The 115343-nt window shown below is 44.5% G+C and carries 94 protein-coding genes, 2 tRNA genes, 3 rRNA genes and 2 pseudogenes (2 of these 101 cut by a window edge); 31 read left to right on the top strand and 70 right to left on the bottom strand.

Annotation, left to right across the window (positions count from 1 at the left end; translation table 11 throughout):
- The 6 genes from ACAM37_RS01025 to ccmA all read right to left on the bottom strand — a co-directional run.
- A protein-coding gene (locus ACAM37_RS01025) for a hypothetical protein (protein WP_369626330.1) crosses the window boundary here: on the bottom strand, positions 1–447 show its 5' portion. The gene continues 12 nt to the left of window position 1, outside the view; 447 of the gene's 459 nt are visible here — the first part of the coding sequence; it begins with the start codon at positions 445–447; its stop codon lies beyond the left edge, outside the window.
- A gap of 175 nt (positions 448–622) precedes the next feature.
- Positions 623–1108 carry a cytochrome c maturation protein CcmE gene (gene ccmE / locus ACAM37_RS01020; RefSeq protein ID WP_369626329.1) on the bottom strand — a complete coding sequence of 162 codons (486 nt, stop codon included), beginning with the start codon at positions 1106–1108 and terminating at the stop codon, positions 623–625.
- Between the two features lie 87 nt (positions 1109–1195).
- A complete protein-coding gene (ccmD, locus tag ACAM37_RS01015; protein ID WP_076776455.1) occupies positions 1196–1402 on the bottom strand; it encodes a heme exporter protein CcmD in 207 nt (68 codons plus the stop codon).
- A 113-nt stretch (positions 1403–1515) separates the two neighbouring features.
- Complete coding sequence (gene ccmC, locus ACAM37_RS01010) at positions 1516–2307, bottom strand: heme ABC transporter permease CcmC (protein WP_201665614.1); 792 nt, start codon at positions 2305–2307, stop codon at positions 1516–1518.
- 105 nt (positions 2308–2412) lie between these two features.
- Positions 2413–3081: a heme exporter protein CcmB gene (locus tag ACAM37_RS01005; RefSeq protein ID WP_007117161.1), complete on the bottom strand. Its 669-nt coding sequence runs from the start codon at positions 3079–3081 to the stop codon at positions 2413–2415.
- An 11-nt stretch (positions 3082–3092) separates the two neighbouring features.
- A complete protein-coding gene (gene ccmA, locus ACAM37_RS01000; RefSeq protein ID WP_369626328.1) occupies positions 3093–3755 on the bottom strand; it encodes a heme ABC exporter ATP-binding protein CcmA in 663 nt (220 codons plus the stop codon).
- Positions 3756–4039: 284 nt separating this feature from the next.
- Here ccmA and ACAM37_RS00995 point away from each other — a divergent pair, with 284 nt between their 5' ends.
- Entirely contained in the window at positions 4040–4822 is a 783-nt protein-coding gene (locus ACAM37_RS00995; RefSeq protein ID WP_369626327.1) for a YbjN domain-containing protein, read from the top strand.
- A 67-nt stretch (positions 4823–4889) separates the two neighbouring features.
- Here the strand turns inward: ACAM37_RS00995 and ACAM37_RS00990 are convergent, their stop codons facing one another.
- Positions 4890–6995, bottom strand: a complete 2106-nt coding sequence (locus ACAM37_RS00990; protein WP_369626326.1) for an FAD-dependent oxidoreductase — start codon at positions 6993–6995, stop codon at positions 4890–4892.
- Between the two features lie 327 nt (positions 6996–7322).
- On the opposite strand from ACAM37_RS00990, the gene ACAM37_RS00985 reads away from it, so the two are divergent.
- The 4 genes and pseudogenes from ACAM37_RS00985 (at position 7323) to ACAM37_RS00970 (ending at position 12193) form a co-directional block, all read left to right on the top strand.
- A complete protein-coding gene (locus ACAM37_RS00985) occupies positions 7323–8153 on the top strand; it encodes a DegV family protein (RefSeq protein WP_309596490.1) in 831 nt (276 codons plus the stop codon).
- Positions 8154–8309: 156 nt separating this feature from the next.
- Positions 8310–9941, top strand: a pseudogene (locus ACAM37_RS00980) (AMP-binding protein); the annotation flags it as partial.
- 453 nt (positions 9942–10394) lie between these two features.
- The gene (gene recA, locus ACAM37_RS00975) at positions 10395–11450 is read left to right on the top strand and encodes a recombinase RecA (RefSeq protein WP_138018465.1); all 1056 of its coding nucleotides are present in this window, start codon (positions 10395–10397) and stop codon (positions 11448–11450) included.
- Between the two features lie 110 nt (positions 11451–11560).
- Complete coding sequence (locus ACAM37_RS00970; protein ID WP_138018464.1) at positions 11561–12193, top strand: regulatory protein RecX; 633 nt, start codon at positions 11561–11563, stop codon at positions 12191–12193.
- Between the two features lie 8 nt (positions 12194–12201).
- Here the strand turns inward: ACAM37_RS00970 and ACAM37_RS00965 are convergent, their stop codons facing one another.
- Together ACAM37_RS00965 and ffh are read right to left on the bottom strand one after the other, a co-directional pair.
- On the bottom strand, positions 12202–13290 hold the full coding sequence (locus ACAM37_RS00965; RefSeq protein ID WP_369626325.1) for a sulfate ABC transporter substrate-binding protein: 1089 nt from the start codon (positions 13288–13290) through the stop codon (positions 12202–12204).
- Between the two features lie 179 nt (positions 13291–13469).
- On the bottom strand, positions 13470–14936 hold the full coding sequence (ffh, locus tag ACAM37_RS00960) for a signal recognition particle protein (protein WP_369626324.1): 1467 nt from the start codon (positions 14934–14936) through the stop codon (positions 13470–13472).
- A gap of 165 nt (positions 14937–15101) precedes the next feature.
- Here ffh and ACAM37_RS00955 point away from each other — a divergent pair, with 165 nt between their 5' ends.
- Complete coding sequence (locus ACAM37_RS00955) at positions 15102–15899, top strand: cytochrome C assembly family protein (protein WP_173846732.1); 798 nt, start codon at positions 15102–15104, stop codon at positions 15897–15899.
- 89 nt (positions 15900–15988) lie between these two features.
- Here the strand turns inward: ACAM37_RS00955 and acpP are convergent, their stop codons facing one another.
- From acpP to ACAM37_RS00930, 5 genes are all read right to left on the bottom strand, one after another.
- Positions 15989–16231 (bottom strand): acyl carrier protein, encoded by a 243-nt coding sequence (gene acpP / locus ACAM37_RS00950; protein ID WP_060994515.1) that lies wholly within the window; start codon positions 16229–16231, stop codon positions 15989–15991.
- Between the two features lie 183 nt (positions 16232–16414).
- The gene (gene fabG, locus ACAM37_RS00945) at positions 16415–17143 is read right to left on the bottom strand and encodes a 3-oxoacyl-ACP reductase FabG (RefSeq protein WP_219333550.1); all 729 of its coding nucleotides are present in this window, start codon (positions 17141–17143) and stop codon (positions 16415–16417) included.
- A 17-nt stretch (positions 17144–17160) separates the two neighbouring features.
- A complete protein-coding gene (fabD, locus tag ACAM37_RS00940) occupies positions 17161–18168 on the bottom strand; it encodes an ACP S-malonyltransferase (RefSeq protein WP_472826332.1) in 1008 nt (335 codons plus the stop codon).
- Between the two features lie 436 nt (positions 18169–18604).
- Positions 18605–18790 carry a 50S ribosomal protein L32 gene (gene rpmF / locus ACAM37_RS00935; protein WP_007115626.1) on the bottom strand — a complete coding sequence of 62 codons (186 nt, stop codon included), beginning with the start codon at positions 18788–18790 and terminating at the stop codon, positions 18605–18607.
- Positions 18791–19034: 244 nt separating this feature from the next.
- Positions 19035–19667 (bottom strand): YceD family protein, encoded by a 633-nt coding sequence (locus ACAM37_RS00930; RefSeq protein WP_203172375.1) that lies wholly within the window; start codon positions 19665–19667, stop codon positions 19035–19037.
- A gap of 144 nt (positions 19668–19811) precedes the next feature.
- Between ACAM37_RS00930 and ACAM37_RS00925 the strand changes: the two genes are divergently transcribed.
- On the top strand, positions 19812–20600 hold the full coding sequence (locus tag ACAM37_RS00925; protein WP_369626323.1) for an elongation factor P hydroxylase: 789 nt from the start codon (positions 19812–19814) through the stop codon (positions 20598–20600).
- A gap of 55 nt (positions 20601–20655) precedes the next feature.
- Here ACAM37_RS00925 and ACAM37_RS00920 read toward each other — a convergent pair whose 3' ends face one another.
- The 5 genes from ACAM37_RS00920 to ACAM37_RS00900 form a co-directional block, all read right to left on the bottom strand.
- Entirely contained in the window at positions 20656–21219 is a 564-nt protein-coding gene (locus tag ACAM37_RS00920) for a c-type cytochrome (protein WP_369626322.1), read from the bottom strand.
- A gap of 178 nt (positions 21220–21397) precedes the next feature.
- A complete protein-coding gene (locus ACAM37_RS00915; RefSeq protein ID WP_369626321.1) occupies positions 21398–21880 on the bottom strand; it encodes a hypothetical protein in 483 nt (160 codons plus the stop codon).
- A 73-nt stretch (positions 21881–21953) separates the two neighbouring features.
- Positions 21954–22670: a ribonuclease PH gene (gene rph / locus ACAM37_RS00910; protein WP_369626320.1), complete on the bottom strand. Its 717-nt coding sequence runs from the start codon at positions 22668–22670 to the stop codon at positions 21954–21956.
- 132 nt (positions 22671–22802) lie between these two features.
- Positions 22803–24494 carry an AMP-binding protein gene (locus ACAM37_RS00905; RefSeq protein ID WP_369626808.1) on the bottom strand — a complete coding sequence of 564 codons (1692 nt, stop codon included), beginning with the start codon at positions 24492–24494 and terminating at the stop codon, positions 22803–22805.
- 170 nt (positions 24495–24664) lie between these two features.
- Positions 24665–26386, bottom strand: a complete 1722-nt coding sequence (locus ACAM37_RS00900) for an AMP-binding protein (protein WP_369626807.1) — start codon at positions 26384–26386, stop codon at positions 24665–24667.
- A gap of 507 nt (positions 26387–26893) precedes the next feature.
- Between ACAM37_RS00900 and parC the strand changes: the two genes are divergently transcribed.
- The 3 genes from parC to dapC all read left to right on the top strand — a co-directional run bounded on the left by parC (position 26894) and on the right by dapC (position 31095).
- Entirely contained in the window at positions 26894–29146 is a 2253-nt protein-coding gene (gene parC, locus ACAM37_RS00895) for a DNA topoisomerase IV subunit A (RefSeq protein WP_369626319.1), read from the top strand.
- Between the two features lie 196 nt (positions 29147–29342).
- Positions 29343–29708 carry a hypothetical protein gene (locus ACAM37_RS00890; RefSeq protein ID WP_007115636.1) on the top strand — a complete coding sequence of 122 codons (366 nt, stop codon included), beginning with the start codon at positions 29343–29345 and terminating at the stop codon, positions 29706–29708.
- A gap of 178 nt (positions 29709–29886) precedes the next feature.
- Positions 29887–31095: a succinyldiaminopimelate transaminase gene (gene dapC, locus ACAM37_RS00885; RefSeq protein WP_369626318.1), complete on the top strand. Its 1209-nt coding sequence runs from the start codon at positions 29887–29889 to the stop codon at positions 31093–31095.
- A 91-nt stretch (positions 31096–31186) separates the two neighbouring features.
- Here dapC and ACAM37_RS00880 read toward each other — a convergent pair whose 3' ends face one another.
- Both ACAM37_RS00880 and ACAM37_RS00875 read right to left on the bottom strand, forming a co-directional pair.
- Positions 31187–32578 (bottom strand): patatin-like phospholipase family protein, encoded by a 1392-nt coding sequence (locus ACAM37_RS00880; protein ID WP_203172383.1) that lies wholly within the window; start codon positions 32576–32578, stop codon positions 31187–31189.
- Positions 32579–32960: 382 nt separating this feature from the next.
- Complete coding sequence (locus tag ACAM37_RS00875; protein ID WP_369626317.1) at positions 32961–33521, bottom strand: NUDIX hydrolase; 561 nt, start codon at positions 33519–33521, stop codon at positions 32961–32963.
- 157 nt (positions 33522–33678) lie between these two features.
- Between ACAM37_RS00875 and ACAM37_RS00870 the strand changes: the two genes are divergently transcribed.
- Positions 33679–33849 (top strand): hypothetical protein, encoded by a 171-nt coding sequence (locus ACAM37_RS00870; RefSeq protein ID WP_369626316.1) that lies wholly within the window; start codon positions 33679–33681, stop codon positions 33847–33849.
- 20 nt (positions 33850–33869) lie between these two features.
- On the top strand, positions 33870–34469 hold the full coding sequence (locus ACAM37_RS00865) for an NUDIX hydrolase (RefSeq protein ID WP_050772849.1): 600 nt from the start codon (positions 33870–33872) through the stop codon (positions 34467–34469).
- Between the two features lie 19 nt (positions 34470–34488).
- Here ACAM37_RS00865 and ACAM37_RS00860 read toward each other — a convergent pair whose 3' ends face one another.
- The gene (locus tag ACAM37_RS00860; RefSeq protein WP_369626315.1) at positions 34489–36297 is read right to left on the bottom strand and encodes a D-alanyl-D-alanine carboxypeptidase/D-alanyl-D-alanine-endopeptidase; all 1809 of its coding nucleotides are present in this window, start codon (positions 36295–36297) and stop codon (positions 34489–34491) included.
- 326 nt (positions 36298–36623) lie between these two features.
- Between ACAM37_RS00860 and ACAM37_RS00855 the strand changes: the two genes are divergently transcribed.
- A complete protein-coding gene (locus ACAM37_RS00855) occupies positions 36624–37382 on the top strand; it encodes a hypothetical protein (RefSeq protein WP_369626314.1) in 759 nt (252 codons plus the stop codon).
- A gap of 91 nt (positions 37383–37473) precedes the next feature.
- Here the strand turns inward: ACAM37_RS00855 and ACAM37_RS00850 are convergent, their stop codons facing one another.
- Together ACAM37_RS00850 and ACAM37_RS00845 are read right to left on the bottom strand one after the other, a co-directional pair.
- A complete protein-coding gene (locus tag ACAM37_RS00850; RefSeq protein WP_369626313.1) occupies positions 37474–38121 on the bottom strand; it encodes a 3'-5' exonuclease in 648 nt (215 codons plus the stop codon).
- Positions 38122–38192: 71 nt separating this feature from the next.
- Positions 38193–40085 (bottom strand): DUF294 nucleotidyltransferase-like domain-containing protein, encoded by a 1893-nt coding sequence (locus ACAM37_RS00845; RefSeq protein ID WP_369626312.1) that lies wholly within the window; start codon positions 40083–40085, stop codon positions 38193–38195.
- A gap of 170 nt (positions 40086–40255) precedes the next feature.
- On the opposite strand from ACAM37_RS00845, the gene ACAM37_RS00840 reads away from it, so the two are divergent.
- The gene (locus ACAM37_RS00840; protein ID WP_007115645.1) at positions 40256–40462 is read left to right on the top strand and encodes a hypothetical protein; all 207 of its coding nucleotides are present in this window, start codon (positions 40256–40258) and stop codon (positions 40460–40462) included.
- 129 nt (positions 40463–40591) lie between these two features.
- Here ACAM37_RS00840 and rapA read toward each other — a convergent pair whose 3' ends face one another.
- The 3 genes from rapA to ACAM37_RS00825 form a co-directional block, all read right to left on the bottom strand.
- Entirely contained in the window at positions 40592–43441 is a 2850-nt protein-coding gene (rapA, locus tag ACAM37_RS00835) for an RNA polymerase-associated protein RapA (RefSeq protein WP_369626311.1), read from the bottom strand.
- A gap of 112 nt (positions 43442–43553) precedes the next feature.
- Complete coding sequence (locus tag ACAM37_RS00830) at positions 43554–44366, bottom strand: DUF72 domain-containing protein (protein WP_203172391.1); 813 nt, start codon at positions 44364–44366, stop codon at positions 43554–43556.
- 43 nt (positions 44367–44409) lie between these two features.
- Positions 44410–44874: a diacylglycerol kinase gene (locus ACAM37_RS00825; protein WP_472826331.1), complete on the bottom strand. Its 465-nt coding sequence runs from the start codon at positions 44872–44874 to the stop codon at positions 44410–44412.
- Positions 44875–45127: 253 nt separating this feature from the next.
- Between ACAM37_RS00825 and ACAM37_RS00820 the strand changes: the two genes are divergently transcribed.
- Positions 45128–45913, top strand: coding sequence for a transglutaminase-like domain-containing protein (locus ACAM37_RS00820; RefSeq protein ID WP_369626310.1), 786 nt, complete (start codon positions 45128–45130; stop codon positions 45911–45913).
- Between the two features lie 149 nt (positions 45914–46062).
- Here ACAM37_RS00820 and rrf read toward each other — a convergent pair.
- From rrf to ACAM37_RS00785, 7 genes are all read right to left on the bottom strand, one after another.
- A 5S ribosomal RNA gene (gene rrf / locus ACAM37_RS00815) occupies positions 46063–46176 on the bottom strand.
- Between the two features lie 98 nt (positions 46177–46274).
- Positions 46275–49133: ribosomal RNA gene (locus ACAM37_RS00810) — 23S ribosomal RNA — on the bottom strand.
- A gap of 300 nt (positions 49134–49433) precedes the next feature.
- A tRNA-Ala gene (locus tag ACAM37_RS00805) sits at positions 49434–49509 on the bottom strand.
- 6 nt (positions 49510–49515) lie between these two features.
- Positions 49516–49592: transfer RNA gene (locus ACAM37_RS00800), tRNA-Ile, on the bottom strand.
- A 161-nt stretch (positions 49593–49753) separates the two neighbouring features.
- A 16S ribosomal RNA gene (locus ACAM37_RS00795) occupies positions 49754–51285 on the bottom strand.
- Together the 16S, 23S and 5S rRNA genes with 2 tRNA genes alongside form the textbook arrangement of a ribosomal RNA operon.
- Positions 51286–51705: 420 nt before the next feature.
- Positions 51706–52638: a 1,4-dihydroxy-2-naphthoate octaprenyltransferase gene (menA, locus tag ACAM37_RS00790; protein ID WP_369626806.1), complete on the bottom strand. Its 933-nt coding sequence runs from the start codon at positions 52636–52638 to the stop codon at positions 51706–51708.
- Positions 52639–52722: 84 nt separating this feature from the next.
- On the bottom strand, positions 52723–55272 hold the full coding sequence (locus tag ACAM37_RS00785; RefSeq protein ID WP_309593781.1) for a Tex family protein: 2550 nt from the start codon (positions 55270–55272) through the stop codon (positions 52723–52725).
- Between the two features lie 532 nt (positions 55273–55804).
- Between ACAM37_RS00785 and ompR the strand changes: the two genes are divergently transcribed.
- Together ompR and ACAM37_RS00775 are read left to right on the top strand one after the other, a co-directional pair.
- Positions 55805–56578, top strand: coding sequence for an osmolarity response regulator transcription factor OmpR (gene ompR, locus ACAM37_RS00780; protein WP_286130670.1), 774 nt, complete (start codon positions 55805–55807; stop codon positions 56576–56578).
- A gap of 86 nt (positions 56579–56664) precedes the next feature.
- Positions 56665–57747, top strand: coding sequence for a CobW family GTP-binding protein (locus tag ACAM37_RS00775; RefSeq protein ID WP_282850631.1), 1083 nt, complete (start codon positions 56665–56667; stop codon positions 57745–57747).
- A 68-nt stretch (positions 57748–57815) separates the two neighbouring features.
- Here ACAM37_RS00775 and ACAM37_RS00770 read toward each other — a convergent pair whose 3' ends face one another.
- Entirely contained in the window at positions 57816–58628 is an 813-nt protein-coding gene (locus tag ACAM37_RS00770) for an NRDE family protein (protein WP_095356515.1), read from the bottom strand.
- A gap of 184 nt (positions 58629–58812) precedes the next feature.
- On the opposite strand from ACAM37_RS00770, the gene ACAM37_RS00765 reads away from it, so the two are divergent.
- Positions 58813–59706 carry a glycosyltransferase gene (locus tag ACAM37_RS00765; RefSeq protein WP_369626309.1) on the top strand — a complete coding sequence of 298 codons (894 nt, stop codon included), beginning with the start codon at positions 58813–58815 and terminating at the stop codon, positions 59704–59706.
- Here ACAM37_RS00765 and ACAM37_RS00760 read toward each other — a convergent pair.
- Entirely contained in the window at positions 59599–60420 is an 822-nt protein-coding gene (locus ACAM37_RS00760; protein WP_007117335.1) for an enoyl-CoA hydratase/isomerase family protein, read from the bottom strand. The genes ACAM37_RS00765 and ACAM37_RS00760 overlap by 108 nt on opposite strands.
- A gap of 253 nt (positions 60421–60673) precedes the next feature.
- Here ACAM37_RS00760 and ACAM37_RS00755 point away from each other — a divergent pair, with 253 nt between their 5' ends.
- The 5 genes and pseudogenes from ACAM37_RS00755 to ACAM37_RS00735 all read left to right on the top strand — a co-directional run bounded on the left by ACAM37_RS00755 (position 60674) and on the right by ACAM37_RS00735 (position 65376).
- A complete protein-coding gene (locus ACAM37_RS00755) occupies positions 60674–61192 on the top strand; it encodes a GbsR/MarR family transcriptional regulator (RefSeq protein WP_099807466.1) in 519 nt (172 codons plus the stop codon).
- A gap of 161 nt (positions 61193–61353) precedes the next feature.
- Complete coding sequence (locus ACAM37_RS00750) at positions 61354–62304, top strand: TIGR01777 family oxidoreductase (RefSeq protein ID WP_369626308.1); 951 nt, start codon at positions 61354–61356, stop codon at positions 62302–62304.
- A gap of 18 nt (positions 62305–62322) precedes the next feature.
- A complete protein-coding gene (locus ACAM37_RS00745) occupies positions 62323–62727 on the top strand; it encodes a thiol-disulfide oxidoreductase DCC family protein (RefSeq protein ID WP_369626307.1) in 405 nt (134 codons plus the stop codon).
- A gap of 505 nt (positions 62728–63232) precedes the next feature.
- Positions 63233–63553 carry a DUF485 domain-containing protein gene (locus tag ACAM37_RS00740; protein WP_369626306.1) on the top strand — a complete coding sequence of 107 codons (321 nt, stop codon included), beginning with the start codon at positions 63233–63235 and terminating at the stop codon, positions 63551–63553.
- A 184-nt stretch (positions 63554–63737) separates the two neighbouring features.
- Positions 63738–65376, top strand: a pseudogene (locus ACAM37_RS00735) (cation acetate symporter).
- Positions 65377–65467: 91 nt separating this feature from the next.
- Here ACAM37_RS00735 and ACAM37_RS00730 read toward each other — a convergent pair.
- On the bottom strand, positions 65468–66487 hold the full coding sequence (locus tag ACAM37_RS00730) for a 5'-nucleotidase (RefSeq protein ID WP_369626305.1): 1020 nt from the start codon (positions 66485–66487) through the stop codon (positions 65468–65470).
- 445 nt (positions 66488–66932) lie between these two features.
- On the opposite strand from ACAM37_RS00730, the gene thrS reads away from it, so the two are divergent.
- Together thrS and infC are read left to right on the top strand one after the other, a co-directional pair.
- Positions 66933–68861: a threonine--tRNA ligase gene (thrS, locus tag ACAM37_RS00725; protein WP_369626304.1), complete on the top strand. Its 1929-nt coding sequence runs from the start codon at positions 66933–66935 to the stop codon at positions 68859–68861.
- A 35-nt stretch (positions 68862–68896) separates the two neighbouring features.
- Positions 68897–69394 carry a translation initiation factor IF-3 gene (infC, locus tag ACAM37_RS00720; RefSeq protein ID WP_172460503.1) on the top strand — a complete coding sequence of 166 codons (498 nt, stop codon included), beginning with the start codon at positions 68897–68899 and terminating at the stop codon, positions 69392–69394.
- Between the two features lie 79 nt (positions 69395–69473).
- On the opposite strand, the gene ACAM37_RS00715 is transcribed toward infC, so the two are convergent.
- Complete coding sequence (locus tag ACAM37_RS00715; protein WP_219332415.1) at positions 69474–69758, bottom strand: GNAT family N-acetyltransferase; 285 nt, start codon at positions 69756–69758, stop codon at positions 69474–69476.
- A gap of 285 nt (positions 69759–70043) precedes the next feature.
- On the opposite strand from ACAM37_RS00715, the gene ettA reads away from it, so the two are divergent.
- Complete coding sequence (ettA, locus tag ACAM37_RS00710) at positions 70044–71705, top strand: energy-dependent translational throttle protein EttA (protein WP_050325218.1); 1662 nt, start codon at positions 70044–70046, stop codon at positions 71703–71705.
- A 279-nt stretch (positions 71706–71984) separates the two neighbouring features.
- On the opposite strand, the gene serA is transcribed toward ettA, so the two are convergent.
- Entirely contained in the window at positions 71985–73217 is a 1233-nt protein-coding gene (serA, locus tag ACAM37_RS00705) for a phosphoglycerate dehydrogenase (RefSeq protein WP_138017899.1), read from the bottom strand.
- A gap of 220 nt (positions 73218–73437) precedes the next feature.
- On the opposite strand from serA, the gene ACAM37_RS00700 reads away from it, so the two are divergent.
- Complete coding sequence (locus tag ACAM37_RS00700) at positions 73438–74847, top strand: FAD-binding oxidoreductase (RefSeq protein WP_198510965.1); 1410 nt, start codon at positions 73438–73440, stop codon at positions 74845–74847.
- Positions 74848–74915: 68 nt separating this feature from the next.
- On the opposite strand, the gene ACAM37_RS00695 is transcribed toward ACAM37_RS00700, so the two are convergent.
- The 9 genes from ACAM37_RS00695 to purL form a co-directional block, all read right to left on the bottom strand.
- On the bottom strand, positions 74916–75566 hold the full coding sequence (locus tag ACAM37_RS00695; RefSeq protein ID WP_472826316.1) for an LOG family protein: 651 nt from the start codon (positions 75564–75566) through the stop codon (positions 74916–74918).
- 261 nt (positions 75567–75827) lie between these two features.
- The gene (locus tag ACAM37_RS00690; RefSeq protein WP_099807455.1) at positions 75828–76028 is read right to left on the bottom strand and encodes an SEL1-like repeat protein; all 201 of its coding nucleotides are present in this window, start codon (positions 76026–76028) and stop codon (positions 75828–75830) included.
- Between the two features lie 50 nt (positions 76029–76078).
- Entirely contained in the window at positions 76079–78472 is a 2394-nt protein-coding gene (locus ACAM37_RS00685) for an ATP-binding protein (RefSeq protein ID WP_369626303.1), read from the bottom strand.
- Positions 78473–78818: 346 nt separating this feature from the next.
- Entirely contained in the window at positions 78819–79412 is a 594-nt protein-coding gene (locus tag ACAM37_RS00680; RefSeq protein ID WP_369626302.1) for a TPM domain-containing protein, read from the bottom strand.
- Between the two features lie 105 nt (positions 79413–79517).
- Positions 79518–80783, bottom strand: a complete 1266-nt coding sequence (locus tag ACAM37_RS00675) for a TPM domain-containing protein (RefSeq protein ID WP_369626301.1) — start codon at positions 80781–80783, stop codon at positions 79518–79520.
- 197 nt (positions 80784–80980) lie between these two features.
- Positions 80981–81706, bottom strand: a complete 726-nt coding sequence (locus ACAM37_RS00670; protein ID WP_144918639.1) for a LemA family protein — start codon at positions 81704–81706, stop codon at positions 80981–80983.
- 281 nt (positions 81707–81987) lie between these two features.
- Positions 81988–82638, bottom strand: a complete 651-nt coding sequence (locus ACAM37_RS00665; RefSeq protein WP_286130664.1) for a YceI family protein — start codon at positions 82636–82638, stop codon at positions 81988–81990.
- 177 nt (positions 82639–82815) lie between these two features.
- Positions 82816–83511 (bottom strand): YceI family protein, encoded by a 696-nt coding sequence (locus ACAM37_RS00660; RefSeq protein WP_368892372.1) that lies wholly within the window; start codon positions 83509–83511, stop codon positions 82816–82818.
- Positions 83512–83788: 277 nt separating this feature from the next.
- On the bottom strand, positions 83789–87772 hold the full coding sequence (gene purL, locus ACAM37_RS00655) for a phosphoribosylformylglycinamidine synthase (RefSeq protein ID WP_369626300.1): 3984 nt from the start codon (positions 87770–87772) through the stop codon (positions 83789–83791).
- A 349-nt stretch (positions 87773–88121) separates the two neighbouring features.
- Here purL and ACAM37_RS00650 point away from each other — a divergent pair, with 349 nt between their 5' ends.
- Positions 88122–88628, top strand: coding sequence for a pyridoxamine 5'-phosphate oxidase family protein (locus ACAM37_RS00650; RefSeq protein ID WP_050325211.1), 507 nt, complete (start codon positions 88122–88124; stop codon positions 88626–88628).
- A 124-nt stretch (positions 88629–88752) separates the two neighbouring features.
- On the opposite strand, the gene pgsA is transcribed toward ACAM37_RS00650, so the two are convergent.
- The 21 genes from pgsA to ACAM37_RS00545 all read right to left on the bottom strand — a co-directional run bounded on the left by pgsA (position 88753) and on the right by ACAM37_RS00545 (position 109437).
- Complete coding sequence (gene pgsA, locus ACAM37_RS00645) at positions 88753–89427, bottom strand: CDP-diacylglycerol--glycerol-3-phosphate 3-phosphatidyltransferase (RefSeq protein WP_099807450.1); 675 nt, start codon at positions 89425–89427, stop codon at positions 88753–88755.
- Between the two features lie 2327 nt (positions 89428–91754).
- Complete coding sequence (locus ACAM37_RS00640; RefSeq protein ID WP_369626299.1) at positions 91755–92273, bottom strand: DUF4468 domain-containing protein; 519 nt, start codon at positions 92271–92273, stop codon at positions 91755–91757.
- Positions 92274–92566: 293 nt separating this feature from the next.
- Complete coding sequence (locus tag ACAM37_RS00635; RefSeq protein ID WP_369626298.1) at positions 92567–94666, bottom strand: DUF3987 domain-containing protein; 2100 nt, start codon at positions 94664–94666, stop codon at positions 92567–92569.
- Between the two features lie 130 nt (positions 94667–94796).
- Complete coding sequence (locus ACAM37_RS00630; RefSeq protein ID WP_369626297.1) at positions 94797–95081, bottom strand: hypothetical protein; 285 nt, start codon at positions 95079–95081, stop codon at positions 94797–94799.
- Positions 95082–95316: 235 nt separating this feature from the next.
- Positions 95317–95529: a hypothetical protein gene (locus ACAM37_RS00625; protein WP_369626296.1), complete on the bottom strand. Its 213-nt coding sequence runs from the start codon at positions 95527–95529 to the stop codon at positions 95317–95319.
- 7 nt (positions 95530–95536) lie between these two features.
- A complete protein-coding gene (locus ACAM37_RS00620; protein WP_369626295.1) occupies positions 95537–95875 on the bottom strand; it encodes a hypothetical protein in 339 nt (112 codons plus the stop codon).
- 10 nt (positions 95876–95885) lie between these two features.
- The gene (locus ACAM37_RS00615) at positions 95886–96104 is read right to left on the bottom strand and encodes a helix-turn-helix domain-containing protein (protein WP_138017888.1); all 219 of its coding nucleotides are present in this window, start codon (positions 96102–96104) and stop codon (positions 95886–95888) included.
- Positions 96105–96114: 10 nt separating this feature from the next.
- Complete coding sequence (locus ACAM37_RS00610; protein WP_224053198.1) at positions 96115–96354, bottom strand: helix-turn-helix transcriptional regulator; 240 nt, start codon at positions 96352–96354, stop codon at positions 96115–96117.
- A gap of 107 nt (positions 96355–96461) precedes the next feature.
- Positions 96462–97289, bottom strand: a complete 828-nt coding sequence (locus ACAM37_RS00605) for a hypothetical protein (protein ID WP_369626294.1) — start codon at positions 97287–97289, stop codon at positions 96462–96464.
- A 159-nt stretch (positions 97290–97448) separates the two neighbouring features.
- Complete coding sequence (locus ACAM37_RS00600) at positions 97449–98819, bottom strand: tyrosine-type recombinase/integrase (RefSeq protein WP_369626293.1); 1371 nt, start codon at positions 98817–98819, stop codon at positions 97449–97451.
- 295 nt (positions 98820–99114) lie between these two features.
- Entirely contained in the window at positions 99115–99852 is a 738-nt protein-coding gene (locus ACAM37_RS00595) for a sulfite exporter TauE/SafE family protein (protein WP_076775362.1), read from the bottom strand.
- A gap of 24 nt (positions 99853–99876) precedes the next feature.
- Positions 99877–100368: a molybdenum cofactor biosynthesis protein MoaE gene (locus ACAM37_RS00590; RefSeq protein WP_095356493.1), complete on the bottom strand. Its 492-nt coding sequence runs from the start codon at positions 100366–100368 to the stop codon at positions 99877–99879.
- Positions 100369–100405: 37 nt separating this feature from the next.
- Positions 100406–100669, bottom strand: a complete 264-nt coding sequence (gene moaD, locus ACAM37_RS00585) for a molybdopterin converting factor subunit 1 (protein WP_050325208.1) — start codon at positions 100667–100669, stop codon at positions 100406–100408.
- A complete protein-coding gene (gene moaC, locus ACAM37_RS00580; protein ID WP_096488343.1) occupies positions 100656–101153 on the bottom strand; it encodes a cyclic pyranopterin monophosphate synthase MoaC in 498 nt (165 codons plus the stop codon). The genes moaD and moaC overlap by 14 nt, the downstream gene beginning before the upstream one ends.
- Positions 101154–101281: 128 nt before the next feature.
- Positions 101282–102286 carry a GTP 3',8-cyclase MoaA gene (gene moaA / locus ACAM37_RS00575; protein ID WP_369626292.1) on the bottom strand — a complete coding sequence of 335 codons (1005 nt, stop codon included), beginning with the start codon at positions 102284–102286 and terminating at the stop codon, positions 101282–101284.
- A 2-nt stretch (positions 102287–102288) separates the two neighbouring features.
- Positions 102289–103575, bottom strand: coding sequence for a molybdopterin molybdotransferase MoeA (locus ACAM37_RS00570; RefSeq protein ID WP_369626804.1), 1287 nt, complete (start codon positions 103573–103575; stop codon positions 102289–102291).
- Between the two features lie 7 nt (positions 103576–103582).
- Positions 103583–104272: a nucleotidyltransferase family protein gene (locus ACAM37_RS00565; RefSeq protein WP_369626291.1), complete on the bottom strand. Its 690-nt coding sequence runs from the start codon at positions 104270–104272 to the stop codon at positions 103583–103585.
- Positions 104256–105350, bottom strand: coding sequence for an XdhC family protein (locus ACAM37_RS00560; protein WP_369626290.1), 1095 nt, complete (start codon positions 105348–105350; stop codon positions 104256–104258). The genes ACAM37_RS00565 and ACAM37_RS00560 overlap by 17 nt, the downstream gene beginning before the upstream one ends.
- Before the next feature lie 21 nt (positions 105351–105371).
- Complete coding sequence (locus ACAM37_RS00555) at positions 105372–107795, bottom strand: molybdopterin cofactor-binding domain-containing protein (RefSeq protein WP_369626289.1); 2424 nt, start codon at positions 107793–107795, stop codon at positions 105372–105374.
- Positions 107792–108835, bottom strand: a complete 1044-nt coding sequence (locus ACAM37_RS00550) for an FAD binding domain-containing protein (protein WP_369626288.1) — start codon at positions 108833–108835, stop codon at positions 107792–107794. Before ACAM37_RS00550 ends, ACAM37_RS00555 begins: the two co-directional genes overlap by 4 nt.
- Positions 108832–109437, bottom strand: coding sequence for a 2Fe-2S iron-sulfur cluster-binding protein (locus ACAM37_RS00545; protein WP_369626287.1), 606 nt, complete (start codon positions 109435–109437; stop codon positions 108832–108834). The genes ACAM37_RS00550 and ACAM37_RS00545 overlap by 4 nt, the downstream gene beginning before the upstream one ends.
- 837 nt (positions 109438–110274) lie before the next feature.
- Between ACAM37_RS00545 and ACAM37_RS00540 the strand changes: the two genes are divergently transcribed.
- From ACAM37_RS00540 to ACAM37_RS00530, 3 genes are all read left to right on the top strand, one after another.
- Positions 110275–111639 carry a diaminobutyrate--2-oxoglutarate transaminase gene (locus ACAM37_RS00540; RefSeq protein WP_369626286.1) on the top strand — a complete coding sequence of 455 codons (1365 nt, stop codon included), beginning with the start codon at positions 110275–110277 and terminating at the stop codon, positions 111637–111639.
- Between the two features lie 83 nt (positions 111640–111722).
- Positions 111723–112292: a nucleotidyltransferase family protein gene (locus ACAM37_RS00535; protein WP_007117375.1), complete on the top strand. Its 570-nt coding sequence runs from the start codon at positions 111723–111725 to the stop codon at positions 112290–112292.
- A 77-nt stretch (positions 112293–112369) separates the two neighbouring features.
- Positions 112370–113929, top strand: coding sequence for a pyridoxal phosphate-dependent decarboxylase family protein (locus ACAM37_RS00530; protein ID WP_369626285.1), 1560 nt, complete (start codon positions 112370–112372; stop codon positions 113927–113929).
- A 51-nt stretch (positions 113930–113980) separates the two neighbouring features.
- Here ACAM37_RS00530 and ACAM37_RS00525 read toward each other — a convergent pair whose 3' ends face one another.
- Positions 113981–115343, bottom strand: the 3' portion of a protein-coding gene (locus tag ACAM37_RS00525; RefSeq protein WP_201665058.1) for an L-serine ammonia-lyase. 83 nt of this gene lie beyond the right edge of the window; the window shows 1363 of its 1446 coding nt (coding positions 84–1446); its start codon lies off the right edge, out of view; its stop codon occupies positions 113981–113983.

Here is a 115343-nt window from a genome sequence, read left to right as displayed (position 1 = left end):
TCGTCGAGTGAATACGGGGTTATTTTCTTTAGGAGAACACGTAATGAACGTTAAATTAATCGCTGTATCAAGTTTAGTTGCTGCATCTTTAGCTATGACTGCATGTAGCAAAAAAGAAGAAGCTGCACCAGCTGCTGCCTCTACCACTGCCTCAACTACTGTTGCTTCATCAACAACTACTACTACCACTGTTGAAGCTTCTGCACCTGCAGTAACTGCATCTGCTGCAACTGTTAACGCTTCTACTGTTGTTGTAGACACTGCATCTGCTGCTGCACCAGCTTCTGCTGTTGCTGACGCTGCCAACCAAGTTGCTGCCGCTTCTGCTGCTGCAACTGTTGCTGACGCTTCTGCATCTGCTGCAAAATAATCAGTTTTTTTAAACTGAACAAAAAGGAAACCCGAGCGGTTTCCTTTTTTTATGGTTAGAGATTTTGTATGGCACAAAATTTTTCACATTATTTTTTAACATCATCTAGACACTAAAAGAGTGGGTCAATTGCCCACTTTTTCAGCTACCTGGCTTTGTTAGCCAGCTGATTTTTTAGCTAATTAATTTTTTAGCTAATTAATTTTTTAGCTAAGGGACTTTTTAGCTAAGTGACTTTTTAGCTAAGTGACTTTATTGTTTAACAGGGGTAGCCGGCATAAACTGCGCTTGGTTGACATCCGTGCCATTGGCTTGATGCTGCGTTTTTAGTGATTTTGCTACTTCTGGCGGCATATAATTCTCATCATGCTTTGCTAATACTTCGCTTGCTACAAAGGTACTACCTTCAAGCGAACCTGTGGCTACCACGCCCGAACCTTCGGCGAATAAATCTGGCAAGATGCCTTTATAAGATACCGGTACGGTGGATTTAAAATCGGTGATTTTAAATTTGACATTGAGCGGGTCTGTACTATCTCGCTCGACACTACCACGCACGACCATGCCCCCTGCTCGGATACGGGTATCTTCAGGTGCCTTGCCTTGACTAATGGTTGTGGGGTCAAAATAATAGTCGGTTTGTTGTCCTACCGCATAAATCACAAGGACGACAGCAATGATTGCGCCAAATAAGGTTGCCATCACCCACATTAATTTTTTTTGTCGAACTTTATTCATCGCTTTTTTTCATCTCACTTTTGATGAACCAAACCCTATGGGGCTACTTGTCTATTATAACACCGATTAGGCCGATAGATACTATTATCACCTGCCCTTAGCGGTACGCTGATGACGCTGTTGCTGGCGCGCCTGCTGGGTAGTGATATCTCGGTAGGTCGCTTTACGCTGACTACGACTAAAAAAGACAAGCGCGACAATGCCTAGTAAGGTCAGTAGCCAAGTTGACCACACATAGCTACCATGCCCATCCATGGCGATAAACTCGGCAACATTATGAAAATACGGGCTCATTGGTGACCTCAGATTTGGATTTAGGTTTAGAGAATGGATTGATGCCATAGAATTAAAGCTATCGCTAGTTAAATGGCGACAACTTTAGCTAGGATAAGCTTAGCAATAATACTTTAACGATATAGCCGTTTGCATTCATCAATCACCCACTGCTTGCTACTTTCGCGTTGCAAAATCAAGGTGTTGGTACGATAGATGGTCAGCGCAGCCACCAAAAAATAACTGCCTAACATCATCAGCAACAACGGCATATACATATCAGGCGGCATTTTTGGACGCTCAGTTACGGTAAATGTCGAGCCTTGGTGTAGGGTGTTCCACCAGTTGACAGAATATTTGATAATCGGCAAATTAACTGCACCGACAATCGATAAAATCGCCGCCGCTTTACCACGACTGGCAGTATGCTCAAATGCGGCAAATAGTGCCATCACGCCTGCGTATAAAAACGCCAAAATCAGCATAGAAGTCAGACGCGCATCCCATACCCAGTATGTGCCCCAGGTAGGTTTTGCCCAAATCGAGCCTGTGAGTAGACTTAACACACAAAGCATAAAGCCAATCGGCGCAATCGCTTGGGCAACCAAATTGGCGGTTTTAATTTTCCACACCAAAAAAATCACCCCCAAAATTGCCATACCTAAGTAAATTGACATGGCTAGACTGGCAGTGGGAACATGGATAAAGATAATGCGATAGCTATTGCCTTGCAAATAGTCGGGTGGCGCAAACGCTAATCCCCAAACGGCACCCACCGCTAATAGCAGCGCAGCAATGACAGCTAAGTATTTCACCCAAGGTGCAAAAATACGATAAAACTCTTTGGTGCCAACAGTTTTAAGAAATCCTTGCCAAAGGCGAGAAAAAAAGCCAGTTTTGCCAACGTTTGGGGTAATTTCTGCCATGGAATGCGCCTTGCTTTTTTTTCTAAAATGAATGTAAGCCATCAACAATAAGATATTTGTTCGCTTATTTTACTGGTATTTGGGGATTTTTTCATCTAAAAATCATCAGCTTAACCAAGCCAGTTTTAATGAAAATGCAATCACAAAAGGCGTGACGATGACTGCCAAAATACTGCCTGCCAGTAATAGGGCTAAAATCGGATAACCGTTAAGCCCCATGGCAAATTGCCCCACTGCCCCCGTGGCAAAAATCAGTACAGGGAGCTGCATCGGTAACGAAATCAATGGCACTAACACCGCGCCGTTTTTTAGTGATAATGTCAAGCTACTGGCAATCGCTGATAAGCATAGCAAAATCGGACTGCCCACCAAAATAGAAGCACTCAGGGCAATGGCTGCTTGGCTGGTCAAACCAAAAAGCGGCATCGCCAAAAATGCGAGCAGACACACCATGCCTGCACTGGTCAGCCAATGCACGATGAGCCGTACTAGTACCCAAGTGGGAATCGAGGCACGAGCGACAACCAATTGCGCCAGTGTGCCGTTATCGAGTGCTGGGCGAAATAAGTTTTCCATACCCATGATCAGCGACAATAACGCTGCAATCCATACCGCAGGCACGCCCAGTTGCTGCAATAATTTTGGCTCCGTCCCCATCGCCAGTGGAAATAAGGTGATGATAATTAAAAACAACACCAGTGGATATAACCACTGCACTTTGTTTTGCTGCTTGATTTGCCATTCGCGTTGCCACAGAGCAGAAAAATCAATCATTGCAGTTGCCCCTAAACCATATACAAGGTTAAATCTAATTGCTTGTTGGCGACGGCGACAGTTTGGTGACTGGTCATGAGCACTGCCCCGCCGCGCTGAACGAATGTCTGCATCAAGTGTTCAATTTTGGCAATCATATTGACATCAAGCGCGGTCAGCGGCTCATCAAGTAGCCAGCAAGGAAATTGCGCTACATACTCCAGCGCAAACAGCAAGCGTGCCAAACCCACGCGGCGCGTCTGCCCTGCCGAGAGTTGATAGCAGTTGATTTTCTCATAACCTGCTAGCCCAACCCAATCGAGTGCTTGCTCAAGTTCCTCTGCGCTTGGTTTGATGCCATACAAGGCTAACAAAAATCGCAAATTTTGCTCAACGGTGAGTTGCAAATGAATACCCAATTGGTGCGCCACATAAAATGGCTGCACAGGTAGTCCTGCCTTGCCCTGCCAGCTGATATCACCGGTCAAAACAGGAATCAACCCTGCAAGCTGCATCAAAAATGTGGTTTTGCCGGTGCCATTTTCACCCACCAAATGACAAATATCGCCACGGTTTAGCACCAAATTCACCGCTTCACACAGCGGAAATTCGCCACGTTGTATAGTGACATTGTGACAGTTTAGCAGCGAACTGGTCGCCGAGATAGGCATAGTAGTGGGCATTGGATTTGGCATAGCATTGGTTAAAATTTGCAAGTCATTAAATAGATAACAGATTAAATTGATAAATCACAGCCTCATACCCATTGTATAGATAATTGGCTAAAGTTGTGTAGAAAGCTTATTATATACTAACTTGCGATAGGTCTTTGCTATTATCAATATAAAGTATCCATATAAAGCTTGGTGATAGCGTCAAAGTTTTGCCAACCCGTTTGTTAACTTTTTTGTTTTTTAACTGTTCTGCTTTTCGTTTTTCTTTCTATTTTTAGCTATTTTTTCTTGGGTAAGTGAAATCAATGACCAAAAATCCGAAGCGTTTATGGCAACGCCTAAAACTGTTCTTTACTGCTGAAAAATCAGCATCACTCCCTGTAATCGATAAAACAACTGACTCTGGTCAGTGTGCTGAGACAGGTGAGCATAGCGATGCTACTGGCTATCAGCCTTTTGCTAAAAACCCGGTCAATGCGGCGTTCGATGAACATAGCCATTCACAAGATGAACCGTTTTTAGCCAGTGAGTCGCTTGATGCAGATGACGAATTAGCGCTACAACCGATTACCCCCGATGAAATAGAGCACATCTTAGCCAGTATGGGTTATCAATTTATGTATCACCCTGCCAGCGAGCAAGATGAGCAAAGTATTCATCACTATACGATGCAAGTGTCGGATAAAGAGCGGCATTGGGGTTGTATGATTCGTTTTTTTAGTGAGCAGCAATTAATTGCGGTGTACAGTGTTTATCCTACTGCGATTGCTGAAGCCAACCGCCCAGAGATGCTCGCCATGCTGGCTTATCTGAATTATGATTTAATGATTGGCAATTTGGAAATGGATGTGATGGATGGCGAGCTGCGCTTTAAGACGTCGCTTGATTTGGAAGTGACGGGGGTGAGCGAGCTAATTATGAGTTATTTGCTACAGAGTAATTTCTCGTTGTTTTCACGGCTGTATGACACCATTCGCGAGATGATTGAGCAGCCCCATACTACGCATGATTTGCAAGGTGCGGTAGACAAGCTGATTGACTCTCAGCAAGCCCGCAATTTTTTCTTAGCATCTGATGCCATTCAATAAGCAGCGGCCAACATAAAAAAGGCGATGACATTCATTCATCGCCTTTTTTATGACATAGTAAAAGCTGCTACAACATGGCAGCGACTTCCGCGCCTTCACGAATAGCACGTTTGGCGTCCAATTCGCCTGCCAATTTTGCCCCACCAATCAAGTGATATTGGGCTGTCAAGTCATCACCCACGGCAGGCATTAAGTCATTGACCGATTCTTGCCCCGCGCAGATAACGATACTATCAACGCGCAATAATTGACTATGACCGTCTGGGTTGGTAATCCAAATGCCTTCATTGGTAATTTTCTCATAGCCAATGCCGCTCACCTGTTTGACGCCATGCTTATTGATATGAGCACGGTGCACCCAGCCTGAGGTTTTATTGAGACCTGCCCCCAAGCGACCTTTTTTACGCTGCATCAAATACACTTCACGGGTCGGGGTAATGGGCTCTGGTTTTACCAGTCCACCTTCGCTGTCATAGTGTGGGTTGGTGTCTACGCCCCACTCACGTTTCCATGAGATTACGCTTTGCGGATGGGGTTGATAAATTACGTTACCTTGGGCATCTTTTTCAAACGGTTTAACATGGGTAGAGGTCAAATATTCGCTAACATCGAAACCAATACCGCCTGCGCCTATCACAGCGACTCGCTTACCTGCAACTTTTTGACCCGATAGCAATTCGGCATAGCTCATCACTTGTGGTAACTCTACCCCTTCAAAGTCAAGCGCCCGTGGCACAACGCCTGTCGCAATAATCACATCATCAAACTGACCTGACTCTAGTTCCTCTTTGCTTACTTTATGATTCAGTTTGAGCTCAATGTCTAAACTGTCCACCAAATTGGTAAAATAGCGGATGGTTTCAAAGAACTCTTCTTTACCTGGAATCACTTTAGCATAGTTAAACTGTCCGCCGATTTTATCCTGTGCTTCAAACAAGGTGACCTGATGACCGCGTTTGGCGGCGACCGTCGCCGCTGATAAGCCTGCCATGCCCGCGCCCACTACGGCAATTTTTTTGGCTTTTTTGGCAGGTTTATAGACCAGTTCGGTTTCATAACAGGCTTGGGGGTTGACTAGACAGGTTGAGCGTTTATTGTCAAATGTATGATCTAAACACGCTTGGTTACAGCCGATACAAGTATTAATCAGATGGGTCTGCCCAAGGCTGGCTTTTGTTACCCAATCTGGGTCTGCCAAGAACGGACGCGCCATTTGTACCAAGTCAGCTTGGTTATCTGCTAGCAGCTGCTCGGCAGTCTCTGGCATATTGACACGGTTGGCAGCAATCACAGGGATAGTCACGTGGCGTTTGACTTCAGCAATCACATCAGCAAACGCTGCGCGTGGCACTGACGTGACGATAGTGGGAACACGCGCCTCATGCCAGCCAATGCCCGTATTTATTATAGTCACGCCAGCTTTTTCGATGGCTTTGGCGATGGTAATGACTTCATGCATGGTGTTGCCATCGGGCACCAAGTCAATCATCGACAAACGGAAGGTGATAATAAACGCTTCCCCCACCGCCGCACGTATCGCTTTGATGACTTCGAGCGCAAAACGCATACGGTTTTCTAGACTACCACCCCATTGGTCGGTACGCTGATTGACGTGATTGCTTAAGAACTGATTGAGCAAATAGCCTTCTGAGCCCATGATTTCGACACCATCATAGCCCGCCATTTTTGCAAGTTTGGCAGTTTTGGCATAGTCTTTGATAGTCGCCAAAATATTTTTTTCACTCATTTGACGGGGTTTGAAGGGTGAAATAGGCGACTTGATGGGACTGGCTGATACCGCCAATGGATGATAACCATAGCGACCGCTGTGCAGAATTTGCAAGATGATTTTGCAGTCATATTGGTGCACAGCTTTGGTGACTTTACGATGGTTTATCACATCGCCTTTGTGATTGAGCGTCCCACCTGCCGGCACCAACCAACCTTCACGATTGGGCGAGATACCGCCCGTAATCATCATGCCAACACCCCCTTTGGCGCGCTCGGCAAAATAAGCGGCTAGCTTTGGATAGTTAAAAAACCTATCTTCAAGCCCTGTGTGCATCGAGCCCATCACAATACGATTTTTTAACGTGGTGAATCCTAAATCCAGGGGTTCAAAAATATGCGGATAATGGGTGTTATGAGTGGATATCTGGCTGTTATTTGGCATAAATAATCCTTGGCAGTAATTTCCTTTCACTATTTGGTCACATTAAGGAATTAATCTTGTCACTTTGTCAATGAGCTCGTTTTCATAATCAATTCGTTAATGTGGGAATTCGTCAATGTGGTCACGCAATGTAGCTATATCAATATACCTTAAGCATACATCAAACCAAAAATAGGTCAACCTATTATAAATAGTCATCTTTGAAAGCATAAGGCAAATTTTGTCCGCATGAGTCTACAAAAAAGTCATGCTTATTTTTGTGATAATGCTAATATCAAGCTAGGATAAAAGTACAACCGAAGGGAAATTACTGTGAAGAAAATGATTGTGAGCACGTCTACGTCTTGTCTTGACGACCTTGGCATTCCAGAAAATGTCAAAATGTTGCCAATGAATATCCATATGGGCGGTGCCAATTATCTAGATGGACAAAACCTAAGCTTAGACAGTTTATCGCGTATTCTACTCGATACCCCCAATATCGACATCAGTACCTCTGCCCCCACTGAAAATCAGCTCATTGAATTCTTTTATCAGCTCATCAAAGAAGACGTGCAAGAAGTTTTATTCATCTGTTTGTCCTCTTCTTTAAGCCAGACCTACAAAAACTTGCTCAATATCAGCTCCATGTTTAGTCATCGCATGAAAATTTATATCTATGATTCACGCACGATTTCACATGGCGAAGCGATTCTTGTACAAGAAGCCTCACGCTTACTCAAACAAGGCACAGAAATCCCTCAAATCATCACCGAAATCAACCGCCTGCGCGATAAAATCCATATCTATTTGGCAGTTGATAACCTTAAAGGCATGATTCGTACCAAGCGTATTTCAGCCCCAGTCGGCTTTTTTGCCAATTTATTCGGTATTAAACCGATTGTAAAAGTCGAATACTCAGGTCAAATAGTCGCCTTTGAAAAGGTGCGTAGTTTTGAAAAATGTATTGAGCGACTCGCCGATGCTATCATCACCGCCGCCAATGGCAAAAAAGGTAAAATGTATGTGCTTAGCGGCAATTTAAACCCTCATACCAAGTCCCTACTCAACTATTTATCGTTACGCGGTTATGCTAAAACCGAAGTTCTTCCTGCCGCCAGTGTCTCTATAGCAAATATCGGTGTATTCACACTTGGCTGCGTATTTGTCGAAGACTAAACCCTGACTGTGTTGTGCTAGCTTGTAAAACACAGTCAAGGCTTATCTATTTTGGTCATTTTTTTATATTTATGAAAAAGCACACTGATATATAGGATTTGGTCAAAATCCTTGTTATGATAAAGGCGTTTATTTATTAACTACAGGGATGTCGTTATGCCAAACTTCCATACAGGGCTGGAAAAAAATCCTGCCAACTATACCCCGCTTACGCCCATTGATTTTATTGAGCGTACTGCTAGCATCTATCCCGATCAAACGGCGATTGTGTATAAAGATTATGAGCACAATGACCTACGGCAAAGTTGGGGCGAAACCTATAATCGCTGCCGCAAAATGTCGGATGCCCTAAAAAAACTGGGCATCGATAAAGACGATACTGTTGCAGTGCTACTGCCCAATACCCCACCCATGGTTGAAGTCGCATTTGGCGTACCGATGTCTGGTGGTGTGCTATGTACCTTAAATACCCGTTTGGACATCAATGCCTTGGTGTTTTGCCTACAGCACAGTGAAGCGAAAGTATTGATTGTCGATACTGAGTTTGAACAGCATATTGCGCTGGTTCAAGAGTCATTTCCTAATTTAATTATCATTCATGCCACCGACCCTGCCGTCACGCCCACTGAACAGTTTGGCAATATGACGTATGAAGAATTGATTGCCTCAGGAACCGACTTAGACAACTGGGAAAAACCAACTGATGAATGGGATGCCATCGCGCTCAACTACACCTCAGGTACCACAGGCATCCCAAAAGGCGTGGTGTATCACCATCGTGGTGCGACCTTAAATGCTGTCTCTAATATTTTAGATTGGGATATGCCAAAGCACCCTGTGTATTTATGGACGCTACCCTTGTTTCACTGTAATGGCTGGAGCTTTCCTTGGAGCATTGGCGAGCGCGCGGGTACCAATGTCTGCTTGCGCAAAATTGATGCTGATTTGATTTTACGGTTGATTGCCGATGAAAAGGTCACCCACTATAGCGCAGCGCCTATCGTGCACAACATGATTGCCAATGGTAATGAAGCGCTGAAAAAAGCCATCAAACATGAAGTACGCTGTAATGTCGCAGGTGCACCACCGCCTGAGTCTTTGCTCGCCAAAATGGAAGAAATGGGCTTTAAAATCACGCATGTATACGGTTTGACAGAAGTATATGGTCCCGTCACCCTGTGTGTTGAGCGCCCAGAATGGGACGATTTGACTGTCAGTGAACGCGCGCAAAAAAAATCCCGCCAAGGCATGAACTCACATTTGCTAGCGGGGTTTGATGTATTCAAACAAGGCACCACTACCCCTGTTGCAGCCGATGGTAGCGAAATTGGTGAGCTTGCTATCCGCGGTAATATGGTGATGAAAGGCTATCTAAAAAACCGCAAAGCCACCGCAGAAGCCTTTAACGGTGGCTGGTTTAAGACCGGTGACTTGGGCGTCAAATACCCGGATGGTTACATCAAAATTATGGATCGGCTCAAAGACATCATCATCTCGGGCGGTGAGAATATTTCAACTATCGAAGTAGAAAACGTGCTGTATCGTATGCCCGAAGTGGAAAGCTGTGGGGTGGTTGCTGCTCCCCATGACAAATGGGGTGAAGTACCGGTAGCCTTTATCGAAATCCGCGAAGGCTCGACGCTAGATCGGGAAGATATCATTGCCCATTGCCGTAAATATTTGGCAGGTTTCCAAGTGCCCAAACATATTATTTTTGCGCAAATCCCAAAAACCTCGACAGGTAAAGTGCAAAAATTTGAGCTACGTCAAGCGGCGCGCTCACTGGCGCATGAAGAAGCAAAAATCACTCACCATCATCCGCAAAGCTATTTGGCAGCGACAGCCGACTCAAATCCGAGCACTGCTACTGCTATGCCTAGCTCTGCCATACCTAGCAACACCCAAACCCCACCCAATGACTCACCAGAAGATGAGGCACACTAAGGCTCAATATTGGCGACTCACATTGCATATCCTCACTCTACTAGTCGGGATTTTTGTTGCAACTTATAGCTTGAAAACACCCAAAAAACACCCATTTATATAGAGATTTTCTCATGTCATTTTTAATTAATTATTAACAATAATAAGCGACAATATATGTCGTATATCAGTGATTTAGCCCTATAATTTTTCGTATATTTTGTTATTATAGCTTTATCAATTCACTTCTTTTTTAACTTATCACTACCTTTAAATTTTTCCCGTTTTTATTAACCTTTTTTATGACAAGGAGTCCTTATGGACGACAATAAAGCCAAAGCTTTAACTGCCGCTTTATCACAAATTGAAAAACAATTCGGTAAAAATACCATCATGCGCCTGGGTGATGAGTCAGCAAAAATCAACGTGGATGTAGTCTCCACAGGCTCATTGGGTTTGGATATTGCACTGGGCATTGGCGGTTTGCCAAAGGGTCGTATCGTAGAAATTTATGGTCCTGAAAGTTCGGGTAAAACCACTTTAACCTTGCAAGCAATCGCCCAATGTCAAAAGCAGGGCGGTACCTGTGCTTTTATCGATGCTGAACATGCGCTAGACCCTATTTATGCCAAAAAATTGGGCGTTGATGTCGACGCTTTACTTGTCACGCAGCCTGACAACGGTGAACAAGCGCTTGAAATCACCGATATGCTAGTGCGCTCAGGTGCGGTGGATATGATTGTTGTTGACTCGGTCGCTGCCCTTACCCCACGCGCGGAAATTGAAGGCGAGATGGGCGACAGCCATATGGGTCTGCAAGCGCGCTTGATGAGCCAAGCGTTACGAAAAATCACCGGTAACGCCAAACGCTCTAACTGTATGGTGGTATTCATTAACCAAATTCGTATGAAAATCGGTGTCATGTTTGGCTCGCCAGAAACCACAACCGGTGGTAACGCCCTTAAATTCTATGCGTCGGTGCGCTTGGATATTCGTCGTATTGGTGCGGTTAAAGACGGTGAAAACATCATCGGTTCTGAGACCCGCGTTAAGGTAATCAAAAATAAACTGGCGCCGCCGTTTCGCCAAGCAGAATTTGACATCATGTATGGGACAGGTACCAATCATCTAGGTGAAGTGGTTGACTTGGGTGTCGATATTGATGCGGTCAAAAAATCGGGCGCTTGGTACAGCTACAATGACAGTAAAATTGGTCAAGGTAAAGCCAACGCCATTAGATTCTTGGAAGAAAATCCCCAAATCGCCCAAGAGATTGAAGCCAAAGTGCGCGCTGCTAAGCTTGGTAATGTCGAACCTGTTCCAGAAGAAGCGCATGACGTTGAACCCCCTGAGTTTATCGAAGGTATGCAATAATTGCTTAGCTAACCAAAACCCTAGTTTTTACTGGGGTTTTTGTTTTTATACTGCTCAACTTGTTCGCCAGCCGATGTTTAACCTTTTTTTTAATCACCCTTAAAACCGCTATGCCAGATCCTAAATCCTTGTTAGAAACTATCGAAAATCAGTTAATGACTGATGAACAACGCCAAGCTTACCATGACAAGCTTAAAGCCGAGAGCTACATGCGTTGGCTGGCGTTTTATTATCTTGGGCGGCGTGAGCAATCTAAAAAAGAGCTGCGGGACAAACTATTGGCAAAAGGATGTGATGCGGCGGCTATCGAAGCGCTTTTGAGCGAATTTGAAGCAGAAGGCTATCAAAGCGATGAGCGTATGACGTCTGCATTGATCAAAGAAGGTATCGGCAAGCAGCATGGTACCCAGCGGATTTTTCAAACGTTAAAAAAACACGGCTTAACCACCGTCAGTTCGGTCAGTGCGATTAATACATGGATTGAGACACACAATGATTTTTTTGAAGATTTATTACTCAATGATATTGAATCAGACACGGCGGATGACGACCCAGATGAGACCTATGAAGTGGATTGGCTTGCCCAAGCAGTGGCAGCACGGGTACGAAAATACGGTGATGCCATCCCGACAGAGCCTAAAGAAAAAGCCCGTCAACTGCGATTTTTGCAATATCGGGGCTTTGCTGCAGATGTGTGTTTTGATGCCTTAAAGTATGACCTAACTACCCTAGCCAATCGCTAGGATGACTGCTATTTTTTTACCGCCAATTGGTCAAAAATTGCGCCATCTTTAAAAAACTTGCTCATAATCTCATCCCAGCTACCAAAAACTTGATTTGGCTCAAAGGTGGCAATTGCAGGAAATTGGCTTTGGTATTTTGCCAAAGTCGCCGCATCCACAGGGCGCAAATAATTCTTGGCCATAATCTCTTGGGCAGGCGTATCCCACAAACCTTTTAAATAGGCTTTTGCCAATTCAGTGGTACCTTTTTGCTCGGTAACGGCATTCACCACAGCGACAGGGTTACTAATCTTGACCGAATAACTGGGATAAATAATCTGTAAGTTTTTATCAGCAAATTCTTTTTTGGTGATTTGTGCTTCATTCTCTGTGGTAATCAGCACATCGCCGATTTCTCGTTGTAAAAAGCTTGTTGTCGCTGCCCTTGCACCACTGTCATACACTGCCACATTGCTCAAAATTTGCTTCACCAGCGTTTTGGTTTTGGCTTCGTCATTATTGAAGTGGTGCAAGCCATATCCATACGCCCCTAAGAAACCATATCGCGCTGTACCACTGGTTTTTGGATTGGCAATCACGATACTGACACCGGGTTTTGCCAAGTCATCCCAGTCTTTGATTTGCTTGGGGTTGTTCTTGCGAACTAGTAGTACCATGGTGCTGGTATAAGGTACCGCGTTATTGGGAAACGCTTGTTGCCAGTTTTTATCCACCAAGCCTTTTTTCACCAGCAGTTCTATATCTGAGGTTTGGTTCATGGTCACCACATCCGCTTTAAGTCCATTCGCCACGCTCAAGGCTTGCTTGCTTGAGCCGCCATGCGACTGCTGGATAGTGACAGCTTGTTTTTGCTGCCCCGTAAAAATCGGGTTGTATTCTTTATACAACTCGCGGGACACGTCGTAAGATACGTTTAGCAAAGATACACCATTGTTGTTAGATGCTGAAGCACTGGCTGCACTCTCGTTTTTGGGCGGGGCTTTTTGGCAGGCAGTTAAGCTTGCCACTGCCATCACTGAAATACCGGCTAATGTAAAGATTTTACCTTTAGAGTAAGTACGGGTGGTGAATGGGTGATTTTGGGTCGCGTTTGTCATGTTTTCCTCATAAGTTTTCAAAGTGCCAAGCTAAACATCCAATGGCTTAATGATTGAAAATATAGTAAGGATTTTTAATTATACTGTCTTGGAATATTTAATACTTTCATTATTCCTTAGATGAATAAAAAGCCCGTAATGCATACGGGCTTTGAAAGTACAATCCTGCGATTAAAATTTTAAAAACGGGTTTTGAATTTTGGCGCAACTGGATTGGCTTGACCGTTGACTGTGGTAGCATTCGCGCCTGATTGGTTGTTTTGTCCAAATAATGGGCCACCGCTACCGCTCATACCTTTGGTCAACCCTTGTACCGCTTTCATCATTTTGCTGATGCCCGATGGGTCAGATAACATTTTCATCATTTTTGCCATTTGCTTGTGCTGCTTTAACAGCTGATTGACGTGCTGTACGTCTTTACCCGCGCCTGCCGCGATACGGCGTTTACGGCTTGGGTTGATTTTATCAGGGTTTTTACGTTCAAATGGGGTCATGGAATGAATGAGCGCTTCCATTTCTTTGACCTTTTCTTCGGGTTTGGCATCTGATACCGCTTTTTGGACATCCGCACCGCTCATGCCTGGCATTTTATCCAAAAAGCCCGCCATGCCGCCCAAATTTTTCATTTGCTGGAATTGGGTTAGCAAATCCTCAAGGTCAAACTCGCCGCCTTTTTGGATTTTTTTCGCCATTTTTTCCGCTTTTTCGCGGTCAATTTTTTGCTCGACTTCTTCGACCAGTGACAGCACGTCACCCATGCCCAAGATACGCTGTGCGACACGCTCAGGGTGGAAGGGCTCAAGCGCGTCAAGTTTTTCACCACGACCCAAGAATTTGATCGGTTTGCCAGTGATGGCACGTACCGATAACGCCGCACCACCGCGCGCATCACCGTCAGTCTTGGTCAAAATCACGCCAGTCAAAGGTAGCGCATCATTAAAGGCTTTTGCAGTATTTGCCGCATCTTGACCGGTCATTGAGTCAACCACAAACAAGGTTTCTGACGGAGTGACGGCTGCGGTTAAGGCTTTGATTTCGTCCATCATGGCTTCGTCGATGTGCAGACGACCTGCGGTATCGATAATCAAAATATCTTGAAACTGTACTTTGGCTTGTTCGATGGCGCGTTTGGCGATATCAATCGGGTTTTGGTCAGCACTCGATGGCACAAAACTGGCTTTGACTTGCTCAGCGACTTGCTCAAGCTGCTTGATTGCCGCGGGGCGATAGACGTCCGCAGAGACTAGCATGACTTTTTTCTTATGGCGCTCTTGCAGATATTTGGCAAGTTTACCGGCTGTGGTGGTTTTGCCCGCTCCTTGCAAGCCCGCTAGCAAATATACAACGGGTGGTTTGCCTGTCATTTCAAGTGATTGGTTAGCACTGCCCATCATCTCGGTCAGTTCGTCATAGACGATTTTAACAAAGGCTTGACCCGGGGCGAGTTCTTTAAGGACTTCTTGACCTAGGGCTTTGTCTTTTACCCGTGACACAAAATCGCGCGTCACTGGCAAGGCGACATCAGCTTCTAGTAGTGCCATACGCACTTCACGCAAGGTGTCTTTGATGTTGTCTTCAGTTAGCTGCCCTGTACCAAAGATACTACGTAAACTCGTCGACAGGCGTTCGGTTAAGGTTTCAAACATATAATTTCTCTAATCTATTGCTATCAATTTTATAATCTTACTATTTTATGCTAAATTAGCTAAAACTGCTAATATAATACCGATAAAATCGCGATTTGTTGCATGGGTCATGCTAGTATAACCATCGCATTTTGCACGTATTTGATGATTTTTAATGAGGCTAGGGTGTTTGTAATCTTTGTACTTGCGTTAGTCTGTTATGGCTTAACTACCGTCTATTTGATGTGGGCAGTTACGCAACAAAAGCCCATCCGTAAAGGCATGGTGCTTGGGCAATTGCTGATTGGGTTATTGGGTCATGCGGTGGTGTTATATCCTGATATCATTACCCAAGGGGGGCTAAACTTTAATATTTTTAATGTCGTGTCGTTGACGACATTGTTTATGCTGTTATTTTATTGGGGATTTTGTCTTTATCGCCAAATTTTGCCGCTTGGGATTTTGGCAACGCCGTTGGCATTTTTGGGCATGATGATTGGTTTTTTTGGCGATGCACCGTATCACCCGTTATCAACCATCAGTCCTATCTTACAAGCCCATATCATCATGTCTTTGGCGGCCTATTCGGTACTATTTATGGCAGCGATTGCCGCGATTATGCTGCGGCTACAAATCAGCGAACTCAAACGTCGAACCTTTCACCGTGTCTGGGTCGATAAACTCCCTTCACTCCAAAGCATGGAAGCGTTGCTGTTTGATATGATTACTGTAGGTTTTCTGCTATTGTCGATTTCGCTGTTGTTGGGCTTTATTGATACGACCAATTTACTGGCGCAGCATTTGGTACACAAGACTGTGTTTAGTCTATTGTCTTGGTTGGTATTTGGGGCGCTATTGGTTGGGCATTGGCGCTTTGGCTGGCGAGGTCAACGCGCGGCTAATATGACGCTGTATGGTGTGATTTTGCTTGGCTTGGCGTTTATCGGGACGAAGTTTGTGTTGGAGCTGATTTTAAATAAATAAAAACCCCAATTTTATCGCTAAAACTGGGGTAAACTGCTGCTAAACTAAGAATAAGTAAGCTGCTAAATTAAGTAACTAGTAACTAGTAACTAGTTATCCAATTTTGATTGTACGTAGCTGATAGCACTTTGCACCGTGGTCAATTGTGCGCTGTCTTCGTCAGGAATGGTAATACCAAATTCGTTTTCAAAAGACATCACCAATTCAACAAGGTCAAGTGAATCTGCACCGAGGTCATCCATGAATGAAGATTCATTTTTGATGTCTTCTGCATTCACGCCTAATTGTTCAGCTACTGCTGCTTTTACTTTTTGTTCGATTTCGTTACTCATGCTTCTCTCCTTGCATTGGGGTATATGATATATCGAGTAAACTACATATTAGAGCATATTATCATGCTCATTGCCTATTTCAAAATAAAATAATGCAACCTGTTACTATTTCAAAAACTGTATTTTAAGTTCAAAAACTGCATTTTAAGGCCCGTTGGGTTGGTGTTTGGCAGGCTAAACCATTTACATGTACATGCCGCCATTGACGTCAAGCACGGTGCCAGTAATATAACCTGCTTCTTCACTTGCCAAGAAATTTACCGCAGCAGCGATGTCTTCAGGTTTGCCCAGTCTGGCTAGCGGAACGGCATTAAGCATGGATTGAATCAATGCTTCATCAAGCTCGCTGGTCATGTCGGTGTCGATAAAGCCTGGTGCCACGCAGTTGACGGTGATTTGGCGTGACCCAATCTCCCGAGCCAGTGAGCGGGTAAACCCTTCAATGCCTGCTTTGCTTGCCGTATAGTTGGTTTGTCCGGCATTGCCCATCGCAGCGACTACTGAGGTGATATTAATAATGCGACCTTGCCGCGCTTTCATCATGCCTTTCATGGCGCGTTTACTGGTACGAAACACCGAGGTCAAATTCACGTCGAGTACGCGCTCCCAGGCATTGTCATCCATCCGCATGAGCAGACCATCTTGGGTAATACCGGCATTGTTGACTAGTACCTGTACATTGCCAAATTCTTTTTCAATGCTATCAAATAACTGGTTGATTTGCTCGGCATCTTGCACATTGAGCACACGACCTGCGCCCCCCAATTCTTGTAGGTAATCATTGACTGCCGCTGCACCTTTTTCACTGGTAGCAGTGCCGATGACAAGATAGCCTTCATTTGCTAGACGTTTGGCGATTGCTTGACCAATTCCACGGCTAGCGCCTGTCACTAATGCAATACGTTGAGTCATATACTTCCTTGGTTTTTTTATTGGGCTGATAATTGTTGTTTTATATTATCTAGTTTGGCCACTGTATCGGTCGCTAGTGTGGTAATTTTCTGCGCTTGGCGTTTGGCTAGTCCTGTCAGCACACTACCGCTACCACATTCGATTTGTAAGCTGATTTGCGCGTCTGCTAAATTATTCTCAATAGTCGACCATAGCACGGGCATATTGAGCTGCTCAATCAAGGCGTGTTTGATTGCAGTGACATCGGTTTCTACCCGTGCATGGCGATTTTGTATCACCGGAATACTGGGTGGGTTAAATGTCACGTTTTCTAATTCTGCGGCAAGCTTATCGGTGGCAGGTGTCATCAGTTGGCAATGTGACGGTACACTGACTTTAAGCGGCATGCTTTTTTTACCGAGCGCAACGATTTTCTCTGACGCTAAATCCACGCCTGCCACATTACCTGCAATCACCACTTGCCCTGGCGCATTAAAATTGGCTGGACTGACCACTGCCTGCGTATGCGCCGCTACCACAGCGTCACATATTTGTTGTACATCTTCATCAGGCAGACCTAAAATCGCTGCCATTTTACCTGTTTGCGATTGCATGGCGGCGCTCATATACTGACCGCGTTGATGCACCAGCTTTACAGCATCTGCCAAACTCAATACCCCAGCGGCACACAGCGCACTGTACTCACCCAGTGAATGCCCTGCAAGATATGCCGGCTGTAAATCAAGCTCATCGCGCAGCACCCGCCAAATCGCCATACTAGCGGTCAATAGTGCAGGTTGGGTATACGCGGTATCATCCAAAGACGCGGCACCTGACGCCCCTTGGCATATCGCCCACAAGTCAAACCCAAGCGCCGTTGAGGCTTCATCAAACGTTGCTTTGACAGTAGGATGCTGGGCTGCCCAATCTTGTAGCATACCCACACTCTGCGAGCCTTGTCCTGGAAAAATCACCGCATATTTCATAGATGCAGCATTGTCTTGGGATGAAGTGGCTGGTTGATTTGCGCTGGTTTGGCTTTGCATTGGGTTATCCATAATGTCCTAACTTATTATATTGTACTGCTTATGTTGTACCGCTTATGTTGTATTGCGTCTACTAGACCGCTAAAAAATACGGTCAAAAAAATTTGCCTGGGCGATTTTTTGGTCGATTACTTTACCAAAAGTTATCAGCAAAATCAAAATGGCGTCAGTAGCTTGGATTGACGTTATAGGCTTATCAAACTTGGCTGGCAATAATATAACTTACTATCAAGCCAGTAGGCAAAGTAAGTGAGCAAATTTATGTGTACAATTGTACTCTGATTATTATGGCATATTGAAAAAAAAATTCTAGCTTTTTCTTTCAGGTATTTTTACATCAAAAACAAACAAAAAAAGGCTGATGAATTATCATCAGCCTTTTTGGTGCTTAGCCAATGCATACTAAGCTATGTCAAAGCCCTGCATTTTGCGTTAATTATTCAGCAACGGCTGCTACTTTGAATAATTGACGACCACGGTAAAAACCGTCTTTGGTCGCATGGTGACGGATGTGTTTTTCACCGGTAGTTGCATCTACAGCAACAGCATTGATTGTGATGCGGTCGTGTGAACGACGCATATCACGGCGTGAACGGCTTTTACGGTTTTGTTGAACAGCCATGAGGTTAGCTCCTGTGCTTCTCGCTATTAAAACATCGTTCCCTTAACCTCATTACATCATCATGCAAACAACTTGATATCGATATTTGGCATGGATATAAGGCAAACTATTGGAACAGACAATCAGATAAATTTATAAACGCCATATTATACGTGAAAAAACCTATTTAGCAAAGCCTTAACCGACATTTAGTGGCAAGTTTTTGTTACTACATGTCATAGCGTATATAATGGCGTGGTTGTCATTAGCTTTTTAGGCTTGCCAGTACCGCAAACGGATTTTCTTTTTCTGCCACTGCCTCTGGTAACTCGCCTACCTCAGTGACTGCCATTTCGCAGTCATCATGCTTGGGCGCTAATGGCAAATCAACCAATAACTCATCTTCAATCATCGGTAATAGCCACAATTTATTGTCATCCGTTAGCTCATCGATCAGGATGATTTCTGTGCCTTCATCAAGCAATGCGACGTGATTTTCATCTTCAAGTAGCGCAAGCTCACTATCGACATCCAGACTTACTGCGACGGGGTCTAGGCAGCGCTGGCAGGTTTGCCAAAGCACGCCCGTAGTGTGTAATTGCCAAAATACCACGTCCCCTTTTTTCTGAATATCTAGTATCACATCCAGTGGCTGATCGTTGTCATGATGTTCATCACCCAAGGCATAGATACGTGGTAAATCCTTGAGACTCACCTCGCCTTCCCAGTGATAATGGTTATCGTTGTTATGCTCCCAACGTGCCAAATCAATAAACTTGACCAAGCTGGCACTAGAGCCAATCTCACTGGTGGTGTTATTGGCGGTTTTGGATGGGGCAGTTGTTGGTACATCTTGCGATGATTGTGCTGGCACGTTTGATGAAGAATGTAGCGTCATTTCACCGCTCCTGTTATTTATATTGCGTTGTAGTATAAAGCATACTGACGTCCATTGCATGGTAGCATGTTGTTGGCGTGATTTCCTAGTCGATGCGGGCGGTTAAATTGTATAATAGCCATTTTTATCGACCCTACTTTTGCTATGTCCACACACCTATCGCCACTATCTGCACCAACCCTTGCTATTTTTCCCTTTATGACGCTGCCTTTTGTCAGTCAATTCGCGGTGGCGCCTGTGTTAGCCAATGATATGGACACCACTGTGATTGACCAACAAAGGGCGCAGTTAGCATTAAAGGTTAATTTTTTGCCCGTACTCGCCAGTATATCAAAGACAAAAAATCGCCCTCTGATTGACTATCAATGGGTATCGGTGGAAGCATTACAAGTGCAATGGCTGATAGGTTGGTTCAAACTGTGGTTTTGCCATCGTGATACGATTTTGGTCAAAGGCGGGCATGAGCCTGAATATTTTGCCGCGACCGATACCGAGCCTGCCAAAATTGTGTTTGCGCATGGATTTTTTGCCAGTGCTTTGCATGAAATTAGCCATTGGTGTATGGCAGGTCAAAAACGCCGATTGCTCAATGACTTTGGCTACTGGTATGCGCCTGATGGACGTAATGAGCAGCAGCAGCAACAGTTTGAACAAGTGGAAATTCTGCCGCAAGCGATTGAATGTTTATTGACGCTGGCTTGCAACAAACCCTTTAGCGTGTCTAAAGATAATTTGTTTGCTGATTTTGATACCAGTCAGAGCACTTTTGAAGCCGATGTACAAGCCCAAGCGGTGAAGTTTTGGCAAACGGGGCAAAAACTGTCAACCGATGCCAAAGTGTTGCTAAGCCAGTTAAACAAACTGCGCCCGCTACCATTGACCTCGTTTGATATCTTTCACAATTTTATCAAAGTTAATTTTTATCAAAGTTAATTAGGCCAATAAAAAAGGCAGTTATTGAACACTGCCTTTTTTTGGGTATAAAAACTTAATCTTCTTTATATTTTTCATGACAGGATTTACAGCTAGCGCCCAAATCACCAAATTGGGTTTTGATGCCATCAACACTGGTTGCAGTCGCAGCGGCGGCATTGAGGGCACTGGCAGCGGTTTTAAATTTATCAATTTGTTGTTGGAACCCTGCAGCATCGCGCCAAATTTCATCTTTTGCTTCACCGCCTTTGGCTGTCTCTGGATAATGCACCCAAGGATTTTGGTTAAGTTTCTCGGCGGCGGCTTTGACTTGCGCGGCATCAAATTTGCTTGGGTCTTTGACCATCGCACCAATCGTTTGGTTGGTTTTTTTCCAATCTTTCATGATTCTTTCACGCGCTTTTTTGTGGTCTTCTGGCGTCATGTTAGGGTCAACTGCCGTGGTCGACGTCGTTGTGGTACTTACCGTAGCGGTTGCCGTTGCACCATTGGCGCTAGCGGTAACTGTGGTAGCAGGCGCTGAAGCAGTAGTGGTGGTTGTGCTTTCTGTTTTTTTATTACAGCCTACCAGCGCCATCGCAACGATAAATGGGGTGGCAAATTTTAATGCAGTCGACATCGTCCTTTCCTTCCATGTTTTTGGTTTATATTGGTTTAATAATGAATGTTATTATCAGAGTGTGGATTAATCATCTCTAAGGATTTTAACAATTATTGGCAAAAAAATTATTATGATTTGGTAACTAAGCCTAACCACTGTGCCTAACCACTATGTGAGATAGGGTGTGGTTTTTTGATTAAGTGCTTTGTAGTTTGATTGCTTTGCCTTGGGCTTTGATGGGCTTACCTTGTAGGACGGCTTGGGCGATTTTGATATGTTTAGGGTCATGAAAACCTGTGACGTGATACAAGGTTAGACCGTCAGCATTGTAGATGATCATGCCATCGATTGTGTGCTCAATGCTATCGCTAGGCAATAATTGATAACTTGTGACTTTAGCACCTTGGTGATGGCTAAAACCTTGTTGGGTCAGTCGCAGTTCACCCCCTGTCAAAGTGGCCACCTCTTTTTTTCGGTTGAATGATTGCCACGCAACACCTGCGATGATGGCTAGTAAAATCATCAGCGAGCCGATGGCGACTGAGAGCATTTTAAATGCCATCAATAGCCCTACCCCGGCAATGGCGATACCCATCCAGAGTATTTGGGTCAGCTTGTTTGGTGTCACCGCTTGACTTTGCAAACCAATGGTAACGCCTGTCTCGGTGACTTTTAACATAATCATCTCTATAACGATTTCAAGGGCGTAGCGCCTACGCCCTTACTAGCCCAGCTTGTTTTGTTAGGCTATTTTACCAACCTAGCACTGCTTGTTGTTCGGCAATCAGCTGTTTGATACCTTCTTCAGCAATCGCTAGCATTTCGTCCACTTGCGCACGGGTAAAAGGTTTTTCTTCGGCAGTGCCTTGAATCTCAATAAACTCGCCTTTTTGCGTCATCACGACGTTAAGATCTGTGTCACAGCTTGAGTCTTCGCTATAGTTCAAATCCAAGAGTACTTCACCATTTTTGATGCCCACAGAGACCGCTGCTACCAAGCCAACCAAAGGATCGGCTTTGAGTTTTTTGGCGGCTTGCAGTTTTTCTAACGCATCGACCAATGCCACAGCCGCACCGGTGATACTGGCAGTACGAGTACCGCCATCGGCTTGCAGCACGTCACAGTCGATATGGATGGTATTTTCCCCAAGCTTTTCAAGATCTACCATCGCTCGTAAGCTACGGCCAATCAACCGCTGAATCTCTTGGGTACGACCTGATTGTTTACCTTTAGCGGCTTCGCGTTGGGTACGCTCGTGGGTCGCACGTGGCAACATACCGTATTCAGCGGTAATCCAGCCTTTACCTGTGCCTTTGAGCCAGCGCGGTACTTGGGTTTCGATACTGGCGGTACATAGCACTTTGGTATCGCCATAGCTGACCAGCACGGAGCCTTCGGCATGTTTGGTAAAGTTACGCACAAAACTCATTGGGCGAAGTTGGTTGTTTTCACGATTATCGATACGCATAAGATTCCCTAAAAGACCGCCTTGACGGTTTGGTAGATAGTTTTTAAGCAATGGGCAAAAATTACAGTGGTTTTATGCTACCTTGCCAACCCAGTTTTAGCAAGACAATTCCGTCGGCAACATGTCAGGTTGCTATTCAAGCCCTTCGCGTTTACGCAGCTCTTTACGTAAAATTTTACCAACATTGGACTTGGGCAAACTCTCGACAAACTCGACATAGCGTGGGCGTTTATAGCCACTTAAGTGCTGTTTACCAAACGCCAGTAGCTGCTCAGCAGTGACGCGGTTGTGTTTTCTGACCACAAATATTTTGGGCTCTTCCCCGCGCGTCGCGCTCGGCACCCCAATCGCCACGCACTCGAGCACATCGGCATGCTCGAGCATCACCGACTCAATCTCATTTGGGTAGACATTAAACCCTGACACCACAATCATGTCTTTTTTACGGTCAACGATTTTGATAAAACCGCGCTCATCAATGATGCCGATATCGCCTGTACGCAAATAGCCTGTTGCGGTAAACGCATTAGCAGTCTCGACAGGTAGATTGCGATACCCCACCATCACTTGCGGGCCTTTGACGGCGATTTCTCCGCGTTCGCCAATGCGCACAGGTTGGTCGTTGTTGTCCAATAAGATGATGTCAGTGGCAGGGGTGGGTAGCCCGACTTTGTTGGTGAATTCTGCGATAGTTAATGGATTAAAGGTAATTACAGGCGCGGTTTCTGAGAGCCCATAGCCTTCGATAATCGGTAACCCTGTGATGGTGTGCCATTTTTTGGCAACGCTAGGTTGGATTGCCATGCCGCCGCCAATGGTGGCTTTGAGTTGGGAAAAATCGAGCCTTCGAAATTCAGGATGCTGTATCAAGGCGCTAAATAGCGTATTGACCCCCAAAATAAAATGCGGCGGTGTACGCCTTAGCGTATTGACCAGTTCATTGATATCACGTGGATTGGGCACCAGCCTTGATGCAAAACCACGATATAAAATAAAAACACAGCAAATGGTGAATGAAAATACATGATACAGTGGCAACGACGCCAAAATAATATCTTCTTGCCCTTCTTCATCGTACGCGCTGCGAATCAACGCATCGATTTGCAGCAAATTGGCAATCACATTGCCATGACTGAGCATCGCGCCTTTTGCCGTCCCTGTGGTGCCACCGGTATATTGAATTAATACGATATTCGATAACGTGAGATTGGGGCGTTGATAAGCCTTGCTAGCGCCCGCTAATAACTGACTAAAATAAATCCAATTACCTTTTGGCGGCAAATCGGTGGTCGCTGAAACTAGATTGATTAACGCGCCTTTGAGCTTACCTTTCAAATCGCCCAAACGACAGATGATTAAATGATGTAAATCGCGTTTAAGATTATCGGCAATGTCTTTGTAGGTATAAATAAATTTATCTAATATAAACAACGCCTTGATATCGGCATCATCTATTTGGTGCTCAAGCTCGCGGCTGGTATAGGAAGGATTCATACTCACCAGTACCATGCCAGCACGGATGACGCCAAGGGTAATCACAGGATATTGCAAAATATTGGGCAACATCACGCCAATAGCATCGCCGACCTTGAGCCCTAACTGCTGTAAATAAGTGGCAACTTTTAGACTCAGTTTATCTAGCTGCTCGTAAGTAATCTGCTGATCATCGCAATAATACGCCACTTGCCGCGCATGTTTAGCAAACCCCGCTTCTAACATGTCAATCAGCGACGTTTGTTCATCTGGCATATCGATGGTACTACAAATGTTATAACGCTCGTAGCTAATCAGCCACGGTTGCTGATTTTCTTCCCATTCATACATCTCATGCATCGGGCGCCCATTGATTGGTAAAATAGCGTCATCCATAAACTCAGTATTACTCGTAACAGCCTATTGATATTCCCAATTTTATAAGGTTAATTGGGCGCGATGCAATAAAAAACCCAACTAATCTGATATAGAAAAGCTGGGTTTTGGCAACAAGTGTTAGCTTACTTTTTTTCTTCAAGTTTACGCAGTTCTTTACGCAGGATTTTGCCAACGTTTGATTTTGGCAATTCATCCACAAATTCAACTTTACGCGGACGCTTATAACCCGTTAACTCGCTTCGTGCATATTGCAGCAACTCTTCCTCGGTGAGGCTTGGGTCTTTACGTACCACAAACGCTTTTGGTACTTCACCGCTTTTTTCGCTCGGCACCCCAATTACCCCGACTTCCAACACTTTGGGATGCGCCGCTAGCACCTCTTCAACTTCGTTTGGATAAACATTAAATCCTGATACCAAAATCATGTCTTTTTTACGGTCAACGATTTTGAAGTAGCCTTGCTCATCAATGACAGCGATGTCACCGGTTTTGAAATAACCGTCTGCTGTCATTACTTCTGTAGTGGCTTCAGGACGCTGCCAGTAGCCTTTCATCACTTGTGGACCTTTAACTGCAATCTCACCACGCTCACCTGCTGCGACTTCATTGCCGTTGTCATCGAGCAGTTTGATGTCGGTGTTGGGCATCGGGATACCGATTTTGGCGCTAAATTGCTCTTGTGCCAAGGGGTTTAGGGTGGCAACGGGTGAGGTTTCGGACAAGCCGTAGCCTTCTAGGATATTGGTACCTGTAATACGTTTCCACTCTTCAGCGGTTGAAGGCAATACCGACATACCACCGCCTAGCGACAAACGCAATTTGCTGTGGTCTAATGCGCGAAAACCAGTGTGGTGCGCCAAACCATTAAATAATGTGTTCACCGCTGGGAAAAATACTGGCTTATATTTTGCTAGTTCTTTAACAAAACTGTCCAAGTCGCGGGGGTTTGGAATCAATACACCCGTAAAGCCCATGTTCATAACTAGTAGCGCACAGGCGGTAAATGAGAAAATATGGTAAAGCGGTAAGGCAACGACGGCGTACTCACCTACCATTTGATTGGGGAATACTTTTCTGGCGAACTCTTGGCACTGTAGCATATTGGATACCAAGTTACTGTGGGTAAGCATCGCACCTTTGGCAACCCCTGTGGTGCCGCCAGTATACTGTAGTACCGCAATATCACTGCCCTTGATACCCTCTGGGCGCTGATAGCGACTGGCAGACGCTTGCTTGATAACACTCTTAAAGGTCACATGCCCGTTAATTTGCCAAGCTGGAATGGCTTTTTTGACATACTTGACCACGGTATTGACTAGCATACCTTTGAACGTACCCATCAAATCACCGATTGAACAGACGATAACGTGATCAACCATTTTTTTGCCGATATCTTGATAGGTTTTGGCAAAGTTTTCAACAATAAATAACGCTTTGGCTTGCGAGTCTTCTAACTGATGGGCTAATTCATGAGCGGTGTATAGTGGGTTGACATTGACCAAGATAAAACCTGCGCGGATGATACCAATCATACACACTGGGTATTGCAAGATATTTGGCATCATGACCGCAACGGTATCGCCTTTTTTTAGACCCAAACCCTGCAAATACGCCGCGATTTGGCGGCTATAAGTATCTAGCTGACGATAGGTCATGCTACTACCCATACACACAAAGGCATCACTACCATTGAATTGTTCGAAATTCTTTTCAAAAACATTCATTAGGTTAACTTCGTCACCGGGCATTTGCATGTTATAGTTCATGCCGTAATGCTGGTAAGTCTTTAACCAAGGTTTCTCATGATGATCGGTAAGCTTTGGCGCATGTGGCTGCGCTTCCATAGTATCGATGGGAGTATCGATGGGCGCATTGTATTGGGTATTGTTGTCAGGGGTTTGAGCTGAGGTGGTTGATTCATTCATGAGAAATGTTTTCCTTAGGTATGCGGTCTATCAGCGAATAGCATATTGATAATTAAAAGAATTTTTATAAAAAGGTCCATCCCACTACTAAAAATTATATTAAAAATCGCGGCCAAATGTGTTATTAACATACTAAATATTTACTCAATTCTCAAGCCTATTCTCTGTACTTATGGGATGATAAAAATGATTTCGCATCGAAATAGTTATCCGTTATTTGACCGTTAAAGCAGCTACAGAGTCTAATTATCTTTAAGAGGCGTTTTTGCGACACATTTTGACGTGTAAAACTGGGCAAATTTGCCATGTCATGGATTAGCACTTGTTTTTCTACTCTCAAGCTTTATGATATTTCCCCATACTTCTTATCTCTCTTTTGCACTTTCTTTTACTCTTTTATTTTTTGTCATTGATTAAGTAACCATTATGTCTGATACCCTTGTAGCAAAAATTACCAAACCAAACGATTTGAATAACCCCACTCGCTCAGTCGCTGAATTTACCGAAAACGCGTATCTGAACTATGCGATGTACGTCATCATGGACCGGGCATTGCCACACGTTGCCGACGGGTTAAAACCTGTGCAGCGCCGTATCGTGTATGCGATGAGCGAGCTTGGGCTCAAAAATACGGCCAAACCCAAAAAATCAGCGCGCACTATCGGTGACGTCATTGGTAAATACCATCCGCATGGCGACTCCGCCTGTTATGAAGCCATGGTGTTGATGAGCCAACCGTTTAGCTACCGTTATCCACTCATTAGCGGTCAAGGCAACTTCGGCTCGCCCGACGACCCAAAATCCTTCGCTGCGATGCGCTATACCGAAGCCAAGCTATCGGCTTATGCCAATACCTTGCTAAACGAGCTTGGTCAAGGCACTGTCGATTGGCAAGACAACTTTGACGGCACCTTGCAAGAACCCGTCACCTTGCCTGCCCGCCTACCGAACATCTTGCTCAACGGCACAACCGGCATTGCGGTCGGTATGGCAACCGATATTCCGCCGCATAACTTGTCTGAAGTGGTCAAAGGCTGTATTGCGCTACTTAAAAAACCCACAATGACGGAAAAAGAGCTGGCAAAGTACATCCCTGCCCCCGATTTGCCGACCAAAGCAGAAATCATCACCTCGCCTGAGGATTTGCTACAGCTATATAAAACGGGTCGTGGTAGCTACAAAATGCGCGCTACTTATCATGTTGATGACAAAGAAAAAAACTTAGTCATCATCGATGCGCTACCCTATCAAATCTCCGGCAATAAAATCATTGAGCAAATTGCCAATTTAATCAATGCCAAAAAACTGCCTTGGGTAACAGACATCCATGACGAATCCGACCACCAAAACGCTTGCCGTATCGTGCTTGAACTGCGCTCCAACCGTGTTGATATCGAGCCGATGATGAGCCATTTGTTTGCCAGTACCGACCTTGAGAGTAATTACCGCGTTAATCTCAATATGATTGGCACCAATGGCAAACCCCAAGTCAAATCACTGCTCACCATTCTCACCGAATGGCTGTCTGTGCGCCGGGATACTGTCACGCGCCGTCTGCAATACCGCTTGGATAAAATCGAGCAGCGCCTGCATATCTTGGCAGGTTTGCTGATTGCCTATCTGCATATTGATGAAGTCATCCGTATCATCCGTGAGGAAGACGACCCAAAAGCAGAATTGATGACGCGCTATGATTTGACTGAAATCCAAGCCAATGCGATTTTGGATATTCGTCTGCGTCAATTGGCACGCCTTGAAGAAATTGAGCTCAAACGTGAACAAAGTGACCTAGAAGCAGAAAAAGCCCAAATCGAAGCATACTTGAACAACCCAGACAAATTGACGGGTTTAATGATTGAAGAGCTCACTGCCGATATGAAAGAGCATGGCGACAAACGCCAATCGCCGATTGTAGAACGCACGGAAGCCACCGCACTTAAAGAAACTGACCTAGCTCCAAGCGAGCCTGTAACGGTCATCGTGTCAAAATCAGGCTGGATTCGCTCTGCCAAAGGGCACGATGTCGATGCCGCCAATATGAATTACCGTTCAGGCGATGCCTACCTTGCCCATGCGCAAGGCAAATCCAATGAAAAAGTCTATCTCATGGATAACACCGGTCGCAGCTATCGCCTCGATGCCCATACTCTGCCCTCTGCGCGGGGACAAGGCGAGCCGCTTACCAGCCTGCTAAAACCCACGGGCGGGGCAAGTTTTGTCAATGTGCTGATGGGGCAAGATGACAGTAAGCTCATCATGGCAAGCTCACAAGGCTATGGCTTTATTAACACTTTTGCTGATCTTGATACCAACCAAAAAGCGGGCAAAAACGTGATTAATTTTGATGACGCCTGTAGTTTAATAACCCACCAAATTGGTGAGCAAGATACGCTAGTTGGCGTGGTCAGCTCGGCAGGGCATTTGCTGGTATACCCATTGACTGAGTTACCGATGATGAAAAAAGGCAAAGGCAATAAGCTGATTGATTTAAAAGACGGTGACAGCGTGGTCGCCATCACCACCTTTAGCGAAGGGGATAGTTTGTCATTGGACAGTGGTAAACGCACGTTGACGCTCAAACCGATGGATATTGCCAATTTTATGGGTACACGCGGTCGACGCGGCGCACTCTTGCCAAAAGGGTTTCAAAAGGTGAGTGCTATCAGCAAAGCTAGTTAATTAAGCTTTAGCTGATTTAGTTCTAATTAATTTAGTTTAGCTCATTCGCTGTTGAATCAATGCCTTTTGTTAAAGGCATTTTTTATGCTTATCTTTTGTGCTTAAAGTCTCGTAATAATTCAACACAAAAACCGTATTTAACCGTTGGCAGAAAATCGCTATGCTCTGCCAACTTTCAATCAAAATCAAACTTTCTATGTACGACTCCGTATTCCAAGACATCAAAACCCATATCGTTAGCTTCACAGGCTTAGAGCGAGATGCCCTACATATTTACGTTGGCATTGGGGTATTTCTTATCACAAGTCTACTTTTTAAAAATCACCGTTACCGTTGGTTTATCGCCTTATTCACGGTGATTGCTGCTGCCAGCATGGGTGAAGTGCTAGACAGACATGACCAGCTTATAATTGACAAGCACTGGTACTGGCAAGGCAGTGTGCATGATATAGTAAACACCTGCTTTTTCCCCACTCTTTTTACCTTGATACTCACCTTTACCCATTTTTTTGAGCGAAACTTTGAGCGAAATAGTGCCCAAGCTCATGGTTCAAAACGTTAATTGAGTATCAACTTTTAGCAAACTTTTGGTTCAATCTTGGCAAACCCAGCGATTCGGGGTAAAGTAACCTCATTTTTCACAGTATTTTTAAAATCAGAGTGTTTTTAAAATCCCAGTACTTTTAAAATCCCAGTATTTTAAAATTAGCTCTCTCGAATATATGGATAGCCAACCCCTTATGAATCCGCAATTACAACTTTTGCATCCTTATCCGTTTGCCAAGATGGCAACCTTGCTACAAGGCATCACCCCAAACCCAGACTATGCCCCGATTAAACTGGGTATCGGTGAGCCGCAGCACACGCCGCCACAGTTTGTGTTAGACGTCATCAAAGACAATCTAGCTAAAATTCAAAATTACCCCACCACCAACGGTTTGCCCGAGCTGCGCCAAGCGATTGCCGATTGGGTACAGCGCCGTTTTCAGGTCAAACAATTAAATGCCGACACCCAAGTGTTACCGGTGATGGGTACACGTGAGGCGCTATTTAGTTTTGTGCAAGCGGCGTTTGACCGTGAGGATAGCAAACGACCTTACGTGGTGATGCCCAATCCGTTTTATCAGATTTATGAAGGGGCGACGCTGCTCGCTGGGGGACAGCCGTATTTTGTCAATTGTACCGCGGGCAATAACTTTGTCGGTGATTATGACAGCGTGCCAAGCGAGGTTTGGGAGAAGACCCAACTGGTCTTTGTATGTAGTCCAAACAACCCAACTGGCTCGGTGATGGATATGGCGCAGTGGCAACGTCTGGTTGAGTTATCGGATAAATACGACTTTATCCTAGCCAGTGACGAGTGCTACAGTGAGCTGTACTTCGATACGCCGCCAATTGGACTACTTGAAGTCTGCGCCAAACTCGGCCGCGATGATTTTGCCAATTGCGTGGTGTTTCATTCGCTGTCAAAACGCTCCAACCTACCTGGCATGCGCTCAGGATTTGTGGCAGGTGATGCCAAGCTACTAGCGCCGTATGCCCAGTACCGCACTTATCAAGGCTGTGCGATGCCGATTCATCATCAGCTCGCTTCGATTACCGCGTGGCAAGATGAAGCCCATGTGGCAGAAAACCGCAAACTATATCGCCAAAAGTTTGATTTATGGATGGACAAGCTGTCAGACAAATTACCCCTACGCCGTCCTGATGCCGGTTTTTATTTTTGGTTGCCGGTACAAGATGATGAGCAGTTTGTCAAAGTGATTTATGAACAGCTAAATATCCATGCGCTCGCAGGGCGTTACCTATCTCGCGATACGCCCCCATACCAAAAGAACAGCGGTAACGCTGGTAAAAACCATGTGCGCATGGCATTGGTCGCAGATATCGCACAAAGCAGCGAGGCGATTGATAGATTGCTGAGCTTAGACTTATCAAATTTGGTGTAATTTTTCATAAAAAAAGTGATGGCTAGATACCATCACTTTTTTTACTTTTTTGTAAGCCTTCCGCTTGTAAAGATTCAACGTACAATGACTGCTAGTCTTCAAGATTTTTTAGCAAGGTACTGACCTGTGCCAGTCGTTTGCGTTTTTGGTGAATATCATGGCTGACAAAGATGTCATCGGTTTCAGGTAGCATAAACCAATCTGGGTGGCGAAACGTGTTCTCAATATCTTGTAGACCACTTTCCCAGTGCTCTTGCATGGTCGAGCCACTAAACTCGTAGTCTTTATAGCCGCGCTCATAAGTCTTTTTGTGATAAATCAGATGAATCACGTTTTTGACACCGACTTCTGTCATTTCGCGGGCTTTATTGACGCACAGTTCTTCAACTTTATCAACTTTAGCATCGTCATCGATGATTTTAAGTAACTCTTTGATAAGGCGCGTATAACGCAACTTTTGCGCCATAAAGTCAGTAACCATGCGGGTTTTGCTAGAGTATTGAATGTCTTTGATGCGCTCGTCAATCTCCATCATATTCTCTGGCACCGTGCCCTTGGCATTCCACAAATCCACTTGGAAAATCAATTGCTTGAGGTGCTCTTCATGGCTTAAGATTTCATTGAGCGGCGTATTGGACACCAATCCGCCATCCCAATAATACTCCCCATCAATCTCAACCGCTGGAAAACCTGGCGGCAGTGCGCCCGATGCAATAAAGTGATCGTAGTGCAGTTCTTCATTTTCATTGCTAAAAATGGCAAAGTTACCGTTACGCACATTGACCGCAGACACCGACACTTTCATCCGATTGACGTCATTGACCAGTTTTAAATCACAATAACGCTCCAGGGTTTCGCGCAGCTTGTCGGTGGTATAATAGCTTAAGTGATTGGGGGTGGTGTCATACGGCACAAAATAACGCGGTTTAAAAAAGCCACGCTGTCCTTCAATCATGGTTTGCCAAGCCTCAGCGGTAGATTCCATCACCCGCAGTTGCTGCTTTAAAAAGCCATTTTCAAATATCCACGGCATAAAATGGCTTACCATGTCAATCTTGCTAAGTTTATCTAGCTCATTGGCCGTTTGACGGTAGATGTTCAGCCCTGCAGGGGTGTAGTTACGATGGGTGATGGTGTTCCAAAATCCTTGCAGCGCTGCCAAGCGGTTCTCTGGACGGTTACCTGCGATGATGGCGGTATTGAGCGCGCCGATTGAAATACCTGAGATACGGTCGATTTTGATGCCTTGTTTATGCAATCCTTCATAAATCCCTGCTTGGTAGGCACCAAGCGCACCGCCACCTTGCAGCAGCAATGACACGCTATCGTATTGTTTGACCAGTTCTTTGAGTGGTGGCGTGCCTTGTGGTGTGGGTTGAGTGGGGTTTGGGTTTGGCGGTTCTATCGCCGTGATTGGTGATGAAGTATCAGTTACCGGCTGGGGTGGTTGTGCAGGTGTGGAAATGGTTTTTCTAGTTGACATAATAATCTCATCATCCATAAATATATTGTTTTTTTATCTAGTATAGAAGATATATCACTCAAGTATTGTAGCAAGATTTTATAGCGACAAAATGATGTATGTGTGAATTTTTTTAGGATTTTGTCATTCATGAGCCTTTGATTAAATATCTACATTGTTGCTTAAATATCTATGTTGTATCAAGGTGAATACGTGCAATTTTAAAAAACTGACTTATAGTAAAAAAAGCGGCTCAATCATTGTTGTATTTAGAACGTAGGTATTTAGAGCGGAGATATTTGAAGCCTAAATTCTGGAGCCTAAATTCTGGAGCTTAGATATTTAGAGCCTATGCGCTACGCCCGTATCTTTTTAGCTAACAATTTGCCGTTTAAATGGACAGTTAATCGCCCAAATGCACGTCTTTGACAATCACTTGCTGATGGATGGGGAAATTACCGAGCGTCGCCCCTGCTTTGCGGTCAGCAAAATAATGTTGCAGTGTTTCAATGACATTTTGGAACGCCAAGTCTTCCCAAGGAATGTCTTCTTCGGCAAACAGCGCACATTCTAGACTCTCGATGCCCACCCCAAATTTGCCATCTTTGAGCGAGCCGATAAATATCACATGAATCTGTCCGATATCGGGTATGTCGTATAGACAATATAACTCTAATGCACTGCCGATGGCTTCGGCTTCTTCAAAGCACTCACGATTGCCGCCATCTTTCATCGTCTCGCCAAGCTCCATAAAGCCTGCAGGCAACGTCCAATAACCATGCCGCGGTTCAATCGCGCGGCGACAGAGCAAAACTTTATCCTCATGGATGAGTAAACAGCCATTGATGACTTTGGGATTTTCGTAATGGATGTAACCACAAGACGGACACACAATGCGCGGCAGACTGTCCATCGGCGGGATTTTGGTTTCGGCTAGATGACCGCATTGCAGGCAGTAAGGCATGGTATTTTCCTATTATTTTTATGTTTTGTGAGGTGAAAGTCGTTTTAAGTATGGTAGCATTGATTGCAGGTTTTTACATGACAAAAATAATTTGAGCAGCCGATTATGAAAAAGTTTAGCTAAGTATCTAGCTTAGGTATTTAGCTGGGTATTAAGTTTGGGATTATTAGCAGGTTGTAGCGTCCTGCATACCCAGCCTAGTATGCAAAAACCTGTCTCAGCTATGCCAGCTTTACCGCTTGATAGTGATATCGACAATAGACAATTAGTTTTAGATAAATTCGGTCAACTCAAAGCGCCCTATAAACATTGCGAAATTGCCCATTAAATTTTGATGAATTAAAAATTATGTCCACAACTAGATTTCAAAGTCCCTTACTGACCCAACTGGCAGAGCGAATCGCAAAACTGCCATTCGATCCCACGCCGCAGCCGTATTCGGTACTCATCGCCATTACCAATGAAGCTGAGCCAAAAATTTTGTACTCGTTGCGCGCTTCGGATATGCGAGAACATGCCGGCGAAGTATCGTTTGCAGGGGGTAGACGCGAAGACACGGACGATAGCAACCAAGCTACCGCGTTACGAGAAACGCATGAGGAAACCGGTATTCATCCCAGTCAAGTGACTGTGTTGGGCGAATTACCCCTACAATTTGCCAAAAGTGGCAGACCTGTCAAGCCGATTGTAGGGGTAATACCACCCAGTGTTAACCTTGTGCCAGAGATGTGCGAAATTGCAAGGCTATTTTGGGCAGACTTAGCCACGCTTATTCACCAGCCGACCATCGATTATGCGTATGATTTGGGTCGCCAAGTGATGGTATCACCCAGCTTTATCATTGATGGCGAGACCGTGTGGGGCTTGACGGGACGCATCACCGCAAGCCTACTGGAAATGGGATTTGACCGCCAGATTGATTGGTATTTTAATGTTCACGATAAATAGCCAATCAACCACAAACCAATCACTGCAGCGCTGTCCACGCTAGCATTTCATCGAGCACGGCTTTGGCATTGCTATTATTTTTGACATTGTCGGCATTAATCATCCCAACCACGGCATACCATTTTCCTGATTTGCCTTGAACATAGCCTGCCATACTGGTGACATTATCAAGCGTGCCTGTTTTGATCCAAGCATGCCCAATGGCAGGGTTATTTGGCTGGCGCAGTTTGAGCGCTTTGATGGTACCCGACTCGCCTGCCACGCCCAACGAATCACGATATACGGTAAAATTGGGTGAATGATAAGCGAGAGTTAGCAGCGCTAACATACTATTGGGCGCCACGCGGCAATCACGGCATAAACCTGAGGCTCTAGTCATCACAGGGGGCTGTGCTTGGGGCAGCTTTTGTTGCCACCACTGGTGAATGTAGGCAAAGGTTTTTGGATAAGTGCTGATACGCTGCTTGTCGGCATACAGCGGTAGCGACAAGGCGATTTGTTCCGTCATCACATTGTTGGAGTGCTGATTGATGTCTTTGATTTGCTCGTGCAATGGATTGGATGCGACATAGCCAACCAATTTTGGGGTCAAGGGTTTGCCAAAGTATTTTAGGTATAAGCGAATATACCAAGGTAGCGCTTGCGGTATCGCCTTGGCTTGCTGCATATAAGGCACTGCAGGGTTGGCAAATTCAATATTCCCTGTAAAGTTTGGCAAGATTTTTTGCCAATCGGCGATGATTTGTTGTTTGACCAGCACATCCCCATCAGGAAACGTCAGATAGCGCTTTTGCTCACCACAAAAGGCAGACGCGGTTTGGTGAAAGCTCAATCCTGCAGACGTCAATGTTCCCATCCAATCATCTTGGCTGATATTGCAAGGCGCTTGACTGGCTTTAAGTGTTGTAGGCATAGAAAAGTTTGCTAGCGCAGGCTTTAGGCTGACTTGATACGCCGCTACGTCCTTGGGATTAATCGAAGGTTTGCTTTGGATTTGCTCAAGATTTGCCGCGGGATTGTCGATATCTGTCGAAGCGGATGTTGTGGGTTGCGTGACGCTGTTGGTATTAGGCTTTACGACCGGTGTGGCATTGGGTTTTGGCAGTGGCACTAAATCCACTTCCACCGTACCAAAATTGGTCAATAAAGCATTGGGCTGGGCATTATAAGGGCGTAACCCTTTACCATCAAACGCATTAACATCAAAATCCACCCCTTCAAATTGGCGATTATCGATGATTAAATTGCCTTGTACCTGCTGTATACCCTGTGCTTTGATCATGGCAAGCAGCTGGTACAAGCGCTCGTTTTCCAGTTTTGGGTCGCCACTGCCTTGCACAATCACATCACCATAAAGCGTGCCTTTCCACACAAAACCATGCTGATATAATTTGGTTTGCCAAACAAAGTCTTTGCCCAAACTATCGAGCGCCACATAAGTGGGAATCAGTTTTTGCGTAGATGCAGGGGTACGTGGCACATCAGCATTATAACTAAACAAAGGCGTTTGGGGCGCAGTCGATGCTGCGCTTTGCGGATTTTCCGTTAACGGTTGTACCACCATACTCATGCTATCGGTCGGAATATTGGCTTGGGCAAGTTTGGCTTGAATCGCTTCAGGTAGCTTGTTGACTGGATCGCGCTGCCCCATGACTGCATGGCTTTGCTTGGTCACCGAATCAGTGAGTATTGGCGGCTGCACTTGTGTGGTATCTGACGTATGACCCACCAAGGACAGACAAGCCATCCCTAGCAACAAACCTGTTTTTAAAGACAATAATTGAGTGGCGCGGGTTTGCAGACCCACGGATTGGCGAGAATTTTTCATAACAACAGCAACAATGTGACGAATCTATACTAGGTATCGAATCTTATTAGGCAAAAATAAATTAGGCAAAAATAAGCTGTCACCTTAGCGCTTTTTGCCATAAAAATCCACCTGATTTCATAGCAAATCGGCTAAAATTAAGGCATTTAGACAAACTGCCGTAGCCTTCTGTTGCAATTCTCTACATTTCAATTTTCAGATATTTGCTAAACTGTCGCCTAATTACTACATTGCAGTCACTGCTATTGCCGTTTTGGGTTTCAATCGAGAACGCTGACCCCTTGCTTTGGGGTGTTGGGTCAAAATTATTTAGGTTAAAAAAATTTATGTTAAACAAATCTATCGCCACCTCTGCCATGACTATAGGTGCTATGAGTGTCGTGCTAGCGTTATCTGCATGCTCAAAAAAAGATGACAAAGCCGCAACCACCACTGCTTCTGCAACGACGACGACCACCACGTCAACCTCTACGACTACTGCACCTTTGGCAGCATCCCAAGTCATGCTTAGTGCGCCTGCTAGTGCTGCTGTTACCACCACCGCTTCGTCAACCACAACAACTGTCACCACGCCAGCGACTGCAGAAAAAACCGCCAACGTTAGCAGCGCGCCTATAGTTGCCGCCAATAATGCCGCGGCTGCGACGCCCAATCTTGCCCTAAAAGCGGATTTGACGCAGTTATTTAAAACCTTAAATGAGCTTGACCGCAATACCCAAGCCAAACAAGCAGAAATGGCAAAAAAAATGCAAAACGCCAAAACGCCTGCTGACCAACAAGCTTTCTTTAAAGAAGTGGTGGCACAGTTAGACTTGCAAAAAGCCACGCTCAACAAACTAAAATTTAATGACCCGCGTGTCGCACAAACCCGCGATAAAATGGTTGAAAGTATCACCAATAGCCGTGCCGGTACGGCGGCTTTAATCAAAAAACCAACGGCAACCCCAGAGACCAATCCAGAAATTGCTAAGTCGATGGAAAAAGCGCAAAAATCTGCCGAAGAAGCCCGTACCATGTTGATGCAATTAACCCAAGAAGCAGGCATCAAACCAAAAGGCGCAGACGCCGCGGCTAGCAAAAAATAAAGTCATTTTTAGATAAAAAACTCTCATGATGAGAGTTTTTTTATGCCTATTATCTTTTATGACGATTAGCTTTAATGACTTCATTAGCCCGCTATGACTGCATCAAGTGGGTGAATAACATGGCAGTCATAATGGCATCATTGAGGGCATTATGTGCAGGTAATCGCGGGATTTGGTATTCGTCTAGCAGTTGATTGAGGTGTGGTAACTGCCCAACTTGGCTGGGGTCATGTCGATGCTGATTTTGTTGATACAAGCGACTGACATCGACAAGTTTATTAGCCAGTTCCACACCCAAAAACGGTTTGGCAATGGCATTTAAAAACGCCATGTCCATGTCCACACAAAACCCAATTATGGGACGGTTTTTAAGCATTGGCAATAATTGGGTGAGCATCTCGTCATACGATAAGCCATTGTCGACATCTATCGGTCTTAATCCGTGAATCACAATGGTGTCGTGGGTGGGCATCACAGGCGGACGACATACCAAGGACAGCGCGCTGTCGGTATCAATCACAAACCCGTTACTTTCTTTGCGTACCTGTACTGCACCGACACTTAAAATATAATCTTGTTTGGCATTTAGCCCGGTCATTTCTAGGTCTAGGCTCACCCACTCATTGGGAACTTTAGATAGCTGGGTATCAAACAGATAAGCGTACTCAGGCTTGCTGAGCCGCTGTTTTTGTCGCTCAAGTTTTTGACCGCCGAACAGATTTTTGATGCGATGAAACATGGCTTTTCTCTAGGCAATTAACACTATCTATTTAGTTAAAAAATATCTTCAATTAAAAAACATCTACTTAGTTAAAAAATATCTAGGCGATAATGATGGGTAATGAAGGTTTTAAATTCTTTGACCATCGCCAAACATTCTTTTAACAAATCTTTTTCCAGTGCTGATAAGCGATTGGGATTTACCGCTCGCGCTGTTCTATCTTGTGTGGTCAATGCCACATCCAGTCGTTTTGCCATAAAAAAATCCAGTGCTTCTGCCAGATTTTGCGCCATGGTGTCACCTAGTACCTGTTGCTGTGCCAGTTGCTGCAGTCGGCTCCTGGTGTTGGTGTCAGTGATATGATATTCCAGTGACAAGGCGCGCACGCCATGGACAATCGGGAATATCCCCGCTTTTTTTAGGTCAATATCGGTTTCACTGGCACCGACAAATTTTTGCCACCAACCACTGCTATCGCCAAATTGTAGAATCGGTTTGGCGAAACGGTTGATAAAGTTACTAGTCGCCACATTTTGCGCGCTGACTTGCCAATGTTTTTGCAGCTGCTCAAAGAGCTTAATATCGCCGCAAACAAAATGCGCATCAATTAAGGTCGCAATCCACATCATATCTTCACTACTGCCACTCACGTACCATGCCGTGATTTGTTTTTCAAAGGCAGTTGAAGTTTTTCGCCAACGCTCGTTGCTCAGCATAATCTTGCCATCACAATAGGGATAACCCATGTTCGCCAATGCCTCATTGAACTGCGCCGCATAGCTGGGCAGATTGTCATCTTTAAAACCATTGCGGATAATTAGCGCATTGTCTTGGTCAGTACGCAAGATTTGTTCACCACGCCCTTCTGAGCCCATCACAAACAGACAGGTATTGTAGAAGGTGAGAGCAGGCACAATTAGCTGCCATACCTTGGCAAACACTTGTAAATTCAAGCTTTGCACCATACGGCTGATAACATGGATTTTGATGCCGCTGGCGTGCTGCTCACGGATAAATTTACCAATCAATTCCACCGCCACCGCAACATCCTCTAGGCTCTGCGCTTGCTCAATACGAGCGACGATAAGATTAGAATGGTTGGTTAAAAAGCTCAGTAATTCGGTTTGCCCCAAAATCCCAATGATTTGACCTTGACTGTCAATAATGGGTAAACGGTGGGTACGAGTTTGTAACATGGTCAGCAAGGCTTCACTCACATCTTGCGATTGATGCACCGTATGGATTTTAAAATTAGTAAAGTCCAGCACAGGCGTGGTGGCAAAATCAACTTTTTGCCCAATCGCTCGGCACACATCAGTTTGGGTAAAAATACCGATGCGCTCGACATACGCTGCAATGGTAGATTTTTCCACGCCTTGTGCGATGAGTTTGTCACGCTCCGCTTCGCTCATTCGCGCTTGTGACTTAACCAAAATATGCTTGATGTCAAATTGGTTCATCGCCATCGTGGCATCGTATAGGGTTGCCGTATCATCGATAAAATGCGGCGGTTTGATATGCTGCCCCAAATTGGCAATCGGTTGATATAGCAGTTTTTGACTTTCACTTTGGGCAAGGCGGGCTTGGTGATGGTTGAGACGGGCAGCGACATCGGCAAACAAGGCGTTTTTTAAGGTGAGATTTTGCTCAGTGATTGCGCTTAGCACTTGGCCATCGATACGGTACATCAGACTTTGCTGCTGGGTGATAAAGTTGAACACGCTGTTTTGCCTGACCTTGGTATCAAACCAATCGCCTGCATTTAAGGTAGAAATCAACGCATCGCCTTGTAATTGATGAACAAAGCCTTTAAGGATAATAAAAAAATCCCCTTGCCATCCTGCAGGTATGGGCTGCAAGTTGTCCAAATAGACGATTTTACTGTGCTGCTGCAGATGAGTTCGCTGCTGAGCGCTTAGTGTATCAAATGGGGGCTGGTGTAGATGTTGTATGTCCAAAGTCTGTATCGTTGAGCCACTCATCTCACCATCCTTGTATTGCGGCTAAAAATAAATCTCATGTCCTATGAGCCTTGTTAGATTATAATCAAAGTTGTCTGAGGCAACAATCATGTTTCAACAAATATAGATGGGTCGTGGTGGTATGTAATTTACACCCGTCAAACATATATGTATGGGTAGTGAGTAAACAGATGAATTATTTTGGTTTTCTTTGTTTAGGTCTAGGGATTTTGACATTGGTCGCGGGTATGCTATGTTTTTTATTATCTAAAGTTAGTAAGGAGCCGCCTGTTAGGTATAAAACCCAACGCATTGCGATGGTGCTGTTGCCACTGGCGATTGTACTACTTAGTATCGGACTTAAATTTAGTATGAGTGTGGTGAATCCTGAGGTATAAATAACTAGCTTTGCTAACTAAGCCTGATAAATAGACCTGGCAACTGGTCTTAACTAAAAAATGGAAAATGCAAACATATAACAAAGGTCAGCCTAATATAAGCTGACCCCTAACCTAAATTCAAAACAATTAAGTTGGCTTGACGGCGACTAGCACACGGATACTATCAGGAATTAAGGATAAATGACCTAGGGCATGTAAGCCCTGTTCTTGCAAACGTTTTAATTGATTGATTTCTGCGTCTCGTACATTCGGATTGATGGATTGCAAATATTGCAGGCGCTCCACTTCACGTTCATAACGCTGATTAAATACCTCTTTGGCTTGCTCACTTATCGCAGGTAATTGCTGGTTTGCCAATGCTACTGCTTGCTCATAGCGCACTTCGATGATGTCTTTACGCGCTTTAATGACTTGACGCGCTCGGGTTTTGTCCAAACGATGAATATGCGATACAATCATATCGGGCGCGATTTTATCGCTAAAATCAGTCCCTTGCTGGCTTAAAAACACCCGAATGAGCGGCTTTGGCAAAAATGCAGGTAAATTAAGTAGCTTTGGTGCAATCGCTTCAACACGAAAATTAACTTCGACCAAGACCAGTCCTTCAGGCATGGCATTACTTTGTAAAGTTGCAACCGTGGTATTACCAAACGTGCCTGCGTTGACCGTTTCAAAGATACTTTGCATCAAAGGATGCTCATAAGTCATAAATTCCATGTCTTCGCGTAGTAATGCCTGGTCACGCTCAAAGGTCAAGGTCATACCATCTTCAGGGACTGCCAGTCCTTGCACTTGCACTTCATCGCTCGGATGCAGCATCAATGAGCCATCACGCTGTCCACTATATTCCATATTGATGGACGACATAAAGCGTTCAAACAAACGTGGCAACATGTGGGTATCATCAAAATCACGCATGGTGTAAGCGATTTTACTGGCCACACGCGGGCGACAAGAATTGTATTCAAGCAGTCTGTCACGCCCTGCTTGCATGGCTGCTTCTAGTGCGATGCGCTGGGCGTTGCCTTCTTCAATCAACTGATCTAAAGTAATTTCTTGACCCTCATCTTCGACTTTTTGCCCTTCAAGTAGCGGTTTTAAATCCACAATAAACTGCTCTTGAACGGTTTGCGCCGTGGGTGAGATTTGGTTAAAAATGTTTAGCGCTTCGTTATACCAGCGGTACATACGTTCAGTTGCCGTGCCTTCGACAAAAGGCACATGAATGGTAATCTCGTTTTGCTGACCGATACGGTCAAGGCGGCCAATCCGCTGCTCTAATGTATCAGGATTGGCGGGCAAATCAAACAACACCAAATCACTGGCAAACTGAAAATTACGCCCCTCAGAGCCAATTTCAGACGCCAACAATACTTGCGCGCCTTCAATATCGGCAAAATATGCCGCCGCTTGGTCGCGCTCAAGTAAGGTCATTTGCTCAGTAAAAATCGCGGTTTTAATGCCCGCATGCAATCGTAATACTGCCTCTAAACTCTCGACCGTTGCCCCACTGCGCGCAATCAGCAGCACCTTTTGATGTTTTAAGGTGTTTTTAAGCAAATCAACCAGCCAAGGCACCCGCGGGTCTTGTTCCAGCCAACTGCCATCGGGCTGTAACTCTTCTGGCCATAATTGTTCGCGCAATTTACCTTGAGTTTGATAACTGTCTTGCCAACTTATCGGTAGCGGCAGTGGGTACGCCATTGAGCGCCGACCTTTGAAGCCAGAAATAAGCTCAGACACGCTCTCACGGGTATTGCGAAATAGTACACGTCCAGTACCATGACGATCTAACAATTCATTGATGGCGCGCGCACGACCTTGCTCGTCATCACTGATGTCATGACCTAATAACTGAGCTAACGCTGATTTTTGCTTATCTGATAGCGATTGGTCACTCAATAACACCTCAGCAATTGCTGCGGTTTGCGCAAAATTTTCTTCTGCATCGATAAAGTCGTCTAAATCATTAAAACGATTGGGATCTAACAATCGTAACCGCGCAAAATGGCTTTCTAAACCTAACTGCTCAGGGGTTGCTGTGAGTAACAAAACACCTGCGGTTTGTTCAGCCAAATCTTCAACCAAATCGTATTTGTCATTGCCCCCTTGCTCACTGTCCCAATGCAGATGGTGCGCTTCATCCACAACCAGCAAATCAAACCCCGCTTCCAAGGCTTTTTCATGCAAATCTTCATGGTCGAGTAGCAAATCGATACTGGCAATAATCAACTGCTCAGTCGTAAAAGGATTTTGCTCAGGGTCATGCTCTGCAATCGCTGCGGTTCTGACCAAATCAAAAATAGCAAATTCAAGATTAAAACGACGACGCATTTCAATCATCCATTGGTACTGCAAACTATCAGGTACCAAAATCAAAATACGCTCAGATTTGCCGGTGATGAGTTGCTGGTGAATAATGAGACCCGCTTCAATCGTCTTGCCAAGCCCTACCTCATCGGCAAGCAGCACGCGCGGCGCGATACGTTTACCTACTTCATGGGCGATATACAGCTGATGCTCAATAATATCGACACGTGCACCCATCAAGCCTCTTAGTGGATGAGACGCCAAATAGGCTTGGGTACGCAGTAGCTCTTGGCGCAGTTCGTACCAATCATTTTGGTGGATACGACTGGCAAGCAAGCGCTCAAGTGGTTTTGCCAAATTAATATTAGCCGCAAGGCGCGTTTCCATAATCGCACGGTCATGACCTTCAACCGAGTATTTATAGACGCCATTGGTCTCTTCAAAATCGCTGACCACATACGATGCGCCATCTTGGTCATGTATGGTATCCCCGACTTTGAAAGTCACACGCGACAAAGGCGCCGATGTCTTGGCATACACACGCGTTTCTTCACTTTGCGGGAACAAAATATGCACGCAGCGTTCATCAACGAGCACGACGACGCCCAGCCCCAATTCATTCTCTGTATCCGACAGATAACGTTGTCCAATCGCAAAATCAGTCATACCGCTTAACCATGCTTCCAAATTAGAAATTTAAATGATGAAAAGTAAAACTGTTTATGATAGCAAAAATTACATTTTCAAGTGAATGATTTTGTTGATAGTGGCTGTTTAGTTATTCATCATTTGCTATCAACGGACTGACGACTGTGATACCTTCGGTTATGAGCGCTTGTGTGAGCATCTCAATATTATACACCGCGTGACCTTTTACCGTATTTTCAAAGTAAATATACAAGGTATCAAAATTGGCTTGTTGATTGGCAATGGTCTTTGCCCAAGCTTGCATTTCTGTATCCCTGTATCGATAATCATGCCGCTCGGCCGCCGAATGGGCATCCCACCAGTCTAAGTTTTGCCCATGCATGCGTAAATAACCGATGCGGCTAGTAAATAACAGCCGACTGGGCGGTAAACCATGGATATTTGGATAGTCCACACTACACCAAATCAAATTTTGCTGCTGAAAACTGGCGTAAACTTGCGGGATATGCCAGCTTTGGTGGCGAAACTCTATCGCCAATGGCAACCCATCAAACCAACTGGTCAAGGTTGCCAAATACTGACGATGTGCCACCGTTCTATCAAAACCATGCGGAAATTGAATCAATAACGCAGCCAAACAATCTGCCGCTAAAATAGGTTCAATCGCCTGCAAAAAAGCTTGCGCGGTCTCTGCAGTGGCGGTTAATCGGTGGGTAAAATCTTGGTGAATCTTAATCGAAAATTTTAGCTGCCCATTGGATTTTTTGAGCATACCTTCATACGCTTTTCGACCTAAAGGCGCATAAAAGCTACTATTGATTTCAACAGTGGCATAATGACGACTATACTCGGTTAAAAATTCGGTTTTTTTGGTGTCAGCAGGATACAGGATTCCCAAAAAATCCGTATCACTGTATCCCCCTGTTCCGATATAGATGCTCATAGAAAATTGGTTCTACTTAATTGCAAAATTAGCCCAGCATTGATTAATAGAAATTAATAAAAGTCGTATATAGCGCCATCATCCATAACAAAAACAGCATCGTCAAGGCTAATAGCTGCGCGGCAGAACCTACATCTTTACCAATCTTTGCCAACGGATGACGTTCTGTCGATGTATGGTCAATCGACGCTTCAATACCGGTATTAAACAACTCGACGATCAGAGAAAAAAACGATGAAAACACCAATATCATTTTAATCGGCATCATAAAAGGTAAAAAAATCAGCGCAATTAATAAAATGCTATTGAGCCATGCAACCTGTCGAAAAGCCGCTTCATTTTGATATGCCGCAACTAAACCATCTTTTGAGTAACCTGCGGCATTAATGATGCGTTTGAGACCCGTTTTTCCCTTGGTCTGCGCGGCATACCCATCTAAATGGTTGGCTAAATGGCTAGCAAATTTATCAGAGCGCTGATTTGAACTAGGTGATGTCATGGTGGTAATGGGTTTTAAAAAATTTCCTCATTCTACCATAGATTAATCCTAGAATTTTCACAATCTATACTGCCGCGAGCATTGATAGCCGTTGATAAACAAGCTTTGAATCATGCGAATTTAAGGGCAAATAAAATCTATAAATATTGATTGCCATTTTACTGATAATGGCATAAATTCTAAGACTTCTGCTATTTTTTGCAGCAACCACGCCACCTTGCAATTTTTAGTTAGTGTTGTCACCTTATTTGATGAAAAATCTATGATGAAATTACGCGCCACTTGCCAACTCGATTATCACTTTTCCCAGCCAACCCCTGCAGTGTTTCTGCTAAGACCGCAATCAGGTTTAGCACAGCAGATCACTCAAGAAGAATGGCAAGTCACGCCACCCCTAGCAGTTACAAGCTATAACGACAATTTTGGTAACTTATGTGACAGGGTTTTATTTCCGATGGGGGATTACCAAGTTCGCCTAACAGTTGAACTATACACCAGTGAATGGATAGATGTCGCACCCGGTATGCCAAAAACACCGATTGAGCAGCTGCCTTCAGATACAATGGTATATTTGTTACCCAGTCGCTATTGTCTGCCAGAATTTCTACTTCAAGAAGTCCAAATGATAACCCAAGATTTTGCCGAAGGTTATGACAAAGCGGCGGCAATTTGCAACTATATTTACCAAAACTTTACTTACCAATATGGGAGTAGTACAGCAGAGACCACAGCACTAGATACGTGGCAGCATAAAAAAGGCGTCTGTCGTGATTTTGCCCATTTGGGTATTAGCCTGTCACGGGCATTAGATATGCCCGCTCGCATGGTGGTTGGCTACTTATATCAACTTGACCCAATGGACTTACATGCATGGTATGAGGTTTTTATTGGCGATCGATGGTACACATTTGACGCCACGCAATCTGCGCCAAAAGGCGGTCGTGTGATTTTAGGTTATGGAAGGGATGCTGCGGATGTTGCTTTTGCGACTTTCTTCGCGCCATTTGAATTAAAAGATATGAAAGTTAACGTAGAAAAAATCGACTGATTTTAGTATGAATCTTCAAAGTGGAAGCCTTTATTAAAAGGCTTTCATGCCAATTTTTCAACCTCAATATGCAAAATTTCCTTGGGAATTTCAAAGACCAAAAAAAAACACCCCCTTTAAACGAATAAAGAGGGTGGTTTGGAATAGGGAGCTGACGATGACCTACTCTCACATGGGCGAACCACACTACCATTGGCGCATTGGAGTTTCACTTCTGAGTTCGGGAAGGGATCAGGTGGGACCTCCAAGCTATTATCGTCAGCAAAGGGGGATAGAGAAATGAGTTGATTTAAAAGTAAAGTATGAGCTATATCAAGCGAGGTGATAATCGTTATTACCTACAAAGCCATTTAGGCGTTGTATAGTCAAGCCAAACGAGCAATTAGTATTGGTTAGCTACACATATCACTATGCTTCCACACCCAACCTATCAACGTCGTAGTCTACAACGGCTCTTTAGGGAAATCTAATCTTAAGGTGGGCTTCCCGCTTAGATGCTTTCAGCGGTTATCCCATCCGAACATAGCTACTCGGCAATGCGACTGGCGTCACAACCGAAACACCAGAGGTTCGTCCACTCTGGTCCTCTCGTACTAGGAGCAGATCCTCTCAAATTTCCAACGCCCACGGTAGATAGGGACCGAACTGTCTCACGACGTTCTAAACCCAGCTCGCGTACCTCTTTAAATGGCGAACAGCCATACCCTTGGGACCTGCTTCAGCCCCAGGATGAGATGAGCCGACATCGAGGTGCCAAACACCGCCGTCGATATGAACTCTTGGGCGGTATCAGCCTGTTATCCCCAGAGTACCTTTTATCCGTTGAGCGATGGCCCTTCCATACAGAACCACCGGATCACTAAGACCTACTTTCGTATCTGCTCGACTTGTGGGTCTCGCAGTTAAGCGCGCTTTTGCCTTTATACTCTTCGAACGATTTCCGACCGTTCTGAGCGCACCTTCGTACTCCTCCGTTACTCTTTAGGAGGAGACCGCCCCAGTCAAACTACCCACCATACATTGTCCTCAGCTCTGTTAAGCTTGAGTTAGAACCCCAACATTACCAGGGTGGTATTTCAAGGATGGCTCCACAGACACTGGCGTGCCTGCTTCAAAGCCTCCCACCTATCCTACACAGGTAAGGTCAAAGTTCAATGTAAAGCTGTAGTAAAGGTTCACGGGGTCTTTCCGTCTAGCCGCGGGTACACAGCATCTTCACTGCGATTTCGATTTCACTGAGTCTCTGCTGGAGACAGCGCCGCCATCATTATGCCATTCGTGCAGGTCGGAACTTACCCGACAAGGAATTTCGCTACCTTAGGACCGTTATAGTTACGGCCGCCGTTTACTGGGGCTTCGATCAAGAGCTTCGCTTACGCTAACCCCATCAATTAACCTTCCAGCACCGGGCAGGCATCACACCCTATACGTCCACTTTCGTGTTTGCAGAGTGCTGTGTTTTTAATAAACAGTTGCAGCGGCCTGGTATCTGCGACTGCCAATAGCTTTGTAGAGCATGTCTACTCACCATCGGCAGCGTACCTTCTCCCGAAGTTACGGTACCATTTTGCCTAGTTCCTTCAGCAGAGTTCTCTCAAGCGCCTTGGTATTCTCTACCTGACCACCTGTGTCGGTTTAGGGTACGATTTCTTTATGACTATCGCTTAGAAGCTTTTCCTGGAAGCAGGGTATTTGCCACTTCGCTGTACAAGTACAGCTTGCTATCAGATCTCATTAATAGTCTAGCGGATTTGCCTACTAAACCTAACTACATCCTTCCACTTGGACAACCATCGCCAAGCTGGCATAACCTTCTCCGTCCCTCCATCGCATCATAAACAAGTATCGGAATATTAACCGATTTCCCATCGACTACGCCTTTCGGCCTCGCCTTAGGGGTCGACTCACCCAGCCCCGATTAACGTTGGACTGGAACCCTTGGTCTTCCGGCGAACGGGCTTTTCACCCGTTTTGTCGTTACTCACGTCAGCATTCGCTCTTGTGATACCTCCAGCATGCTTTACAACACACCTTCACAGGCTTACACAATGCTCCCCTACCACTTAATTGAAACAATTAAATCCGCAGCTTCGGCTCCTAGTTTGAGCCCCGTTACATCTTCCGCGCAGGCCGACTCGACTAGTGAGCTATTACGCTTTCTTTAAAGGATGGCTGCTTCTAAGCCAACCTCCTAGCTGTCTGTGCCTTCCCACATCGTTTCCCACTTAACTAGGAATTTGGGGCCTTAGCTGGCGGTCTGGGTTGTTTCCCTCTTGACGACGGACGTTAGCACCCGCCGTCTGTCTCCCGGATATCACTCATCGGTATTCGGAGTTTGCATCGGTTTGGTAAGTCGGGATGACCCCCTAGCCGAAACAGTGCTCTACCCCCAATGGTGTTCGTCCGAGGCGCTACCTAAATAGCTTTCGGGGAGAACCAGCTATCACCGAGTTTGATTAGCCTTTCACCCCTATCCACAAGTCATCCCCTGGCTTTTCAACGACAGTGGGTTCGGTCCTCCGGTAACTGTTACGTCACTTTCAACCTGCTCATGGATAGATCACTCGGTTTCGGGTCTATACCCTGCAACTAGACGCCCTATTAAGACTCGGTTTCCCTACGGCTCCCCTATTCGGTTAACCTTGCTACAGAATATAAGTCGCTGACCCATTATACAAAAGGTACGCCGTCACGGAACATGTCCGCTCCGACTGCTTGTATGCACACGGTTTCAGGTTCTATTTCACTCCCCTCACAGGGGTTCTTTTCGCCTTTCCCTCACGGTACTGGTTCACTATCGGTCAGTCAGGAGTATTTAGCCTTGGAGGATGGTCCCCCCATCTTCAGACAGAATTTCTCGTGTTCCGCCCTACTTAATATGCTTCTTATAACCTTTCGAGTACGGGATTATCACCCTCTACGATTGACCTTTCCAAGTCATTCCTCTAAATTATAATCAGTCGGCTCCTCCCCGTTCGCTCGCCGCTACTAGGGGAATCTCTATTGATGTCTTTTCCTCGGGTTACTGAGATGTTTCACTTCTCCCGGTTTGCCTCGTAAATAAATTTACGATACCTGTCTTATGACAAGTGGGTTTCCCCATTCAGATATCGCCGGATCACAGGATATTGCCGCCTCCCCGACGCTTTTCGCAGGCTGTCACGTCTTTCATCGCCTCTGACTGCCAAGGCATCCACCATGTGCACTTCATTACTTGACTATACAACCCTAAAGGGTCGTATAGGTAATGGTAACGATCTTCACCTATGTTTACGCTTGATTCAGTTCTCTTTACTTTTAAGTAATCAGTTATTCCAATCATTTCTTTGGGTCTGATTGGCTGATTACTAAGGTTAATTATCTTCGTTGGAACTTGATAATTAACCCAGACTCATTTCTCTATGTTGTTATTGAATTATCAGACCCTCGTCAGGTCGTGATTTCTGATAAAACAGATTGAAGTAATCTCTTAATATGCTTACTAAATTACTTTGTCTGCTTTATTACGTTAAGCTAATTATGGTGGAGCCAAGGAGAGTCGAACTCCTGACCTCCTGCGTGCAAGGCAGGCGCTCTACCAACTGAGCTATGGCCCCGATTAGTGGTGGGTCTAATAAGACTTGAACTTATGACCCCTGCCTTATCAAGGCAGTGCTCTAACCAACTGAGCTATAGACCCCGAAAGCCGTTAAAGCAAAGCACCGCTTTGCTAGGCTTGAGCCGAAAATCCTTTAAATAGGATTTTCGCTAGTAACCTTGCAAAGTAATGTTTTATTTACTTGGCTTATTAGCTTACTACACAAGAACAACTTGCTGTGAATTCTCACTTAGTGCTTTAGTTAAGGAGGTGATCCAGCCGCAGGTTCCCCTACGGCTACCTTGTTACGACTTCACCCCAGTCATCGACCACACCGTGGTAAGCGCCCTCTTGCGTTAGGCTACCTACTTCTGGTGCAATAGACTCCCATGGTGTGACGGGCGGTGTGTACAAGGCCCGGGAACGTATTCACCGCAGCATTCTGATCTGCGATTACTAGCGATTCCGACTTCATGGAGTCGAGTTGCAGACTCCAATCCGGACTACGATAGGCTTTTTGAGATTAGCATCACATCGCTGTGTAGCAACCCTCTGTACCTACCATTGTAGCACGTGTGTAGCCCTGGTCGTAAGGGCCATGATGACTTGACGTCGTCCCCGCCTTCCTCCAGTTTGTCACTGGCAGTATCCTTAAAGTTCCCGGCTTAACCCGCTGGCAAATAAGGAAAAGGGTTGCGCTCGTTGCGGGACTTAACCCAACATCTCACGACACGAGCTGACGACAGCCATGCAGCACCTGTATGTGAATTCCCGAAGGCACTCCCGCATCTCTGCAGGATTCTCACTATGTCAAGACCAGGTAAGGTTCTTCGCGTTGCATCGAATTAAACCACATGCTCCACCGCTTGTGCGGGCCCCCGTCAATTCATTTGAGTTTTAACCTTGCGGCCGTACTCCCCAGGCGGTCTACTTATCGCGTTAACTGCGCCACTAAAGTCTCAAGGACCCCAACGGCTAGTAGACATCGTTTACGGCGTGGACTACCAGGGTATCTAATCCTGTTTGCTACCCACGCTTTCGAATCTCAGTGTCAATATTATGCCAGGAAGCTGCCTTCGCCATCGGTATTCCTCCAGATCTCTACGCATTTCACCGCTACACCTGGAATTCTACTTCCCTCTCACATATTCTAGCACCACCAGTATCACATGCAGTTCCCAGGTTAAGCCCGGGGATTTCACATGTGACTTAATGAGCCACCTACACTCGCTTTACGCCCAGTAATTCCGATTAACGCTCGCACCCTCTGTATTACCGCGGCTGCTGGCACAGAGTTAGCCGGTGCTTATTCTGCAGGTAACGTCTAATCTAATGGGTATTAACCATTAGCCTCTCCTCCCTGCTTAAAGTGCTTTACAACCAAAAGGCCTTCTTCACACACGCGGCATGGCTGGATCAGGGTTGCCCCCATTGTCCAATATTCCCCACTGCTGCCTCCCGTAGGAGTCCGGACCGTGTCTCAGTTCCGGTGTGACTGATCATCCTCTCAGACCAGTTACAGATCGTCGCCTTGGTAGGCCTTTACCCCACCAACTAGCTAATCTGATTTAGGCTCATCTAATAGCAAGAGCTTGCGCCCCCTTTCACCCGTAGGTCGTATGCGGTATTAATTCGAGTTTCCCCGAGCTATCCCCCACTACTAGGCAGATTCCTAAATGTTACTCACCCGTCCGCCACTAATCATAACTAGCAAGCTAGTTAGTCATCGTTCGACTTGCATGTGTTAAGCCTGCCGCCAGCGTTCAATCTGAGCCATGATCAAACTCTTCAGTTTAATCTTTCTATCTATTGTCATCGCTATGACATGTCAATAGATTTAATTTGTTGACTCAATTATTTATACTGTCTTTGCTCAAATAAACTTACGAGTATCTTCACTCTGACAATACAATTAATTAAAGTCTTAATTTTATCGCCCTAAGTGAAAATCCACACAAGTTGTTCTTGTGTTCGTTGTTATTTAGTTCACAACATCATCGGCTGATGTCGTTAAGAAGGTCGCTATTTTAACAGCTTATTTTGTGTTGTCAATAACTTTTTTCTTTAATTTTTTATGACCGCTCAACTTATATCTATATTAATTTAAGTTGTTGTTTTTACTACAGTTTGTGGCTGTAGTCGCTGCCAGTGAGTGCGTATTATACGCTTTTCTTTTTGCCTGTCAATACCAATGGGAAAAGTTTTTTGATTTTTTTCAAATTAGTTTTTTATAGTTAAAGATAAGAATGCTTAAACTCATCAACACACTGGTCGCTAGGGTAATTAAGACAATTTTGGCTAGCTCTGGCGCTAGTGCGTTTGAGGGGATATTTTCATCACTATAATGGCGAACCATTTTAAGATGTTTGGCAATCGGAGAGACTAGAACAAGTAGGCTCAATAGATAAAAATTTTGTCGCAAAGTCGCAAAGGTAATGAGTAGAAAGTAAGCACCCAACAACATAAACCGATACAGGTGGCTCATGTTTTCTTTGCCTAAGGTGGTGGCAAGGGTATTTTTACCAGCGCCTGTATCTGTGTCAAAATCCCGCATATTGTTAATCATCAACACGCAAGTGCATAGCAGTCCGATCACCACCGCAGCAATAATATCGATTACGCGGATAAATTGTGTTTGTAGGTACACGCCCCCTAGTACATTAACTAAGCCGAAGAATAAAAATACTGCTATTTCGCCTTTCGCATTGTACCCATAGGGGTTTTTACCCATGGTATAGGTCACTGCGGCGATAATGGCGATGATGCCCAATGCTAAGAAGGTGAAGAAATCGGTCAGACTGTTAAAGCTCAGCCAAAGTAAGCCAATACCGCAGCCAAAAATAAACAGTGCCCAACTTATGATTAATTTCTTGAAGGTTTTGGGATTGATTGTCCCTTGGGCAGTCTGTCTGTCGAGTCGATGGGCATCCGTACCCCGTATACCATCGCCATAGTCGTTGGCTAAATTGGATAAAATCTGTAAGCCTAAGGCAACCCAAAGGCTTAGCAAAAAGATTTGCCAATTTTTGCTGTTAAAGCTGCCAATACGCGAGTATGCCAACGCATTAGCAACTATGATGCCAGCCACCGCTAATGGATAAGTGCGTGGGCGAGTCGCTTGCCAAAATGCTTGTAAAAAATTGACCATCACTCACTCGAAACCTTGGATCACCAATCGCAACATCTAAATGGATTTAGCCATTTAGATGCACGTTTACCAATGATACGGGTTTTATGTTGATTTTTTTAGACCTGCTTGCGCCAACAACGCACCCAAGCTACCAATTTTTTGCGGTTTGTCGGCTGTTTGGTTTTGCGGTTTAGCGGCTTTGTCACTACGTTGGAGTTTGCCCGAATGTTTGGCTGATTTACCGCCGCGCTCGGTAGGGTGTGCGTGTTTTTTGGTCGTACCAGCCACTGATTGGTTGGTATTTTTTGCTTTACTAGCGGGTGCTTTTTCAGCAGGTCTGGCTGCCATTGCGGTATCTGACTTCATGCTAAAGCCCACGCGTTTACGCTCTGCATCCACTGAAATCACGCGAACGGTGACGATATCACCTGGTTTGACATGATTTAACGGATCGGCGATAAACTCGTTACCCATCTCTGAGATATGTACCAAGCCATCTTGATGTACGCCAACATCAACAAAACAACCAAAACTTGTCACATTGGTGACCACGCCTTCAAGCGTCATGCCTTCGGTTAAATCGTTGAGGCTATTGACATCGTCACGGAACTGCGCTGTTTTAAAGCTCGGTCTTGGATCGTGTGCAGGTTTGGCTAATTCTTGTTTGATGGCAGCGGCTTTCAGCGTTGCTTGCTCGGCATCATTAACCTCATCGTTTGCGGCAGCGATAAGTGAAGCGGTCAGATTGTTAAGCGCTGACTCGTCACCTAGCACATCGTTGAGATTATTGTCGGTTGAGGCCAGCCATTGTTTGACCATCTCATAGTTTTCTGGGTGTAACCCTGTTGCATCTAACGGCTCATCACCGCCACGAATGCGTAAAAAACCTGCCGCTTGTTCAAAAGTTTTGGCACCCAATCTTGGCACATTTTTGAGCTGTTCACGATTGGCAAATGCGCCATGTTCGTTGCGGTAGTTGACAATTTGCTGTGCTACATTGACATTGAGACCTGCGATATAAGACAAAATCGCAGGACTTGCGGTATTGACGTCTACCCCCACCGCATTCACACAGTCTTGCGTGACTTTGGTTAAACTATCAGCCAGCTGCGTTTGGTTGACGTCATGCTGATATTGCCCCACGCCAATGGCTTTGGGATCAACTTTAACCAGCTCAGACAAGGGATCTTGCAAACGACGGGCAATCGATACTGCCCCACGAATGGATACATCAAGCTCTTGTAATTCTTGCGATGCCAGTTCGCTCGCTGAGTACACAGACGCACCAGACTCATTGACCACCACAGGCACGGCTTTGATATCGCCGTTTCCTTGAGCGCTGTGTTCTGCCAAAATTTCTTTGATTAAGGCATCTGTCTCACGGCTAGCCGTACCGTTACCAATGGCGATTAAATGCACATGGTGGTTTTTGAGTAAATCGGCAATGGTTTGTTTGGCTTCATCGACCTTATTGTCTGGGGCAAATGGATATACCGTTGCAATCGCAAAACTATCATCACTATTTTTGGCAACATGACCTAGACTATCAACCACGGCCATTTTGACCCCATGACGGATACCGGGATCGACGCCTAAAATCGTTTTTTGACCCGCTGGCGCTGCCATTAATAGATGCTGTAAATTGTTTGCAAACACGTCAATTGCTGCGGATTCAGCCGTTAAGCGTTTTTCTGTGAGCAAACGATGCTCAATATGCAGACGCCATTTGTCCAACCACAGTTTTTTGGCCAGTGACAATAAAAACTGTTGACGGTCAGTGGGCTCAGCAGCCGTTAAGTTAAATGCGTGATTAATTTGCTGGGTAAACGGTGCATCATCGCCTTCAATCGCAATCGTCAGTACATTGTCTTGGCGACCGCGTAGCATCGCTAATAATCGATGATTGGGTAGACGCGCCAAGCTTTCAGCGTGGTCAAAATAGTCTTTGTATTTTTCGCCGACTTCCCGTTTTTCTTCGCCCACTAAACGGCTATGAATTTGGGCGATTTTCCCAAAGCCGACGCGCAGTTTGTCGAGTAGATCAAGCTGCTGTGTCCACTCATCGATAATAATGGCACCGATACCTGATAGCTGTTTTTCTTTATCTTCAAAAATTGACGCTTCGGCTTCGCCGTTGTCATTCTGTACAGGCGCTGGCGCTTGGTAATCTAATAATGCTGAGGCTGGGCTTACCGACTCATTTAGAACCGCCAAGGCAATTGGCTCAAGTCCTGCTTCACGTGCTTGGGTTGCCAGTGAGCGACGGCGCGGACGATACGGCAAATAAATGTCTTCTAATTCAAGTTTGGATGCCGCTTGATTAATACGTTCATTCAATTCATCAGTCAGCTTATTTTGTGAAGTCAACAGCTCAATGATTTTTTGGCGGCGAATGGCCATATCTCGTTCATAGCTGAGCGATTTTTCTAGACTACGCAACTGTACGTCATCGAGCCCGCCGGTTTGGTCTTTACGATAGCGTGCAATAAACGGAATCGTCGCCCCATCATCATAGAGTTTGACAAATGCCATCATTTGGTTGAGTTTGATACCAAGATTGGCAGCTAATTTTTGATAAATGGCTTGCTGGACTTGCTCAGAGAGTACATCTACCGCTGGATTAGCCGCAATGGCAGTAACGTTTGTAGTCATATTTTTGCCTAACACTTATAAGGATGAACTCAAAACTTCAGAGTTCACGCATTATAACAAAACAATACAAAAAGATAATAGGTAAACGCTATTTTAACAAAAATCTTTAGTGATTTTTTACTTTGCTAACTATACCCCTGTTGTTAAACTAAAATTTTGCTAACGGATGACTATATAATAGATGACTACCCTATAAGCTAACGTCGCGTTTTTAGCAAAATCACTACAGCAATCGACACATTTCTTTGCTTTAATAACCGCATAACCAAGCAAATTTGACTGAATAATAAGATTGATAATGCTTGCAAGTTGTAACCAATCGTTTCAAAATACCCTTATCAGTCCTTAATAAAAATTTTTATACCCATATATTTTATAACATTGCTTGTCCTAACTATTAATTATAAGGTTCATTTCAACACGCTAATGGAACATATTTAGCGTTTATAAAAACTATGTAGCGAAAACAACATTCGAGTGAAAATAACATTGGTGATAGGAATATCGACGATAAAAATGAGGAAAATAATCAATGAGTGACGACATCAACCCCACTGTAGAATCTACTCCCAATCAATCAGCCGCCGGCGATATGAATCAGCGCATTTTGGTCGTTGATGATGATGCGCGCCTACGTACCTTATTGCAACGTTTCTTAGAAGACGATGGTTATATTGTACGTACTGCGCATGACGGCAACCAAATGGACAAATTGATGCAGCGTGAATTATTTTCGCTGATTGTGCTTGATTTGATGCTACCTAACGAAGACGGTATCAGTATTTGCCATCGCTTACGCGCAGAAAACTCCGATATTCCGATTATTATGTTGACCGCTAAAGGTTCCGATGCCGATCGTATCGCAGGACTTGAAGCAGGCGCGGATGATTATTTGCCAAAACCCTTTAACCCCAAAGAATTATTGGCACGTATTAAAGCCGTATTGCGCCGGCAAACGCGTGAATTACCAGGCGCACCCAGTCAGCAAATGGAAGTGGTCGAATTTGGGTCATGGACATTAGATTTATCAACGCGTACCCTAAAACGTGATGGCAATATCGTGACCTTAACCACAGGTGAATTTAGTGTATTAAAGGCTTTGGTACAACACCCCCGTGAGCCATTAACCCGTGATAAACTGATGAATCTGGCACGCGGCCGTGAATGGGGCGCAATGGAGCGCTCAATTGATGTGCAGGTGTCGCGTTTACGCCGTCTCATCGAAGATAATCCTTCGCAAGCGCGCTATATCCAAACCGTTTGGGGCGTGGGCTACGTGTTTGTACCCGATGGCGCAGAAAGCTAAACAAGCGCTATTTAAGAGAGCGGATTAAAAAAGCCAATTAGAAGAGCGGATTAGGAAAACTGGGTTAACAGAGTTAAGAAAATTTTATGATAAAACCGTTGATTGTAAATACAGCCTGTCACCTTGTGATGGGCTTTTTAGGTTCTGGAAAAACCAGTTTTATCAATGCCTGTATCGCGCATTTTCAACACCAAGAAAAGTGGGCGATTTTGGTCAATGAAGCAGGTCAAATCGGTATTGATGAAAAGCTATTGACGGGTAATGCTGACCATGATTTAGCGATTCGCCAAGTATCTGGTGGCTGTATCTGCTGTTCTTCGCAACTGCCGCTACAGATTGCGCTCGCTCGCTTGACTTCTGAGTATAGACCTGACCGATTATGGATTGAGCCGACAGGGCTTGCACACCCGCGAGAGCTGATTGAGCAGCTATCTGCACCACATTGGCAAACTGCATTGTCGCTAAAATCTGCCATCAGTATCTTCAATGCGCGTCATTGGCAAGATAGCCGTTATCGTGACAATGACGGCTACCAAGCGCATGTGCGATTTTGTGATGTGGTGGTGATTAATCGCTTTCATGGGTTGGATGACACCCAAAAAACCCAACTGACCGCATGGGTAAAAGGCTTAAACCCTAAAGCAAAATTGATTTGGCAAGCAGAGCAAATGCTGAGCGAAGATAATCTGCGGCAATTGCAACAAGCGCTCAATCAATCAAGCCAAGTGCTTGCTGAGCGTAGCCACTATCAACAAGTTAGCTTAACAAGCTTTGCTCAGTCCACCGCCCCACCCACTACCCAAGTCGACACGCCCCCATCGCCAACAGCTACCAATGATGACTTGCCATTTCGCTATCATGATGTACAAAATGGCTATCAAATCATCGGCTGGCGGGTGTCAGCCGACTGGACAATTGATATGACTGTACTGATGGAATGGCTTTTGGCACTGCCCAACTGGCAACGTATCAAATCGGTGGTTCATATCAAACATACGCATGATGAGCAATGGCAAACCATGAATTTTACCCCGGATTCGCTCGATTTGGTGGCCTGTGAACCACAAACCGATAACCGTATTGAAGTGATTTTTTTGGATAACACTATCGAATTGGATTTCGATAAGCTCGATACTGAGCTGATGATGATGTTTGGGCATATCCGTTAAGCTTACGGTTGATAGATAGCCGATTTTATTGTCTATTTTTTTGATTTTTCGGCTGTTTTTTTCATTGATTATGTGGCGTTAACATCGGGCGTGATACGGATGATAGTGTCATTTTCAAGGTTTTTTTCTTGCATATCAAACCCTGTATGAGTGATGGTGAGCAAGCTACTCACGCGCGTCCCATAGCTACTTCCTAGCAGCTTGTCGAGGCGATTGGCAGGAATAAAAATAGAAGACAACGCCAATTCTCTCTCGATACCTAAACCTGTATCAGGTAGCTGGGTGATAGGCGCTTGTTCACGGTCTTGCAATATCTCAAATGCCACGTTTTTCCAATTGGCTGTTTGCCAATTCTCATGCCCACCAAGCAGCGGCAATAACTCTTGTCGTACTCGCCTGCGCAGTTTTTCCGTTTTAAACCATTCCGTATTTGGTTGACCATTGGATAACACGTATAAGCCTTTTGCCAATACCTCGATGCCATACCCTTTATTATTAAGTAGCACCGCTTGCTGCCGATCGCCAATGACTAGATTGAACCCATCGTAGCAGGGCAAATCAATTTGTCTTGCGAAAGCTAGCGGTGACCACTCACCACTTAAATAATCAAGGATTAATTGACCTCGGGACGTGGCAAAGACAGGCTTATCTTTGATAATCTCTCGGTAGTTTAAAATCACCCCCCAGCGCCCCTGCACAGGATCGATACCCAACCAAGTGCCCCCTGCTTGCGCATCTTGCCCCGCGATGATTTTTTTTCCATTCGGCAATTGCCATTCATGCAGTGCGCGCGTAGGACGCTGCAAAAATTCATCCCGATTGGATAATAATACCAAGGGATTATCCTCAAACAGCTGCCAAGCCAACGCCACAATGCACATACTTCATTCCTTCTAACTTGTTACCATGCCCTCGCCCATTGACCCTGCATCAGCTCGATTGCTTATTCCATAGCTTAGCACCCAAAACTTTTTTAGCAATCACCAAATCGTCATATTGTTCATTTATGATAAAAAATCTAAAAAACTGCCGTTTTAAACGATTGTTGCCCTTGTGAATAAGCTTATGACGCCAATTAGCATCGTGATTATTACCCTAAACGAAGCCGAACGTATCGGCAATATTTTGCGTGACTTAGCCCAACAAAGCTACCAAAATTTTGAAGTCATCGTGGTGGATTCCAACAGCGAAGATGACACCTGTCAAATTGCAGCAAGTTTTCGTCACCAGTTGCCGGCGATAAGCGTCCATAAAATGTCAAAGCGTGGCGTCAGCTTGGGTCGTAATACAGGGGCAAGCCTAGCCAAAAATGAACGAATACTGTTCCTAGATGCCGATGTGCGGTTGGATGCAGACTTTTTGCAACAAGCCAGTCAATTATTGGATAAAAAATCCTTGAAAGTAGCCGGCGTGTATATGAATGCTGACCACCTAAAACCTTGGTTTACAGTGGGTTATCTGCTGTTTAACATGGGTATTTTTGTTAGCCAATTTTTATCGCCAACAGCGGTGGGTGCCTGTATTTTTTCCAGTAAATCCGTACATGAGCAATTGGGCGGCTTTGATGAGTCTATAACTTTGTGTGAAGATTGTGACTATGTCAATCGCGCCAAAAAAATCACCCGCTATCAGATGCTACCGCTCACCTTTCGCTTTGACCCACGCCGCTTGCAGCAAGATGGCTATTTTAATACAGGCTGGAAATACCTGCATGCCAATTTATATCGTTTTTTTATTGGCGAAATCCGTGATAACAAAATCCGCTACCAGTTTGGGCATTATCATACCCAAAAAAATAGCGTCGGTGGTGACGCTATTTTTTGCAGAGTTTTTAGGAGCTTGCCCTATGCTTTATCGTCCTTTAAACTCAGCAGGACGCTTTTGCATAAAGGCGGTAATCCCTTCTTTAAAGTCTTCACTGGTCGCCATTTGCATTTGGTAAATTACTTCTTGGTCTAGCGCGATATCTAGTCCTGCAAATGCCACTTGATTAATCGATTGCTTCATTGCCGCCAGTGCCAAGGTTGGCAAGCTTGTGAGGCGGTCGGTCAGTTTTTTCACTGCCGCATCAAGCGCATCTTGACTCACCAGCGCATTCACCAGTCCCAAATCTTCTGCCTTTTGCGCGGTGATTTGCTCACCTAACATCACAAGCTCAGTGGTTTTGGCGGCACCAATCAACTGAGATAACAGATAAATACCACCACCATCAGGCACTAGCCCGATATTGACAAAGGCTTGTAAAAATTTAGCATTGTCACTGGCGACGCGAAAATCGCACGCTAACGCGATATTCATGCCTGCACCCGCACACGCGCCATTGATACGCGCGATAATCGGCTTGCTGATTTTGCGGATACGGCGCGTAATGTCCGCAATCCCAATGGTCAGGCTGTGCGACATTTTCAGTAAATTTTCGCGGTTATCTGCGCCGGATAGCATCTCGCGAATATCACCACCACTAGAAAATCCCTTACCCGCGCCTGTGATGACAATCACTTTGGCGGCTGTGTCGTATTGTGCGTAATCAAGGGCTTGATAAAGCTCGGATTTCATCACGCTATTGAGCGCATTGAGTGATGCTGGATCATTGAGGGTAATCGTCGCAACGCTATCTGCAACATCATACGTGACTTTTTGAAAGGTGGGTTGTTGTGTTTGGGTTGCCGTCATGGGTCATCCTTATACCAAAGAAATAAATACCAAAAAACTAAATATCAAAAAAAAGATACAATGAACCACTTCATCTTACCGAAATTATTTTTTTTTGGGAAATAAAACGCGACTTGTAAGGTCAACAATCCAAACCCGACCACAAAATTTTTACAATTTTCAAAATTTCTGTATTGACAGAAATATATAAAAAGCTCAAAATAACTAAAAATTGATTGATTTATATCTATTTACTTACATACAGGGCTAAAAAGTGCAACTCACACCCACCATGGAAAAATTTGTCTTACATTGGGGCGAAATGGGCAATAAATGGGGCGTAAACCGTACCGTTGCCCAGATTCATGCCTTGTTATTTTTGGCAGGCAAGCCAATGAATGCCGAAGAAATCCAAGAGACCTTAGGCGTGGCGCGTTCAAATGTGAGCAATAGTATCAAGGAATTGCAGAGCTTAAATCTGGTACAAACAGTACATACGCTCGGTGATAGACGCGATTATTTCACCACGGGTACGGATGTATGGGAATTGGCTAAGGTGATTGTCGAAGAACGCTATCGCCGAGAGCTTGCGCCGACGGTTGGATTCTTGGCAGATTTAATCAATGAGCCAGAATTTGCCACAGAAAGCAAAGACATACAGCAACGTATCAAAGACACCCACCAATTTGTCGATACGCTGACGAGCTGGGCGAACGAGATGCTAAAACTTTCGTCCACTACGCTCAATCGTATCCTAAAGCTTGGGGCGACGATTCAGAAGTTTTTGAAATGATGGATTGGGATAATGACTGCAACATATCCGACTGGCAAAGTTTTAACCTGTTATGCTGTATAGTTGGCGGTTTAAGTAGTGTAATCGTTGGCAAATTGGTTTTACCAAAAAGCTAAAAATTTTACCCATAAATTTCAGTTTTGACAGAAAAAAGGAAAGAAATGATGAAAATACTTATCACAGGCGGTTCAGGATTTTTAGGCACAGCGTTAACACAATCGTTAAAAACCCATGGCGTAAAAGGTGACACTGCGTCAGTCACTTGGGTATCTCGTTCTGTAGAAAAAGAGAAAACCAAAAATATCGCAGACGACGTTATTAGCTATGACGATCTTGCCAGCACCGATCAGACGTATGATGTCATCATCAATCTAGCAGGTGCGGGTATTGCCGACAGCCGTTGGACGGAGGCACGTAAGCAAGAATTGTTTGATAGTCGCCTAAAACCCACACAAGCGGTAATTGATTATATTGAGCGAGTCGGCAACAAGCCAAAACTATTGATTAGCGGCTCAGCCATCGGTTGGTACGGTATCCAAAAGGAAAACGACCCAACTGCGCTTGATGAAACCAGCCCCGTGACAAAAACCGACTTCGCTCACGAAATTTGTCAGGCATGGGAGCAGCTAGCTTTGACTGCCCAAGATACTGCAAAATATGCCGTAACAGATGCTGTGCCAGTTGCGATTGTGCGCACAGGGGTGGTGATGGCGCCCGAGGGGGGTATGGTTGGGCGACTGATTACCCCATTTAAAATGGGCACCGGTGGTAAGCTTGGCAATGGTCAGCAAATCATGAGCTGGATTAGCCGTAGTGATTGGGTGCGTGCGGTGATTTTTATCATTGAACAAAACCTGACTCACATTCTGCCCACTCAGCAAATTTATAATTTGACCAATCCAACGCCTATTAGCAATGCTGCATTTACCGATGCGATGGGCACTTGGTTGCACCGCCCTACCCTGATGACCCTGCCCGCCTTTGTGGTCAAGACCATGTTTGGTGAAATGTCGACGTTACTGTTGGATGGGCAGCGCGTTGTGCCCACAGCGTTACTGGAAAAAGGTTTTGAATTTAACGACTTGACTGTATTAGATGCCCTAAAAAGCTAATCTTCGGAGACTGTTAATATGATTACCATGTACTATGATGATACCTGCCCTGTCTGCCGTACCGAAGCCTTGCATATGGCAGAGAAGAAACCTGAAGCCATTCGCATCATGGCGATTGATGACGCACGGGATGAACTTGCCAAATTTGGTATTAGCGAAAATGAGGCGATGACTTATCTGTGTGTGCAAGATAAACAGGGGAACATGCAAAAAGGCATGGATGCTGTAAGACTGCTATACAAAACCGCACAACTGCCATTTGCAACCGTGTTTGAATGGCCTGTGGCGAAACAAGCCAGTGATATGATTTATCCTATTTTTGCGCGGCATCGCAACCGTGTACCCAATTGGATGACCCAACTTGCCTATGGTAAAGTCGCAGCAGACTGCAAAGACGGTATGTGTAAAACTCGAGGCAAATAAATGCCGTTTGGTTTGAATGGCGGTATGTACGCTCAATGATTCATCTATCCTCAATGATTTATTTATCATGGATAGCTTGATAATTTTTACTGGTCATTGGGCGTTACAGTCATGATGGTGCAATCATAATTAAGTGCAATCATGATTAGGCACAATGATTATTAGTCACGATTATGAGTATCAAGTTATGTCTAATATTAATTTTGGGTGCTTTGATAGGGTCGCCACTAATTTTCAACTAACATTCTACAATTTTTTTACAGTTTGAGAAAAAACAGCTAGATTTTTTAACAATTTTCATTTAATAATAGCAACTAATCGGGAAGATGAGATTGTTTGTATCATTTAAGACAATCTATTACGTTTAGCATAGCGGACTTGCTTCAACATATTTTGTCTACTGTTATTGTCATCCAATCGCTATCTTCCTTGTCGGTTTTGACACTGATTGTTGAATCAATCATCAATGAGTTGTCTTTTTCATTCATTTACAAGGAGCGTTACCATGGATGAGGCACAAATTCAGCGCATCATGAGCCATCCTGAATTCCAAAGCATGGCAAAGAGAAAAACTAGCCTAGGTCTTATTTTTACCATTATCACGCTAGTTTTTTGGTTCGGTTATCTGCTACTCGTGGGATTTTACCCAAGCATGTTTGCAAAACCAGTTTTCGCAGGTTCGATGACGCCTGTAGGTTTTTATATTGTCGTAGCTTTCATCATTTTTGTACCACTCATTACTTGGATATATGTCAAAAAAGCAAACGGTGAATTTGACACGATGACTCGTAAAGTCATCGATGATATCAACAGTGGTAAAGTTTAACCACACAGGGATTGTGTTGGGTTTTCGATTTCGGTAGTAAAAATTTGATATCAATTTTGACATCATTTTTGACACCATGGAGGGTGGCATGTTACAACAACAATATAACGGCCTGGCTGTTAAAGGCTTGCACAAGCGTATCGGCAAGGTTTCAACTGCCGTAAGCTTGACGCTAGTGGGTCTGATGGCACAGATGCCAGCATGGGCAGCGGGCGCCCTAGAAGGCGAAGTAAAAAAACAACCGCTGAATATCTCAGCCATTATCATGTTCTTGATTTTCGTTTTTGCAACACTCGGTATTACTTACTGGGCATCAAAACAAAACCGCAAGCGACTTCTATACCGCGGGCGGCGGTATCTCAGGTACCAAAAACGGGATTGCTATTGCCGGGGACTATATGTCAGCGGTAACCTTTTTGGGGTTATCGAGTATGGTTTTTACCGTCGGTTATGATGGCATGATTTATACGCTAGCCTTCTTGATTGGCTGGCCAATTATTTTATTCTTAATCGCTGAGCGGCTACGTAACTTGGGTAAATTTACCTTCGCAGATGTGGCATCTTATCGTTTTTCCCAAACCCCAGTACGTATTTTTGCTGCATCCGGTACCTTGGTCGTCGTTGCGCTATACTTGGTTGCGCAGATGGTCGGCGCGGGTAAACTGGTTCAGTTATTATTTGGATTAGATTATATTTACGCAGTCATCATCGTTGGTGTGTTAATGATGGTTTACGTATTGTTTGGCGGTATGCTAGCCACCACTTGGGTGCAGATTATCAAAGCAGTTTTATTGATGTCAGGTGCGACTTTCATGGCCCTCATGGTCATGAATCATGTAGGCTTTAGCTTTGACAATTTATTTAAGTCAGCCGTCGCTGTCCATAGTAAACACGAATCGATTTTGTCACCTGGTAAATTGGTAAACAATCCTATTGAGTCTGTCTCATTAGGATTGGGTCTATTGTTTGGTACAGCAGGTTTACCACACGTACTAATGCGTTTCTTCACCGTGCCAGATGCCAAACAAGCCCGTAAATCTGTATTAGTGGCCGCTAGCTGTATTGCTTACGTGTATTTCATGATCGTTCTTATTGGTTTGGGTGCTATCGTTATCTTAGCTGAACATCCAGATTATTTCACCACAGTGGTTAAAGATGGCGTAAGCTCACAAGCACTCATCGGTGGTGCCAACATGGCAGCAATTCACTTGTCCCATGCCGTGGGTGGTAACCTATTCCTAGGCTTTATCTCTGCGGTTGCTTTTGCGACTATCCTAGCGGTGGTGGCAGGTTTGACGTTATCAGGCGCTTCAGCGGTCAGCCACGACTTGTATGCGAGTGTTATCAGAAAAGGTCAAGCGAGACCTGAACAAGAGATGCGTGCATCAAAAATTACCGTGGTTGCGTTAAGTTTATTGTCAATCGTGACCGGTATTATCTTTGAAAACCAAAACCTTGCGTTCATTGCAAGTTTGGTATTTGCGGTCGCGGCATCCGCCAACTTCCCGATTCTTTTGTTAGCGATGTTCTGGCGTGGTCTAACCACTCGTGGTGCGGTAATCGGTGGGTTTGGAGGCTTAGCAGTCGCAGTGTTACTGATTATCTTAGGACCTGCGGTTTGGGTCGATATCATGAAACACGAATCACCTGCTTTCCCATACAAAAACGTGGCATTATTTAGTATGCCTGTGACCTTCATTCTAGCGTGGATCGCCTCTATCACTGACAACTCACCACGCGCGCAGTTAGATAGAAAAGGCTTTGATGCACAGTATGTACGTTCATTAACCGGTATCGGTGCGTCAGGTGCATCTGACCACTAATCCAGTGTTCAATTCCAGTGTTCAATAACAAATACCGCTTGCAATAAGCGGTATTTTTTTATATTGGGTTTTTTTTTAAAACCTATGAATTTTATCCTTGATGAATCTCAACAAGGTTTTGGGTTGCCGCGGCATCAGCTTGTTTGACATACAATTTTGATTTTGAGCTATAAGGCACTAGCCCTGAGGGTACTACGCTTTTAGCAGATTCGTAATTATGAATGGAGTCATCGAAGAAAATATGCGGGGCAAAGGTTTGCAGTACATGGCGTTTATCTAAGCCACCTAAAAAGAATGCCAAATCCACATTGACGCCCCAATCACGTAATGTCTTAATCGCGCGCAAATCTGCAGGGGCATTGCGCGCGGTCACCAGTGCAATTTGAATCGGTGGATGCTTGATTCTAGCAGGCAGGCGTTTTTGTAGTTTAGAGAGTTTGATTAAAAAATCCGCATACGGGCCTTTATTCATCGGCACATCACTCATTTTGGCTTCATAATCATGAAACGCTTTGAGTCCTTGCTGGCGAGACAATAGCTCCCCTGCTTCATCAAATAATACGGCATCGCCATCAAATGCAATGCGTAGTTGATTGGTGTCTAGCTCTTTCATATCAATCGGTGGCGCATCTAATATCGCGCAGGCACACACGCCTGCATCGGTGACTTGCTGGGCATCGTCATGATTGGTGGTCAAAAACAAATCCACCTTAAAATCCGCCACATAATCCGCCACCCCTTCGCCTGAGGTAAATGCCGAGCGACTAATGGGTAGTCCATGACTACGCAGCGCATTTAATACTTGAATACCGGTATCTGGGCTGTTTTTTGACATAATCACCACTTCAACCATGGGCGCAGCGATGCCCTCGCCCTTGTCATCGGCTGCACAATGGTGATTGAGATTGAGTAAGGCTTTGATAAGCGGATAACCCGTCCCAGTTTGCAAGGGATCATTTTCACGTTCAATCATATAGCTGCGAAATTTATCAATCGCCGTTTCTGGATCTTCGGTTAACGCTTGTTGAAAAAACCGCTCAGACTCCGATAGGTCAAACAATGCCGTGGCAGAGACCGCCACAATTAATGTATTGGAAAAATCAACTGACATAAAAATGCCCTTAATCAATCGTGTTGTTATGAAGCATAGCACTCACTATGCTGTAGTTATATAAGTTTTGCCACGGGTAATCTAGATTATTCCTGTAACTTGTTGGTGTAAAGGCGCACAGTTTAGTGTCAAGACACCCTGTCGTATTGGAGATACCAAGCATTGGCTGTCGTCTATTGTAGTGTTTTTTACACGCATATCATGAGCTACCTCATTTTGTGTCATCACTGCAAGCAATTCAATCAGCAAGTTGGTTTCATCACCGCAATTTGCTATAATATCTTGTTTACGCTTTTTGCAAAGCGACGAATTCATGGGATTGTAATGCCTATCTAGACACGGTAAGTCTGGATGGGCAGAGTTTTTCCCTTTTTTTATTCCCATCTCTCACGGTTACATGACCGATAGTAACGGTCATCACTGCCAAAGGACAACAGGAGCAATTATGGTAGCCATTACCTTACCAAACGGCGATATTAAACAATTTGATGGACAAACGTCAGTCATGGAAGTGGCACAAAGCATCGGCGCAGGGCTTGCCAAAGCCACCGTTGCAGGACGTGTCAACGGTAAATTAGTTGATGCGTGTGACCCGATTAGCGAAGACGCAACCGTCCAAATCATCACGCCAAAAGACGAGGAAGGTGTGGAAATCATTCGCCACTCGACCGCTCACTTACTGGGTCATGCTGTCAAACAGCTCTATCCTGAAGTGAAGATGGTTATCGGTCCTGTGATTGAAGAGGGTTTTTATTACGATATCTATAGCGAGCGCCCGTTTACGCCAGAAGACATGGAAAAAATCGAAGCGCGCATGACGCAATTGATTAACCAAGATTACGATGTTATCAAAAAAATGACACCGCGCGACGAGGTTATCAAAGTATTCCAAGACCGTGGCGAGACTTATAAACTACGTCTTATCGAAGATATGCCGAATGAAACTCAAATGGGTTTGTACTATCACCAAGAATATGTTGATATGTGCCGTGGACCACACGTGCCCAATACCCGTTTCTTAAAAGCTTTTAAACTCACCAAAATGAGTGGTGCCTACTGGCGCGGTGATGCCAAAAACGAGCAACTTCAACGTATCTACGGTACCGCTTGGGCAGATAAAAAAGACCTAAAAGCTTATATTCAGCGTATCGAAGAAGCGGAAAAACGCGACCATCGTAAAATCGGTAAAGCGCTTGATTTATTTCATATGCAAGAAGAAGCGCCTGGTATGGTGTTTTGGCATCCCAATGGCTGGACGATGTGGCAAGTACTTGAGCAGTATATGCGCAAAGTACAAAAAGATAACGGCTATCTTGAAATCAAAACCCCGCAAATTGTCGATAGAAGCCTATGGGAAAAATCAGGTCACTGGGAAAATTATGGCGACATGATGTTCACCACCCATAGTGAAAAACGTGACTATGCGATTAAGCCGATGAACTGCCCGTGTCACGTGCAAGTGTTCAATCAAGGGTTAAAATCCTACCGTGACTTGCCATTGCGTCTTGCTGAGTTTGGCTCATGCCACCGTAATGAGCCGTCAGGTTCGCTCCATGGCATCATGCGGGTGCGTGGCTTTACCCAAGATGACGCCCATATTTTTTGTAGTAATGAGCAAATCAAACAAGAAGCCCAAGATTTTATTAAGCTTACCCTTGATGTGTATAAAGACTTTGGTTTTGATGACGTACAAATGAAACTCTCGACTCGCCCAGAAAAACGGGTCGGTGCTGACGAACTGTGGGACTTGGCAGAAAAAGACTTAGCAGACGCGTTGGATAATGCCGGGCTTGACTGGCAGTATCTGCCAGGTGAAGGGGCATTTTATGGACCTAAAATCGAGTTTAGCCTTAAAGACTGTCTTGGCCGGGTATGGCAATGCGGTACACTGCAGCTTGACTTTAACCTGCCAGAACGACTAGGTGCAGAATTTGTGAATGAACAAGGCGAACGTGAAACACCACTCATGCTCCACCGTGCGATTTTGGGGTCATTTGAACGCTTTATCGGTATGCTCATTGAGCATTACGCCGGCTGGATGCCAGTCTGGCTTGCACCGCAGCAAGTTGTGGTGATGAATATTACCGACAACCAAGCCGAAGCCTGTCAAAAAGTCGCCGAACAATTGAATCAAGCCGGACTTCGTGTGATCACCGATTTGCGTAATGAGAAAATTGGCTTTAAAATTAGAGAACGCACCCTTGAACGTATTCCTTATATGATTGTCATGGGTGATAAAGAAGTAGAAAGCAACCAAGTTAACGTGCGTACTCGTGAAGGTGACAACCTTGGCGTGATGAGTATTGATGCCTTTATCGACTTGGTTAACCAAGCGACCGCCCAAAAAGGGCGTGTCAAATCAAAAACAGCGTAGGAGTAAGTATTATTAAGAGTTCAAACCGATTAGACATCAACGAGGAAATTCGTGCCAAAGAGGTACGCTTAGTCAAAGAAGACGGCGAACAAGTTGGTGTTGTGGATATAAAAACGGCTTTGCAGGCCGCCCGTGATGCTGAGTTGGATTTGGTCGAGATAGTACCAGACGCTCAGCCTCCTGTTGCCAAAGTGATGGACTACAGAAAATATCTGTACGACCAAAAACAAAAAGCCAAAGAAGCCAAAAAGAACCAAAAACAAACGCAGCTTAAAGAAATCAAATTGCGTCCTGGTACGGAAGAAGCCGACTATCAAGTCAAACTTCGTAAAATCCGTGAGTTTTTGGAAGACCAAGACAAAGTCAAAGTCACCATTCGCTTCCGTGGTCGTGAGATGGCTCACCAACAAATTGGCTTGCAGCAGCTTGAAAAAGTCATTGCCGATACAACCGATGTTGCCAATGTTGAACAACAACCAAAAGTTGAAGGCCGCCAAATGGGTATGCTACTTGGACCTACCAAGAAAAAATAATCAGCAAACCCGACTCTATAAAAAAACCACATCAATATATGTGGTTTTTTTATAGGCGTATTGACGCATTTATAAAATTTTAAGCTTTTAAATCACGGTATTCGGGGTGTTTCTGTAGATAGCTTGCCACGTAAGAGCAGGCTGGCACGACTTTTTTACCTTGCTTGCGGGCGTAGTCTAGCGCGTGCTTGGTCAACGCCCCTGCAATGCCGCGCCCACCAATGGCGTCTGGTACAATGGTATGGTCATATACGATGACATCACCATTATCCACATAGCTGATGTAAGCAGTAGTGCCGTCAACGGTGGTTTCAAAACGCTGGGACTGCTCGTTATGGTGAATAGATAATTGTAAATCCGACATGGTTGTCTCCTTGTATATTCTTTTATTTACTATGCTATCTGTGACTTGGTTATTTGTCGCTTGGTTATCTGCCGTTTGATAGTAGCACAGCCACTGTCCATAACTTGTAAAAGTTTTTGCCTATTCGGTATGGGGTTTGCAAATGATTTTCCCTAGGCTTTTGCCTTGCCCCACCCTGTTAACAATGCGATAATAAGCGGTTAAACCTCACCATTTTTCAAATTTTTTGGCGTGGATGATACGCCTTATCTTCATTTGCTATTAGCTAACTTAAACAGGAAAAACATGGCTCAATATATTTATACCATGAACAAGGTATCAAAAATTGTTCCACCCAAACGGGAAATCCTAAAAGACATCAGCTTGTCTTTTTTCCCCGGTGCAAAAATCGGTGTGCTGGGTCTCAACGGTGCCGGTAAATCAACCTTGCTTAAAATCATGGCAGGTGTGGACACCGAGTATAACGGTGAGGCGCGTGCGCAAGCGGGTATCAAGATTGGCTACCTTGCCCAAGAACCGCAGCTAGACCCTGCCAAAGACGTGCGCGGCAACGTGGAAGACGGTGTGCGTGAAGCCCTAGACGCATTGGCGCGCCTTGATGAAATTTACGGTGAATATGCCCTACCCGATGCCGACTTTGACAAACTTGCCGCCGAGCAAGGTAAGATGGAAGACATCATCCAAGCGTGGGATGCCCATAACCTAAACAACCAACTAGAAAAAGCCGCCGATGCGCTGCGCCTACCCGCGTGGGATGCCGATGTGAGTAAATTATCGGGTGGTGAAAAACGCCGCGTCGCCCTTTGCCGTCTATTGCTATCCAAACCCGATATGTTGCTATTGGACGAACCAACGAACCACTTGGATGCCGAATCAGTCGCTTGGCTTGAGCATTTCTTAAAAGATTATAGCGGCACCATCGTGGCGATTACCCATGACCGCTATTTCTTGGACAATGTGGCAGAGTGGATTTTGGAGCTTGACCGTGGCTATGGCTACCCTTACCAAGGTAACTACACTGAGTGGCTTGAGCAAAAAAATAAACGCCTAGAGCAAGAGCAAAAACAAGAAGAAGCCTTTGCCAAAGCGCTGAAACAAGAGCTTGAATGGGTGCGTAAAAACCAAAAAGGCCAGCAAGCCAAATCAAAATCTCGCTTGCAACGTTTTGAGGAATTAAACTCCAAAGAGTTCCAACAGCGTAACGAAACCGCTGAAATCTACATTCCACCAGGACCACGTCTTGGTAATAAAGTGATTGAAGTCAACAATATCTCAAAATCATTTGGTGACCGTTTGCTATACGAAAACCTATCCTTCACTGTGCCACCGATGGCGATTGTGGGGATTATCGGACCCAATGGTGCAGGTAAAACAACCTTGTTCAACATGATTACAGGCAAAGACAAGCCAGATACAGGCACAGTTGAAGTCGGTGAATCGGTAAAAGTGGCGTATGTCGGACAGGTACGCGATGAGCTGGACGACAAAAAAACCGTGTGGGAAGAGGTCTCCGACGGTCTTGATATGATTACCGTGGGCGAATACACCACGCCTAGCCGTGCCTATATCGGTCGCTTTAACTTTAAAGGTCAAGACCAACAAAAACTGGTCGGTAGCCTGTCGGGTGGTGAGCGTAACCGTCTGCAACTTGCCAAAACCTTAAAACAAGGGGCAAACGTGCTGCTACTCGATGAGCCATCAAACGACCTTGATGTTGAGACATTGCGCGCGCTTGAAGATGCGGTGGAAGTGTTCCCTGGTACGGTGATGGTGGTGTCGCATGACCGCTGGTTCTTAGACCGTATTGCCACGCATATTTTGGCGTTTGAGGATGAAGGTCCGATTTGGTTTGATGGTAACTACTCAGAGTTTGAGGCATACCGCAAAAAACAGTTGAGCGCGGATGCCGAACCAAAACGCATGAAGTATAAAAAGATTGCGAAATAGTTAGCGATTTTTGCTTAACAATTTATGTTTTTTCACCCTACTCAAGCGATTTGAGTGGGGTTTTTTAATCGTTTTTGATACAACAAAATTAGTACCGCCCGTTGCAATTTTGGATAAGGAAACCTTAACCATGACGTTAGATGGCTTAAGCAGTACGCCACTCTATCATGCGTTATGACACGTTTTAAACAAGTTAGATTGATATGCTATTTATGCCATCATTTAGCAACCAAAATAAAAAAGGACGTAGTCAATACGCCCTTTTTTCAAGAAACCTTATTAAAACAACACCCGCACGCGAATGGTTTCTGGGATGTTTTTAAGCGCTTCAACCGCTTGCGCAGAATCGCCGCTACCCACATCCATCACCAAATAACCCACATCTTCTTCCGTCATCAGGCTTTGCGCAAAGATATTGATATTGGCATCGGCAAAAGATTTGTTAATCTGTGACAACACGCCAGGCACGTTTTGGTGAATATGTAGCAGACGATGCGTACCTTCTTTTTGCGGCATACTAACATTTGGGAAGTTGACCGAGGTTGCGGTATCACCCATATCAGAATAACGCACAAATTTTTCTGCCACTTCAAGACCGATATTGGCTTGGGCTTCTTGGGTTGAGCCACCGATATGCGGTGTCAAAATCACATTGTCAAACGCGCGCAGTGGTGATTCAAATTCTTCATCCGCTGATTTTGGTTCTTTGGGGAAAACGTCAATCGCCGCGCCCAAGATATGACCGCTTTGTAAGGCTGCCGCCAGCGCATCAATATCCACACATTTGCCACGCGCCGCATTAATAAGATGCGCGCCTGGTTTCATGGCCGCCAATTCTGTGGCGGTAATCATATTACGCGTACTTGGCAAATCTGGCACATGCAGGGTGACCACATCGGCTTTACCAAGCAGTTCTTCTAGGCTTCCCACTTGGGTGGCGTTGCCCAGTGGCAATTTGGTAACCACATCATGATAGATGACTTTCATACCAAGGCTTTCAGCGAGTACCGATAGCTGAGTACCAATAGAGCCATAACCCACGATACCCAAAGTTTTGCCGCGCACTTCATAGCTGTCTTTGGCAGATTTGTTCCAGCCGCCACGGTGTACCACCGCGTTTTTTTCAGGGATACCGCGCATCAGCATGATGATTTCGGCAAGTACCAATTCTGCCACAGAGCGGGTGTTAGAATAAGGGGCATTAAAGACAGGGATACCCAGCTCACGGGCAGCTTCCAAGTCCACTTGGTTGGTGCCAATACAAAAACAGCCAATGGCGATGAGCTTTTCAGCTTTTTCTAAAATATCGCGGGTCAAATGGGTGCGAGAACGAATGCCGATAAAATGGGCGTCTTTGATTTTTTCGCTAAGCTCTTCGGGGTCTAAGGCGGTTTTGATGTTCTCAACATTGTGATAGCCCGCCTCTGACAGCACTTTAAAGGCATTATCATGCAAGCCTTCAAGCATCAAAAAGCGGATTTTGTCTTTCTCAAGTGATAAATTTTGTGCCATAACAAACCCCTAGTCAGTATTTTTAGTCAATTATCCTATCACACTTGCTGGGTTTTTTGTGGTGAAATTCCAGCAAGATGGCATGATTTTTTTGTCTTATGGGTAAAAAATTCTTCATCAATCGCCAGTGTTTTTGTCAAAATTTATGCCGTTAGTTATGCTATGATAGAGCCTCAAAAACCTTTTCAATCTGTCTAAAAATATGGGTAAAAGCCACACCATGACTGCTAATCAGACCGCCATCAATACGCTCATTGAACAACTACGCCAGCAAGGATTTGACGAACACCAAATCAAAACCGATGCGGACAGTTTGGGCTTTTGGGGCAAAGATTGGACCAAGCATTTTGAACCCAATGCCAGCGCCATTGTCTTCCCGAAATCCACGCAGCAAGTGCAAGCCATCGTCAAGCTATGTAATGAGCTTAACATCGTCATTACCCCAAGCGGTGGACGTACCGGTCTATCCGCAGGGGCCGTTGCCGCCAATGGCGAGGTGGTAATTAGCCTTGATAAAATGCACCAAGTATTGGGCTTCTACCCTGCAGACCGTATGGTGGAAGTGGAGGCTGGTATCGTCACCAAAGCGCTGCAAGACTTTGCCCAGCAGCAAGGGTTATACTATCCCGTGGACTTTGCGTCAGCCGGTTCAAGCCAGCTTGGTGGCAATATTGGCACCAATGCCGGCGGCATCAAAGTCATCAAATACGGCATGACCCGCAACTGGATATTAGGTCTTACCGTGGTGACAGGTAAAGGCGATATTTTGCACCTCAATAAAGGCATGATAAAAAACGCCACAGGTTATGACCTGCGTCATTTGTTTATCGGGGCAGAAGGTACGCTTGGGATTGTCACTGAAGTGCAAGTCAAGCTAGAGCGTCAGCCCAAGAACCTAACCGTCATGGTGCTTGGTGTGCCAGAGTTTGCTAATATCATGCAAATCCTGTCAGCCTTTCAAAGCAAAATGGATTTGACCGCGTTTGAATTTTTTGATGATGTCGCCGTTGACAAGTTACTTGCCACAGGGCATGTGCAAAAACCGTTTGAAACTGATGCGCCGTTTTATGCGCTACTCGAATTTGAAGCGCCCTACGAGCCGATTATGGACATGGCGATGCAGATTTTTGAAGACTGTATGAGTGAAGGCTGGGTACTTGATGGGGTGATGAGCCAATCGATTCACCAAGCCCAAGAGCTATGGAAACTGCGCGAGTATATCTCTGAGACCATCTCGGTATTTACCCCCTACAAAAATGACATCTCCGTACTCATCAGCCGTGTGCCAGAGTTTATCGCGGATATCGATGCCATTGTTAGCCAAAACTATCCGGATTTTCAAGTGTGCTGGTTTGGGCATATCGGCGATGGTAATTTACACTTAAATATTTTAAAGCCAGAAAACCTTAGCAAAGACGAATTTTTTGAAAAATGCCAAGTGGTCAACAAGTACGTGTTTGAAACGGTGCAAAAATACAACGGCTCTATCTCAGCCGAGCATGGCGTAGGTATGACCAAAAAGCCGTATCTTAATTACACCCGTCCTGATGAAGAAATTGATTATTTACGCGCCATCAAGCAAGTCTTTGACCCCAATGGGATTATGAATCGTGGTAAGATTTTCGACTAGATAACATTGATAAAAAAAAATACAAAAAAAGACCTTTAACTGAGGTCTTTTTTTTGTCGCTAACAAGGTTAGATTTTATTCACATTCAGCGTGTCCGGCATGTTAACAATCGGTTTGAGTAGTTCAATGGCTTCTGCGACAGTATTACAAACGATTAATCGCTGTAAATCTTCTGGTTTCATAAAACCTTGCTCAGCGGTAAATTGTAGATGCTCAACCAATTTGTCATAAAAACCATTGATATTGAGAATAATCATCGGTTTTTCATGTTGATATAGCTGTCGCCAAGTGGCAATTTCCATGATTTCCTCAAGGGTGCCAAGCCCACCTGGCAAGGTGATAAAGGCACTGGCGTACTCTGCCATGATGGCTTTACGGGTATGCATGGTATCGGTCAAATGCAGACGCGTCAGCCCACCATGCGCCACTTCTCTATCCATCATAAATTCAGGAATCACGCCCACGGCAATGCCGTTTTTTTCAATTACACCATCGGCAACCGCGCCCATACAGCCAATCACCGCACCGCCATACACCAGACCTAACCCCGCTTCAACCAACCCCCTACCCAACTCATGCGCCGATTGGACATAGACAGGGTCATTGCCTTTGCGAGAGCCGCAATACACAGCGACTAAGGGAACATCAATATCATGAAGTTTGACAATTTGTGCAATATCGCTCATTTCTTTACTAGTAATAATATCTACGGGTGTCATGCATTTTCCTTTTAATGTGTTGTCATTATAGCTCAATCATCCTACAAATTCGTGAACGCATCCTAGGCGCAGCGTATCTCATTTTGGCTACATTTGGCGCATAGGCATTATAATTGGTGCAGTTGGCGAAAAATAAAGCAATGGCTGTTAAAAAGCCATCAATGAAAGGCTGAATAAGATAGATTCGATAAGAAAGACGGGATAACAAAAATAGGCTATCAAAAGCCATCAAGGAAACCACCTAGGTATGATGACCTAAGTCTAATGATAGGCATTGTGGGCATCGGCAGTCTCTGACACAGATGGGTGTAATTCATTGAGTGCTGCAGCATAACCATGTTTGCCAGATTGCTTTAGCCAAGCGCTTGCTTTGTCAGCATCGGCAGCGACGCCATTGCCACTGGCATAGATGTTGGCAAGAAAATATTGGGCTTGCTGTTCGTATTCAGACGTTAAGGTCATACCGCATTCCGCGAAATTTGATAGGATCAAAAGGTTTACATTGCGTCTGTTTATAGCGGCTGATACAACACGCCGACCAACAAAACCGTGATATCCTTCGCTGCTGGGGCAATCTGTACAATATCAAGTGCTATTGACTGGGCATCATACGTGGTTGCTAAGCTGTCGATTTGGCTTTGTAACTGCTGCCCAATGCTGTCTAACTCCTGCTGCAGCTGCTGACGAATCGCATCAAGCTCTGCAATGGTTTGTTTGTTGGCATTGATATCGCCCACCGAGTTAATGGCACGTTTGACGTTATTGATATTGGTCTGTGACAACGCCTTGCGCCCCATAAACGCGCCTAAGACCGCAGAACCAATACTAACCCCTGCATCAAGCCATCCTTTGCTCGACTCAGCGGCTTGTTGTTGGTATTTTTCATTGGCGGCTTGCAGTTTTTTGGCTAGCGCGTCTTGTTTTTTAGCAAAGCTATCACGCAGCTGGGCAATGGCGATATCACGCTGTTCATGTAGCGGTACGATGAGCCGATTGCGGAAGGCTTCTTCGCTCTCTGCCACTTCGCTATACAGCTTTAAACTATCGACATACCACAGGTTTAACACTTGCTGCTGACGGATGGCTTCTTTCACCGCTTTCTCCCAAGCTTTCCATGATGCCTTGTCGAGCGCTTGGGTAGGCAGTTGTTTGAGCACAGCAGGTTGATGCGGAGCCGATTGTAACTGCTCAAAGGTCAAATCACTTAAAATCGCTTGATGCCAATCTACCACCAACGGCGGCTCACCAAATGCTGTGGTTAATAATAGCTGCTGCTGACTTTGGGCACCTGATTTTTTGTCATTAAAAAATACCCGCGCATAGGCAAAGGCAGTAGGCTCATAGAAGGTTTGCCCATCGCCCGCCATGTCTTTGGGGGCATAATACAAGCCCACATCTTTGGGCAAGGCAGGCGGCTGCCTCATGGTGCTGGCTAATGGATTGATGGCAGGCATGGTGGCTTGCGCTTGCGTTAGGTCGTTAGGGGCAGCGGCTTGGCTATTGGCTTTGAGCTGTGCTATGGCTTGTTTGCTAAGCGGTCCTGATAAGTAGTTGAGCGTGAAGCGGGTGCTAAAAATCACAGGACTGGCGTCATGCACATTGTGCAGTAAAAATTGGCGTTTACCGAGTTTATCAAACCACGCATTGAGCGCCGCTTTGTCCAGTCCACTGCTGCCGCTGGCAGAGAGCAAGCCATCCATCACCCGTTCACGGTCTTGGGCAGTCTGCAACCGTCCGATAAACCAAGTACCCGCGTTGGATAAGGCTTTGTAGTCCAAGTCCACTGGGTTTTGGGTCGATAACACAATCCCCAAACCAAATGCACGCGCTTGTTTTAGTAGGGTCAACAGCAATACTTTGGTCGGTGGATTGCCAATCGGCGGTAAATAGCCAAACACTTCATCCATGTACAAAATTGCCCGCAAGGTTGAGGTGCCTTGCTGACGGCGCATCCAGCCCAATAAATTGGTGAGTAACAAAGTGACAAAAAATAAACGTTCGTCATCGGATAGATGCGCAATATTGAGCACACTGGTTTGTGCTTTGCCGTTTTTATCATAAAACAGTGCGCCAGCATCCAGCGGCATGCCTTTAAGCCAGCTAGCAAAACTCGGTGATGCCAAAAGCGTGTTGAGCTTCATCGCCAGTGCGCCACGGTCTTTATCCGCAAATACTTGTGACAACGGCAGGATACCGATTTTGTCAAACGGTGGCGTTTGGATTTGGGTAATCAAATCCACCAAGGTTAAAGTTTGGTTGTTATCCCAGGCGTTTTTAAGTAGCTGTGCCAAAAACACATGCTCTGGAGCAAGGTTATCCCCATCAACTTTTAATAGCACCAACAGTGCCGACACTGTCGCATCGATATACTCAGCATAGCCTTCGCTATCTTGTTTGACACTATCGGGCGGTGGGACGAGATTGCCAAGTAGGGCAATCGGTAAACCATTCTCGCTACCTGGGGTATAGACACTGACACGATTGGCGGCTTTGAGTGCTTGCACACGCTCAGGGGTTTGAAAACTTTTGCCAAGCCCTTGTTGCCAGTTGTCTGCGGTTTGCTTGGCAAACTCTGCCACACTCATACCTGCTTGACTTGCCATGCCGCTATCAATCCACGGCTCAAAGTCACTGGCTGCCAAATTTGGGAACGTCAATGCCAAATTGCCCAAGTCACCTTTGGGATCAATCGCAATCACCGGAATATTATCCAGCGCTGCTTCTTCCAGTAAGCTAATCCCCAAACCCGTCTTACCCGAGCCTGTCATCCCGATAATCACCGCATGGGTTGTTAAGTCAGCTGCGTCATATAGGGTTGCTTGACCTTGTGTACACTCTGGGTACACGTCTTGACCGAGATAAAATTGACCGATACTGTCAGGAATATTATTGGTGAGCGTTGGCATGAGATTCCCTCAAAATTTTTATAAGTAATGATTGATCGCCAACATGACGACTGGTCTAATTGCCTAATTGTCTAACAACCTGAGTGGCGGTATGTCGGTTTCATTATAGGTAAAATTTTATCATTTCGCCTAGCAAAATTTGTCGATTCTTTTGTCGAGCCTTAACGCAATTTTTTAGCGCCAAAAAGATAATCCTCAATAATTTTTGATACAAAATTTTGAAGTTTACCCGCTTAGTGTTGGGCATTAAAAGTTTAGCAATAAAAGCTGAGCAATAAAAAAAAGCAATGGGTGACATTGCTTTTGGTAGGATTGCATCATCGCAATATGCAAATTAAGTTTAAAACTATTTTATAAAAATCATTCTGTCAGCGATTTCGTTGCCGCTTGGGTCATTGTCTAATTGATAATATTGACGAAGCAATTGCCCCACATCGCCCAATAGCGCAACCAAGCTATCAATGTGTCGATTGGCTTTAATACCTTCGATAGCCTTGTCGCACATTGCTTGCCACATGGTTGGCATCACATGGCTATTGATGCCTCTATCCGCGACAATCTCCAGACGCCGCTCACAGATATTAAGATACACCAACACCCCAGTATTATCCTGCGTATCCCAGACGCGATAATCCCCAAAAACTTCGATTGCTCTGTCTCGGCTGTTTTGTAGCCGTGCGGACGAAATAGGCAAATGATTCTCAATCACTAGCACCACTTCGCCGCGATTCCCTTGCTCAGCTTCGGTAATTGCTTGATTTAGCTGTTGTTGGGCAGTAGGTGTTAACCAGCGATTGTGCAGGCTAGGTATAAACGCAACTTGACGCCACCATCTAGCCCAACTTGGCACAGTGGAAGTCACTGTCGCCATCGGTGAGGTATAAGCAATGGTTTCTTCGTTGGCACCATTCGTTGCAGTTATTGGGTCATTTGTGCTCATGAAAATTCCATAAAAAATAATGAAGTATATAGTTGATGATAAGGGATAAAGTTAACACAATTTTTTAACTGATGTTTCAATAGCTAGCCGATTACTGACTACTGATTACCAATCGCCACCAGCGCCGCCGCCGCCAAAGCCACCACCGCCGCCACCAAATCCACCTCCGCCAAAACCGCCACCACCGAATCCACCGCCGCCAAAGCCGCCACCCGGTAGGAACACAACCCCACTGCCGCCTCGGCCCCCACGACCGCCACCACGAAATAGCAAAAATAAAAAGACAATAAATGCCACAAACATACTGCCCAGTAACCCTGCACCAAAGATTGTACCAAGCGTTACAATGCCACCTGCCGTAGCAATCGAACCAAAAAAACGCCCTAATATACTGGTCAAAATCATACCAGCGACAAAGCCAAAAAAGCCTAGGAAGATAAGCGGTATACCACCCTCTTGATTTGACTGGGCATTGCTATTGGTATTGACTCGATTGGCATCCGCTTGATTTAAAATAGCAGGATCGGTCGTCAAGCGTTCTTCAATGCGATTAATTCCCGCTGTGATACCCCCGGCATAATCGCCTTGTTTAAATCTTGGGGTTATGTCATCGCTAATAATCCGTTTAGCCACGGCATCAGGCAGGGTACCTTCAAGACCATAGCCCGTTAAAATGTACATTTTACGGTCATTGACGGCAACCACCATCAACAGACCTTGATCGGTGTCTTTTTTGCCCAATTTCCAGCGATCAGCAACTTTCATTGAATAGTCAAAAATATCTTCGCCATTGGTGGTTGGTACAATGACGACGGCTGCTTGCGCCAAGCCGCGGTCATTAAGACTACGCAGTTTGGTTTCAATCGCTTGTTTATCACTGGCAGATAGAATTTTTGCTTCATCAATGACAGGGTTATTTAGGATTAGTTTATCAGCGGCGACAGGGGCTTGGGTTGACTTTTTAGGTATCGTAGTCGTTTGGGCATTGGCGGTAGCTGTTGCCTGATTGCCAGTTGCTTGGGTGCTACCTGGTATCGGCAGCGCATCATTGCCTAACGTCTCTTTAATTGCATCATTATTGAGTACAGCATCATTGAGCGCTTCATTGGTTTGTGCGGTTTTGGCAATCGCAACCATGTCCTCAACACTATGATCTTGTAATGTGGGCTTAGCGGTAACGGTTGCGGAATTGGCTGTCGCTGTGGCGGTTTCTGCAACGGCAGCCATAGGCATTGCAAGCCCAATGCCCATGGTCAGTGCAGTAAAAGTACTTAATAGTACCCGCTTCGCTAATAAGCGAGACGACAATTTTTGCGGCTGATTATGGGAGCGCTGTAAATTGGGCTGTGTCTGTGCAATATTCAATGACACCTGTGTTTCCTCAAAGTATGCAATTTTTTTATTATGATCTAGTCAATTCAACAACTATTTTAAAAAATTAAAAAATTAATCTGACAATTGATGCAAATCTTATCCAATGAGCCTGCCACCGACTGATGGCAGACTATTTAAAAAAATCTTCTTAACTCTCAAACTTTAACTATACAGTTAACATTAACAATGGTGAATTAAGGTTTCGCTGCCGCGGTAGCCGAATTATTTACAGGCTGACCACCGGCATTGGCAGTGTTCCCATTGTTTTGCACTGGCTGACCGCCCGCATTTGCGGTATTGGTATTGTTATTGCCAAAATCAACAGTTGGTGCAGTGGAGATTTGCGCCTCATTGGCCACGGTAAAATTTGGACGGGTATGCATACCAAACACTTTTGCGGTGACATTGGTTGGGAATTGGCGTACGGTAGTATTATAAGTTTGAACATCTTGGATATAACGACCACGTGCCACGGTAATGCGGTTTTCGGTGCCTTCAAGCTGTGCTTGTAACTCTTGGAATTGTTTGTCCGCTTTTAGGTCGGGATAGCGTTCTGACACTGCCATTAGGCGCGATAACGCACTGCCCAATTGATCTTGCGCTTGTTGATAGCGTTGGAAAGCCGCTGGGTCATTGAGTACATCGGCACTCACATTGATAGTCGTTGCTTGTGAGCGCGCTTGTGTCACTTGGGTTAAGGTCGCTTGTTCGTGCTGGGCATAACGCTCAACGACTTTCACCAAGTTTGGAATCAAGTCAGCACGGCGCTGGTATTGGTTGACTACTTCTGACCATGACGCGTTGATTTGTTCATCTTGCGCTTGCATAGCGTTATAACCACAACCGGTCAGATTGGCAGAACCCACCACCAAGGCTGCGGCCAATAAGGTGTTTTTTACTGTGGTATTGAATGGTTTCATAAGTTTTCCTCAAAGATAAATTAAATAAATCGATATCTAGGTTTTTGAAAATTATGAAGCTATGTGCGGATACTGTAAATTTACGTTTTGTATAGTGCTGTATGGTTTTGTATCAAACCGCAGACTTATTAAAGCCAACTTAGCGGCTTAGAATAGTTAAATATCGAATAGTTAAAAAACGAATAGCTAAAAATTGAATAGTTAAAAATTTGCAATCAGCTTAGCAAAAAAAGACCAGCCAACGCTGATCTTTTTGATTACCTTTATTATCTACCAAAAAATCATTGTTGAGCGGCTTCAATTTGAATGACTAATTTCACCTTTTTACTCACACCCATTTTGACATAACCATCAATCCCCCAATCGGTACGGTCAATCGTGGTTTCAAAATCACCGCCGTACACATATGCCATGAGTAACGGACTTGGATAGCTGTTAAATTTGCTTGCTGTCAACGTAATAGGGCGAGTTTTTTTGAGCAAAGTTAAATTGCCTTTAATTTGGTGTAATTTACCCTTTTTAAAGATAAATTTGGTAGAGGTAAAGTGGGCAGTTGGATATTTATCAGCATTAAAAAAGTCTTTACTTTTTAAGTGTTCATCAAACGTTTTATGACCTGTTTGCAATTTTTCCAACGGAATATCAAGGTCAATTTGCCCTGTTTGATTGTCGGGGTCAAATACCATGTCGCCTTCCAAGCCATAAAATCCACCATGATTGGTCGAGGTACCAAAATGGTCAATGCTAAATCGCACATTGGTGTGCATCGGGTCGAGTTTATAGTTGATTGAATTAGATTTGACGATTTCTTTGCTTACTGCTTTTGCGCCTAAGCTGAAAGTTTTAGCCAAGGCTTTTTTGGTCAAAATGGCAGTGGTTGCCATGCCTGCAAGTTTGGCAAGTGTCCCTAAGTTGTTAGTTTTATCTGTCATGAACTTTCCTTTATTATTAGTCGTTAAAAATTGCATTGGTTTGAACATTTTAACTTATCAATTGCATCAAGCTGTGCAAAGAGTGTTGGCAAAGTTCAGCATTTGTGAAATTATCTATCGTAAAAACGTAAAAAAGCCAATGCGTTAACATTGGCTTTTGGGTAACGCTAAGCAAGCTTATTGTTGTACCGCTTCAACTTGGATATTGAGTTTGACGTCTTTAGCAAAACCCATTTTGACATAGGTATCCATGCCCCATTTGGTGCGGTCAATGGTAGTCTCAAAATCACCACCACATACTTGCGCATTTTTCAGCATTGGGCTGTTGTAGCAATTAAATTTAGTGGCTTTTAAGCTAACTGGGTTGGTTTTGCCCAATAGTGTTAAGTTACCGTCAACTTTCGTTACTTTGCCATTTTTAAAATGGAATTTGGTTGATTTAAAATTAGCCGTTGGGTATTTTTCAGCGTTAAAGAATTCAGCTGATTTTAAATGGTTGGTAAAATGTTCGTTACCCGTGTCAAGACTATTGACAGGAATGTCAACGTTGATGCTGCCTGTATTTTTGGCTGGGTTATAGTTCAAGTCACCTGTTACGCCGTAAAAACCACCTTGGTTGGTCGTTGTACCGAAGTGGTCAATCGCAAAACGTACATTGGCGTGGTTTGGGTCTAGTTTGTAGCTGGTGCTGTTGCTTGGCTTAACTTTTTCTACTTTGGCGGTTTTAGGGGCTTTTGTGACCGCTGCAGGTTGAGCCGCGGTTTCACCAACTTTTTGCGTTTCACCGTTTTGCGAAATAACCAATTCTGCATTGGCAAATTGTGTGGCTAACAACGCTGTGATAGCGGTAGTGACTAAAAGTTTGCTATTCATGGGATTTTCCTCGATATATTATAAGAGCTGTGTGGGCTTACAAAACATTGTTAATGAAACTTAACTTAGTCTATGTAGGATTAAGTTATTATAACATATACCTTTCCTTTGTTATCGTGTATTGTTTGTAAATTGTTGCTAGTTTTTGACCGAGCCAAGACTTTCACCGTGACAGCCTTTATTACCCAGCCTTTATTGCGTTAGTCGGGTTAGGTTGGGTCATTAAAAAAGGACAGCTTTTGCCATCCTTTTATAAAAAAATCATCTATATTAACTTTTATCTTAAGAATGCCCGAGCATTTCTAAACATCCGCATCCACGCCCCGTCATTGTCCCAAGCTTCAGGCTTCCAGCTGTGGTTATATGCCATCAAATTGCGCTCTGGGTGTGGCATCATCAAGGTCACACGCCCATCGGTACTACAAATCCCTGTCACCCCTTGCGGTGAGCCATTTGGATTGAGCGGATAATGCTCGGTTGGTGTGCCGAGACTGTCCACATAACGCATCACAATTTGCCCATGTGCGCTCATCCCTGCGATATCGGTATCGCTCAACGTTGCAAAGCCTTCGCCATGTGCCACCGCAATCGGTAGAATGCTCTCTTGCATGCCTTTTAACAGCACCGACTTGGTACGTTCAATTTTCACATTCACCGTGCGCGCTTCAAACCGTGCCGATTTATTGGCGATAAAACGGGGGAAATTCTCTGCGCCTGGTATCAAGTCTTTAAGCTGGCTCATCATCTGACAGCCGTTACAAACGCCAAGCGAGAAGGTTTCTGGTCGGTTAAAGAATCGCACAAATTGCATGCGTAGTTCATCATGGAACAGTACCGATTTTGCCCAGCCAGCGCCAGCGCCAAGCACATCGCCATAACTAAAGCCCCCGCAAGCCACGAGCCCATCAAAGTCACGCAAGTTGACACGCCCTTTAAGCAAGTCACTCATATGCACATCGACGGCTTCTAGCCCTGCGCGTTTAAAGCCTGCCGCCATTTCTAGCTGACCATTGACGCCTTGTTCACGTAGTACCGCCACCTTCGGCTGCACCGTGCGACTGTTAATGTATGGGGCTTCAATCGCTTGGTTGAGATCATAATTGGCTTGGGCAATTAAGCCTTGATGGGATTTATCACCAATCAAATCAAAGGCCTGTTGTACGCATTCGGGATTGTCACGGTTTTTGGCGATATGGTAGCTGACTTTGCTCCATTCTTGCTCAAGCTCGCTACGCTCAAAACGTAAATTTTGCGTGGCCGTTTGGATGAGTAAACTGTCTTCATCGGTGCTTTGACCGACCAAGCTTAACAACTCGCTGACGCCTGTGGTTTTGGCTAATTCAAGCAATTGGGCAACCTTATCGGACTTGACTTGAATCACCGCACCGAGTTCCTCAGCAAACAATTGACCGAGTAAATTGTCATCAGATAACACCAATTTCACGCCTTGACGACTGGTGAATTGCATCTCAGCAATGGTGGCAAGCAAACCGCCATCACCAATGTCATGATATGCGGTGATTAAGCCTTGGTTGTTGGCTTGCTGGATAAAGTCAAAAAAGTTGATTAAATCTTGCGGATTATCTAGGTCTGGGCAAGTATCACCCAGTTGGCTTAGGGTCTGGGCAAGGATTGAGCCACCCAATCGGAACTGACCTTTTGATAAGTCTAAGCGATAAAAAGCGGTTTCGCCAAGCGCCGAGCTGGTTAGCAATTCTGGGGTTAAGGTTTTGCTGACATCTTGCACAGGGGCAAAGGCAGTGATAACGAGCGACATGGGTGACACCACAGACTTGTTTGCTTGCCCATCTGACCAATTCGCCCGCATCGACAAGCTGTCTTTACCCACAGGAATGGCAATACCAAGTGCCGGACAAAGCGCTTCGCCCACGGCATACACCGCATCAAACAAAGCTTGGTCTTCTTTGTCCTCACCACAGGCTGCCATCCAGTTCGCCGACAAGGTGATATCTGATAGCTTGGCGATATTCGCCCCTGCGATATTGGTAATGGCTTCAGCGACCGCAAGGCGCGCAGATGCAGCAGGATTAATCAAAGCAACTGGGGTACGCTCGCCCATACTCATGGCCTCGCCTGTCATCGGTTTGCCATCGACAGGGAGGAGGGCAGAAGCGGTAACCGCACAGTCTGCCACTGGCACTTGGTAACGTCCAACATATTGGTCACGCACTACCATACCCGTGATGGAACGATCGCCAATGCTAATTAAGAAAGATTTACTGGCAACTGTTGGATGACGCAGCACGTCTTTGACCGCTTCCGCCAAATCGACTTTATCAAGATTTAACGCTGTCAAATCTGGCGTGCTACGGCTAAAGCTACGCTGCATTTTTGGCGTGCCACCAAGTAGCACTTGTAGGGGCATATCGACCGGTTGTTGGTCGCCTTTGGTGTTCAGTAACGGGTCATTGACCACCAACTCACGCACGTCAGTCGCTTCACCCAAAATCGCATACGGGCAACGCTCGCGCTCACAGATACTATCAAATAGCTCACGGCTCTGTGGACGGATTGCCAATACGTAACGCTCTTGGGCTTCATTTGACCAAATCGCCATTGGCGACATACCATGCTCAAGCGACGGCACTTTACGCAAGTTTAACACCGCCCCAAGTTCGTGGTCATTCACAAGCTCGGGCATGGCGTTTGACAAACCACCTGCCCCCACGTCATGAATCGACACAATCGGATTGTTATCTTCATCTGGCTGGTTTCCTGCCATCGCCCAACAGCGGTCAATGACTTCTTGACAGCGGCGTTCCATCTCGGCATTGTCACGTTGCACTGATGCAAAGTCCAAGCCTTCATCAAGCTCACCACTATCCACCGAACTTGCCGCGCCACCGCCTAAGCCGATTTGCATGGCAGGGCCCCCTAGCACAATCAGCAAATCGCCTTGCTGAATCGAATTTTTTTCGACCAAATTGCGTTTGATATTACCGTAACCACCGGCAATCATAATGGGTTTGTGATAGCCCCGCATTTGGCTGCCATCTTGGTCTTTTGAGGTATCCAATTGAAATGAGCGAAAATAACCGACCAGATTTGGACGACCAAATTCATTGGAAAACGCCGCACTACCAAGCGGCGCTTGGGTCATGATTTCTAATGCGGACGCCATACGCGCTGGCTTGCCGTAGTCAGCCGTGGAGATTTTCCCGCTGTGCTCCCATTTTTCTGGCATATCAGGCAGCTGCAAATGCGACACATGAAATCCTGCCAAGCCTGCTTTGGGTTTACCACCACGACCTGTCGCGCCCTCGTCACGGATTTCCCCGCCAGAACCTGTTGCCGCGCCTGCATACGGTGCAATCGCCGTTGGGTGATTGTGGGTTTCGACTTTCATCAAGATATCAATCGGCTCTTGGTGAAAATCGTATGCTAAATGATTGTTGTCGCTGTTTAGTAGCGGATAAAAACGCTGTCCTTCATGCCCTTTTACCACCGCGGCATTGTCTTTATAGGCGGATAAAATGTCGTTGGGATTTTGCTCGAAGGTATTTTTAATCATGCCAAACAGGGATTTTGGCTGTACTTCGCCATCAATCGTCCATTGCGCATTAAAAATCTTGTGGCGGCAATGCTCCGAGTTGGCTTGGGCAAACATCATGAGCTCAACATCGGTGGGATTGCGTTTGAGTTCATTGACGTAGGCATTCATCAAGTAGTCAATATCTTGGCTCGATAACGCAAACCCAAACTCACGGTTCGCCGACTCTAACGCTTCACGCCCTTTGCCCATCACATCGACATGGTTGAGCGGTGCTGGCTCGTGGTCATCGAATAAGTGCTGAGCCTTTGCCAAGTCATAAAATAGGCTTTGGGTCATGCGGTCGTACAACATCATCTCGATATCATGCGGTAGCTTTTCAGGCAAATTTTCGCCGATGAGCGTATACACCACCAAGCGCTCAACACGGTCAATAGCTATCTCACAATTGTTAAAAATATCCGTCGCTTTACTTGCCCAAGGGCTAATCGTACCAAAACGTGGGCTGACGATGATTTGCAGCGCCTCTTTATTGTCATCTTGGCTTGCTTGATTAAGCGCGATTTCGTCACCGTGATTGAGCAAATCTATCGCTTTTTTATAGTCGTGTTCTGCCAAATCCTTAGAAAAAATATAAACTTGCTGGCTTTTTAAGTGAGTGATTTTGAGATTGGTTTTTTGGCTAAGGGAATTTAGCAGTTTGGTGGTTTGAAAATCGGTTAAAAATGGGTGTCCAGCGATGATAGTCATAGAAAGTTCCGCTTGCTTCGGGAAAAGTTGGGAAAATAACAGAAAATTTGCGGCTATTATAGCATTAAACCCACGGGCGTATCACTTGTCTTGATGGTGATAGACTGTGTTATTCAACCGTCTTTTTTCTAAATTGCCTTTCAATTGCGTTACCTTGTACTAACATCGTTAACGGTTTTATACCAATTATTTGCAGCTTTTCGACAGACTTAAACAACCAAAGCTGATATTATCGTCCAAGTTAACGACTTTAACCCAGTTTTAATGTAACTTTTTAACCAGTTAGCAATAAATTTTTTAGCATTAACTTTGAGACGTATAATAACCATATAATAACAAGGACATTCTCATGGCAGATCTTACCAAAGAGCAACATATTGAAAATATTAATAAAGTGATTGAAGGCGTCAAATATGCAATGATGACCACCATTACTGCCGACGAAAAACATTTACATGCGTGCCCAATGACCACCAATAAAAATGAATTAGAAAATGGTAAAATTTGGTTCATCGGCGATCGCAAATCAGAAACTGTCAAAGACTTGGAAAAAAACCCACAAGTCAACTTATCTTATACCTCAAGCGACCAAAAAGACTTTGTATCTATCAATGGTACGGCTAAACTGGTTAATGACAAAGCCAAACTAGATGAGCTTTGGAGCCCAATTTATGCGGCGTTCTATGAAAAAGGTAAAGAAGATCCTAACGTGCAAGTGATTTGCATTGAATGTAACGGTGCGCAGTATTGGCTAAGCGGTAACACGGTGGTGGATATGTTTAAGATGGTATCAGCGGCTGTCCAAGAAGGTAAAACCGCAGAAAATCTGGGTGAAAACCATTCTGTGACTTTTTAATTATTGGCTTTAAAAAAATACAACTCCAGTTTTTTAACTGGGGTTTTTTATAGTAAATTTTAGCTAACAATTTTTTAGAATAATCCATTTTTTTAACGTCATTAGCTTTTTTTAAAGTTATCGATTAAGGCTGTTTTAGATAGGGCCATGCCGCTTTCAGATAAATAAACATTGACCATAACGTCAACACCACTGAAATCAATAATAATAAATATCCCGTCATTTCAAGCGACTCCCAATTGAGCAGTAACACCGTAATTGCCACCATTTGAAAAGTGGTTTTCATCTTGCCCACATATGACACTGCAACGCTGGTACGATTGCCTAGTTCTGCCATCCACTCACGCAACGCAGAGACGGCAATCTCCCGTGAGATGATAACAATCGCTGAAATCGCCATGACAATATCAGGATGCCACTGCACCAAAATAATTAGCGCGGCAGCAACCATCAACTTATCCGCCACAGGGTCAAGAAACCGCCCAAATGCCGATGTCATATTGAGCTTGCGGGCAAAGTAGCCATCTAACCAATCGGTAATTGCCGCCAAAATAAATACAGCCGTCAATAAAAAGTGGCGTAGTAGGCTATCGCTAAACTGATACATACCTATATTGGCAATCGCGTTGTCACTAATGGCGCTCTGTCCAATCCCCATCGCAGGCGGCCAATAAGCAATCGCCACAAACAGTGGAATCATCACGATGCGCGCAATGGTCAAGTTGTTGGGCAAGTTAAAAATACTGCCCGAGGCAACAGGGGGATGGGCTGTCTCGTCAGTCACTGGCTTATCAGTCATGGGATTTTTCATTCATTCTTGTTGTAGGGCGCGGCGTAACGCTAATTTTAGTTGAAATAATTATAACGGTTCTCAAAGCAATGTCATTATTTTTTGCCAATAGTGCTTGTTTTTGTCATATTTTTCAACAATTAAGCCACTTTACCGTATTGATTTTATGGTATTTTTTACTAAATATGTCATTGTATAGAAAACACTTCAAAAGTAACAGGGTGTAATTAGCTAGTCAAAAATTTAGACCTTTATTGTTATCATAACGTCCGACAACAATAATAAGAATTATTTCACTATTAGCAAATTTTGCTATTGTTAGGTTTCTTGAAAGTTGATTATTTTGCACCCAATTTATTAATCATAGCGTATCAACTTGCGTATTTTTTTATCAATTTTTTATTAATATAGTACTTGGACAATTTTGATAAATCGCGTTTATTGTCAAAAATTTTCAGACCTTTAACACTTACTTGTGCTTTTCCTCAGCCCATTGCTCACCTCCTGCAATGGGTTTTTTTTATTCTCTCAAATTATTGATTCTATTAAAGTTAATAGTTATTAATATAAAATTGGTAGCCGTTTTGGTAGCCATTTATTCAAAATCCCCCTTATTTCTCAACAAAAATATTTTTTGTAACTGCTAAAAAATGCCCCTGTCCGAAAATGGGCAAGGGTAAAAAAAATCTTGGGGTAATCTTGGGGTTTATCTTGTTGCAATCTTGTTGTTTTAACCAATCGAAAAAGCGACACGTTAAACCATAGCTAAAACTTCTTTGGCTATATGCTCAAATTCTGCTTTTGCCTTTTCTCGCCTAACGTATGCAAAAATTCCTGCTCATACTGGGCGGAAAACTCTTTTTTATAATGTCAAAAAACTAAGTTTTTCCTACTGGTACAATCTTTTTATAGCAGTCCGCAAAACTCAAATTTTATTAAATGGTTCATACCTCCCTTTAATTTCACCAATGAAAAAAATATAGACAAGCCACAATGCAAAAATAGCCTTATGCCTTGCCCTGTGTGGCTTTGGTGAGTTTTGACTTTTTTAATCTGTCTTATGTGGTCAATAATTTTGCTTACTGGATTAAATGCCCGCCTAACGTGCTCAAAAACTACTTTCTAAGTTGTCCGAAAACTTCTTTTTTCTTTACAACCTACCAATGCAAAAATGGTCTTATTCAATGACTGGCAAGGGTTAGGCGCATTTTTAGATTTTGTATTCAGTAAAGCTAAGTAAAGTTAAATCATGGTATTGCTATAGCTATCCTTGTCCAACTCCTTACCGTAATCTTACCGTCACCGATTCCAAGAAAACCTTGCCGTAATCTAGCCATTATCATCTCAATATAGGCGGGCTTGGTTCTATAATCGCCTGTGGTTGTGTATTATGCTTGCATGGCTGTTTTACAAGCGTTTTCACCTGCTTTTGACTTCCGAAAAATCTTGCCTGCCTAACATGTCTAAAAAGTCCTGCTCATACTGTGCAGAAAACTAAGTTTCACTAGGCTAGTGATTCCTAAAAAATCTTTGGGTGGTAATTACCTGTTGCTTTTTGCTGTTGCGTTTAGTGTTGCTTTCTATTCTCAAAGCTTGATATGACTGGCTTTATGTTTGGCTAGGTGTTGCGTTTTGGGTCATGCCTAACAATGGGGTTATAGTGTGAACCTATCTGATGTGAACCAATTACAATAAATAAAATCAATCATACCCGCCTATCGTTCGGCTTTGCTGTTCGGTTTGCCGTTCGGTTCTCACCAATGCCCCATGTAATGCCGTTTGGTCTGTTGCTGGGTGTTCGGTTTTCAAGGTGAACCATAGGCGGTTAGGTGTTCAATTTGCTGTTCACTTTTTGCCAATGCGTTGTTATCGCTGGCTTGGTGGCTGTCGTGGTGTTCAGTTTTGGATATGGTCAAAATGACTATGCCCCTTGCTGGGTCGTATGATGCTATAAATCCAACATCAAAAAATCATTTATTGTAACTAAGGTCATCATGACCGTAACTGCGCTATACGCTCACCATTCGCGCTATGCGCTCGCCTGTGCTGTCCGTGGGCGTGGTGGTGTGTTTAATGAGGTGTTGACCAATATTAGCATTTTTTGGGGTGTTTTTAGGCTCAATCCCTTGATAATACTGGCTTTGAAGTGTTGACCAAAAAGGCGTTACTAACAATAATCATTTTGATGATACCAACTCTATTAATGCTTGTTCGCACTGTGCAGAAAATCCCCACATTACCGCTTTTATATTGATAAAATTTTAGGCATCTGAAAACAAAAAACCCACTGCTTAAGTGGGTTTCAATACATCATTAAATACCATCAAAAATCATGCTTACCAATTTTTATCAGTGGTGTTAGTTTTTTTAATATCTTCAACCATACTGTTAATTGTAGAATCCAATATAGCTACTGTTTTAGCTTTATCTTCATCAGATTTAATCTGGTAATTATAGCCAGCCATTTTACCTGTTAAAGCGTTGTAGCTTTCAGGAACATCAACCATAAAATCGCTAAAAGAAACTCTTGCCTTACTGTCCTTGGAATCGACTTGCATAGTGAATTTTAACATCGGCTTTGAGCTTGACATACAATAAACACTAGCGCAAGGATAAGCCATATTTCCCTTACCAATAACTGTACCCGTTGCCTTATCTTGATATTGAATGACCGCATTTGCAGAATTAAAGCTTTTTGCAATCCACTGTCTTGAGCCTTCATATATCATTTCTTGTTTTACATTTGGGATATCTACAACTTTCTCATATTTATCCATTGGCTGCCTTGTATCAGGAGTATACATCGTAGCACAGCCACTCAACGCAATAACACTACCTAGCAATAACTTTCTCATAACCACTCCTTTGTTTGTAAAATTCTTACTATAATTCATATAAAGTTACAGTTATGTTAATTTGTGTTTCTTAAAGTATTCTCTTGTTAGCAAATTTGATGATATATCTTTGCACAATTGATTCAGTAAAAATTATTATATAAAAACCTGCTAAAGTTGCTAAAGTTGGTTCTATCCCTTACCCTGTCTAGTTTGTAGCTTAGCAACTGCCTGCTAAAGTTCTGCTAAAGTTGCTAAACTTGCTAAAGCAAAAAAGCCCCTGTATCACAGAGGCATAGCTTAGCAATTTTGTACTACTTGAATAAGTATTCATTGATATAAACAAGTTTCTGCTTACCTTGTTTCTTTCGCATCACTAGCCCCATACTTTCTAAGTCATCAAGTAAGCTATCCTTTTGCCTTCTTAGTGCGTTTGGTGCGTATTGTCCTATCGTGCCTTCATTGACTATTGGCGGTTTTTTGTTGCCTGCCTTACTCACCAACCAATTAAGCAATTTATCACTGTCATTCATACTTGCCTGCGGTGTATCGGTGTATCGCATACGCTCTTTAATTGAATATTCAGTGAGCATACTAGCCCTTTGGATATCATCAGCATTTAATAAGGTTCTGCCTTCAAAAAATGCGATCAATGAGGCGATACGGCTCGCATTTTCGGCTAATCGGTTGGCATACGCTGGGTAATGTTCCAATTCTCTGCCCTTAGCTTTTCTATCTTGCGCATACTGTTGATAATCGGCTAAGGCTTGGCGGGCTTGTTGGTCTGCAAAATTTATATTAATACGCTCATGCGGTGCGTTATTGTCGCTTGGCTGTTGGTTTTCAGGGTTTGGCAAGGGGTCAAGTAAATCTCTGCATCTATCCCAAAATTTCAATAATCTAGGGTCACTATCTGAATAATTATTCATGCGTTCAGGTGTGTTATACACTCTATTTATCACATCAGGCGCGGTAAATAAAAAGCGTGGTAAAAATCCTTGTCCGTTCATAGTAGCATCATTTAAAGCGGGTCTTATTACTTCATCTTGCCCTGCTAAATCTACGGTGAATCTAACGCCTTTGGTTCGTGTCTGCTCAATAGCATTCTTGGCTCTTGGCGATAATATGCGGTCAAAAACGCCTTTACTCCATATATCACTAAGGCATGAAATAACAAAAAGCATATTATCGGCTTTCATACTATGCCCGCCAAAAAACTGCCCACAATCTGCCGTTACCCATGTAATATTTTTAAGATTGTTCATTAACATTCTGTCTAAAATGCCTTGCAGTGTTCCACTGCTCATATATAGCGTTTTTTCGGTTGGTGGTGGATTTTCTAATAAAAATGTTTCTAGTTCACTTCGCTTTGCGCTGGCTTTGGCTAATTGCCATTCATGTTTAAGTTGAGTAAATTGTTTGTCTAACTCATCTTGGTAAAAATCAATTTGTTGATAGGCGATTGAGTTAGCTAATGTTTTGCCTTCGCCACTTGGATAAATGCTAAGTAAAAATAAAGCCACTGGCATAAACTTAACGCCATCAGCATAAGGGGCGTTTATGCTACCTTGTAAGATTGTCGATAATGCGCCTAGAATTACTTGTCCTGCGATTGCCTGCGGTACTTGGGCATGATAAGCAATTGCTTCTACTGCATCTCTTAAAACGCCTTGCCATGCGTGGATAGGATAAGGGGTAGCGGGTGCGGTGCTAATCGTTTCAGGCTTTGCCCATTCGATTGCCCCTAGCTGGTATATCTTTGTATCGTTTGGCTTATCGCTGATAATCTCATCTAGCCTATAATCAAGTAGCATATCGGTGATAGGCTCAATGGTCACAATCAATCTAACATGATAGTCATTAAACATATCACTATACTTTTGCCGTTCGGTATAGGTGCAAAATATGGTTAATGTTCTTTGCTTGGCGTGGGCTTTTGCCATGCGTTCAAATTGCCAATCGTCAAGGGTTGCAAGTATGGTGTAATTGTCTGAATCAAGCCCTAAAACGGCTTTTAAGCGCAAAGCATCATTAAAGTTATTTACTGCGATAAATTCGCTACCGTCACCAATAATAAAGGCATCATGTTTATAAGGTTCGGTTAAATAGGGTTTGCCATCTGCTGGCATGATAGCAAGGTTTGAAGGCTCAAAATTACTATCATGTAACCTTATTGCCAACTCGCCTGCAGTTGCTTTGTCACTATCCCCAATCGTTAAATTATCCGTTACTAGGCTTAACTGTTCAGGTTTAAAAAATTCGGTTAAAATATCGGCTGTTTGATTGCTTGCTAGTTGCTCATTGTCGAAAATGTTTTTAGTAAGTGAATCACTGGCTAAAAACTCAAAAAAGCCCATTCCCTCATCAGTTTGGGCTTTTTCGTTTTGTAGTGCGGTTGGTGTTTCAATACTCATAAAATCCCCTTGCCAATGGCTTTAATTTTGCGTTGGTTGCGTTCTGTGTCGTGGCTGGTACATCTGCACCACTTAAGCAAATAAAGCGCATGACGCGCCTTATTTTTACTGCTGTTATCGTTGGTTTTATTCAAACTTTGCCCTCCGCTTTATACAATGGGTGGGCTTCAATCATGCTTTGAATACAATAATCAAATTCATCAATTAAGTATTGGGCAATGAGTAACGATTGTTTAGCCTGTGAAATGGCGTGATGGGGTGCGTTATCGTTGGTTAAATCATCAATAGCAGTTCTTACCATTTTGAATAGCATTTCTAAATGGCTACTATGCAAGGTTAGATTGTCGTAAACGTCACTGTTTAAGCTATCAATTTGGCTTTGTAGTTCGGCTTGGGTATTGTTTTGATTTTTCATGATAAGATACTCTTTTAAATGGGTGATTTTGGCTTGTGAGGTGTAATAACTTGGCAAGCCTTTCTTTATGCTGGTTGATAACTTGTTACTACCAACAATGAAAACAACATCATGCCCGCCACTAACAAACAATCTAATAAAGCATTTATAAAACGCTCGCTATGCCGTTTATTTTGCGTTTTTAGCGTGTTTGGTTTGTGGGTAGTGTCTTTATACTGGTTCATAGTAAAGCCCCTTACATCACGTTTTCATAGCCTGTTACAGTGTCACCTGCAATAATGGCTCGTTGAATGAGAATGAATTTATTAGGGTTAACGGCTCTAAGTAATTCGGCTGCGTTTTCTGCAAAAGCTAACGTATGCAAAAACCCTAATTCTTTGCTAACGATTAATTCACCATCAGCAAAGAGGGCGTAAAAATCGTTGTTGGTGTCATTACACTGGTTCATAGGTGGCTCACTGTATGCGGTTAATATTGCCGTGATAAATGTAATCGCTGCCGTATTCTAAGTTGCCTAGCTGGGCAATAACTTCGCTTTCACTTACCCCAAAATGATTAGCAACATCAGCGACACTATAAAGCGGTTCACCATCATCACTGTAACCGCTTGTAGGTGGTAGCAAGTCCAGTTCTTTAGCCTTTGCGTGGGCTTCTTGCTTGATATACTCGGGTGATAGCTCAAATACTTTCATAAACTGGTTAATGGCTTGGTCGCTGTCCTCGCCATGCTTTTCTACGATACTTTTGAGCTTATCAAATTCAGTGAAAAGCGCTGGGTTTATTGGCTCATTCATACAGTTTTTCCTATGCTAAATAAAAATTGTAGTGGTGCTTGCCGTTAGCGTGATTAACTCGGTAACGCTCAATGGGTTGTCCTGCTTTGCGCAATTTCAAAATGATGTCTTTAGGGTGATTGATACCTAGCTCGATAATCATTTCTCGATAGCTTATATGTCTGCCTTTGGCTAGTTCTGCCATGACTGCATCAGCGTGGGTAATTTGGTTTGATTGCTTGTTGTTCATGCCTGCCCCCTTATGCTGATTGACTGTTGATAAACGCCAATATGTCAGAATTTCTAAAATACTGGGTTTTGTTGATAGTCAGGGGTTTAGGCAATAAGCCCTTTCTCACCCATCTTGTAATTGTGATAGGGTGCTTATTTGTCAGGCGGGCAAGGGTCAGGCGCGGGGTAATGCCTGCGGGGTCATTCGCTAGGTCTGTGAATGTGACTAGCTTTTCAGGTGTTGCGGGGTTTTGGGTTTTGTCTGCCATTGCATTAACTCCTTAGCTATAGTTAGCAGTTGTTAGTTAATGCAAAGTTTAGGTTTTAGCTTACGTATCTTGAATAATCTTAGAATGTAAACGCTGGTATTTACATTCTAAACGCTATTTTTCCTTTCCTTTAATGCCTTGCTTAGGTGTCTAAGAATGGTATCTTCATCAACACTAAATTTTGAAAATTCATTATTGTAAATCCATTTTGCTACAGCCTTCCTAGTAGGTGCTTTTAACTTTTCTAATTGTGCTTTTTCCATTTTTCTATCATAGACTCCTAAATAATATTTTTTTTGTTGTTCTACTCTGTCACCGTATCTGGTAATTGTTGATTTCTTCCCGCGTTTAGAATTTACTTCTTTTTTTGTTCTATTCTTAATTGTAGGAATAGTTAAGCCATTGTAAGTACGGTAAGAGGTCTCATATTGAATTGACTTGTGCATAAGGTCTAAGGCAATGAAATAATGTTCGTTTCGGAAGGCAAAATCAGCTAAACATTTAAAAATTAAGGCATAGATATATACATTGATATCAGTATTATCAAAATTATCTGGCGGGGTGTATTTGGCTTGAGTTTCATCAAGTGCTTTTTGAATTAAATTATTGTATTGCTTACTCAATAAATAGAAATCTTCTAATTTATCATCAATCTGATTTCTACTAAAAAAGCCCCATAAGAAATTATTTACATTCGTTAAATATAGGTTTCTAGCTTCAAAAATATTGTTATCAAAATCACCTTTTGGGGTGGCAATATCCATTGGTAGAGTGTGCGAACGCGCAATAAACCTTTCCAATGATTTTACTATGTCTGAATTAATCTCATTTAATGACTTTTCATTATTTTCCATTTCTCGCACCATACGCACCAATTCAAAGAGGGTGCAAGGCGGTGGCGGGCTTGGTGCGATTATTCCCGCCTTTCGGCTCATGACTTCCTAGCCTTGCAAAACTGTTATTACATCAATTTTTTATCTTTAGCAGTTCTTTAGCAACTTTAGCAATACTTTAGCAACTGCCTGCTAATCTCTAGCCCTTGACCTGTCTAGGTTTGGGCTAACTTTAGCAACTTTAGCAATTTTCCTAAGTAGTTATTTTTCATTTGCCTGTAATTTGTCTTTGACCTTATCAAAGTAAATCACATTATCCACCTTGCCCGCCTTCAGCTTGTCTAAATAATTAGCCCAATCTGTCATCATTTTATGGCGTTTATCGAGCCACTTAACGCGGTTGTATGCCCTGCCGTTGCTATCTCTTACATTGTGTCCTAACTGCATCTCGATAAGGCGATAATCATAATTAAGGCGTTCCTCTAATATGGTTCTAGCTGTTGCTCTAAATCCATGCGGGCTATGTACGCCAAAATAACCCCTATTGCAAAAATCTTTGCCAATCTTTGCCTTGTTCATAGACTGACTATTGAGCAATTTATTAACCTGTTGCCCATCTGCATAAGGTTTGGCTTTTCGTCTGCCATTGAAAAAAACGTATTCCATACTGCCTGTTATTTCTCGCATACGCTCTAATATAGCGATTGTTTGCGGTGCTAGTGGAATCACTAAGCTATCTACCATATCATTACGATTAACGCCTTTTTGTGGCTCAAATTCCCATTGCTTTGCGCTCATATCTATCTCTGCCCATTTCATAGTACAAATATCGCCAATGCGGGCAAAGGTCAGGGCTAATAACTGTAGAATCTCTTTGTTAAAGTTGCCACTTCCACTAGGTAAGCTATCAATCTCATTCAATAACAAGGCTAATTCTTGAGGCTCAATAATAGCGGGGTGGTGTTTTTGGCGCGTTGGTTTTAAGGCTCTAGCCTCTTTTACTGCAGTGACTGGGTTATGCTCTATTAAGCCATTAATAACCGCATGGGCAAAGATTCGGCTTGCAATGCCTTTTACTCGGTTGCCCTTTTGGATATGCGTTTTTTGTACCTGTTTGAGTAGCCTTAATACTTGAGGGGTGGTAATAGTATCTATTGGCGTTTCTGCAAATTCATTGAGTAAAGGCTCAAGTAAAAATCCCCAATTTTTCAAAGTTTGCTCTGCTAAAACGTGGTCGGGGTTATTAGTTTGCTCTGCCAACCAATCATCTGCTACTGCTTTGAATGTACTATCTAATGAATGGGCTTTTTGCTCTCGTTCCTGCTCTCTATGTTCTTTAGGGTCAATGCCCTGCTCTAATAACACTAGATTATCGGTATAGGCTTGTTTGGCTTGGGCAAGTGAGAAGGCTGGATAATTGCCTAATGATAAATAAGGGCGTTTGCCTGTGATAGGGTGCGTGTAACGGTGTCTAAAATCTGTGGTTGCTTTATCGGTTTTCTGTGAGGGTCTTATTCTAATCTCTAAACCCTTAAAACCTGCAATCGGTAAGATTAACTCTTGATTAGTAGCAATACTTTCTTTGATATGCCGTTCTATCTGACTAACATTTGCAATTGATACTTTAGCCATAATTTAACCCTTGATACCCAATTTAACCTATAATTTTTGGTAGCCATTTTGGTAGCCATTTTTTGATGCTAACAACAAATAACTTTGCATAACTATAGTTAGTATAATAGCATGAAATAGGATTGTATCAAGGGTTTTAGCAATCTAAAGTAATTTTATGTTTTCTGTTGTTATGTATAAATGTTCCCCTGCAATGGGTTTTTTTTATAGCTTAAGCTTTAAAATGATTGGATGTTGCAATTTATCGCATTTTTTAAGTTGGTGCTAGAGCCAGCGGTTGGGGTCTACCTAAGCGTCAAAAATTTGCCAGCATTTTCAGCCCTGCAATGACTAATACAAGAGATAATAATTTATTGAGCATGGGGTCGGCAAGGCGTTTGCTACCATAAGTTGCGCCAATAAAACCCCCTACACACACCGCTACAAGCCAGATTGGTAGTTGATTTGGCAGTTTCGCCCCTGTCGATAACACACCAAACAAGCCTGAAATTGAATTCACCAAAATAAACCCCGACGCTACGCCTGCGACAACTTTAGGGCTTGCCCAACGGTTAAATAATAAAATTGGACTTAAAAACACACCACCGCCCACCCCCGTCAATCCCGACAGCAACCCTAAAACCGCCCCCACGATTGCCAAAAACCATTTTGACACCTGTTTTAATGGTTGCTCGCTGGTGAGTTTTTTGGCAAAAATAAATGAATAAATGGCCGAAAAAATCAGTACCATCCCAACAATCGGCTTATATAAATGACTGGGCAAATGGGTCATCCCCCCGATAAACGCCATCGGTATCGCAGTTATAGCAAGGGGAATAAAAATTTGCCAAGAAAAGTTTTTTGCGGAATAAAATCGCCAAAATGCAATGATGGACACCAAAATATTAAGACATAGCGCAGTAGGTTTCATCATACTTGGCGCAACGCCGACTAACCCCATCATCGCAAGATAGCCCGATGCACCGCCATGCCCGACTGATGAATAGAGCAAGGCAGAAATAAAAAACAGCACGCTTAATAGGGTAGTTGTCATTGCTTGTTAACCATTACTAGAGTATTAACCATTATTAGAAAGCCACAGACTCTCAGTGCTGTCGGCATAAAATTCTTGTTTCCACACAGGGATATCCGCTTTAATCGCATCTAGTAGCCAACGACACGCATCAAATGCAGGATAACGGTGGGCAGCCACCACCCCAATCCACACCGCCATCTCACCAATCGCAAGGTCGCCAACACGGTGTATGGCAATGGCGTTTTCGATATCAAACTGGGCTTTGGCTTGTTCAACCAGTTTTTTGCCTTGATTGAGTGCCAGTTGCTCGTAGCCGTAATAAGTGAGTTTGCTAACAGGGCGAGCGTTATTGTGATTACGTACCCAGCCTTCAAATGTCGCTAACGCCCCGCAAGTATCGCTCATTAAGGTGTGTTTAAGCCGTCTGTCGTCAATGGCTCGGTCAATTAACGCAAAGCCGCTAGTAATCACGGTTTGGTAGGCTTGGTCTTCACTGATGCTAATGGTGGCTGAGCCTTTATGCAATGCATTCATGGTTTTCTCTATATTGTTTAAAGGGCGTACGTGATATTCAACCACCTGCTACAGGCGGAATAAAGGCGACGATATCACCATCTTGAAGCGGCGTTTGCCAGTTGGTAATATGGTGATTGATTGCCACAGCAAGTTTGGTTTGGGCGAGTTTAAACCCGTAGTGTGCGCTTAACGTTTGGTAAAGCTCGGTCAAGTTATCACCGTCAAAGCGGATCGTTTCTTCGTCTTTCCCTGCTTGTTCAGCAAGGCTTGCAAAGTATAAGATGGCTAAATTTTTCTCAGACGCGCTAGGTGTTGGCATAGTCGGATTTGCCCCCTGTTTTGGTGAGTAGCTTGATATCGCTGATGGTGATGTCGTGAGATAATGCTTTGGTCATGTCGTAAATCGTTAGGCAAGCCACCGACACAGCGGTTAAGGCTTCCATTTCCACGCCTGTTTTGTGGGTGACTTTGACAGTGGCAGTGACGTGGATTGAGCAGTTGTTATCATCATACTCAAAGCCGATTTTTACCCCATCGAGTGGCAGCTGGTGGCAAAGCGGAATCAGCTCGTGGGTGCGTTTGCTTGCCATGATCCCTGCGATATGCGCGGTCTGGGTGATTGAACCTTTTTTGGTGATACCATCGGCGGATTTTATCACTTGGTAACTATCGCTAGGGAAAATGACTTGCCCTACGGCGGTGGCGGTGCGTTGGGTTATCGCTTTGCCCGACACATCGACCATGGCGATATCGCCGTGTGCGTCTAAATGTGTCAGGTCTAAGGGAGTTAATTGTGTTGTCATGTTTTGGATTTTCACCCCTCAAATGTGGCACAAAATTACATCAACATATACGCTTATCAAGCGGCGCTTGGATGAGTAAATTTGTCCTAAATTTGCCTATTTTATATTTTAAAAAAACCTGCCATCGATTAGCCGCCAATCATCGACAAATTCGCCATGATACCACTGTCGTTTTGCTTGAGTAAATGATGCTCGGGCTTAATCGGCATTAAGCTTTGCAAGGCATGAACCAATCCATCGACATCGCCATTTGCCAAAAACGCACGCACATCATAACTGCCATTATCAAATAAACACAAATGTACCTTGCCTTGGCTACTCACTCGCAGGCGATTACAACTGTCGCAGAACTGCGGGGCATAAGGCTCAATCAGCCCAATACCACCGACATAATCGGCATGGCGATATTCAATCGCAGGGCCTGCATCGCTTGCTCGACGTTGCGATTGCCAACCATTTTGTAATAAAAAATCTTTGATACGCTGACCACTGCTATGTTGGGCAAAAAATAAAGCTTTATTATCCGAGGTTTGCATAAACTCAATAAAACGGTAAGTAACAGGGCGATTTTTGACAAAACTTAACACAGATTGCAAGTTATCAAAGGCGGTGTCTGCCATCAAAATACCGTTGAGTTTTAGCTTAATATCGGTGGTTGCTAGCAATGTATCGATGTCTTTTAACAGCGTTGGCAATATATCAAAGCCGGTGATTTGTTTAAAAACGGTGGGGTCAAAGCTGTCGATACTGATGTTAAGCTGATTTAGCCCTGATGTTTGCCAGTCGGATAAATGCTTGGCAAGCCGATAGCCGTTGGAGCTAATCGCCACAGTTTGGATGCCTTGGGTCTGTTTGGCAAGTTCGATGATGCGCGGTAAATCTTGTCGAATCGATGGCTCACCCCCCGTCAGCCGCACTTTGGTGGTACCCAATTTGGCAAAGGCTTGTATTAAAACATCGATTTCGGATACAGAAAGTTCGTTGTCAGGGCGTTTACCCGCGTTGGCAGTATAGCCATTGGGCAAACAGTAATCACAGCGAAAGTTACAAAAATCGGTAATCGACAGGCGTAAATAGCTTAACTGGCGATGGAAATTGTCCACCAAGTTTAATGAAGAAGGTTGCGGAGTCATCGTTAGCTAAAATTCCAACTAAACGGCTGCACTGTCACTATTTCGCCTGCTTTTACCCCTGCATTGTCTTGGGGTAATACAAGCAAGCAATTGGCGTGGCTAAGCTGTTTTACACGGTGGGAGTCTTGGGCAGATAAAGGGGTTACGCTAAAACTGCCGTCTTCATGTTGGCAAAAAACCGCTCGCTGATAATCTTGGCGTCCTGCTCGCTTTTTGATGTCGTGGGTGGTTTTGGCAAACAGTTGCAGCGGTTTTGGGATATCTGATTGTATCACGCCCGATAGTTGCCACAGCGCAGGTTGGACAAAATTAAGGCAGCATACCACGGTAGATAGCGGATTACCGGGCAACCCAAAATACATGACCGTTTTTTTATCTTGCGCAAATTCCCCAAATATAAAGGGTTTACCTGGTTTCATTGCCACTTTGTAATGGTGAATTTTACCAAGCGCCTGAATAACTTGGGTTAAAAAATCATAATCGCCCACCGATACACCCGCCGTAGAAATAATCACATCACATTCGGCTATCGCTTGCTGAACAGTACAGCGAGTGGTCTCAAGGTTGTCAGGGACAATGCCATAATCTTGAATCGCAATCGGCAACTGCTTTAATAACGCTTTTAGCGTGGGCGTGTTGGAATTATAAATTTGGGCGAGCGTTGCCAGCGGTTGCCCCACGTCAACTAGCTCATCGCCGGTGGCAATAATACCAACCGTGAGTGGCTGAAATACCGGAACGCTATCCACGCCTAAATTGGCAAGTAAGCTGATATCACTGGGGTTTAGGCGTTTACCAATCGTTAAAACAGTTTCGCCTGCTTGCACTTCCTCGCCTTGGCTGCGAATATTTGCGCCCACTTTAGCGGTTTGGATCAAGCGAATGTGATAGGCGTGGCTATTATCCAAGCTGTGCTGAATGTCGCTAAGGTTGGTGTCTTCCTGCATTACCACCGTGTCGCAGTCATTTGGCACCACCGCGCCGGTAAAAATTCGCACGCCTTGATTGGGTCGCAAACGACCGTTAAAAGGTTTACCTGCCCCCGATTCACCGATGATTTCAAGTTGGCTATCGTGGTCAAGATAGCTACCCGTAGCAATCGCAAAACCATCCATGGATGATAGATTTTGGCGGGGAATATCAAAGGATGCGGCAATATCTTGGGCTAAAATGTGGTTTTGCGCCTCTAACAAACCCACTGTTATCGTCTTTACCTCGCCTAGACGCGACGTTAAATAGTTCTCTAGGCGATCATTAATCGCTTGTTTTAGTTCATTGACAGAAATCATCATCATCTCAATTAAAATGTTGGGTCGGCGGCAAAAGCTGATAGGCTGTTTTTAGCTGCTCAAATTGTTCTAAGGTATCAATATCTTGGCCTAAATGCGGCAGCGGTATCGGATAAAGCTGATAAACCGTGCGGTCGGTGGGCGAAACGATAGCGGTTTGATGTTGCCATAACGCCCGAAAACCTTTATCGCCTTGCAACTGATGACCAAATGCTCGCAAAAAACCCCAAGGTAAATTGACGGGAATCCCCCAAATTGGTTGATTGTTATCACCATACTCACTCACAATCAGCTGATTGTCCTCAACATTTTGGCTTAATAGCGTCAAATCATCGAGGGTTACCGCCACTTGGTCAACAGTCAAAAACAAAATCCGCATCGTAGCACTTACTGACTGTTGTTGTAAGGTTGTCATTGCATACTGAATCGATTGTGCCATCCCTGTTTGCGGCGTTGGATTATCGACGACTGTGACGGCAAATGGTGCAACTTCGTTGTATAACGCTTTAGATATTGGGTTATCAAGTTTTGGCAAAACCACCAACACTTGATAAGGGTGCAATTGGCGTGCCAGTTGAATTTTTTCAGCCAGCAAGGTTTGATGATTTTTTACAATCAGCTGCTTGGCAAAACCAAGACGCTGGCTCAATCCTGCCGCCAAAATCACCACGATTAAATTACTAGGCGTGACGCTCATGATATACCTGTTGAATTTGGGCAGTGATAGATAAAGCCACCGCTTCGGGCGTATCACCACCGAGCGCTAAACCCACAGGATAGAACAAATTAGCAGATTTCACCAGTTGATAACCATCGTCAATCTCACTAAGCAACTGCTCAGTACGATATGTGGGCCCTAATTGCCCAATAAAAAAAGGCGAGTTTTGGGCTTTAAAGGCTTGGCTGAGCCATACTCTGTCTTGACTCAGACTATGGGTCATTATCACCACAGCGGTCGGCTGCGGTGACTCAAAAAAAGTCTGTACAGACTCGGCTTTTTCAAGGGCAATCTGTACAAAATTGGCGTGAGCCTGCCCGCGACAACGGGTAATCACATCCAAACGACTATCAATCACCGTCACCTGCCAGCCTTGCAAATTTGCCATGGTCATCAAAGGTAAACAATCTTGCCCCGCGCCAAAAATTAATAATTGTAGCGGTGGTTGTAGCGTTTCTATAAAGATGCTTAGTTGTTGCGATTGTTTTTGATAAACATGCAGCATAAATCGACTTTTACGGCTGGCAGCGCTTTGATTAACCAATTGCCAGTCTTGTTGACCCAATTGCGACAACTGTGTCAAAGGCAGATGCTGTCCAACCACAAACTCATCTGAGTTTGAGGCGATAACTGTAGCCAGTGTTTGTTGTTGCTTTGTCTGTTTTAATTGCTGAAAACAGGCAAATAATACAGATTGCTCATTCAAAACCAGACGTTCAAATAATACTTGAATGACGCCTTGACAGCCGAGCCCAAAGCCTTCTTGTTCATCACTGTCATCAGCTACCCCATCTTGTGATAACTGACTATCGGTTGCGGTATGATAGGTTTTGAGCGTTGCCCCATCTCGCGTGAGCCAGAAGGCTCGCTGAACCAAGTGTTTTTCAAGACAACCGCCACTCACCATGCCTATGGATTGACCATTGGCTAAAATCAACATTCTAGCACCAGGTTGCCGATAGGCTGACCCTTCGACACTCACCACTGTGGCTAGTACCGCCTCACTGTTGGGCGGTAACTGCTCAAGGGTATCAAAAATATCAAACAAATGGTTCATAGCAAATGACAGTGTACCCGATTACAGTAATGGCAACTGGTACAGCAGTTTATCCAAAGTAATGGGGTAGTCTCGTACTCTAACGCCTGTGGCATTAAAAATTGCATTGGCAATGGCTGCCCCTGCCCCTGATAATGCCAATTCGCCTATGCCTTTGCTGTGGAGCGGGTTGGCATAGGGGTCAGTTTCGGGTAACATTATTACCTCTAAGTCAGGCACATCGGCATTCACACACACTTGATATTCGGCTAAATCATGATTACATAGACGACCGTCACGTTTATCATGGTGAATTTGCTCCATCAAGGCTGCCCCTATACCAAACACCATCCCACCAAAGCACTGCGAGCGCGCTGTTTTTTCATTTAAAATACGCCCTGCAGCAAATGTGCCTTGCATACGGCGAACCCGAATTTCACCCGTTACCCGGTGTACCGCGACTTCAGCGAACTGTGCGCCATAGCCTGCATGGCGGTATTCTTTTTTGGTTTTACCAGGTTCGATTTCACCATTAGCTACCAAGCCATGAGGGGCATATTGCTGCAAAAAACTGCTCAGCGGTAACTGGGTATCGACTTGTTCCCAATCGAGTACATTATCTTGGTGGTCCATAGAGACCTCAGAATTAAACCCTGTTTTTTCTGCTAGTTTATCCAACGTATCGGTTAACGTGTGGTTAATTTTTTCGCCAATTTTTTCAGCTAGGCTAGGGTCATGCTCAAATTGTCTATATAGATTGCCTTGTTTAAAGCCAATGCTATCGGCATGTAGTCCCACACTTTGGGCAATCTTTTCTCGTAGCGCTTCACACGCTAGATAAATAGAACTACCAGCACTTGAAGCTCCCCAGCTACCGCCTGACCCTGCAGCCGGCGGCAAATCGGTATCGCCAAGTTTGACCTCGACATGGTCAATCGGTAAGCCCAGCATATCGGCAACCACCTGCGCAAAAATAGTATAGCTACCTGTACCGATATCAGTCATGTCAGTTTCGATACGAGCCATGACCCCAAGCGGTTTGTCAGAGGGCAACAAGCTCACACGGGCTTGCGAGGGTTTTAATTCATTGCTACGTGCGGCGCACGCCATCCCATAGCCAATCAGCCAATCACCATCAAGGCGACTTGCGGGCGTTTGTGGGCGTTCATCCCACCCAAAGGCTTTTGCCCCTTGCTCCATACACGCCAGCAATTTTCGGGTGCTGTAGGGAATTTTTTTGCTCGGGTCTTCGCTCGGTTCATTACGTTTTCGCAGTTCGATTGGGCACAGCTTTAGTGCATGCGCCAGTTCGTCCATCGCACATTCGAGTGCCAACTGACCCACCGCCTCGCCAGGGGCACGCATAGAGCCTGTTAAGGTAAAATTCATGCGCGCCATTTCGTATTTGATTTGGCGATTGTCACCGCCATATAAAAAGTGGGTAGAGACCGCCACTGGCTCAAAAAACGTTTCTGACGGTAAATTGGTGACAATGCTATTATGAATAATGGTATGGATTTTACCATCTTTATCCGCCCCCAATGCCACCCGTTGTTCGGTGTTGGTGCGTCTCACAGTAGTTTCCATGACTTGCGGTCGGGTCATGTTCACAAGTACCGGGCGTTTTAAGTCTTTAGCCGCAATGGCTGCCATCACTGACTCTGGCGAAATACCCAGTTTTGAGCCAAACCCGCCACCAACATAGGGCGATAGCAAACGGACATCGTCTTCCGGTATATCTAAGGCTCTGGCAAGTTGTATTTTGGAAGAGGCAAGCATTTGGTTAGAAGTATGAAGGGTTAGCTTACCTTCAAACCAACGCGCCAACGAACTGTGCGGTTCCATCGGCATGTTACTTTGGCTTGGCGTGGTATAAGTCAAATCGACTTTGACCTCTGATTGCTTAAGCGTTTTTTCAGGTTTGCCAATGTCGTCACTTTTATCGGTTACCCAATCAATAAACTGGGTATGCTTTTTTTGCTTGTTAAAGTCAAAATGCCCGTGTTTTTCATCATTTTCATAGTCAATCTGTAATGCCTTCGCGCCTTCTTGAGCCGCTTCTAGGGTTTCTGCGACCACCAAAGCAATTGGCTGACCATGATAAAAGACCTCGCTTGCCCCTTGCACAGGCGCCATTTTGACACCCCCTTGTTGCGGGTTGCGTAAAAACAATGGGTCATGAAATACCCCAATCACACCTGCAACTTGTAAGGCGGTATCTTTATGTACTTTTTTTACCTTGCCTTTACCAATGGTTGCACCGACCATCACCCCATGACACAAGTCGTCAAATTGGTTTTCGGCAGTATATGTGGCTTTGCCTGCGACTTTTAGGTGTCCTTCGATACGGCTCAGTGGTTTGCCAACGAGCTTGCTATCAGTCGTATCTAGCCGTGACTCGATAGGCTTGTCCATGGTCAGTTTTTTTTCAAGGGGCGATTCGCCAAAAATTTGTGTTAGGCTCATGCACTCACTCCACTACTTAAAGGACTTGATTGATTGGGTTGTTGTAATGCTCGTTGCACAACATGGTGTAAAAGACGCTGTACTAGCACGGTCTTGTACTCGGTTTGTTCATCGGTTTTTGCTTCTTTGAATAGGGTCGCCACCGCAAGCTCAATACTCACGGCATCGCCCGTGCTACCAATCAGTATTTTTTCAATTTCGTCATTTCGCCAAGGCTGACTGCCAATACCGCCAAATGCAAGTCGCACATTGGTGAGTGTATCATTATCATGCTCAATCACGGCAGCGACGGACACTAAAGCAAAGGCATACGACGCACGGTCACGCACTTTGTCATAGCTATGCACGCCTTTTAAGGGTGGCGGTAGAATGATATGGGTAATCAAATCACCTAGATTTAAGCAAGTTTCAATATGGGGGGTTTGCTCAGGTAAGCGATAAAATTCAGCGATAGGCACTTGGCGGGTTTGCCCGTCCGCTTGCTGGACAACAATGACAGCATCGAGTAATCGCATTGCCACCGCCATATCTGATGGATGGGTGGCAATACACTGCTCGCTCGTGCCTAAAATTGCTAAGTTCTGATGAAGACCTGCTTTTGCCCCGCAGCCAGAATTGGGCTCACGCTTATTACACGGACTATCAGGCTGATAAAAATAGTAACAACGGGTACGCTGTAGTAGATTGCCACCGGTACTGGCTTTGTTACGCAGTTGCGGCGATGCACCCGACAACAAGGCACGGGCAAGCACCGCATAATCTTGACGAATAACAGGGTGAGCCGCTAATTCACTATTACTAACCATAGCGCCGATTTTTAACCCACCTTCTGGCGTGGCTTCAATTGTATTAAGGGGCAAACGTGAAATATCAATCAGCTGTGTTGGCTGTTCGATTTCGAGTTTCATCAAGTCAAGTAAATTGGTACCCCCAGCGATAAAAAACGGACGCTGCGCCTCAGCCAAATCCCCCTCAGCTAAAGTGGCTATTTTGATGGCGTCATCCACCGAGTTGGCGCGCTGATAATCAAAAGTTTTCATAGCGATACTCCTGTAGCCTGAGTAGCTGCTGTCTGAGCGGTCACCTTATCTGTCTCGGCCGAAAAACCTGTTTCTTGTAATACCTGTTTAATCGCTCGCACGATGTTGGGATATGCCGAGCAGCGACAGATATTGCCACTCATACGCTCAGAGATTTCTTTATCTAATTGTTGCTTAAATTGTGCTGTATCGCTTGATAAAGGCTGCATCAAATCAGCTGACACATGACTTGCCCAGTTTTGGCGTAGCTCTTCAATCATCGCTTTAGTCGAGCAAATTTGCCCAGGGGTACAATAACCACATTGAAAGGCGTCATGTTCCAAAAACGCTTGTTGAATCGGATCAAGCGCTTCAGGTGAGCCAATGCCTTCAATGGTTTCGATGCTATCGCCTTCGTGCATGACCGCTAGGGTCAGACAGCTGTTGACCCGCTGACCGTTAATCAGCATGGTACACGCGCCACACTGACCGTGGTCACAGCCTTTTTTGCTGCCTGTCAAGCCAAGATGGTTGCGACAGACATCCAGCACCGTGGTGCGTACATCTAGATTCGTCAACGTGTGTTGTTGCTGATTGATAGTGAGTGTTAGAGCTTGTGGCATAAAGTTGCTTCTCGTCTAGTTGTTATAGGTTTATTGGTAAGTGTGTTATCTAGAATTAACGCATGTTATTAAACTTATTTCTAGAAATTCGCTATGCCTTGCCTACGCAAGGATGATGCTAACATTAGAAGGGTTTGTTATTTTTGCGTATGTAGCCATCCCGATTTTTTGGCAATTTTTTTGGCAGTTTCTTTTGCTAATTTTTTTACTAGTTTTTTTGCCAGTCTATTTTGCTAGGTAATTGATTATATTTTTTGAATCAGCTTTTGTATGTTTATTCGTGTAAAGCTCTCAATCAGCAGTATTTAGCTTTTATAAAATTCTGATGGTGTACTTGGATATTATTGGGCGTGCTGACACTTGGCTATTTTGTAGCAAATAATTCATTAACATGGTATTAACTAGGTAATTTTTTTATCATTATCGTGACTGAAATTGTGACTGCAGAGTTTTATATACCGCATAGACTATCAACGATTGTCAAACTTTTCACGCTTACTTGTGGTGTTGTGCCGTTCATGACTCACCTTGCTCACCGCTTGCCATGATTTTTTGCCTTTGCCATCGCAAAATATAGCCTGTGTTATCAATTTGAAAGATTGAGGCGATTTTTTGCAAAAAAGACTGTATTTTTCACAAAAAAAGGGTATTATGCCCCCATAAATTTTGAACGTTATATTGTTAGGTCTTGGGTGCAGTGTCATGGCATTTTGGGGTTTTGCGGTATAACGTTTTTGTTTTGGTGTTAGTCATCCTGACTGATATTTTATTCACAAGTTCGAGAAAGATAGCCACAAGCAAATTTTCTTAAACCCTTATCTGAGATGGTAATCCGATATGAGCGTTCACACCCCTGTACACCCTATTTCTCATGCCACTAACGAATATTACTTAACTCGTCAAAGCACGATGGAATCTAATGTTCGTAGTTATCCCCGCAAACTACCGCTAGCTATAGCTAAAGCCCAAGGTATTTGGGTCACCGATGTTGAAGGCAATGATTACCTTGATTGCCTAGCCGGTGCTGGTACATTAGCCTTGGGTCACAATCACCCAGCCGTCAAACAAGCCTTATACGATGTGCTACAAAGTGGTCTGCCACTGCACACCCTAGATATCACTACACCTGTCAAAGATGCATTTACCGAATCCTTACTGTCTTTTTTCCCAAAAGATTTTGTATTGCAATTTTGCGGTCCGACCGGTGCTGACGGTACAGAAGCGGCAATTAAATTAGCAAAAACTTATACAGGGCGTGACAACGTTATCGCATTTAGCGGTGGTTATCACGGTATGACCCATGGCGCGCTTGCCATGACTGGCAATCTGTCTGCCAAAGAGAAAGTTGGCAATTTGATGCCAGGGGTACAGTTTATGCCCTATCCGCATGAATACCGCTGCCCACTTGGGCTTGGTGGTGAAGCGGGTGTTGATGCGCTGACTTACTACTTTGAAAACTTTATTGAGGATGTTGAAAGCGGCGTGGTCAAACCTGCTGCGGTCATCCTAGAAGCGATTCAAGGTGAAGGCGGTGTCGTCCCTGCGCCCAAAAAATGGCTACAAAAAATCCGTGAAGTGACCGCTAAGCATGATATCGTATTGATTTTGGATGAAGTGCAAGCTGGGTTTGCGCGCTCAGGCAAAATGTTTGCCTTTGAACATGCCGACATCGTGCCTGACGTGGTGGTGATGAGTAAAGCGGTCGGGGGTGGTTTGCCACTATGCGTACTTGCCATCAATAAAAAATTCGATGCATGGGCGCCAGCCGGTCACACCGGTACTTTCCGTGGCAATCAGCTAGCGATGGCAGCATCGATTCAAGTATTGGATGAAATCCGCAGCAAAAACTTGGCAGAAAATGCGCGCATCCGTGGTGAATTCTTGCGTGATGAACTCAGAAAAATCGCCCAAGAATTTCCTTGTATCGGTAACGTGCGCGGTCGCGGCTTGATGACCGGTATTGAGATTGTCGATGAGCGTAAACCTGCTGACCGTATCGGCTCGTATCCTGCTGATATTGACATGGCAAACGCGATTCAAAGAGCGTGTTTTGACAACAAGTTACTGCTGGAAAAAGGCGGTCGTGGCGGTACAGTGATTCGCTTGCTTTGCCCGATTAACATCACGCAAGAAGAATGTGATGCGGTGCTTGAACGCTTTAAAAAGGCAGTGGCTGAAGCCGTGCAAAAAGTACGTGGGTAATTGATTATTGCCTATCAAGACGGTAAAGTTACTGACGTGGCTTTGCCGTTTTTATTATCTGTTTATTTCATTTTGAGTAAAATATGGAAACCAATATCGCCAAGACCGAACGCCTGATTCGAGAAATCAATCGGATTCATGGTGAGTATTCACAAGATTATTTCGAAACAGGCAAGGTACAAAAAATCAACCTATCACATACGCTCAAAACCGTCCCTATTGAGCCTATCTTGTCATATCGGCTTAATTTGCATGAAGCGATTAATGATTATTTGGCATTTGCCGACACCCAAAATATTGATTTTTTTTACCGCGTTAAAACGGCTGAAAGCATCTATGACAAAGTCAATCGCTATTTGGCACGAGAAAACCAGTACCCAGTCAATAATATTTTAAATGATATTTTTGGTGCTCGGATAATTTTGCCATCGGCTGATGTGAAAAACATCATGGAAAAACTGGATGATTGGAAAACAGATTACAGTCTAAAAAATTGGTATTTACGTGATATCGACGGGTATATCGGTGTGCATGTGTATTTTAAAAATGCGAGCAATTTTTATTATCCGTGGGAATTGCAAATTTGGGATATAAACGATGCCAAAGCCAATATTGTAAATCATCAACTGTATAAGCGTAATTTTGTAAAATAAATTAACCATTTGCTCGTATCACTCTGTTTAATGACAATTTATAGTTAACTCTATCTTAAAGAATGCAAGGACTTACCATGTCAAACTTATCACAGCACCGCCAAGCGTTATTTTGTAATGACAGCCAATCCATTGCCGATTACCAAAAAAACATGAACACTGCCGTGCAAGCCGTCACCGACTGGCTCAAAAACGACAAAATGTACACCGGCGGTAGTATCAAGCAGCTGCGCGCTGAGATTGCTTTTCAGCCATCAAAAGAAGGACTTGGCTTGGAAGATGCGTTAAAACGTTCAGTCGAATTATTTCTTAATAAAAGCTTAAAGGTGCATCACCCACATTCGCTTGCGCATTTGCATTGCCCAACGATGGTCACAAGCCAAATCGCCGAAGTGCTGATCAATGCCACCAACCAATCGATGGACTCTTGGGATCAAAGCCCAGCAGGGTCACTGATGGAAGTGCAACTGATTGATTGGCTACGTCAAAAAGTCGGTTTTGGTAGCGGACAAGCGGGCGTATTCACCTCAGGTGGTACCCAATCCAACTTGATGGGCGTGTTACTCGCCCGTGATTGGTGTATCGCTAAAAACTATAAAAATGACGATGGGTCAGAATGGTCGGTACAGCGTGACGGTATCCCAGCCGATGCCATGCAAAAAGTGAAAGTTATCTGCTCAGAAAACGCGCATTTTAGCGTGCAAAAAAACATGGCAATGATGGGCATGGGTTTTCAATCGGTGGTCACTGTGCCAGTCAATGACCAAGCGCAGATGGATGTTGCTGCACTTGAACACACCATGGCGCAACTGAAGGCCGAAGGCAAAATCATCGCCTGTGTGGTCGCTACCGCAGGCACCACCGACGCGGGCGCGATTGACCCAATCCCTGCGATTCGTAAGCTTACTCATGAGTACGGTGCATGGCTTCATATTGATGCCGCTTGGGGCGGTGCGCTGATTTTATCGAATAACTACCGCGATAAACTTGCAGGCATTGAGCAAGCCGATTCTATCACCCTCGACTTCCATAAACATTACTTCCAAAGCATCTCTTGCGGGGCATTTTTGCTCAAAGATGAAGCTAACTATCGCTTCATGCATTATGAAGCTGAGTATTTAAACTCTGCGTATGACGAAGAACATGGCGTACCCAACCTAGTCTCTAAGTCGCTACAAACCACACGCCGTTTTGATGCGCTAAAATTATGGCTCACGGTGGAAGCCTTGGGCGAAGAATTATACGGCTCGATGATTGACCATGGCGTTGATTTGACACGCGAAGTCGCTGATTACATCAAAGCGACTGATGGACTCGAATTGTTGGTAGAGCCACAGTTTGCCTCCGTGCTATTTCGCGTGGTACCCAAAGACTACCCGGCTGAGTTGATTGATAACTTGAACCAAAATGTCGCCGATGAGCTATTTGCCAAAGGTGAAGCCAACATCGGCGTGACGCGCGTCAGTTACCAAAAGCAAGGGGATGCTCACCAAGATGTGCAATCGCTTAAAATGACCACGTTAAGCCCCATCGCCACGCTTGACAATGTCAAAGCGTTATTGTCTCAAGTGTTGGCACAAGCCGATGACATCAAAGACCGTATTATCACAGGAGATTATCAGCCTGCGATTGATTGATAAGCACAAAAAAACCGATTCCTTGGCGAATCGGTTTTTTTTACTGTAGCACTAACACTGACTGTAATTGACCGTCACATCCAGCGTCGGAATCAGATTTGACTGGGCGGCAAAATCCTCATCTAGGACATTGATAGCAAGCCCGCCCATTGCGGTTTCTTTATATTTTGACATCATATCTCTGCCTGTCTCTTTCATGGTTTTGATGGCTTTATCAAGCGATACCACATGTTGTCCATTGCCTTTAAGCGCAAGCCTTGAGGCATTAATCGCTTTTACTGCCGCCATGGCATTGCGTTCGATACAAGGTACTTGCACCAACCCTGCAATCGGGTCACACGTCATGCCAAGGTGATGTTCGATGCCAATTTCGGCAGCGTTGGCACATTGGGCAGGACTACCACCAAGCACATAGGTTAACCCTGCCGCCGCCATCGCACACGCCGATCCGACTTCCCCTTGACAGCCCACTTCTGCGCCTGAAATGCTGGCGTTTTCTTTGATAATGATACCAATCGCCGCAGCGGTTAGCAGAAAATCATGTAACCCTTGCAGCGTATAACTTGGACAAAAATCTCGATAATAATGCATGACCGCAGGTATCACGCCTGCCGCACCATTGGTGGGTGCGGTCACCACACGTCCGCCACTGGCGTTTTCTTCATTAACTGCCAACGCATACAGATTCACCCAATCCATCACGGCAAGGGCATCATTAAACGCTTTTCGGCTATCGGCAGCGGATAACTGCTGATAAATCGCCTTGGCGCGGCGCTGTACTTGTAAGCCCCCTGGCAAAATACCATCGTGGCGACAACCATCATTGACACAGTCTTGCATGACTTGCCAAATGTCGTTAAGCCCACCCAGCAGCTCATCTTCACTCAAGTTAGCCAGTTCATTGGCTCGAACGACTTGGGCGATTGACAGTTGATTGTGTTGGCAAATTTGTAATAATTCTTTGGCGTTGTTAAACGGATAAGGTACCGGTTTTTTGACGCTTTCAATCACCGGTTCTTTTGCTTGGGCTTCTTGCTCAGTCTGCACGAACCCGCCGCCGATTGAATAATACGTATTTTGGTAAACAATTTCATTGCCTGTAAAAGCAGTGATAGTCAAAGCATTGGGATGATGGGGCAGCGATACCCTACCATTTAGGATTAAATCCTTGTCAGCAACAAAGTTAATTTCATGCTGCTGATTTAGAGACAGCGTGTTTTGCGCTTGGATATCGGCAATTTTTTGTGAAATAGCGGCGACATCCGTCGTCTGTGGTTGCTCTCCCATCAAACCTAGCATCACCGCTATATCACTACCGTGCCCTTTACCGGTCGCACCGAGCGAACCAAACAGCTCGACTTGCACCCTATCCACCTGCGTCAGTAGCTGCTGCTGTGATAATGCGCTAACGAAC

The organism is Moraxella sp. K23 (assembly GCF_041154765.1).
Lineage (GTDB): Bacteria > Pseudomonadota > Gammaproteobacteria > Pseudomonadales > Moraxellaceae > Faucicola > Faucicola tetraodonis.
The sequence above is the reverse complement of the archived record's forward strand: the minus strand, read 5'-3'. Positions and strand labels throughout refer to the sequence as shown.

What these genes read in the sequence shown, in the direction of transcription:
- ccmE (WP_369626329.1), bottom strand. Translation starts at nt 1,108, where the DNA reads ATGAATAAAGTTCGACAAAAAAAATTAATGTGGGTGATGGCAACCTTA.
- ccmD (WP_076776455.1), bottom strand. Translation starts at nt 1,402, where the DNA reads ATGAGCCCGTATTTTCATAATGTTGCCGAGTTTATCGCCATGGATGGG.
- ccmC (WP_201665614.1), bottom strand. Translation starts at nt 2,307, where the DNA reads ATGGCAGAAATTACCCCAAACGTTGGCAAAACTGGCTTTTTTTCTCGC.
- ACAM37_RS01005 (WP_007117161.1), bottom strand. Translation starts at nt 3,081, where the DNA reads ATGATTGATTTTTCTGCTCTGTGGCAACGCGAATGGCAAATCAAGCAG.
- ccmA (WP_369626328.1), bottom strand. Translation starts at nt 3,755, where the DNA reads ATGCCAAATCCAATGCCCACTACTATGCCTATCTCGGCGACCAGTTCG.
- ACAM37_RS00995 (WP_369626327.1), top strand. Translation starts at nt 4,040, where the DNA reads ATGACCAAAAATCCGAAGCGTTTATGGCAACGCCTAAAACTGTTCTTT.
- ACAM37_RS00990 (WP_369626326.1), bottom strand. Translation starts at nt 6,995, where the DNA reads ATGCCAAATAACAGCCAGATATCCACTCATAACACCCATTATCCGCAT.
- recA (WP_138018465.1), top strand. Translation starts at nt 10,395, where the DNA reads ATGGACGACAATAAAGCCAAAGCTTTAACTGCCGCTTTATCACAAATT.
- ACAM37_RS00970 (WP_138018464.1), top strand. Translation starts at nt 11,561, where the DNA reads ATGCCAGATCCTAAATCCTTGTTAGAAACTATCGAAAATCAGTTAATG.
- ACAM37_RS00965 (WP_369626325.1), bottom strand. Translation starts at nt 13,290, where the DNA reads ATGACAAACGCGACCCAAAATCACCCATTCACCACCCGTACTTACTCT.
- ffh (WP_369626324.1), bottom strand. Translation starts at nt 14,936, where the DNA reads ATGTTTGAAACCTTAACCGAACGCCTGTCGACGAGTTTACGTAGTATC.
- acpP (WP_060994515.1), bottom strand. Translation starts at nt 16,231, where the DNA reads ATGAGTAACGAAATCGAACAAAAAGTAAAAGCAGCAGTAGCTGAACAA.
- fabG (WP_219333550.1), bottom strand. Translation starts at nt 17,143, where the DNA reads ATGACTCAACGTATTGCATTAGTGACAGGCGCTAGCCGTGGAATTGGT.
- fabD (WP_472826332.1), bottom strand. Translation starts at nt 18,168, where the DNA reads ATGCAAAGCCAAACCAGCGCAAATCAACCAGCCACTTCATCCCAAGAC.
- rpmF (WP_007115626.1), bottom strand. Translation starts at nt 18,790, where the DNA reads ATGGCTGTTCAACAAAACCGTAAAAGCCGTTCACGCCGTGATATGCGT.
- ACAM37_RS00930 (WP_203172375.1), bottom strand. Translation starts at nt 19,667, where the DNA reads ATGACGCTACATTCTTCATCAAACGTGCCAGCACAATCATCGCAAGAT.
- ACAM37_RS00925 (WP_369626323.1), top strand. Translation starts at nt 19,812, where the DNA reads ATGTCCACACACCTATCGCCACTATCTGCACCAACCCTTGCTATTTTT.
- ACAM37_RS00920 (WP_369626322.1), bottom strand. Translation starts at nt 21,219, where the DNA reads ATGTCGACTGCATTAAAATTTGCCACCCCATTTATCGTTGCGATGGCG.
- ACAM37_RS00915 (WP_369626321.1), bottom strand. Translation starts at nt 21,880, where the DNA reads ATGTTAAAAGTCACCGAGACAGGCGTTACCATTGGTTTGCAAAGTCAA.
- rph (WP_369626320.1), bottom strand. Translation starts at nt 22,670, where the DNA reads ATGCGTATCGATAATCGTGAAAACAACCAACTTCGCCCAATGAGTTTT.
- ACAM37_RS00905 (WP_369626808.1), bottom strand. Translation starts at nt 24,494, where the DNA reads ATGTATGAATGGGAAGAAAATCAGCAACCGTGGCTGATTAGCTACGAG.
- ACAM37_RS00900 (WP_369626807.1), bottom strand. Translation starts at nt 26,386, where the DNA reads ATGGAAGCGCAGCCACATGCGCCAAAGCTTACCGATCATCATGAGAAA.
- parC (WP_369626319.1), top strand. Translation starts at nt 26,894, where the DNA reads ATGTCTGATACCCTTGTAGCAAAAATTACCAAACCAAACGATTTGAAT.
- ACAM37_RS00890 (WP_007115636.1), top strand. Translation starts at nt 29,343, where the DNA reads ATGTACGACTCCGTATTCCAAGACATCAAAACCCATATCGTTAGCTTC.
- dapC (WP_369626318.1), top strand. Translation starts at nt 29,887, where the DNA reads ATGAATCCGCAATTACAACTTTTGCATCCTTATCCGTTTGCCAAGATG.
- ACAM37_RS00880 (WP_203172383.1), bottom strand. Translation starts at nt 32,578, where the DNA reads ATGTCAACTAGAAAAACCATTTCCACACCTGCACAACCACCCCAGCCG.
- ACAM37_RS00875 (WP_369626317.1), bottom strand. Translation starts at nt 33,521, where the DNA reads ATGCCTTACTGCCTGCAATGCGGTCATCTAGCCGAAACCAAAATCCCG.
- ACAM37_RS00865 (WP_050772849.1), top strand. Translation starts at nt 33,870, where the DNA reads ATGTCCACAACTAGATTTCAAAGTCCCTTACTGACCCAACTGGCAGAG.
- ACAM37_RS00860 (WP_369626315.1), bottom strand. Translation starts at nt 36,297, where the DNA reads ATGAAAAATTCTCGCCAATCCGTGGGTCTGCAAACCCGCGCCACTCAA.
- ACAM37_RS00855 (WP_369626314.1), top strand. Translation starts at nt 36,624, where the DNA reads ATGTTAAACAAATCTATCGCCACCTCTGCCATGACTATAGGTGCTATG.
- ACAM37_RS00850 (WP_369626313.1), bottom strand. Translation starts at nt 38,121, where the DNA reads ATGTTTCATCGCATCAAAAATCTGTTCGGCGGTCAAAAACTTGAGCGA.
- ACAM37_RS00845 (WP_369626312.1), bottom strand. Translation starts at nt 40,085, where the DNA reads ATGAGTGGCTCAACGATACAGACTTTGGACATACAACATCTACACCAG.
- ACAM37_RS00840 (WP_007115645.1), top strand. Translation starts at nt 40,256, where the DNA reads ATGAATTATTTTGGTTTTCTTTGTTTAGGTCTAGGGATTTTGACATTG.
- rapA (WP_369626311.1), bottom strand. Translation starts at nt 43,441, where the DNA reads ATGACTGATTTTGCGATTGGACAACGTTATCTGTCGGATACAGAGAAT.
- ACAM37_RS00830 (WP_203172391.1), bottom strand. Translation starts at nt 44,366, where the DNA reads ATGAGCATCTATATCGGAACAGGGGGATACAGTGATACGGATTTTTTG.
- ACAM37_RS00820 (WP_369626310.1), top strand. Translation starts at nt 45,128, where the DNA reads ATGATGAAATTACGCGCCACTTGCCAACTCGATTATCACTTTTCCCAG.
- menA (WP_369626806.1), bottom strand. Translation starts at nt 52,638, where the DNA reads ATGGTCAATTTTTTACAAGCATTTTGGCAAGCGACTCGCCCACGCACT.
- ACAM37_RS00785 (WP_309593781.1), bottom strand. Translation starts at nt 55,272, where the DNA reads ATGACTACAAACGTTACTGCCATTGCGGCTAATCCAGCGGTAGATGTA.
- ompR (WP_286130670.1), top strand. Translation starts at nt 55,805, where the DNA reads ATGAGTGACGACATCAACCCCACTGTAGAATCTACTCCCAATCAATCA.
- ACAM37_RS00775 (WP_282850631.1), top strand. Translation starts at nt 56,665, where the DNA reads ATGATAAAACCGTTGATTGTAAATACAGCCTGTCACCTTGTGATGGGC.
- ACAM37_RS00770 (WP_095356515.1), bottom strand. Translation starts at nt 58,628, where the DNA reads ATGTGCATTGTGGCGTTGGCTTGGCAGCTGTTTGAGGATAATCCCTTG.
- ACAM37_RS00765 (WP_369626309.1), top strand. Translation starts at nt 58,813, where the DNA reads ATGACGCCAATTAGCATCGTGATTATTACCCTAAACGAAGCCGAACGT.
- ACAM37_RS00760 (WP_007117335.1), bottom strand. Translation starts at nt 60,420, where the DNA reads ATGACGGCAACCCAAACACAACAACCCACCTTTCAAAAAGTCACGTAT.
- ACAM37_RS00750 (WP_369626308.1), top strand. Translation starts at nt 61,354, where the DNA reads ATGATGAAAATACTTATCACAGGCGGTTCAGGATTTTTAGGCACAGCG.
- ACAM37_RS00745 (WP_369626307.1), top strand. Translation starts at nt 62,323, where the DNA reads ATGATTACCATGTACTATGATGATACCTGCCCTGTCTGCCGTACCGAA.
- ACAM37_RS00740 (WP_369626306.1), top strand. Translation starts at nt 63,233, where the DNA reads ATGGATGAGGCACAAATTCAGCGCATCATGAGCCATCCTGAATTCCAA.
- ACAM37_RS00730 (WP_369626305.1), bottom strand. Translation starts at nt 66,487, where the DNA reads ATGTCAGTTGATTTTTCCAATACATTAATTGTGGCGGTCTCTGCCACG.
- thrS (WP_369626304.1), top strand. Translation starts at nt 66,933, where the DNA reads ATGGTAGCCATTACCTTACCAAACGGCGATATTAAACAATTTGATGGA.
- ACAM37_RS00715 (WP_219332415.1), bottom strand. Translation starts at nt 69,758, where the DNA reads ATGTCGGATTTACAATTATCTATTCACCATAACGAGCAGTCCCAGCGT.
- ettA (WP_050325218.1), top strand. Translation starts at nt 70,044, where the DNA reads ATGGCTCAATATATTTATACCATGAACAAGGTATCAAAAATTGTTCCA.
- serA (WP_138017899.1), bottom strand. Translation starts at nt 73,217, where the DNA reads ATGGCACAAAATTTATCACTTGAGAAAGACAAAATCCGCTTTTTGATG.
- ACAM37_RS00700 (WP_198510965.1), top strand. Translation starts at nt 73,438, where the DNA reads ATGACTGCTAATCAGACCGCCATCAATACGCTCATTGAACAACTACGC.
- ACAM37_RS00695 (WP_472826316.1), bottom strand. Translation starts at nt 75,566, where the DNA reads ATGACACCCGTAGATATTATTACTAGTAAAGAAATGAGCGATATTGCA.
- ACAM37_RS00690 (WP_099807455.1), bottom strand. Translation starts at nt 76,028, where the DNA reads ATGACCTTAACGTCTGAATACGAACAGCAAGCCCAATATTTTCTTGCC.
- ACAM37_RS00685 (WP_369626303.1), bottom strand. Translation starts at nt 78,472, where the DNA reads ATGCCAACGCTCACCAATAATATTCCTGACAGTATCGGTCAATTTTAT.
- ACAM37_RS00680 (WP_369626302.1), bottom strand. Translation starts at nt 79,412, where the DNA reads ATGAGCACAAATGACCCAATAACTGCAACGAATGGTGCCAACGAAGAA.
- ACAM37_RS00670 (WP_144918639.1), bottom strand. Translation starts at nt 81,706, where the DNA reads ATGAAACCATTCAATACCACAGTAAAAAACACCTTATTGGCCGCAGCC.
- ACAM37_RS00665 (WP_286130664.1), bottom strand. Translation starts at nt 82,638, where the DNA reads ATGACAGATAAAACTAACAACTTAGGGACACTTGCCAAACTTGCAGGC.
- ACAM37_RS00660 (WP_368892372.1), bottom strand. Translation starts at nt 83,511, where the DNA reads ATGAATAGCAAACTTTTAGTCACTACCGCTATCACAGCGTTGTTAGCC.
- purL (WP_369626300.1), bottom strand. Translation starts at nt 87,772, where the DNA reads ATGACTATCATCGCTGGACACCCATTTTTAACCGATTTTCAAACCACC.
- ACAM37_RS00650 (WP_050325211.1), top strand. Translation starts at nt 88,122, where the DNA reads ATGGCAGATCTTACCAAAGAGCAACATATTGAAAATATTAATAAAGTG.
- pgsA (WP_099807450.1), bottom strand. Translation starts at nt 89,427, where the DNA reads ATGACTGATAAGCCAGTGACTGACGAGACAGCCCATCCCCCTGTTGCC.
- ACAM37_RS00640 (WP_369626299.1), bottom strand. Translation starts at nt 92,273, where the DNA reads ATGAGAAAGTTATTGCTAGGTAGTGTTATTGCGTTGAGTGGCTGTGCT.
- ACAM37_RS00635 (WP_369626298.1), bottom strand. Translation starts at nt 94,666, where the DNA reads ATGAGTATTGAAACACCAACCGCACTACAAAACGAAAAAGCCCAAACT.
- ACAM37_RS00630 (WP_369626297.1), bottom strand. Translation starts at nt 95,081, where the DNA reads ATGAAAAATCAAAACAATACCCAAGCCGAACTACAAAGCCAAATTGAT.
- ACAM37_RS00625 (WP_369626296.1), bottom strand. Translation starts at nt 95,529, where the DNA reads ATGAACCAGTGTAATGACACCAACAACGATTTTTACGCCCTCTTTGCT.
- ACAM37_RS00620 (WP_369626295.1), bottom strand. Translation starts at nt 95,875, where the DNA reads ATGAATGAGCCAATAAACCCAGCGCTTTTCACTGAATTTGATAAGCTC.
- ACAM37_RS00615 (WP_138017888.1), bottom strand. Translation starts at nt 96,104, where the DNA reads ATGAACAACAAGCAATCAAACCAAATTACCCACGCTGATGCAGTCATG.
- ACAM37_RS00610 (WP_224053198.1), bottom strand. Translation starts at nt 96,354, where the DNA reads ATGGCAGACAAAACCCAAAACCCCGCAACACCTGAAAAGCTAGTCACA.
- ACAM37_RS00605 (WP_369626294.1), bottom strand. Translation starts at nt 97,289, where the DNA reads ATGAGCCGAAAGGCGGGAATAATCGCACCAAGCCCGCCACCGCCTTGC.
- ACAM37_RS00600 (WP_369626293.1), bottom strand. Translation starts at nt 98,819, where the DNA reads ATGGCTAAAGTATCAATTGCAAATGTTAGTCAGATAGAACGGCATATC.
- ACAM37_RS00595 (WP_076775362.1), bottom strand. Translation starts at nt 99,852, where the DNA reads ATGACAACTACCCTATTAAGCGTGCTGTTTTTTATTTCTGCCTTGCTC.
- ACAM37_RS00590 (WP_095356493.1), bottom strand. Translation starts at nt 100,368, where the DNA reads ATGAATGCATTGCATAAAGGCTCAGCCACCATTAGCATCAGTGAAGAC.
- moaD (WP_050325208.1), bottom strand. Translation starts at nt 100,669, where the DNA reads ATGCCAACACCTAGCGCGTCTGAGAAAAATTTAGCCATCTTATACTTT.
- moaC (WP_096488343.1), bottom strand. Translation starts at nt 101,153, where the DNA reads ATGACAACACAATTAACTCCCTTAGACCTGACACATTTAGACGCACAC.
- moaA (WP_369626292.1), bottom strand. Translation starts at nt 102,286, where the DNA reads ATGACTCCGCAACCTTCTTCATTAAACTTGGTGGACAATTTCCATCGC.
- ACAM37_RS00570 (WP_369626804.1), bottom strand. Translation starts at nt 103,575, where the DNA reads ATGATTTCTGTCAATGAACTAAAACAAGCGATTAATGATCGCCTAGAG.
- ACAM37_RS00565 (WP_369626291.1), bottom strand. Translation starts at nt 104,272, where the DNA reads ATGAGCGTCACGCCTAGTAATTTAATCGTGGTGATTTTGGCGGCAGGA.
- ACAM37_RS00560 (WP_369626290.1), bottom strand. Translation starts at nt 105,350, where the DNA reads ATGAACCATTTGTTTGATATTTTTGATACCCTTGAGCAGTTACCGCCC.
- ACAM37_RS00555 (WP_369626289.1), bottom strand. Translation starts at nt 107,795, where the DNA reads ATGAGCCTAACACAAATTTTTGGCGAATCGCCCCTTGAAAAAAAACTG.
- ACAM37_RS00550 (WP_369626288.1), bottom strand. Translation starts at nt 108,835, where the DNA reads ATGAAAACTTTTGATTATCAGCGCGCCAACTCGGTGGATGACGCCATC.
- ACAM37_RS00545 (WP_369626287.1), bottom strand. Translation starts at nt 109,437, where the DNA reads ATGCCACAAGCTCTAACACTCACTATCAATCAGCAACAACACACGTTG.
- ACAM37_RS00540 (WP_369626286.1), top strand. Translation starts at nt 110,275, where the DNA reads ATGAGCGTTCACACCCCTGTACACCCTATTTCTCATGCCACTAACGAA.
- ACAM37_RS00535 (WP_007117375.1), top strand. Translation starts at nt 111,723, where the DNA reads ATGGAAACCAATATCGCCAAGACCGAACGCCTGATTCGAGAAATCAAT.
- ACAM37_RS00530 (WP_369626285.1), top strand. Translation starts at nt 112,370, where the DNA reads ATGTCAAACTTATCACAGCACCGCCAAGCGTTATTTTGTAATGACAGC.